This is a genomic window from Bacillus sp. FJAT-27445, assembly GCF_001510665.1.
Lineage (GTDB): Bacteria > Bacillota > Bacilli > Bacillales > Cytobacillaceae > Bacillus_D.
The window spans coordinates 589501-704843 of the sequence record NZ_LMTI01000002.1; the positions used below are offsets into that span (position 1 = coordinate 589501).

Annotated in this window: 114 protein-coding genes, 1 riboswitch and 2 other annotated features; of the genes, 34 read left to right on the top strand and 80 right to left on the bottom strand. The window is 45.9% G+C overall.

What is annotated here, in order from left to right; genetic code table 11:
* The first annotated feature begins 554 nt into the window (after positions 1-554).
* Positions 555-1658: a Xaa-Pro peptidase family protein gene (locus AR337_RS07570; protein WP_059171394.1), complete on the top strand. Its 1104-nt coding sequence runs from the start codon at positions 555-557 to the stop codon at positions 1656-1658.
* A gap of 83 nt (positions 1659-1741) precedes the next feature.
* Here the strand turns inward: AR337_RS07570 and ald are convergent, their stop codons facing one another.
* The 3 genes from ald to AR337_RS23475 all read right to left on the bottom strand — a co-directional run bounded on the left by ald (position 1742) and on the right by AR337_RS23475 (position 3634).
* A complete protein-coding gene (gene ald / locus AR337_RS07575; RefSeq protein ID WP_059171395.1) occupies positions 1742-2863 on the bottom strand; it encodes an alanine dehydrogenase in 1122 nt (373 codons plus the stop codon).
* Positions 2864-3010: 147 nt separating this feature from the next.
* Positions 3011-3277, bottom strand: coding sequence for a hypothetical protein (locus AR337_RS07580; RefSeq protein ID WP_082686907.1), 267 nt, complete (start codon positions 3275-3277; stop codon positions 3011-3013).
* Between the two features lie 189 nt (positions 3278-3466).
* On the bottom strand, positions 3467-3634 hold the full coding sequence (locus AR337_RS23475; protein ID WP_172797520.1) for a hypothetical protein: 168 nt from the start codon (positions 3632-3634) through the stop codon (positions 3467-3469).
* Between the two features lie 169 nt (positions 3635-3803).
* On the opposite strand from AR337_RS23475, the gene AR337_RS07585 reads away from it, so the two are divergent.
* Together AR337_RS07585 and AR337_RS07590 are read left to right on the top strand one after the other, a co-directional pair.
* Positions 3804-4256 (top strand): universal stress protein, encoded by a 453-nt coding sequence (locus tag AR337_RS07585; RefSeq protein ID WP_059171396.1) that lies wholly within the window; start codon positions 3804-3806, stop codon positions 4254-4256.
* A gap of 22 nt (positions 4257-4278) precedes the next feature.
* On the top strand, positions 4279-4596 hold the full coding sequence (locus tag AR337_RS07590; RefSeq protein ID WP_059171397.1) for a hypothetical protein: 318 nt from the start codon (positions 4279-4281) through the stop codon (positions 4594-4596).
* Positions 4597-4627: 31 nt separating this feature from the next.
* On the opposite strand, the gene AR337_RS07595 is transcribed toward AR337_RS07590, so the two are convergent.
* The 5 genes from AR337_RS07595 to tpx all read right to left on the bottom strand — a co-directional run bounded on the left by AR337_RS07595 (position 4628) and on the right by tpx (position 9219).
* Positions 4628-5146 carry a molybdenum cofactor biosynthesis protein B gene (locus AR337_RS07595; protein WP_059171398.1) on the bottom strand — a complete coding sequence of 173 codons (519 nt, stop codon included), beginning with the start codon at positions 5144-5146 and terminating at the stop codon, positions 4628-4630.
* Positions 5143-5982, bottom strand: coding sequence for an EcsC family protein (locus tag AR337_RS07600; RefSeq protein ID WP_059171399.1), 840 nt, complete (start codon positions 5980-5982; stop codon positions 5143-5145). The genes AR337_RS07595 and AR337_RS07600 overlap by 4 nt, the downstream gene beginning before the upstream one ends.
* A 133-nt stretch (positions 5983-6115) precedes the next feature.
* A complete protein-coding gene (locus tag AR337_RS07605) occupies positions 6116-7309 on the bottom strand; it encodes an acetate kinase (RefSeq protein WP_059171400.1) in 1194 nt (397 codons plus the stop codon).
* A gap of 266 nt (positions 7310-7575) precedes the next feature.
* Positions 7576-8559 (bottom strand): class I SAM-dependent methyltransferase, encoded by a 984-nt coding sequence (locus AR337_RS07610; RefSeq protein ID WP_059171594.1) that lies wholly within the window; start codon positions 8557-8559, stop codon positions 7576-7578.
* A gap of 159 nt (positions 8560-8718) precedes the next feature.
* Positions 8719-9219, bottom strand: a complete 501-nt coding sequence (gene tpx / locus AR337_RS07615) for a thiol peroxidase (protein WP_059171401.1) — start codon at positions 9217-9219, stop codon at positions 8719-8721.
* Positions 9220-9398: 179 nt separating this feature from the next.
* On the opposite strand from tpx, the gene AR337_RS07620 reads away from it, so the two are divergent.
* The gene (locus tag AR337_RS07620) at positions 9399-10169 is read left to right on the top strand and encodes a VOC family protein (RefSeq protein WP_059171402.1); all 771 of its coding nucleotides are present in this window, start codon (positions 9399-9401) and stop codon (positions 10167-10169) included.
* A 50-nt stretch (positions 10170-10219) separates the two neighbouring features.
* Here AR337_RS07620 and ytfJ read toward each other — a convergent pair whose 3' ends face one another.
* From ytfJ to sppA, 4 genes are all read right to left on the bottom strand, one after another.
* A complete protein-coding gene (ytfJ, locus tag AR337_RS07625; RefSeq protein ID WP_082686893.1) occupies positions 10220-10747 on the bottom strand; it encodes a GerW family sporulation protein in 528 nt (175 codons plus the stop codon).
* Between the two features lie 36 nt (positions 10748-10783).
* Positions 10784-11446: a DUF2953 domain-containing protein gene (locus AR337_RS07630; RefSeq protein ID WP_059171403.1), complete on the bottom strand. Its 663-nt coding sequence runs from the start codon at positions 11444-11446 to the stop codon at positions 10784-10786.
* 166 nt (positions 11447-11612) lie between these two features.
* Complete coding sequence (locus tag AR337_RS24035) at positions 11613-12260, bottom strand: RDD family protein (protein ID WP_082686894.1); 648 nt, start codon at positions 12258-12260, stop codon at positions 11613-11615.
* A 12-nt stretch (positions 12261-12272) separates the two neighbouring features.
* Positions 12273-13283 carry a signal peptide peptidase SppA gene (gene sppA, locus AR337_RS07640; RefSeq protein WP_059171404.1) on the bottom strand — a complete coding sequence of 337 codons (1011 nt, stop codon included), beginning with the start codon at positions 13281-13283 and terminating at the stop codon, positions 12273-12275.
* 151 nt (positions 13284-13434) lie between these two features.
* On the opposite strand from sppA, the gene AR337_RS07645 reads away from it, so the two are divergent.
* Complete coding sequence (locus AR337_RS07645) at positions 13435-14244, top strand: NAD kinase (protein WP_059171405.1); 810 nt, start codon at positions 13435-13437, stop codon at positions 14242-14244.
* Positions 14245-14304: 60 nt separating this feature from the next.
* Here AR337_RS07645 and rarD read toward each other — a convergent pair whose 3' ends face one another.
* The 8 genes from rarD to refZ form a co-directional block, all read right to left on the bottom strand.
* On the bottom strand, positions 14305-15225 hold the full coding sequence (gene rarD, locus AR337_RS07650) for an EamA family transporter RarD (protein WP_059171406.1): 921 nt from the start codon (positions 15223-15225) through the stop codon (positions 14305-14307).
* A gap of 80 nt (positions 15226-15305) precedes the next feature.
* Entirely contained in the window at positions 15306-16892 is a 1587-nt protein-coding gene (locus tag AR337_RS07655; protein WP_059171407.1) for an amidohydrolase, read from the bottom strand.
* Between the two features lie 64 nt (positions 16893-16956).
* Positions 16957-18540, bottom strand: a complete 1584-nt coding sequence (locus AR337_RS07660; protein ID WP_059171408.1) for an acyl-CoA synthetase — start codon at positions 18538-18540, stop codon at positions 16957-16959.
* A gap of 205 nt (positions 18541-18745) precedes the next feature.
* Complete coding sequence (locus AR337_RS07665; RefSeq protein WP_059171409.1) at positions 18746-18949, bottom strand: alpha/beta-type small acid-soluble spore protein; 204 nt, start codon at positions 18947-18949, stop codon at positions 18746-18748.
* Between the two features lie 102 nt (positions 18950-19051).
* Positions 19052-20260, bottom strand: coding sequence for a tRNA uracil 4-sulfurtransferase ThiI (gene thiI, locus AR337_RS07670; RefSeq protein ID WP_059171410.1), 1209 nt, complete (start codon positions 20258-20260; stop codon positions 19052-19054).
* Entirely contained in the window at positions 20261-21403 is a 1143-nt protein-coding gene (locus tag AR337_RS07675; RefSeq protein ID WP_059171411.1) for a cysteine desulfurase family protein, read from the bottom strand.
* Between the two features lie 344 nt (positions 21404-21747).
* Complete coding sequence (gene ezrA, locus AR337_RS07680) at positions 21748-23436, bottom strand: septation ring formation regulator EzrA (protein WP_059171412.1); 1689 nt, start codon at positions 23434-23436, stop codon at positions 21748-21750.
* A gap of 362 nt (positions 23437-23798) precedes the next feature.
* Positions 23799-24425, bottom strand: coding sequence for a forespore capture DNA-binding protein RefZ (gene refZ, locus AR337_RS07685; RefSeq protein ID WP_059171413.1), 627 nt, complete (start codon positions 24423-24425; stop codon positions 23799-23801).
* Between the two features lie 170 nt (positions 24426-24595).
* Here refZ and AR337_RS07690 point away from each other — a divergent pair, with 170 nt between their 5' ends.
* Positions 24596-25078 carry a GAF domain-containing protein gene (locus tag AR337_RS07690; protein ID WP_059171414.1) on the top strand — a complete coding sequence of 161 codons (483 nt, stop codon included), beginning with the start codon at positions 24596-24598 and terminating at the stop codon, positions 25076-25078.
* A gap of 132 nt (positions 25079-25210) precedes the next feature.
* On the opposite strand, the gene megL is transcribed toward AR337_RS07690, so the two are convergent.
* On the bottom strand, positions 25211-26395 hold the full coding sequence (gene megL / locus AR337_RS07695; protein ID WP_059171415.1) for a methionine gamma-lyase: 1185 nt from the start codon (positions 26393-26395) through the stop codon (positions 25211-25213).
* A 532-nt stretch (positions 26396-26927) separates the two neighbouring features.
* On the opposite strand from megL, the gene rpsD reads away from it, so the two are divergent.
* Positions 26928-27530 carry a 30S ribosomal protein S4 gene (rpsD, locus tag AR337_RS07700; RefSeq protein WP_059171416.1) on the top strand — a complete coding sequence of 201 codons (603 nt, stop codon included), beginning with the start codon at positions 26928-26930 and terminating at the stop codon, positions 27528-27530.
* A 373-nt stretch (positions 27531-27903) separates the two neighbouring features.
* On the opposite strand, the gene tyrS is transcribed toward rpsD, so the two are convergent.
* A complete protein-coding gene (gene tyrS / locus AR337_RS07710) occupies positions 27904-29154 on the bottom strand; it encodes a tyrosine--tRNA ligase (protein WP_059171418.1) in 1251 nt (416 codons plus the stop codon).
* Positions 29155-29203: 49 nt separating this feature from the next.
* Positions 29204-29420: a binding site (T-box leader), on the bottom strand.
* Positions 29421-29567: 147 nt separating this feature from the next.
* On the opposite strand from tyrS, the gene AR337_RS07720 reads away from it, so the two are divergent.
* Positions 29568-32294 (top strand): transglycosylase domain-containing protein, encoded by a 2727-nt coding sequence (locus AR337_RS07720; RefSeq protein WP_059171420.1) that lies wholly within the window; start codon positions 29568-29570, stop codon positions 32292-32294.
* A 141-nt stretch (positions 32295-32435) separates the two neighbouring features.
* Here the strand turns inward: AR337_RS07720 and acsA are convergent, their stop codons facing one another.
* Positions 32436-34151, bottom strand: coding sequence for an acetate--CoA ligase (acsA, locus tag AR337_RS07725; RefSeq protein WP_059171421.1), 1716 nt, complete (start codon positions 34149-34151; stop codon positions 32436-32438).
* Between the two features lie 217 nt (positions 34152-34368).
* Between acsA and AR337_RS07730 the strand changes: the two genes are divergently transcribed.
* Genes AR337_RS07730 through AR337_RS07740 form a run of 3 tightly spaced genes read left to right on the top strand, consistent with a single transcriptional unit; the run spans position 34369 to position 36827 of the window.
* Positions 34369-35001, top strand: coding sequence for a hypothetical protein (locus tag AR337_RS07730; protein ID WP_059171422.1), 633 nt, complete (start codon positions 34369-34371; stop codon positions 34999-35001).
* 12 nt (positions 35002-35013) lie between these two features.
* Positions 35014-35661, top strand: coding sequence for an acetoin utilization AcuB family protein (locus AR337_RS07735; RefSeq protein WP_059171423.1), 648 nt, complete (start codon positions 35014-35016; stop codon positions 35659-35661).
* The gene (locus AR337_RS07740) at positions 35658-36827 is read left to right on the top strand and encodes an acetoin utilization protein AcuC (protein WP_059171596.1); all 1170 of its coding nucleotides are present in this window, start codon (positions 35658-35660) and stop codon (positions 36825-36827) included. Before AR337_RS07735 ends, AR337_RS07740 begins: the two co-directional genes overlap by 4 nt.
* A gap of 103 nt (positions 36828-36930) precedes the next feature.
* Here the strand turns inward: AR337_RS07740 and ccpA are convergent, their stop codons facing one another.
* The 5 genes from ccpA to AR337_RS07765 form a co-directional block, all read right to left on the bottom strand.
* Positions 36931-37929 (bottom strand): catabolite control protein A, encoded by a 999-nt coding sequence (gene ccpA / locus AR337_RS07745; protein ID WP_059171424.1) that lies wholly within the window; start codon positions 37927-37929, stop codon positions 36931-36933.
* 343 nt (positions 37930-38272) lie between these two features.
* On the bottom strand, positions 38273-39349 hold the full coding sequence (locus AR337_RS07750; RefSeq protein ID WP_156424338.1) for a bifunctional 3-deoxy-7-phosphoheptulonate synthase/chorismate mutase: 1077 nt from the start codon (positions 39347-39349) through the stop codon (positions 38273-38275).
* A gap of 256 nt (positions 39350-39605) precedes the next feature.
* Entirely contained in the window at positions 39606-39929 is a 324-nt protein-coding gene (gene ytxJ, locus AR337_RS07755; protein ID WP_059171426.1) for a bacillithiol system redox-active protein YtxJ, read from the bottom strand.
* Positions 39930-40036: 107 nt separating this feature from the next.
* Entirely contained in the window at positions 40037-40525 is a 489-nt protein-coding gene (locus tag AR337_RS07760) for a YtxH domain-containing protein (protein WP_059171427.1), read from the bottom strand.
* Positions 40526-40541: 16 nt separating this feature from the next.
* A complete protein-coding gene (locus AR337_RS07765; protein WP_059171428.1) occupies positions 40542-41015 on the bottom strand; it encodes a DUF948 domain-containing protein in 474 nt (157 codons plus the stop codon).
* A 205-nt stretch (positions 41016-41220) separates the two neighbouring features.
* Between AR337_RS07765 and AR337_RS07770 the strand changes: the two genes are divergently transcribed.
* Complete coding sequence (locus AR337_RS07770; RefSeq protein WP_059171429.1) at positions 41221-42336, top strand: aminopeptidase; 1116 nt, start codon at positions 41221-41223, stop codon at positions 42334-42336.
* A 76-nt stretch (positions 42337-42412) separates the two neighbouring features.
* On the opposite strand, the gene murC is transcribed toward AR337_RS07770, so the two are convergent.
* The 7 genes from murC to AR337_RS07805 form a co-directional block, all read right to left on the bottom strand.
* Complete coding sequence (murC, locus tag AR337_RS07775; RefSeq protein WP_059171430.1) at positions 42413-43714, bottom strand: UDP-N-acetylmuramate--L-alanine ligase; 1302 nt, start codon at positions 43712-43714, stop codon at positions 42413-42415.
* A 184-nt stretch (positions 43715-43898) separates the two neighbouring features.
* Complete coding sequence (locus AR337_RS07780; RefSeq protein ID WP_082686908.1) at positions 43899-46334, bottom strand: DNA translocase FtsK; 2436 nt, start codon at positions 46332-46334, stop codon at positions 43899-43901.
* Positions 46335-46518: 184 nt separating this feature from the next.
* Positions 46519-47334 carry a DUF1444 domain-containing protein gene (locus AR337_RS07785; RefSeq protein ID WP_059171432.1) on the bottom strand — a complete coding sequence of 272 codons (816 nt, stop codon included), beginning with the start codon at positions 47332-47334 and terminating at the stop codon, positions 46519-46521.
* A gap of 366 nt (positions 47335-47700) precedes the next feature.
* Positions 47701-48015 (bottom strand): thioredoxin family protein, encoded by a 315-nt coding sequence (locus AR337_RS07790; RefSeq protein ID WP_059171433.1) that lies wholly within the window; start codon positions 48013-48015, stop codon positions 47701-47703.
* 173 nt (positions 48016-48188) lie between these two features.
* Entirely contained in the window at positions 48189-48704 is a 516-nt protein-coding gene (locus AR337_RS07795; RefSeq protein WP_059171434.1) for a hypothetical protein, read from the bottom strand.
* A 181-nt stretch (positions 48705-48885) separates the two neighbouring features.
* A complete protein-coding gene (locus tag AR337_RS07800) occupies positions 48886-49404 on the bottom strand; it encodes a DUF84 family protein (protein ID WP_059171435.1) in 519 nt (172 codons plus the stop codon).
* Positions 49405-49543: 139 nt separating this feature from the next.
* Positions 49544-50617, bottom strand: a complete 1074-nt coding sequence (locus tag AR337_RS07805; RefSeq protein ID WP_059171436.1) for a M42 family metallopeptidase — start codon at positions 50615-50617, stop codon at positions 49544-49546.
* Positions 50618-50801: 184 nt separating this feature from the next.
* On the opposite strand from AR337_RS07805, the gene AR337_RS07810 reads away from it, so the two are divergent.
* Entirely contained in the window at positions 50802-51122 is a 321-nt protein-coding gene (locus tag AR337_RS07810) for a PepSY domain-containing protein (protein ID WP_059171437.1), read from the top strand.
* A 44-nt stretch (positions 51123-51166) separates the two neighbouring features.
* Here AR337_RS07810 and AR337_RS07815 read toward each other — a convergent pair whose 3' ends face one another.
* From AR337_RS07815 to AR337_RS07825, 3 genes are all read right to left on the bottom strand, one after another.
* Positions 51167-52009, bottom strand: coding sequence for an MBL fold metallo-hydrolase (locus AR337_RS07815; protein WP_059171438.1), 843 nt, complete (start codon positions 52007-52009; stop codon positions 51167-51169).
* 118 nt (positions 52010-52127) lie between these two features.
* The gene (gene trmB, locus AR337_RS07820) at positions 52128-52769 is read right to left on the bottom strand and encodes a tRNA (guanosine(46)-N7)-methyltransferase TrmB (RefSeq protein ID WP_059171439.1); all 642 of its coding nucleotides are present in this window, start codon (positions 52767-52769) and stop codon (positions 52128-52130) included.
* Entirely contained in the window at positions 52766-52972 is a 207-nt protein-coding gene (locus AR337_RS07825) for a hypothetical protein (RefSeq protein WP_059171440.1), read from the bottom strand. The genes trmB and AR337_RS07825 overlap by 4 nt, the downstream gene beginning before the upstream one ends.
* A 68-nt stretch (positions 52973-53040) precedes the next feature.
* On the opposite strand from AR337_RS07825, the gene AR337_RS07830 reads away from it, so the two are divergent.
* Positions 53041-53328 (top strand): YtzH-like family protein, encoded by a 288-nt coding sequence (locus AR337_RS07830; RefSeq protein WP_059171441.1) that lies wholly within the window; start codon positions 53041-53043, stop codon positions 53326-53328.
* Here AR337_RS07830 and AR337_RS07835 read toward each other — a convergent pair.
* The 6 genes from AR337_RS07835 to pepV all read right to left on the bottom strand — a co-directional run bounded on the left by AR337_RS07835 (position 53323) and on the right by pepV (position 60525).
* Positions 53323-54096 carry a phosphotransferase family protein gene (locus AR337_RS07835; protein ID WP_059171442.1) on the bottom strand — a complete coding sequence of 258 codons (774 nt, stop codon included), beginning with the start codon at positions 54094-54096 and terminating at the stop codon, positions 53323-53325. The genes AR337_RS07830 and AR337_RS07835 overlap by 6 nt on opposite strands.
* Positions 54097-54369: 273 nt before the next feature.
* A complete protein-coding gene (pulA, locus tag AR337_RS07840; RefSeq protein WP_059171443.1) occupies positions 54370-56511 on the bottom strand; it encodes a type I pullulanase in 2142 nt (713 codons plus the stop codon).
* Entirely contained in the window at positions 56498-57481 is a 984-nt protein-coding gene (locus tag AR337_RS07845; RefSeq protein ID WP_059171444.1) for a diacylglycerol kinase family protein, read from the bottom strand. The genes pulA and AR337_RS07845 overlap by 14 nt, the downstream gene beginning before the upstream one ends.
* Before the next feature lie 52 nt (positions 57482-57533).
* Complete coding sequence (gene thpR, locus AR337_RS07850; protein WP_253701550.1) at positions 57534-58082, bottom strand: RNA 2',3'-cyclic phosphodiesterase; 549 nt, start codon at positions 58080-58082, stop codon at positions 57534-57536.
* A gap of 137 nt (positions 58083-58219) precedes the next feature.
* Positions 58220-59086 carry a D-amino-acid transaminase gene (gene dat / locus AR337_RS07855; protein WP_059171446.1) on the bottom strand — a complete coding sequence of 289 codons (867 nt, stop codon included), beginning with the start codon at positions 59084-59086 and terminating at the stop codon, positions 58220-58222.
* A gap of 14 nt (positions 59087-59100) precedes the next feature.
* Positions 59101-60525 (bottom strand): dipeptidase PepV, encoded by a 1425-nt coding sequence (gene pepV, locus AR337_RS07860; protein ID WP_059171447.1) that lies wholly within the window; start codon positions 60523-60525, stop codon positions 59101-59103.
* Positions 60526-60935: 410 nt separating this feature from the next.
* On the opposite strand from pepV, the gene AR337_RS22670 reads away from it, so the two are divergent.
* Positions 60936-61157, top strand: coding sequence for a DeoR family transcriptional regulator (locus AR337_RS22670; RefSeq protein WP_053367433.1), 222 nt, complete (start codon positions 60936-60938; stop codon positions 61155-61157).
* A 283-nt stretch (positions 61158-61440) separates the two neighbouring features.
* Here AR337_RS22670 and AR337_RS07870 read toward each other — a convergent pair whose 3' ends face one another.
* A complete protein-coding gene (locus AR337_RS07870) occupies positions 61441-62157 on the bottom strand; it encodes a pseudouridine synthase (protein WP_059171449.1) in 717 nt (238 codons plus the stop codon).
* Positions 62158-62225: 68 nt separating this feature from the next.
* The gene (locus AR337_RS07875) at positions 62226-63833 is read right to left on the bottom strand and encodes a polysaccharide biosynthesis protein (RefSeq protein ID WP_059171450.1); all 1608 of its coding nucleotides are present in this window, start codon (positions 63831-63833) and stop codon (positions 62226-62228) included.
* Between the two features lie 254 nt (positions 63834-64087).
* On the opposite strand from AR337_RS07875, the gene AR337_RS07880 reads away from it, so the two are divergent.
* Positions 64088-65359: an NAD(P)/FAD-dependent oxidoreductase gene (locus AR337_RS07880; RefSeq protein WP_059171451.1), complete on the top strand. Its 1272-nt coding sequence runs from the start codon at positions 64088-64090 to the stop codon at positions 65357-65359.
* A gap of 73 nt (positions 65360-65432) precedes the next feature.
* On the opposite strand, the gene AR337_RS07885 is transcribed toward AR337_RS07880, so the two are convergent.
* Both AR337_RS07885 and AR337_RS07890 read right to left on the bottom strand, forming a co-directional pair.
* On the bottom strand, positions 65433-65708 hold the full coding sequence (locus AR337_RS07885; protein WP_059171452.1) for a hypothetical protein: 276 nt from the start codon (positions 65706-65708) through the stop codon (positions 65433-65435).
* Between the two features lie 95 nt (positions 65709-65803).
* Positions 65804-65986: a sporulation protein Cse60 gene (locus AR337_RS07890; RefSeq protein WP_059171453.1), complete on the bottom strand. Its 183-nt coding sequence runs from the start codon at positions 65984-65986 to the stop codon at positions 65804-65806.
* 117 nt (positions 65987-66103) lie between these two features.
* Between AR337_RS07890 and AR337_RS07895 the strand changes: the two genes are divergently transcribed.
* Entirely contained in the window at positions 66104-66355 is a 252-nt protein-coding gene (locus tag AR337_RS07895) for an alpha/beta-type small acid-soluble spore protein (RefSeq protein ID WP_059171454.1), read from the top strand.
* Positions 66356-66722: 367 nt separating this feature from the next.
* Here AR337_RS07895 and AR337_RS07900 read toward each other — a convergent pair whose 3' ends face one another.
* The 11 genes from AR337_RS07900 to AR337_RS07950 all read right to left on the bottom strand — a co-directional run bounded on the left by AR337_RS07900 (position 66723) and on the right by AR337_RS07950 (position 77950).
* Complete coding sequence (locus AR337_RS07900) at positions 66723-67037, bottom strand: rhodanese-like domain-containing protein (RefSeq protein WP_059171455.1); 315 nt, start codon at positions 67035-67037, stop codon at positions 66723-66725.
* 118 nt (positions 67038-67155) lie between these two features.
* Positions 67156-69567: a leucine--tRNA ligase gene (gene leuS / locus AR337_RS07905; protein ID WP_059171456.1), complete on the bottom strand. Its 2412-nt coding sequence runs from the start codon at positions 69565-69567 to the stop codon at positions 67156-67158.
* A gap of 52 nt (positions 69568-69619) precedes the next feature.
* Positions 69620-69839, bottom strand: a binding site (T-box leader).
* 124 nt (positions 69840-69963) lie between these two features.
* A complete protein-coding gene (locus tag AR337_RS07910; RefSeq protein ID WP_059171457.1) occupies positions 69964-71145 on the bottom strand; it encodes an MFS transporter in 1182 nt (393 codons plus the stop codon).
* Positions 71146-71350: 205 nt separating this feature from the next.
* On the bottom strand, positions 71351-72793 hold the full coding sequence (locus AR337_RS07915; RefSeq protein ID WP_059171458.1) for an ammonia-forming cytochrome c nitrite reductase subunit c552: 1443 nt from the start codon (positions 72791-72793) through the stop codon (positions 71351-71353).
* A 2-nt stretch (positions 72794-72795) separates the two neighbouring features.
* Positions 72796-73308, bottom strand: coding sequence for a NapC/NirT family cytochrome c (locus AR337_RS07920; protein ID WP_059171459.1), 513 nt, complete (start codon positions 73306-73308; stop codon positions 72796-72798).
* A gap of 59 nt (positions 73309-73367) precedes the next feature.
* Positions 73368-73709, bottom strand: a complete 342-nt coding sequence (locus AR337_RS07925; protein WP_059171460.1) for a hypothetical protein — start codon at positions 73707-73709, stop codon at positions 73368-73370.
* A 14-nt stretch (positions 73710-73723) separates the two neighbouring features.
* A complete protein-coding gene (locus AR337_RS07930) occupies positions 73724-74200 on the bottom strand; it encodes a cytochrome c-type biogenesis protein CcmH (protein ID WP_059171461.1) in 477 nt (158 codons plus the stop codon).
* On the bottom strand, positions 74197-76173 hold the full coding sequence (locus AR337_RS07935; protein ID WP_059171462.1) for a heme lyase CcmF/NrfE family subunit: 1977 nt from the start codon (positions 76171-76173) through the stop codon (positions 74197-74199). Before AR337_RS07935 ends, AR337_RS07930 begins: the two co-directional genes overlap by 4 nt.
* A 14-nt stretch (positions 76174-76187) precedes the next feature.
* Positions 76188-77147: a hypothetical protein gene (locus AR337_RS07940; RefSeq protein WP_059171463.1), complete on the bottom strand. Its 960-nt coding sequence runs from the start codon at positions 77145-77147 to the stop codon at positions 76188-76190.
* A 351-nt stretch (positions 77148-77498) separates the two neighbouring features.
* On the bottom strand, positions 77499-77675 hold the full coding sequence (locus tag AR337_RS07945; RefSeq protein WP_059171464.1) for a hypothetical protein: 177 nt from the start codon (positions 77673-77675) through the stop codon (positions 77499-77501).
* An 11-nt stretch (positions 77676-77686) separates the two neighbouring features.
* Positions 77687-77950: a YtzC family protein gene (locus AR337_RS07950; protein ID WP_059171465.1), complete on the bottom strand. Its 264-nt coding sequence runs from the start codon at positions 77948-77950 to the stop codon at positions 77687-77689.
* 223 nt (positions 77951-78173) lie between these two features.
* Here AR337_RS07950 and AR337_RS07955 point away from each other — a divergent pair, with 223 nt between their 5' ends.
* Both AR337_RS07955 and AR337_RS07960 read left to right on the top strand, forming a co-directional pair.
* The gene (locus AR337_RS07955) at positions 78174-79148 is read left to right on the top strand and encodes a TIGR01212 family radical SAM protein (RefSeq protein ID WP_059171466.1); all 975 of its coding nucleotides are present in this window, start codon (positions 78174-78176) and stop codon (positions 79146-79148) included.
* A gap of 21 nt (positions 79149-79169) precedes the next feature.
* A complete protein-coding gene (locus AR337_RS07960) occupies positions 79170-79742 on the top strand; it encodes a class I SAM-dependent methyltransferase (protein ID WP_059171467.1) in 573 nt (190 codons plus the stop codon).
* Positions 79743-79781: 39 nt separating this feature from the next.
* On the opposite strand, the gene AR337_RS07965 is transcribed toward AR337_RS07960, so the two are convergent.
* A complete protein-coding gene (locus AR337_RS07965; protein WP_059171468.1) occupies positions 79782-80852 on the bottom strand; it encodes a tetraprenyl-beta-curcumene synthase family protein in 1071 nt (356 codons plus the stop codon).
* A 111-nt stretch (positions 80853-80963) separates the two neighbouring features.
* Positions 80964-81770 (bottom strand): alpha/beta hydrolase, encoded by an 807-nt coding sequence (locus AR337_RS07970; RefSeq protein WP_059171469.1) that lies wholly within the window; start codon positions 81768-81770, stop codon positions 80964-80966.
* A 145-nt stretch (positions 81771-81915) separates the two neighbouring features.
* On the opposite strand from AR337_RS07970, the gene AR337_RS07975 reads away from it, so the two are divergent.
* Positions 81916-82440 (top strand): gamma carbonic anhydrase family protein, encoded by a 525-nt coding sequence (locus tag AR337_RS07975; protein WP_059171470.1) that lies wholly within the window; start codon positions 81916-81918, stop codon positions 82438-82440.
* A gap of 139 nt (positions 82441-82579) precedes the next feature.
* Here AR337_RS07975 and asnB read toward each other — a convergent pair whose 3' ends face one another.
* From asnB to AR337_RS07990, 3 genes are all read right to left on the bottom strand, one after another.
* A complete protein-coding gene (gene asnB, locus AR337_RS07980) occupies positions 82580-84469 on the bottom strand; it encodes an asparagine synthase (glutamine-hydrolyzing) (RefSeq protein WP_059171471.1) in 1890 nt (629 codons plus the stop codon).
* A 306-nt stretch (positions 84470-84775) separates the two neighbouring features.
* Positions 84776-85975, bottom strand: a complete 1200-nt coding sequence (metK, locus tag AR337_RS07985; RefSeq protein ID WP_059171597.1) for a methionine adenosyltransferase — start codon at positions 85973-85975, stop codon at positions 84776-84778.
* Between the two features lie 224 nt (positions 85976-86199).
* Positions 86200-86318, bottom strand: a riboswitch (SAM riboswitch).
* Positions 86319-86433: 115 nt separating this feature from the next.
* Positions 86434-86808: a thiol-disulfide oxidoreductase DCC family protein gene (locus AR337_RS07990; RefSeq protein ID WP_059171472.1), complete on the bottom strand. Its 375-nt coding sequence runs from the start codon at positions 86806-86808 to the stop codon at positions 86434-86436.
* 128 nt (positions 86809-86936) lie between these two features.
* On the opposite strand from AR337_RS07990, the gene pckA reads away from it, so the two are divergent.
* Positions 86937-88526, top strand: a complete 1590-nt coding sequence (gene pckA / locus AR337_RS07995; protein ID WP_059171473.1) for a phosphoenolpyruvate carboxykinase (ATP) — start codon at positions 86937-86939, stop codon at positions 88524-88526.
* A 152-nt stretch (positions 88527-88678) separates the two neighbouring features.
* On the opposite strand, the gene AR337_RS08000 is transcribed toward pckA, so the two are convergent.
* Entirely contained in the window at positions 88679-88921 is a 243-nt protein-coding gene (locus AR337_RS08000; protein ID WP_059171474.1) for a DUF2584 domain-containing protein, read from the bottom strand.
* 38 nt (positions 88922-88959) lie between these two features.
* Positions 88960-89751, bottom strand: coding sequence for a S9 family peptidase (locus AR337_RS08005; RefSeq protein WP_059171475.1), 792 nt, complete (start codon positions 89749-89751; stop codon positions 88960-88962).
* Between the two features lie 114 nt (positions 89752-89865).
* Between AR337_RS08005 and AR337_RS08010 the strand changes: the two genes are divergently transcribed.
* Genes AR337_RS08010 through AR337_RS08020 form a run of 3 tightly spaced genes read left to right on the top strand, consistent with a single transcriptional unit; the run spans position 89866 to position 92447 of the window.
* Positions 89866-90864, top strand: a complete 999-nt coding sequence (locus AR337_RS08010) for an ABC transporter substrate-binding protein (RefSeq protein WP_059171476.1) — start codon at positions 89866-89868, stop codon at positions 90862-90864.
* A gap of 22 nt (positions 90865-90886) precedes the next feature.
* Positions 90887-91654: an ABC transporter ATP-binding protein gene (locus AR337_RS08015; RefSeq protein WP_059171477.1), complete on the top strand. Its 768-nt coding sequence runs from the start codon at positions 90887-90889 to the stop codon at positions 91652-91654.
* Positions 91644-92447, top strand: a complete 804-nt coding sequence (locus tag AR337_RS08020) for an ABC transporter permease (protein WP_059171478.1) — start codon at positions 91644-91646, stop codon at positions 92445-92447. Before AR337_RS08015 ends, AR337_RS08020 begins: the two co-directional genes overlap by 11 nt.
* A gap of 31 nt (positions 92448-92478) precedes the next feature.
* Here AR337_RS08020 and ytkD read toward each other — a convergent pair whose 3' ends face one another.
* Complete coding sequence (ytkD, locus tag AR337_RS08025; protein ID WP_059171479.1) at positions 92479-92958, bottom strand: RNA deprotection pyrophosphohydrolase; 480 nt, start codon at positions 92956-92958, stop codon at positions 92479-92481.
* Positions 92959-93123: 165 nt separating this feature from the next.
* Here ytkD and AR337_RS08030 point away from each other — a divergent pair, with 165 nt between their 5' ends.
* The gene (locus AR337_RS08030) at positions 93124-93948 is read left to right on the top strand and encodes a DUF6612 family protein (protein WP_059171480.1); all 825 of its coding nucleotides are present in this window, start codon (positions 93124-93126) and stop codon (positions 93946-93948) included.
* 15 nt (positions 93949-93963) lie between these two features.
* On the opposite strand, the gene AR337_RS08035 is transcribed toward AR337_RS08030, so the two are convergent.
* Positions 93964-94296 (bottom strand): hypothetical protein, encoded by a 333-nt coding sequence (locus AR337_RS08035; RefSeq protein WP_059171481.1) that lies wholly within the window; start codon positions 94294-94296, stop codon positions 93964-93966.
* Positions 94297-94447: 151 nt separating this feature from the next.
* Here AR337_RS08035 and AR337_RS08040 point away from each other — a divergent pair, with 151 nt between their 5' ends.
* Together AR337_RS08040 and ytzI are read left to right on the top strand one after the other, a co-directional pair.
* Positions 94448-94702, top strand: a complete 255-nt coding sequence (locus tag AR337_RS08040; protein WP_059171482.1) for a DUF6154 family protein — start codon at positions 94448-94450, stop codon at positions 94700-94702.
* A gap of 176 nt (positions 94703-94878) precedes the next feature.
* On the top strand, positions 94879-95037 hold the full coding sequence (gene ytzI / locus AR337_RS23090) for a YtzI protein (RefSeq protein ID WP_253701577.1): 159 nt from the start codon (positions 94879-94881) through the stop codon (positions 95035-95037).
* A gap of 88 nt (positions 95038-95125) precedes the next feature.
* On the opposite strand, the gene AR337_RS08045 is transcribed toward ytzI, so the two are convergent.
* Positions 95126-95599 carry an S-ribosylhomocysteine lyase gene (locus tag AR337_RS08045; protein ID WP_059171483.1) on the bottom strand — a complete coding sequence of 158 codons (474 nt, stop codon included), beginning with the start codon at positions 95597-95599 and terminating at the stop codon, positions 95126-95128.
* A 143-nt stretch (positions 95600-95742) separates the two neighbouring features.
* Between AR337_RS08045 and yidD the strand changes: the two genes are divergently transcribed.
* Positions 95743-96015: a membrane protein insertion efficiency factor YidD gene (yidD, locus tag AR337_RS08050; RefSeq protein ID WP_059171484.1), complete on the top strand. Its 273-nt coding sequence runs from the start codon at positions 95743-95745 to the stop codon at positions 96013-96015.
* On the opposite strand, the gene AR337_RS08055 is transcribed toward yidD, so the two are convergent.
* The gene (locus tag AR337_RS08055; protein ID WP_059171485.1) at positions 96012-96569 is read right to left on the bottom strand and encodes a carbonic anhydrase; all 558 of its coding nucleotides are present in this window, start codon (positions 96567-96569) and stop codon (positions 96012-96014) included. The genes yidD and AR337_RS08055 overlap by 4 nt on opposite strands.
* 220 nt (positions 96570-96789) lie before the next feature.
* On the opposite strand from AR337_RS08055, the gene AR337_RS08060 reads away from it, so the two are divergent.
* From AR337_RS08060 to AR337_RS22675, 4 genes are all read left to right on the top strand, one after another.
* Positions 96790-97770 (top strand): zinc ABC transporter substrate-binding protein, encoded by a 981-nt coding sequence (locus AR337_RS08060; protein WP_059171486.1) that lies wholly within the window; start codon positions 96790-96792, stop codon positions 97768-97770.
* A 146-nt stretch (positions 97771-97916) separates the two neighbouring features.
* A complete protein-coding gene (locus AR337_RS08065; RefSeq protein ID WP_059171487.1) occupies positions 97917-99278 on the top strand; it encodes a cytochrome ubiquinol oxidase subunit I in 1362 nt (453 codons plus the stop codon).
* 12 nt (positions 99279-99290) lie between these two features.
* Positions 99291-100337: a cytochrome d ubiquinol oxidase subunit II gene (locus AR337_RS08070; RefSeq protein ID WP_059171488.1), complete on the top strand. Its 1047-nt coding sequence runs from the start codon at positions 99291-99293 to the stop codon at positions 100335-100337.
* An 88-nt stretch (positions 100338-100425) separates the two neighbouring features.
* Positions 100426-100584 (top strand): DUF1540 domain-containing protein, encoded by a 159-nt coding sequence (locus tag AR337_RS22675; RefSeq protein WP_082686897.1) that lies wholly within the window; start codon positions 100426-100428, stop codon positions 100582-100584.
* 288 nt (positions 100585-100872) lie between these two features.
* Here the strand turns inward: AR337_RS22675 and abc-f are convergent, their stop codons facing one another.
* The 8 genes from abc-f to AR337_RS08105 form a co-directional block, all read right to left on the bottom strand.
* On the bottom strand, positions 100873-102768 hold the full coding sequence (gene abc-f / locus AR337_RS08075; protein WP_059171598.1) for a ribosomal protection-like ABC-F family protein: 1896 nt from the start codon (positions 102766-102768) through the stop codon (positions 100873-100875).
* Between the two features lie 269 nt (positions 102769-103037).
* A complete protein-coding gene (locus tag AR337_RS23920) occupies positions 103038-103151 on the bottom strand; it encodes an RAxF-45 family protein (protein WP_301335712.1) in 114 nt (37 codons plus the stop codon).
* Positions 103152-103248: 97 nt separating this feature from the next.
* The gene (gene menC, locus AR337_RS08080; protein ID WP_059171489.1) at positions 103249-104355 is read right to left on the bottom strand and encodes an o-succinylbenzoate synthase; all 1107 of its coding nucleotides are present in this window, start codon (positions 104353-104355) and stop codon (positions 103249-103251) included.
* Positions 104352-105842 (bottom strand): o-succinylbenzoate--CoA ligase, encoded by a 1491-nt coding sequence (locus tag AR337_RS08085; RefSeq protein WP_059171490.1) that lies wholly within the window; start codon positions 105840-105842, stop codon positions 104352-104354. Before AR337_RS08085 ends, menC begins: the two co-directional genes overlap by 4 nt.
* 99 nt (positions 105843-105941) lie before the next feature.
* Entirely contained in the window at positions 105942-106760 is an 819-nt protein-coding gene (menB, locus tag AR337_RS08090) for a 1,4-dihydroxy-2-naphthoyl-CoA synthase (RefSeq protein ID WP_059171491.1), read from the bottom strand.
* A 15-nt stretch (positions 106761-106775) separates the two neighbouring features.
* Positions 106776-107585, bottom strand: coding sequence for a 2-succinyl-6-hydroxy-2,4-cyclohexadiene-1-carboxylate synthase (menH, locus tag AR337_RS08095; protein ID WP_172797521.1), 810 nt, complete (start codon positions 107583-107585; stop codon positions 106776-106778).
* Positions 107582-109333, bottom strand: a complete 1752-nt coding sequence (gene menD / locus AR337_RS08100; RefSeq protein WP_059171492.1) for a 2-succinyl-5-enolpyruvyl-6-hydroxy-3-cyclohexene-1-carboxylic-acid synthase — start codon at positions 109331-109333, stop codon at positions 107582-107584. The genes menH and menD overlap by 4 nt, the downstream gene beginning before the upstream one ends.
* Positions 109330-110736 carry an isochorismate synthase MenF gene (locus AR337_RS08105; protein WP_059171493.1) on the bottom strand — a complete coding sequence of 469 codons (1407 nt, stop codon included), beginning with the start codon at positions 110734-110736 and terminating at the stop codon, positions 109330-109332. Before AR337_RS08105 ends, menD begins: the two co-directional genes overlap by 4 nt.
* Before the next feature lie 358 nt (positions 110737-111094).
* Here AR337_RS08105 and AR337_RS08110 point away from each other — a divergent pair, with 358 nt between their 5' ends.
* Both AR337_RS08110 and AR337_RS08115 read left to right on the top strand, forming a co-directional pair.
* Positions 111095-112030 carry a 1,4-dihydroxy-2-naphthoate polyprenyltransferase gene (locus tag AR337_RS08110; RefSeq protein WP_059171494.1) on the top strand — a complete coding sequence of 312 codons (936 nt, stop codon included), beginning with the start codon at positions 111095-111097 and terminating at the stop codon, positions 112028-112030.
* 139 nt (positions 112031-112169) lie between these two features.
* Entirely contained in the window at positions 112170-112931 is a 762-nt protein-coding gene (locus AR337_RS08115; RefSeq protein ID WP_059171495.1) for a TraR/DksA C4-type zinc finger protein, read from the top strand.
* 44 nt (positions 112932-112975) lie between these two features.
* Here AR337_RS08115 and AR337_RS08120 read toward each other — a convergent pair whose 3' ends face one another.
* Complete coding sequence (locus AR337_RS08120) at positions 112976-114028, bottom strand: sugar phosphate nucleotidyltransferase (protein WP_059171496.1); 1053 nt, start codon at positions 114026-114028, stop codon at positions 112976-112978.
* 22 nt (positions 114029-114050) lie between these two features.
* Entirely contained in the window at positions 114051-115196 is a 1146-nt protein-coding gene (locus tag AR337_RS08125; RefSeq protein WP_059171497.1) for a glucose-1-phosphate adenylyltransferase, read from the bottom strand.
* Between the last annotated feature and the right edge of the window lie 147 nt (positions 115197-115343).

Here is a 115343-nt window from a genome sequence, read left to right on the forward strand (position 1 = left end):
ATAGCAATTTCCAAATTTTAAGGAAATTTTATTCTCGTTGTGGTGTTTTATGGAGCAAGGGATATTTTGTGAGTACATTTGGCAGGGTAAGTGAAGCAATGTTGAAACGGTACAGGAGCAAAAGACCAAAACTTTATAGAAAGGAGTATGTTTATATTCATCATTTTTACTCTATTGTTCAGACGATGAAGGACAAAAGCCCGACCCAGAACGGTGTCAAATTGAATTTGAAAACTTTCAACTATTACATGACCGATGTATTCAACAAATAATAAACAACCGTACAATTGTATTAAATAGCGGCATTATGATATCTTAAAACAAAGCTGGGGGTATGACTTAGCCTCCATTTTCGAAAGAAAAGAAAACAAACGCCAATGTGGTCAACGGACTGCTTGTTTGTTGGTTCTCACCCCTATAGCTAGTGCGTAACGCCGATGGGAGCTTGACTCCATGTACGCTTGCGAGAAACTATATGTGAGAACCCACGGGACTCGCCCCGTGGAGTAAGTCAGAATAAGACTGTTTCCATACAATTAGACAGGGGGATTACTATGAACGAGAGACTGCAAAAACTATCAGCCTGGATGAAGGATCAAGAAATAGACGTTTGTTTTTTAACATCTCCAGATAACGTCTTCTATTTAAGCGGATATTTTACAGACCCGCATGAGCGCTTGTTGGGGCTTGCCGTTTTTCAGAACGAGGAGCCATTTCTTGTCTTGCCGGCAATGGAAAAAAATGATGCTGTGAATGCAGGTTGGAGTAATGAAATCATCGGATTCACAGATACCGAAAATCCTTGGGAAATGGTACATAAATCGGTTTCAAAACGGCTTCCTAATGCAGCGTCAAAAGTCGCAATCGAAAAAGAACATTTAAATGTAGAACGCTATGAAGAACTTATGAAGCTTTTCCCTGGGTCGAATCAGTTTGTAGCCGCTGAGGAAAAAATGCGGGCATTAAGGCTTGTAAAAGACGCCCGTGAACTCAAGGCCCTGCGCGAAGCTGCATCACTCGCGGACTATGCGATTGAGGTCGGAGCAAGCGAGATCAGGGAAGGGAAAACCGAGCTTGAAGTTCTCGCGGCGATTGAATTCGAGCTGAAGAAAAAAGGCGTCAGCCAAATGTCCTTTAGCACGATGGTTCTAGCTGGGAAAAACGCGGCTTCCCCCCATGGAAATCCGGGGCAGACCAAGATTAAAAAGGGCGATTTTGTCCTGTTTGACCTTGGGGTAGTCGTTGACAGGTATTGCTCCGATATCACCCGCACGCTTGCTTATGGAGATATTAGCGACAAGCAAAAAGAAATTTATGATACTGTCCTTAAAGCACAGCTGGCCGCTATTGAAGCTGGGAAGCCGGGAACGCCTTGTTCCGCTGTAGACAAAGCTGCACGAAATGTGATTTCTTCTGCAGGTTACGGTGAATACTTCCCGCACCGCCTCGGCCACGGTTTGGGAATTAACATCCACGAATATCCATCTGTGACCGAAACGAACCCGTTACAGCTTGAAGAAGGAATGGTTTTCACAATCGAACCCGGTATTTATGTTCCCGAAGTTGCAGGAGTAAGGATTGAAGACGATGTCCATGTTACGGCATCCGGCCTTGAAATCCTCACGAAATACCCGAAAGATCTGCAAATCATTAAATAAAATCACTTTTAAAAATGCTTAACCGAATGAAAAGCACGAAAAAAGCAGGGTACCGCCCGACGGTACGCCTGCTTTTCTTTTTATTATTCCCGCTCAAGCAATTGCTTTGAGCTGATGAATTCTAGTCCCTGCGCTTCGGCAACAGCTTTGTAGGTTACATGTCCATCAAGAGTATTGATTCCCTTTAGGAGGGCTTCATTTTCCAGGCATGCCTGTTTGTAGCCTTTGTTGGCAATCTGGACTGCGTATGGCACCGTTCCATTCGTAAGGGCGATAGTGGAAGTCCTAGGCACCGCACCAGGCATATTGGCAACAGCATAGTGGACAACTCCATGCCTGATATAGGTAGGATAGTCATGAGTCGTAATTCGGTCCGTCGTTTCAAAAATTCCACCCTGGTCTATCGCAATATCAACAACCACGCTGCCTGGTTTCATGGATTGGATCATTTCCTCTGTTACAAGCTTGGGCGCTTTCGCACCAGGAATCAAAACAGCACCGATAACAAGATCGGACTCACGTACTGCTTCCGCGATATTGTATGGGTTTGACATTAGGGTTGTAATGTCTGATCCAAAAATATCATCAAGTTGGCGAAGCCTGTCCGGATTCAAATCGATTACCGTTACTTTCGCGCCTAGTCCAATAGCCATCTTTGCTGCATTGGTACCGGCTACCCCGCCGCCGACAATTGTAACTGTACCTCTTTGGACTCCAGGAACCCCCGATAGAAGAATTCCTTTACCACCATGCACCTTTTCCAGGAACTGTGCTCCAATTTGCGCAGCCATCCTCCCGGCAACCTCGCTCATCGGTGTCAGGAGCGGAAGTGCTCCATTCGGGAGCTGTACAGTTTCATAAGCGATTCCGATCACTTTTTTCTCAATAAGTGCCTTTGTCAGTTCAGGTTCCGGAGCAAGGTGAAGATAGGTAAACAGGATTAAGCCTTCGTAGAAGTATTTAAACTCCTCTGGAAGCGGCTCTTTTACTTTCATGACCATATCCTTGTCCCATGCTTCGCCTGCCGTATCTACAATGCTCGCTCCAGCTGATTTGTAATCTTCATCTGTGAAGCCAGAGCCCAGTCCAGCCCCCGCCTGGATATAAACCTCGTGGCCGAAATTGACAAGGTTTACCACGCCGGCAGGTGTCATAGCCACACGGTTTTCATTATTTTTTATTTCCGCTGGTACCCCAATCCTCATCCTAATGCCTCCTACAATATATGTACTTTGAAAACGTAAACAATTCCATTTTACCAAAAGAAACTTTAGACGGAAACTTTTTATGGATTCGGAAAGAAAATGGAGCACTGGGAATAGCCCGGCACTCCGACTGCTTCAATGTATTTACTACCAGAAACCTGGGTATCCGAAACCACCATAGCCATAATAAGGATAACCGTATCCAAACCCTCCGTAGAGAAACGGACTGAATAACGCTCCGGCAGCAAGCCCTCCAAGAAGGCCGCCTACGAAAGGACCGCCAAATCCCCAGCCTCCCCAGCCCCAAGGCCTGCCAAATCCGAATCCGAATGGCCTGCCAAAACCAAAGCCAAACCTCTCGTCATTTGGGTCAATGAAATCCTGTTGGGGAAAGCCAACAGCCTGCCCACCCATTAATTGAAACTCGTTGTTCAAGCTAACTCCTCCTCCTATATTTTTAATTACAATAAAGGATATGCGTCCAGTTGAGGAGGGTCTTGGGTTTTTGTCCCGCGATTCTTTAAATTTCATGGGTAAATAGACCAGACATGCACAGGAAATTGTGAATACGAAAAGGCTGCCGGTTTTATGGCAGCCTTCCTTTTACTCTATTTCCCCTTCCGCCACAGGATATGTTTCCCTTCTAGCCATAGCTTCTTCCTCACCAATGACACCACTGTTATAGGCATTCATAATTTGCGCGCTGACTTCTTCGGTGCCCTTTTCATTGTAGGTGTAAACGGACCGCCGTTCCTGTTTTTCTTCTCGCATGCCTCACCATTCCCATCCAAGTATAATCTTAATCTTCACGCCCAAAACATCATAATTACTATTCCCAACAACCCTAATTTTCTATGTATTCGATTTTTCATGTATAATCTAGAGAAGAGAAGATTGGGCAGAAAAGTTGATTAATTCCTTTTAAGAGGAGGGTAAGGCAATGGGAACCAAGTATCAAAAGATTATGGTGGCAATTGACGGCTCCAAGGAAGCGGAGTTAGCCTTTAAAAAGTCAATTGGCATTGCCGCAACGAACCAAGCTTCACTCCTGCTCGTCCATGTGATTGATACAAGGGCATTTGCGATAGTTGAAGCGTATGACCAGGCTGTCGCGGACCGGGCTGACGAATATGCCTTTGATTTGCTCGAAAAATACAAACGGCAGGCTATAAATTCCGGTCTGAAAGATGTGGCCTACCTCGTAGAATTCGGATCGCCCAAACTGCTCATCCCTAAGGAAATCGCGAAAAAACACAGCATTGATTTGATAATTTGCGGGGCTACGGGCCTAAACACAGTTGAAAGATTTTTAATCGGAAGTGTTTCCGGGCACATTGCCCGGCACGCGCCTTGCGATGTCCTTGTGGTTAGATCTGAAAAAGAATTCACTTGATTAAGCAAATGGAGGAAACAGCATGGAACAATTATTCACATATGATAGCCGCTTGGGTATTCCGGTTCCGGATTTAAGGAAAAACCTTAATGAATATAGCCCGGAAATTCAGGAGAAAATCCTTTTTTCATGGGAGCAAATACGGGGTGCCATACCCGACAGGATTAAGGAATTGGAACACTCAATTAATGAAAAACAGGCCGCTCTGTCAAATGAGAGCGACTTTGCGAAATCCTGTGAGTTAAACAGCGAAATTGCTGGGTTAGCATCAATCATTAACGATTTGTTGCTATGGTACAGGGCATCAGATGCAATTTCAGAGGAAAAGATGCATAATTAAGCAAGCTCCCAAATTGGGAGCTTGCTTCCTTTTATTCGGATAAGTCCTTTTTTAGCTCTCTGACGACATGGCCTAATTCAGGAAGGATCAGCTTGTTCATCGCAAGCTTTACAGCTCCTGAAGAACCTGGGATAGAGAAGACTGCGCGGTTATTGACCACCCCGGCAGCAGCGCGGGAGAGGATAGCCGCGGAGCCGATATCCTCCTGATAGCTTAGCATTCGGAAAAGTTCACCAAATCCGGTTATGTCTTTGTCAAACAGCTTCATGACCGTTTCAATTGTCACATCACGAACCGCAATGCCTGTACCGCCATTTGTCAGGACCACATCGACGCCCGAATCAGCGCAGCCACTAAGCACCTCAGCTTTAATCAACTCTCCTTCATCCTGTACTATTGAATAGCCAGCCACTCTGTGGCCGCTGGATTCAAGAAGGCTGATTATCAGCTGGCCGCTTTTGTCAGTTTCCTTGTCCCGTGTATCGCTGACGGTAATCACTTTGCAGGAAACAGACGACGGCGCTTCCTTTTTATGTTCCTGGATACTCATGAACGTTCCTCCTTGTCCGTCAAATAGCGCAGCCTGTAATAATGATGGGAAAACTCAGTAACCCTTCTTGTAAGCTGGTAATTTGTAAGCGAGCCTACTGCCATGCTAACAAGCGGGATGCCCTGGACCATTTTTTTTCTGAAAAGGGCAATAACCGCTCCTTTCAGAAGCTGCCTCATCGGCATTTCTAGCCATGAGGAATCGGTCAATTGATCATCTCCCTCATAAAAGTACCTGTCCCTTTCCCCTTTCAATTCATCCAGCAGTTCTTCCCAGCTTTCTCCCTGAAGCCTTGGAGGGAGCGTAGAAGTATGAAATACCTTCAATGACGTCATCATCTCAAACGGGGTGTTCACTTCGTATCCATAGGTCATGGCAAGCAGCTGGACCGCACGGAGATTGATCACCGCCATTGCAGGAATGTCTACTCCAAGGAGAAGAGCACCGCCAGTACCAGACATCCCTCCCTGGGCAAAAGAATAGAGCCGATGCCTTGCAATTTGTTGCTGGGCAATATAATTCAATTGGTCTATATCAAGGTCCTTGAGATCTTCAATTCTCTCTACCCCGCTATTGAACACTCTGGCCGTGGCAATGATTCTTTCTTTGGCATCAAGCTGGAATTGCGCTCCCTGGATAATCGCGTTCAGATGGAAAAGCCAATTATCAACAAGAGAAAAAAACTGGCTGCGTACATTTTCCGGGAGCATGGAAAAACCTGTTTCAAAATATTTTTCGTACGTTAGCTGAAGGTCATTGGGTTCGTATTCAAGGATCTTTTTTTCCCAGTCCTTAATCTCGGCCAGGACAGTCATTTCCCTATCGGTCAGCGGCATGGGTGGCCCTCCTATCGAAAAACTTTCCTTCAGTATAGCATAGATATTCCTCAGATTAGAAAACCCGCAGCCACATAGCCGGCCATAGAAAAAAGCTGCACCTCTCTTATGAGGTACAGCTCGCCAACTGGTTTTAGTGAATATTGCCCAGGCGCATGACATCACGGGCAATCATTACTTCTTCATTCGTTGGAATAACCATTACTTTTACAGGAGAATGAGGATAGTTAATAAACGCCTCTTCCCCTCTAACTTTATTGAACGCGGGATTCCAATAAACTCCCATAAATTCAAGCCCTTTAAGGACCCTTGCCCTAATTGACTCACTGTTTTCGCCAATGCCGGCGGTAAAAATAATCGCATCGACTCCAGACATGCGTGCCGCATAGGAACCAATGTACTTATGGATCCTGTTGGCGAATACCTCGAGAGCTAGCTCCGCCCGCGGATTTCCCTCGGCCGCCTCGATTTCAATATCGCGAAGATCGCTTGAAAAGCCAGATACGCCTAACATACCGCTCTTTTTATTTAGGACGTCAAGGACTTCGTCGGCAGTCATCCCGGTTTTTTCCATAATAAATGGCATCAAAGCTGGATCGATGTTTCCTGATCGGGTTCCCATTGTCACACCAGCCAAAGGTGTAAAGCCCATAGAAGTATCCAGTGATTTGCCCCCGTCAATAGCCGCGATGCTCGCCCCATTCCCCAGATGGCAGGACAAGAGCCTTAACTGTTCAACCGGCCGGCCAAGGAGCTCAGCCGCCCTCTGGGACACATATTTATGGGATGTACCGTGGAAACCATATTTTCTAATACCGAATCTTTTGTAATAGTCATATGGAAGGCTGTACAGAAATGAACTTTCCGGCATGGTTTGGTGGAAGGCAGTATCAAAAACGGCTATGGCAGGTACATCCGGCAAGACTCGCTGAAACGCAAGGATACCTGTAATGTTGGCTGGATTATGCAATGGAGCAAGCTCGGACAAATCCTCGATTTTCTTCAACACGTCTTGGTCAATGAAGGCTGAATCATTAAATTCCTCCCCGCCGTGCACGACTCGGTGGCCAACCCCTGAAATTTCATTTAAAGAAGCGATGGCTCCCGTTGAAGTGAGCTTGTCCAGCAACAGTTTAACAGCCACTTCATGGTCTGGGATGCTAGTGGTTTCCTTTATCTTTTCCCCTGCGGTTTCAATCGTGAAAAGTGAATTATCAAGGCCAATCCGTTCAATAATGCCTTTTGTTACGACTTTTTCTTCCGGCATATCGAGCAGCTGAAACTTCAACGATGAACTTCCCGCGTTGATTGCTAAAATTTTTGGCATACTTCCAACTCTCCTTTGATGTCAGTCATTGCCCTGCAGAAATCCCGGACTCTAATTCCAGGGCCGGGATGAATCGTTCAGCATCAACCCGGGTTTAATGCCTGAACAAGGCAACTAGTAAATGTCTCGCTTTTAGTTTACCTACTTCTGAATGAACTTTTCAAGGATTTACACCAAATCGTCATTTTTAGGACAAATGTTGCTAAATTCAGTTATCTCCAACTTAAAAAAGCAGAAGCCTCCTTGATCTGCTTCTGCTCCTAAAGTTAGTTGTTTTCACTGATCCATTGATTGATCTGGGCTAGGACTTTCTCTGTACCCGCCTTGTTTGACAAAGAGGGAAGTTCAGCCAGTAAAGCTTGTTTCGGCGGATTAATTCCTTCGCCAACCTTTTGCAGGATCAAGATGCTTTTCCCCGCCTGCTTGGATTTAAACATCGATAGCGGCAATTGGAGAATCCCCTGGATATAGGCATTCTTTTTTAAAAATTCCCGAAGCTTGGAAGCTTCCGTACTTTCGAATAACCCATTGGGGATAACAAAAAAGAGGTAACCCCCAGGTTTGGTGTTGTTTATGCTTTGTTCAATGAACAGATGATGTGAGTAGGAATGTCCTTCCGAAGCTGCCAGTTCAAAATTAGCCGCCCTTATATCATCAGGATAGTAGCCAACAGGCAGATCTGAAACAACCGCATCAACCGGATCAATAAAAACTTGCTGGAGGCTGTCCTGGTTGAAAAGCTGGATGGATTGTTCCTGCAAGTTGGCATTGACATAGGCAAGCTTAATTAAGACATCATCAATTTCCAGGCCAACAGCCTCAACCTGCTTTTGGATTTGCTGGTTGATGACAGTCGCGAGCAAGTTGCCTGTTCCAACGGCAGGGTCAAGCAGCCGGAAGGATGGCTTACGGACGAATTTCAAGACTAAATAGCCGATAAGCATCCCGACTGAATCGGGAGTCATTTGATGATGCGGCTGGACGTTTTCTTTCATCCCTTTTAAAATGGCTAGCTGGAATGATTTCCTTATGTCTTCCCTTGAAAAGGATTGAAGGTTGATGGACTCATAGCTTTTTTTTAGCCGTTTTGTAGTCAGTTCACTGATTTCATCCTGTAAAACGGTCCCGTGGAAAAGGTTTTCCCCTGTTTCCGCCAAGGCTTCTAAATAGGTACAGGCTAATTCATCCTGCAGCATGGAAGAGGTTTCATTAAAAACGGTAAACAATTGTTCTACCGGAGATGGTTTCATATATCTTCTTGCCTCCGTCGGTTCATTCTCTTTTCCCATTCTAGCGTCTTTCCTATTCCACTACAAGTTTAATGGAGCGGGAGCGGAATCATCTTTTCTGCTCCCGTAAAAAAATCAAAGCCCCGGACATCCGGGGCTCCTTAATTATGGAAGTTTCACCTATTCCGCTTTTTTGGCAGCTTCGATTGCAGCTTCATAATCCGGGTGGTTTGTTGCTTCACTTACATACTCGGCGTAAGTTACTGTATCATTTGAATCAACGACAAAAACAGCGCGGGCAAGAAGCCTTAATTCATTGATCGCCACTCCGAACGCTTCCCCGAAGGATAAATCGCGATGGTCGGAAAGTGTCTGGACATTCTCGATGCCATTCGCCCCACACCAACGCTTCTGCGCAAACGGAAGGTCGACGCTGATGGTCAAGACTGTTACGTTGCCGAGTCCAGCTGCTTCTTCATTGAAACGGCGGGTCTGTGCATCGCATACCCCTGTATCAAGCGAAGGCACAACAGAAATCAGCCTTACCTTTCCTTTTGAATCTTCAAGTGTAACTGCAGATAAATCATTTGCAAGGACCGTAAACGAAGGCGCCTTTTCCCCCACTTTTACCTCGTTGCCCAGCAAGGTTACCGGGTTGCCTTTAAATGTAATGGATGCCATTTCCAATTTCCTCCTTTGTCCAACTATGTACAGTGTAAATATAACTTTTCACATACCCTTTTGCAAAACATATACATTGCAAGGATTTCACTATAGGCAAAGCCAAATACAAATCCCTCCCCTTTCATGTTAAATACATGTATGATTTTGATAAAGACTATTTAATTTTGGAGGAGAAAATGGCGCAGCTTAAATGGGACCATGTCGTCCATTATGTTAACGATTTAGATAAGGGCATCCAGGTATTTGAGGAACTGGGGCTGTCAGCTTTCAGGGGCGGCTCTCATGCAAAATGGGGAACCTTTAACGCCCTAAGCTATTTTGGCCTTTTTTACGTCGAGTTTTTGGGTATTGAAAGGCCTGAATATGCGAGAAGCCCCGAAGATCCAAACCTTCTTGTCGAAGATGCTATAAAATTCCTGCCTGCCCGTGAAATTTTCGGCCGAATTGCTTTACGTACCGATGATATAGAGGCGGTAGCTGCTTCCCTCACTGAAAAAGGCGCATCAATTTCACCCATTGTTGATGGGAAACGCCTTAATGCCCAGGGACAGCTGATAGAATGGCGAATGTTGATGATTAACGGGAATTTTAATGGCCTTGTTTATCCATTTGTCATCCAATGGAATGGGAGCGATGCAGATCGCCTGAAGGCAATGACCGAAGTTGGCGTAATTCAGCCGCATCGCGCAGGAGGCATACAAGTAGAAAGTGCGGTTTTTGAGGTACAGGACCCTATTGAAGCGGCGGCTCAATGGCAGCAATTATTTGGTTTCCCACCTGTGGAACAACAGGGAGATGGATCAGTAATTTTGTTAACTGATGGGCAATCTTTTATATTTGAAAAGGGTGATAAAAATAATCTAACTCGTATTATTTTCCGGACGAGCAGCCCGAATTTAATAGGAACCACTCTTAAAATTGGCGATGGGCAGTATGTATTTAAATAATGCAGAAGGACAAGCAGGGAAGCGCTTGTCCTTTTTCCATTAACTAATAATCAAATATCAAAATCGGTGTCATCCGATTTACCTTTCTCTTTGCCGCCATCTGTCCTTTTTTTATCCTTGCCATTCTCATCGTTATTCTCATTATCCTTGTTACTGCCCTTTTTCTTTTTATCATCCTGGCCTCCTCCTGATGGGGCCAGTTTGGAGATTATTTGCTGTACTTTATCAACAGCTTGGGGTGCTGTTTCAAGGATCCTTTCAAGCAAGTGGGTGCTTTCATCTAGATGAAGCATTTTTACTCCCTGGGAATTAACAATTAAAAAAGCAATCGGAGTAATTGAAACCCCTCCCCCGCTTCCCCCTCCAAAGGGATGCTTGCTTCCCGAATCCTGCCCGCTCCCGCTGCTTCCGAATTCAGTCCCTCCGGCGGCAAAGCCAAATCCTACTTTCGAAACCGTAAGGATGACACTTCCATCTGGTGTTTCTACCGGATCGCCGATTATCGTGTTTACATCAATCATTTCTTTGAGGCTCTCCATCGCCGTTGTCATCAGGCCCTGGATTGGGTGGTCAGACATATGTACCTTCCTCCTTATCAATAAAACTAAAATTCCTCATTCCAAAGGTGCCGGCAAACCAACATTCATCAATTTATGCCTGGACTTTTTCAAATATATATATAGACTTATTCCTGCTGAGATAGCTTTCCCTGCCCGGAAAGTAAACATACATTGGAGCATTGTTGCGGTAACTCTATATTGAAAAAAGGGAGTTACATTAATAGTCGGATTTGCTTTTAATTTGACTATTTCCGATAAAAATCCAATGATAATGCCTTTTGTCGCCCATATTCCCCCCGCGAGAATCCCTGTAAGAGCTGCATCCCCAGCGCCAACGGCAGTCGACCATTCAAATTGCCGGACCGTAATCGCCTCCAGAAATTTCTTTAAAACCTTTTGGGTTTGAAGAATGTCTTCCAACATTCCTTTGCATTCTTTCAGTACCTTAAGCAGCCCCTCTGGGGTATGCATTGCCCGCGGTTTTTCATCTCCCGCCCCCTTCTTCCGTTTAAAGACAACGGCTGGAGGGTCTTCGGCCAGTTCTACATCCGTAAATACAGTTTTGTATGTAAGGAGTCCAAAAAGGGCCTTGCATTCAATTTTCAGTTCATTGCTTCTGCCATGGGCCCTTAAGCTGGCGGTAACAGTGATTCTCATAAAAAAAAGAAGGATGCCAATTAAAGCTATACTGAATATAAACACAAGAATCCAAGCCAACTCATCCACTTCCTTTCATCTGTATTTATCCGGGGGAAGGCAGATTTTTCGTTTGCTGAAATAGCACCGAACATGACAGTTATCTTCAATAGGGTTCAAATCTATCGTTTCCTAAAACACAAAAAAACCTGCGCAAAAATTTGCGCAGGCTTCATATTGTGAATAGTTATCTTCTTGTGTGGATAACGGCCGTATCAGCGAACAAATCATGAAGGGCCTGTTTTTTGGGATGGAACGCGGGAATCAGATACAGGATTACGATAGTGGAAGAAATGAACCTGCCAATCCATTCCCTGAAAAGAATATCCATCCAGTTGAGCTTCCCGCCTTTTACGCCAATAACAGCAAGCCCAAACACCATTTTCCCTAAAGTCTGCCGGAAATATTTGGTCATTAGGACAAAATACAAATAAAAAATGGCAGCGGAAGTAATCGTTTCTACTGAAAATATGCTCCCCGATGGAGCAATATCAAAAAAGCGGATTATTGGCTTGGCAAGAAGCCGGAACAGGCTCCCAATTACGATCAGATCGAGTAAATAGGCCCAAAACCTCATCCAAAATCCTGCTAACCGGAGTGGTGGATTATCTACTCCTTCCCTACCGGCCTCACTAGCCGGCCTTTGGGCTTGGTAGCCGACATTTCCGCTCGCATGGTTTAAAAGCGCTTTTGACTCGGCATCGGCTGCATTACTTCCACTTCCAGAGAGTTCATTGGTTTTTCCAACATTATCCCCGCTAGATCCCTGACCGGCGGCCTTATGTTCATCACTTAATTCGGGGTCAAAATTCTGCCGAGTTTCATCGCGATCCATTTCATTTCCCCCTTATTCAGAATATAAGTACATCAGGCGCGGTGAATTGGTTTTTGAGAGGAACTGGAGGAGGCCCTGCAGTTCCGCATCGCCACTCAAAAAGCTTTTAGCCCTCATGCTGAACAGCGAACCAAATCCAACCCCATCCGCGAGCCTGACAACCTTGGCGCCTTTTAGGTTTTTATCTTTTTTCAATTCATCTATGACATCATCCAGGTATCCGAAGCCGTCGATTAAACCAAGCTCTTTTGCCTGCCGGCCATCATATATCCGGCCGTCGGCAATTTTCTTTACCTGGTCAACAGGCATTTTTCTTCCGTCGGAGATGACTTTTACAAATCCCTCATAGGAATTATTGATCATGCTCTGGAGAATCTTTTTTTCTTCCTCTGTCATTTCCCTTGCAGGACTCATAATATCTTTATACGGCCCGCTTTTAATTGTCATGAATTCGACACCATATTTCTTCGCAAGGCCTTCATAATTCATCCCTTGCATAATGACTCCAAGGGAACCGGTCAATGTTTCCTTGCTGGCAAATATCCTATCCGCGGGAGCGGAAATATAGTAACCGCCTGAGGCGGCCATCGATCCCATTGATATGTATACAGGCTTCTTTGTATCCTTCTTGATTGAAACGATTTTATCATGGATTTCCGCACTCTCTACAACGCCGCCCCCAGGGGAATTGACCCTGATGATGATTCCTTTAACATTCGGGTCTTCTCCCGCTTCCTCAAGCTTTTCCATAAATGTTTTATGGTTGTATGCCTCGCTTCCAAAAAGCGAAACGGTGTCGCCCGTATCCTGGATTGTTCCGTTCACATCGAGAATGGCTATTTTCTTGAACTCGTTTCCTTCCTCTACGACTTCTTCCACATAGCTTTTTTGCGTGGCTGCGAAGAATTCGCCAAAGTCACTTTCGACTCCCTTTATGGCAAAGGCTGATAAAAAGTTCACCACAACCGATATGATAAACAGGCCGGCCGCAATCCCAAGTGCCGCCCAACGTTTCCCGCTCATGAAAATTCCCCCTTTTGCGTCGCTTCCTGCCGATGATTTATTTCAAATTGTGTCAAGAAATGCTAAACTTGATTAGAAACAATACTAGTTTACCAAATGATTGGCATAATGGATACAAATTAACTTTTAGCTGTAAAGAGGAGGACACAGGATGACTAACCGGAAAAATTTATTTTTCTATCACAAGCGAGATGCCGAATTATTAAAAAAGGCTGCCCCGCTTTATGATTTGGCTGAAGAATATGGATTTACTCTCGTCAAAGACCACCGGGATGCAAACATCATTACAAGCATTGGAGGAGAAGGCACCTTTCTTCAGGCGGTCAGGAAGACAGGCTTCCGAGATGATTGCCTGTATGCAGGCATTACAACTTCAGACAGTTTAAGCATGTATTGCGATTTCCACATTGATGACATTGGCAAAATGATTGAGGCAGTTTCAAACGAGCAAAACGAGCAAATTGAAGTTCGGCGCTACCCGACCATTGACGTGACCGTGGACGGAGAAACCACCTTCCAGTGCCTGAATGAATTCAGCATAAGGTCGGCAATCATTAAAACATTTGTCCTGGATGTATTTGTCGATGACCTTCATTTCGAAACCTTCATGGGAGATGGAATGATTGTCTCAACTCCGACAGGAAGCACCGCCTATAACAAGTCGAGTAACGGCGCAATTGTCGACCCTCTCCTGCCGTGCATGCAGATAAGCGAACTGGCGTCGGTCAATAACAATAGGTTTAGGACTCTTGGCTCCCCATTCATTCTGAGCGGCGACCGCACCTTAACACTTAAGGTCGTCCAAAACGGGAATGACTATCCAACAATGGGTATGGACAATGAGGCATTAAGCATTCAGCATGTTGAAAAAGTTGAAATCAAGCTAAGCAACAAAATCATCAAAACGGTCAAGCTAAAGGACAATTCCTTCTGGGAAAAAGTCAAACGAACCTTTTTATAAGGTTTCCATCCTAAAATGCAGAAAGGCATCCGCCATACTTTCTTGGCGGATGCCTTTTTTCTAGGATTGTTTGCGCATTTTCATTCCAAATGAGGATACAAGCTTTGTCCTTGATAGGGAGTAAAGCGTCAATGCCGACCAGATGAAAATAAATGCAAGCAGCTGAAGCCCGCTGAAATGCTCGCCATAAACGAAGATACCAAGCATGAGCGACAAAGTAGGTGCAATGTATTGAAGGAAACCAAGCATGGATAACGGTATTTTCTGGGCGCCGCCTGTAAAGAGCAGCAGCGGCAGTGCTGTCGCTGCTCCTGCTAAGGCTAGAAGTAGATGCGTTTCCGTTCCATGATGGAGGAACGCGGATGTGCCATTTGCAAGGAGATAAATCATGTACCCTGCCGCAATGGGGGTTACCGCCATTGTTTCAAGTGTCAGCCCAATAGCGGAATCTACTTTTATCAGCTTTTTGGCCAAACCATAAAATCCGAAAGAAAATGCAAGAGTAAGTGCAACCCATGGAATTCGTCCATATGAAACGGACATAATCAGCACACCAATGAGCGCAAGCCCAAATGAAGCATACTGCGCGACCGTCAGCTTCTCTTTCAGTACAATCACCCCGAGCAACACAACCACAAGGGGATTGATATAATAACCCAGGCTTGCTTCAATCATTTGCCCGTTGTTAACCGCCCAGATATAAACAAACCAATTAATACTGATTAAGACCGAAGCGATGGAAAGCGCATACAACTGTTTTCTTTGTGTCTTGAATTTTTTAAGTATGTCTAAAAATGAAGGCAGCTTCTTAGTAAATGCCAAAACGGCCAGCATAAAACCCAAAGACCAGAAAATCCGGTTAGCAAGGATTTCAGTCGAATCAACATTTCCAAGAAGCTTCCAATAAATCGGCAGCAGGCCCCAAATCAAGTACGCAGACCCTGCCTGTAGTGCACCCTTTTTAATTTCTTTATTCCCCATATCTTTCGTGCCTCTATTCTTTCCAGTTTGCGAAGTATCTATTATACATGTTTGGGGAATTTTATTCAAAGATGCCGGTTTTAGCCCCGTTGAAATACGATTTCTTCTCCAATCACCGTCATGGCGGCATTTGTTTCATGGAGGCCATCCTTGGAAATCGTGAAAATATCCCGATCCAAAATGGTGAAATCAGCGAGCATTCCCTCCTGGATCACCCCTCTATCTTTTTCATGGCACGCTGCATATGCGCTCCCTTTCGTATAAAGGCAAACCGCCTCGTAAACAGAAAGTCCTTCTTCGTTTCCGTATTGATTTCCATCGACAGTCCGGTTTACAGCTGCGGCAATGCCAAGGAATGGATTTGGGTACTCAATTGGCGCATCCGAGCCTCCAGAACATGGTATTCCTTTATCAATGAGGGTTTTCCAGGCATAGGCATACTTGGCCCTCTCATTGCCAATCCTGTCGATTACCCATGGAAAATCAGAAAGCATAAATACAGGCTGTAAGTCTAAAACAAGAGGAAGCTTAAAAGCACGCTCGATCAGGTCTTCCCGGAGGATTTGCGCATGTATGAGCCTATCCCTGCCCGGGCCACTCAATGGATTTGATTCAAGCGCATCAAGGCAGTACTCAAACGCCAGGTCGCCAATCGCATGAATTGCGACCGGCATATGATGCTTCCTCGCTTCAGCGACAAGTGCGCTAAGTTCCTCTCGGCTAAAAATGGCAACGCCAGAAGTATCAGGAGAATCCGAGTATGGTTGACTTAACAGTGCGGTACGGCCGCCCAGGGCGCCATCGGAAAAAATTTTCATCGCTCCGAACTCAATCCATTCATTTCCGTCCAAATAAAAATGGCCTCCCGCAATGAAGTCTTTCAGCACTCCATGGTGGACAAGCAGGTGGGACCTGAACTTCAATCCCTCCTCCTCAATAGCACGTTTGAATACACCGTATGTCTTGCCGAAGCCGCCATAGTAATTGAGGTCTTCGGTGTGGACACCGGTAATCCCCATGCTATAGAGACTTCGAATGGATGCCTTTATGGATCTAAGTAGGTAGGATTCCGAAGCCTCAGGCATAATCGAATAAATTAGCTCCTGGGCACTATCCTTTAAAACCCCGGTTAGCCTGCCTTCATTATCCTTTTCAATCAGCCCGCCTGATGGGGATACCGTTGATTCATCTATCCCAGCGGCATTCAACGCGACTGTGTTTCCCACACAGGCATGGCGGCAAATTCGTTTTAGGAGGACCGGCCTGTCTCGTACAATTTCATCCAATTCTCTTCTATTCAATGGTTCACGGGTTTCCCAAAGATTTTCATTCCAGCCTTCCCCGATGACCCATTCCCCTTCCTTGAGTCCCAATGCGTATTCCTGAACGGCTTTTAGCGCTTCTTCCCTAGTTTTGTATCCGGAAAGGTCCAGCCTGACAAGCCGTTCGCCATGGCCAATCAGATGGATATGGCTATCCACAAGCCCCGGTATCATCGTGCAGCCTTTTAAATCGATTCGTTTATCGATCCGGTCCTTTATGCTGCCTTCAAGCTCAGAAAGTTCGCCTGTTGCAATAATCCTGCCATTTTCAGTAAGGACAGATTCTACTTTTTCCCCTTCACTTGCCAATGTATAGATTGGCCCTCCATGCCAAAGTGTCGCCATATATCCAGCTCCATTTCTTTCAATCGTAAAGCAGGCGGTTTGGTCCGCCTGCTCTCAAGCATACCTATTTCTTTCCAGCCGAAGCCAATTCCTTTTGCCGGAGTTCAATCCGGCGGATTTTACCGGATGTTGTTTTCGGAAGTTCCTCAAGAAACTCAATTTTGCGCGGATATTTATATGGAGCAGTAAGTAACTTTACATGCTCTTGCAATTCTTTTACCAGTTCATCCTCATCTAATGCCGCTTCTTCCCTTAGGACGACGAAAGCTTTTACGATATTGCCGCGAATTTCATCAGGGCTAGCCACCACCGCACACTCTTTGACAAGCGGATGTTTAACAAGGGCGTCTTCGACTTCAAATGGCCCGATGGTGTAGCCCGAGCTAATAATGATATCATCGCCGCGCCCTTCAAACCAAAAGTACCCTTCTTCGTCCTTTTTCGCCTTGTCCCCCGTAATGTAATACTCGCCACGGAATTGCATTGCCGTTCTCTCGGGGTCTTTGTAGTAACTTTTGAATAGAGCGGGTGATTCAACATGGACGGCAATATCCCCTATTTCACCAGGTTTGCATATTTTTCCGTCTTCGTTAATAATTTCAACCGTATTTCCCGGAGTGGGCTTGCCCATCGAGCCTGGCCTTAGCTCCATATCCTTTGTAATCCCGACAAGGAGGGTATTTTCCGTCTGGCCGTATCCATCCCGGACATCGACATTAAAATATTTTTTGAAAGTGTCGATAACTTCCCTGTTTAGGGGTTCTCCCGCTGAGACTGCGCTATGCAGCTCAGAAAGGCTATAGTCGGAAAGATTGTCGGCTTTCGCCATTAGGCGGTATTCCGTCGGGGTGCAGCAGAGTACATTTACTTTGTGTTTTTCAAGCAGCTGAAGGTATTTCCTTGGCTCGAATTTCCCATTATACACAAGACCGGTTGCTCCGGACCCAAGAACGGAAAGAAATGGGCTCCAAATCCATTTCTGCCACCCTGGGCCAGCCGTAGCCCATACAGTATCCGTTTCCCTTATGCAAAGCCAATGCTGGGCCGCGGTTCTTAAATGGGCAAAGGCCCAGCCATGCGTATGGACAACACCCTTTGGATTTCCGGTTGTTCCTGATGTATAAGATAAAAAGGCCATATCATCACGGGTAGTTTTTGCGGCATCCATTTCAGGCGATGCTTTTTCCATTTCACTGTCCATGAAAAGCCAACCATCGACCGGTTTGCCTACCGAGAATTTTTTCAAGCCTGCATTCTGGATGCTCCCAAATTCACCCGTAAATGGATGATAACTCACTACAGCTTTGACATCACCATGGGATAGCCGGTATTGCAGGTCTTTTTCCCTTAGCATTTCCGAACTGGGAATAACCGCAAGCCCTGCTTTAAGTGCTGCAAGGTATACTATATACGCCTCAATCAAGCGGGGAATGACGACGAGGATTGTATCTCCTTTGGACAGTCCGGATTCTAAGAACGCATTTCCCGCCCTGTTCACCTTTTCAATTAATTCCCTGTATGTAACACTCTGTGTTTCCCCTGCTTCACTTTCCCAAATAAGGGCTGCTTTATTGCCGGATCCTGCAAAACGCTCAACCTCGGAAACCAGATTGTACTGCTGTGGAGCAATCAGTTCTTCGCGGTTCATCGGAAATCCCCTCCCAAAATTCTCTCCCTTTCATTATATTAAATTTTTGAATAATTATAAATTTTTAGTTGTCCATGCCTTGTAAAAAGATGAGGAAATGATTGAATTGGCTATGAGGAAAATGGTTTCTTCATTTCAAGCAACGAAAAGCCATAAAAAAAGGAGCGGTTTTACCCGCTCCCTGTAGCCATAATATTTAATTGGTTTACCTAGCGTAACCGCCGCCGATTTGTTGCTGAGCCATTGAAACGAGACGCTTAGTGATTTCACCACCGACAGATCCGTTAGCGCGAGATGTAGTTTCTGCACCAAGGTGAACGCCAAATTCTTGTGCAATTTCTACCTTCATTTGTTGAAGAGCTTGTTCAGCTCCTGGTACTAGAAGGTTGTTGCTGTTGTTGTTAGCCATGTGATTTCACCTCCTTGTGAGTATATAATGTGTAATCTCACATGGCTTCATTCAATGCACTTACTGGTAATTGTTCACAAAATGTTAGAAATTTGGGTAATCCTAAAATAGATTATCCAAGCCTTCGCTCTTGCCTGCAAAGCCAGGGTACACTTTTATCGACTCGGTTCCTTCAATGGCACGGGCAACAATCGGTTCAAATTCCACAAAGCTCTCGTAATGTACAACCTTGTCCTTTTTCGGCTTCGTTTTCGGAGAGGATGGGACAAATATTGTGCAGCAATCTTCGTATGGAAGGATGGAAATATCATACGTGCCTAAATCTTCGGCAATTTTAATAATTTCAGATTTATCCATTGCAATTAATGGCCTCAATACAGGTGTGTTCGTAACCTCATTGATAGCAAACATGCTTTCAAGGGTCTGGCTTGCCACCTGTCCTAGGCTTTCTCCAGTAATAATCGCAAGGCCGCCATTCTTTTCCCTAATGGCATCGGCAATCTTGAGCATAAATCTCCGTGTAGCAGTCATCGAGTAATTTTCAGGAATTTGATTCTTGATCGTTTGCTGAAGCTCGGTAAAAGGAACGAGATGGAGGATTATATGTCCGCTTACCCCAGATAGTTTTTCAACAAGGTCGATTACTTTTTGCTTTGCACGTTCGCTTGTGAAAGGAGGGCTATGGAAATGAATCGCTTCAATTTCCACTCCCCGCTTCATCATCATGTAACCTGCAACCGGGCTGTCAATGCCGCCCGATATCATCAGCATGCCTTTTCCACCTGTACCATGCGGAAGCCCGCCTGCGCCCTGTACAGTTACACAGGAGAGGTAAGCCGCTTCCTTCCTTACTTCTATCAGAAGGTTGATATCCGGCTTTTTCACGTTTACTTTTAGGTCGGGGAAATTTTTTAGCATTAAGGCACCAAACATTTGATTGATTCCGTCCGTATCCAACTCAAATGTTTTATCCGCGCGTTTGGCTGTAATTTTAAAGGTTTTCCCTTCTTCATAGACCGATTCCATCAGTGATAAAGCCGCAGCCTTCATCGATTCCAATTCCCGCTCCGACTTGATAGCAGGGCTGATGGACTGGATTCCAAACACATTCTTCAATTTGCCGATAATCTGCTCGCTGTCTTCACCATTCAGCAGGAGATTCATTCTATCCCTGCCTGCGTCTATTTTCACAGACCGGTGATCTGAAAGGGCATGCTTTACTCCCCTTTTTAACTTTTCGACAAATTTCCCTCTGTTTCTTCCTTTTGTGGATATCTCTCCATATCGAATTAAAATCATGTCATAGTTCATTTAATTCAAAACCCTTCCTAATCTGGCTACTGTTTTTTCAATTGCTTTAAGGACTGTTTCTGCTTCTTGGCGTGTATTTTCAAATGATAAACTTATTCGGATTGCGCTTTCTGCCACTTCATTTGGCACTCCCATCGCCAGCAGTGTTTGGCTTGCCGATTTCTTTTTTGAGGAGCAAGCGCTTGTGGTAGATACATAAATATCCTGTTCTTCCAAAGCGTGGACAAAGGTTTCCGATTTAATGCCGGGCACCGAGAAATTGATAATATGCGATGCCGCCCCTTCAAGTGGAGTATTGATTGCAATTCCTTCAATTTCCCCAAGGCCATTCACAAGGAATTCCCGAATTTCCCCAAGCGCGGCATACCTTTGCGCGCGCTTATCCAATGACATCCTTAATGCTTTGGCCATCGCCACTGCGCCGGCGGGATTTTCTGTTCCCCCGCGGTGCCCCTGTTCTTGGCTGCCTCCCGACAAAATCGGCTCCAGCTTTATCCCGCTTCTAACAAAAAGCCCTCCGCTGCCTTTAAGGCCATGGAATTTATGAGCGGAAAAGGAATATAAATCCACTCCTGCTTTTCTTAAATTGAGGGGAATTTTCCCAGCACCCTGTACCCCATCTATATGAAATAATGCTTTCGGGAAGCTGCGCAGGATTTCACCAATTTCGATAATCGGCTGAATGGTGCCAACCTCATTGTTTACATGCATGATCGACACTAGGATTGTTTCGTCAGTCAGCGCCTTCCTGATCTCTTCGGGATCTACTCTCCCCTCATTGTCCAACCCGATAACGGTAACTGAAAAGCCGTTCCTTTCAAGCTGCAGCATTGATTCCCTGACAGAGGCATGCTCGGCGGCCGATGTTATTAAGTGGCCGCCCCTATTTCGGTAACCGTATGCAGCACCCTTAATCGCCAGGTTATTGCTCTCAGTGCCCCCGGAAGTAAATATAATCTCATCCGCATCCGCGCCCAGCAATCCGGCGATTTGGGCCCTGGCTTGGGAAAGGAGGCGTTCCGTTTTCGCGCCGATTCCATGAAGAGAAGAAGGGTTTCCAAAAAAATCCTCCGAAACCTTTATATACGATTCGAGTACTTCCTTATATGGTTTTGTTGTTGCACTATTATCAAAATAAATCATAACTTGCCCCCGTTTCCTGTTACCGGAAATTCGTTTTGTACCTCTTAATGTAATCCCACGAAAAGGGAATAATCCAGCCAAACCTTTCTTAGCATATCCTACATAGCCTGAACTTCCAACCCCGGTTTTATAAATGGATTTTTATAGTTTTACCGAGAACAAAATGAACTGCCTTGCTTTAAATGCCCATAAGCATACCCCTCCATGAGCCGCATAAGAAAAAAACAACCGAATCGATGTTGACTCAACGTAACGAGGGGACTGAAATCGTCTTAGTACTTGCCGATGAATCTGGACAAAAAAGGACCGGCCGGCAGGCATGCCGCACAACGGTCCTAAATCACTCAATCATTTGAGATAAGCATTTCAATTTTTTTGATGGCACCCGGGTCAATCTCCTCAATGGACGTTGCCGCCTGTTCAAGCGCGGCTTGATACTCATAGTTCCTGAAGAGCTTTTCCGCTTCCGACAACCCTCTGGCCACGGACGGATATTTGCTTCGGTATCTGTTGCCATATTGGATGACCCTCTCTGCGAGGATCACATTTTCAATAATTTCTTTTGTCGTTTCCGAAAGTTTTTCTATCGTTAGTTCCGCTATTTCTAGATGCTGCTTAACAGCATCCATATCCAGAGGTTTTTCCTCAAGCTTCATCTGGATGTTTTTAATGCTTTCATTTCCATCCTCAAATAAATACATATAGGTTTCAGGCATTCCAGGGATATTGCTCCTTGCAACCATCCTTGAAGTTTCGCCAATCTTGTGTGATAACTCCCTGACTGTCTCCCTTGCCTCCATTTCGTCTTTGCGAAGGTCGGACAGTTTGCGGGAAAAAATCTTTTGATCTTCATGAAGGGCATCCAGCTCTTTCCGGATTTCCTCCAAATCGGTGCTTAAGGACGTTTGGGCAGTTTCGTTCAGTTTAATTTTTTCATTTAAAATTTCAAACCTTTTTGCAAGGTCGGACAATTTCTTCTCAAGTTTCCTGTGGGCTGCCAGATCTTTATCGGTTAAATGGTAAGTTTCCTGGATATGTGTGGCTTCAGATTTCAGTTTATTGTTCGTCTCGAAAACATTTTCCAAAACATCTAAAGAGGTTTCCTGGTTTTGCACAATGAATTGCTTCGCATTGACTTCCATTTCCAGCAAGTCCATGAGTACGTCAATCCGGGCCCGGATCCCCTTGATTCCTTGCTCGACTTTCTCGATTTGGACGTCCTCAATCATGGTAAGATAGATGTGAAGCTCTCGTTCCAGCTTTTCCGCTTCCCCTTCAAATTCTAGATGATCAAGGTAATAGCCCTTTGCGGACATTTCCCTGTAGCCTCCGATTAATTCCGCTATTTGAGACGGCAAAAGTGATTGGCTTTCAATCAAAAGCTCTGGAATCCGTTCCATCTGTCCATGTACGTCCTCAAGCTGCTGGCGAAGCAATAGAACCGTCTCCCTCGCCTTGAGGTAGTTCCCATGCTCGGTCCGCTCCTCGAATTCTTTAAACCTGGAAGCCGCTTCATCAAGAATTTCTTCAAGCCTTTTTTCCGCTCTTCCGAAACTATGCCTATGGGCAAGCAATGTTTTCTTTGATTCCCTGTACATTTCCCGAAGTTCTTCAATCTCGACCCTGTTTTTTTCCTCGCTGCCAACCAATTCATTCAGCTCAGACAAAATTCGGCGTATAAACTCTTCAGTTTCCTCAAGCTTCGCATGAATACCGCGCTGGACTTCTCTTGCTTTGCGGAAACGGTACTTGTCTATGTATTCTTCACCATCGAACAGCATCTCCTCCACTTGAGGGAGCATGACCGTGACAACTTCATCCCATTCGCTGCGCCATCGTTCAAACAGTTCCTCCGTCTGCCCGGTCATATTCAACTGTTTGACCCGCGACATTTCAACCAGAACCGGCCTGTCCATAATATCAAGCTTCCATGCCTCAAGCCTGTCTATTTCTTTAAAATGCTTTCTTTTTATAAAATAACCGGCAATAAACAGCACAATTGCCAGGAAAATAATCCCGATAATAAATTCCATAGTATCCCCCTGCTTCATATATGGACGACTAAATGTCGATTATGATAGAAAATGCCCTGTTTTATTCATATAATTGCCTCTATGATACCATGTAAACGACAATTTTTGACTATTAATTTGATTTTTTCTAAAAAAAACCCTTTTCGCCTGAAAACAGTGGTGGTTTGCTAAATTCCAAAAAGATATGTTCATTCAACTACATTGAATCGCGAATTGCAAATGATTCCGCTGATTTGGATAAAAAAAAAAACCCTTGAGCAAAGGGATTTTTTTCCTTTTCACTTCAAAGCATCTCTTTCATCGGGAAGATTCTTTATACAGGATGCTTAATCATGGGTAGAGAATCAGCCGACAAGCTTAGTTTAAACTCCTGTTGCAGCCCTAATTCTATTGTCCAAAATGGCTCCCTCAATCCAGGAATTCAAGTGTTCCAGATACTTTTCGGCAAAATAGCGTTCATGAGGAAAAACATGCAGAACTTCCGTAATATAGTGGGGGTTTAAGAAAGGCATACAAAGAAGTCCTTTCAATTGGATGATGGCATATGCCGTTGAAAGTTTCCGGAACTCGCCTTTCTCCATTCCGCATTCAAGGATTTCCTGGAAATAATATTTTTCCTTCTGATAGTATGTTGACATGATTTCCCTTACTGTCTGGGAATCAAGCGACATTTCCCTCACGATAAACCTGGACATTTGGAGATTAGAACATTGGAAATAGAGGATATTTTTCATCACTTTTTTTAAACAGCCTGATGGGCTTTCCTCCAACATCGTAAGTGCCTCTTCAATCTGCTCCATGTACAGTTCAAAATACGTAGTAAGGCAATGCTCCAAAAGGCCAAGCTTGTTGTCAAAATAATAGCCGATATTCGATGGATTCGTATTCGCTTTGGCAGCAATGTCCCGGATTGATGTTCCGGAAAACCCCTTTGTATTGAACAGTGAAACAGCCGCTGAAACGATGGTTTCCTTAGAATTTTTCCGCATATGCCGACCTCCCGGATAAAGTACTCCCCTGAATAAGGGAATACACTCCCTATAGTTCATTTCTCGGCAAGCCGTTGCTATTCCTTTAAGAAGTTATCGACATTTTCTCCCCTTTAGGCGCGTTTTTTGTTAAAATAAGTGGAAAACTTCCTGAAGGCAAGGTGAGGACAATGTTCAACGTTCAAATGTATAACGGTACACGCGCAGAAAATTATGATCTTGTCATCAAACAGCTTCATGCATTACTTGAGGGCGAAAAAAATGTTATTGCCAATCTAAGTAATGCCTCCGCATTGCTGAACCAGTTTCTGGACAGGGTCAACTGGGTCGGCTTTTACATGGCTGATGAAGAGAGCGAGCTTGTGCTCGGCCCGTTCCAAGGACTTCCGGCTTGTGTTCGGATTCCGTTTGGAAAAGGCGTTTGCGGAACTTCTGCTTTGAAAAAGGAGACAATCCGGGTCGAGGATGTCCATCAATTCCCCGGCCACATTGCCTGTGACGCTGCCTCACAGTCGGAAATTGTCATCCCGCTCCTTAAGGATGGGCGCCTCCTTGGGGTATTGGACATTGATTCTCCTGAAAAAAACCGCTTTGATGAGCTCGACCAGGAGAAGCTCGAGGCATTCGCTACTGCCCTTGCCGCCCATCTTTAGGCAAGGCTTCCCTTTCATCCGAAAGTGGATTAGCATTTAATGATAAAGAAGGCAAATGGCTCCTTTACCCAACAATTAAAGGCAGGGAATCCAGAAAATCTGGCCCCTGCCTTTTTTAATGCTCTCATTCGCTTAAATTTTTGAAAGACCTTGATCGAGGTCATTTCGAATATCCTCCCATGCTTCAAGACCAATAGATAGCCTGATGAGTGTATCGGATATCCCCATCTTCTCCCTGTCAACCGGATCTACTCCGGAATGGGTCATTGTTGCCGGATGCTGGACGAGTGTTTCGGCATCACCAAGGCTGACGGCAATCTTGATTAATTGGAGCTCATTCATGAATTTTTGTGCCGTTTCCTTTGTGCCTTCGACTGTAAAGGAAATCAGTCCGCCCGGCTGCTTCATTTGTTTTTGGTATATGTTGAAATCAGGATGCGAGGGATCGCCAGGATAATAGATCGATGATACCTTAGGGTGTTCCTTTAAATAGGAAAAAATCTGCTTGGCATTTTCGCAATGGCGGTCCATCCTGACAGCCAATGTTTTAATCCCCCTTAGGAGAAGCCAGGCGTCGAATGGGGAAATCACCCCTCCAATATCTTTCTGCGCTGACATCGCAACCTTTTTCATGAACTCCGCCTTACCTGCTGCCACTCCGGCAATGACATCCCCATGTCCGCAAATATATTTTGTGGCACTATGGAGTGAAACATCGCAGCCAAGAGCGAGCGGATTTTGGAGATACGGGGACGAAAAAGTGTTGTCGACCACGACTGGAATCCCTTTTTCCCTGGCAATATCCGCAACCATTTTCAAATCAACCAGCTTCATCGTCGGATTGATCGGCGTCTCAATAAAAATGCAGACCGTATTTTTCTGAATGCTCTCCTTTACCTGTTCAGGGGTTTCCATGGCAGAAAAACTGTGGGATATCCCGAAGTTTTCTTCCATTAGCTTTAGAAGGCCGTACGTACAGCCATATAGCCCCTGTGAGCAAAGGATATGGCCGCCCGTTTTAGCTAGGGTGAACAAGATTGCCGAAACCGCAGCCATACCAGAAGAGAAAGCAAGCGCGGCCTCTCCTCCTTCAATCTCCGCAATACGGTCTTCAAGTGCCTTGACAGTCGGGTTTCCCAGGCGAGTGTAAATATAGCCATCCTCTTCTCCGGCAAATCTCCGCCCGCCCTGCTCAGCGTTGTCAAATACAAATGTCGAGGTTTGAAAAAGGGGCGGAACAAGGCTTCCTTTGTGCTCTTGGGGAGAATAGCCTGAATGAATCATACGTGTTTCCAATTGAAGGTCTTTTTCGGACATAAACGACTCCTCCTTATGTAAACGCTTACAACTTCCTATCTAAAGGATAAGTTAAATGATTAAAAGATGGAAGCAAAATATTTGCCTCTAAGCCTGTCCTGAAAATAAGCCTTGACCAAACACGGAGAAAAGTTATATAATACTCTTTGTGTAAAATATCGCAGCCTATGTGAACCCTTTATGGTTCTCATTTTGTTCCTCACAACTAGAAAAGCGCAAGCGGCCGTTTAGCGGCGTAAGGACTGGAGGGCTCCGAACGAGATAAAGGAAACACGATGAACGCAGTGAATCGATGTTGACTTATCGTAAGGAGGAGACCGAAGTACTCTAGACGCTGGCCGTTGGAGCTAGACAACAAGAAAGCGGATGCGGCCGATCAGCCGCTGGAGCTAACAACACGAAAACTAATGTGATGGTGCATCTTGTAACCCTATGCTGCTGGGGCGAGGGTGCATGAAAACAAAATGGCCCATACTGATGATTCATACGGTTTTTATTTTACAAAATAAAAACACACAAGGAGGAGTCTCTCATGGCTCGTTACACCGGCCCAAGCTGGAAACTGTCTCGCCGTCTTGGAGTTTCCCTAAGCGGTACAGGCAAAGAATTAGAAAAGCGTCCATACGCACCAGGACAACATGGTCCTAACCAACGCAAGAAGCTTTCCGAATACGGATTGCAGTTACAGGAAAAGCAAAAGCTTCGCCATATGTACGGAGTGAATGAGCGCCAGTTCCGCACTCTATTTAACAGAGCCGGCAAAATGGCAGGCGTTCACGGCGAAAACTTCATGATTCTTCTTGAATCACGCCTTGACAACGTTGTTTACCGTTTAGGCCTTGCCCGCACACGCCGCGCGGCACGCCAGCTGGTAAACCACGGCCACATCCTTGTTGATGGATCCCGCGTTGACATTCCGTCATACCGCGTATCTCCAGGCCAGACTATCAGCCTGCGTGAAAAATCCCGCAACCTTGATGTAGTAAAAGAATCATTGGCAGTCAACAGCTTTGTTCCTGACTACCTTACTTTCGATGCTGATAAGCTTGAAGGCACATTCACTCGTGTTCCTGAACGTTCCGAGCTGCCAGCTGAAATCACCGAAACTCTTATCGTCGAATTCTACAGCCGTTAATCGGTTCAATGCGAAAAACCCCGGATCCATTCAGGACCGGGGGTTTTTTTTGTTCAAAACAATTTTCCTATAGAGGTAGCTTAAATAAATATAGACAGCGAGGACGATGATCCCAGGCAATACCCTTTCAAGCCAACCCCCATCAGCCAATAGTAAAGGCCCTACGCCAAAAAAGGTTACCAGAGCAAAAAGTGTAAGAAAAATAAGATTCAAGGTCCACTTCATTCGCCAACTCCCCCCTTCCTCCATTATAGGCCGGGTGGCAGGGAAAGGTTCCAATACAGGGGCCTTTTAGCAACATGCCAGCTAAAAAAACTGCTGCAGACATGGATATCTGCAGCAGCTTTAGTTGGAAGAACGGAAAACCTTCCTTTTAATAATGAATCAGGTAGTATTTCTTCTTCCCTCTCCGAATGATGGTGAACCGCCCTTCAATCCTATCCGCTTCAGAAAGCAGATGGCCGGAATCGGTGACCTTTTCGCCGTTTACCGAGACTGCGCCAGTTGTGATGTCCTCGCGTGCCTGCCGCTTTGATGGCGAGATTTTTGCCGCCACCAGGAGGTCTACTAAATTTTCTTCTCCGGCAAATTTATAGGATGGTACATCCTTGAACCCTTGCTGAATCTCGGTTGCTGAAAGGTTCCTCACATCGCCGCTAAACAAAGCAGCCGAAATCCGGATAGCCTGCTCAAGCGATTCCTCTCCATGGATCAGTCGGGTCATCTCCTCAGCAAGCGTTTTTTGTGCTTTTCTGAGATGTGGTTCCTCCTGAACGGCTTTATCGAGCACTTCGATTTCCGCGTGGGAAAGGAATGTAAAGTATTTTAGGTATTTGACAACATCCGCATCGGATGTGTTAATCCAGAACTGGTAAAACTCATACGGAGATGTTTTCTCAGGATCTAGCCAGATGGCTCCGCCTTCTGTTTTACCAAACTTGGTTCCGTCCGCCTTGGTAACCAATGGGATTGTCATCCCAAACGCTTTCGAACCTTCCGAAACCATTTTACGGATAAGCTCCAATCCTGTTGTTATATTTCCCCATTGATCGCTGCCGCCGATTTGAAGCCGGCACTTATGGTTTTCGTAAAGATGTTTAAAATCCATCCCCTGCAGAATTGTGTAAGTAAATTCAGTAAAGGAGATACCCGTTTCGAGCCGGCTCGCAATCGTGTCTTTAGAGAGCAAGTAATTAATGCCAATATGCTTACCGTAATCCCTGAGAAACGCGATTACATCAAGCGACTTGGTCCAGTCATAGTTATTGACCATCATCGCGCCATTTTCGCCTTCAAAGTCAAAGATGGTTTTAAGCTGCTCCGTCAAGCACTCTACATTATGCTGGACCGTTTCAATGGTTTGAAGCGTCCTTTCCGTGTTTGGCTTCGGATCGCCAATCAGGCCGGTCGCCCCGCCCACAAGAACAATCGGCCGATGTCCTGCCTGCTGGAATCTCCTAAGGGTCAGGAACGGCAGCAAATGTCCAATGTGCATACTGTCGCCAGTCGGGTCCATCCCGCAATACAAGGAGATCTTCTCGGTGCCAAGGGTTTCCTTTAGGCCCTCCTCATCAGTCTGCTGGTAAATGACGCCCCTCCACTGCAAATCGTCCAATAAATTCATCCTGCTATACCTCCTGATTTTTTGCAAAATAAAAACGCCCCTGCATATATGCAGGGACGCGAAACATCGCGCGGTACCACCCGGCTTGGGGAATAATTCCCCCACTCTCCTGGGATAACGGCCCATATCCGTTGCCGAATGCCCAGTAGGCAGCCAGCAAAAGCTCCGGGGTGTAATTCATTTTTCCATGTGGGCTGCCTTTCACCTGCCGGCAGCTCTCTAAATCCAGGGATGGAAAAACTACTTGATCCTTTCACAGCCTTTACAATCATGAATGAAAGCTATAGTACTGGTTTTACCATAGTTTCCCCATTGTTGTCAATTGCCTCTTCCAATTTTTCGAATTTGTCGGGCTGTCCATATTTGCTCCCTGTTTATGCTATAATATATGTGATTTTGGAGGGATTATTTGAATGGATAATAAGCGGCGATCATTTAGAAAAGCTAAGTTGATGTTTACCAATAAACAAACTGCGAAGCGGGCAAGGATTGCCTACGGCGTTGTCTGGAATCTTATTTTACTGCTCCTGACAATCGGCATTGCCGGTGGGGTTTTCGCTGCCGGGGCAGGTGCCGGGTATTTCGCCTCTCTTGTCAAAGATGAGCCCCTAAGAACCTATGAGAGCATGAAAAAGGATATTTACAACTATACAGAAACGTCGGATGTGTATTTTGCCGACAGTGTCTATTTAGGCAAGCTTCGAAGTGATCTCGACCGGGATGAAGTAAAGCTTACCGAAGTTTCTAAACACCTTGTCAATGCAATTATCGCTACCGAGGATGCATACTTTTACGAGCATAACGGCATCGTTCCCAAGGCAATTATGAGGGCGGTGCTTCAGGAAGTAACAAACTCCCCAACCCAGACAGGGGGAAGCACGCTAACACAGCAGCTTATTAAGAATCAGATTTTAACGAACGAGGTTTCTTTTGAACGGAAGGCGAAAGAAATCCTCCTTGCACTCCGGCTGGAACGTTTTTTTGAAAAAGAGGAAATATTGGAAGCTTACCTGAACATGGCAACGTTTGGCCGAAATTCCTCCGGGCGGAATATTGCCGGCGTCCAATCAGCAGCCAAAGGGGTTTTTGGCGTTGATGCGAAGGACTTAAACCTTCCCCAATCCGCCTTCATTGCCGGGCTGCCGCAAAGCCCTTTCGGGTATACACCTTTTACAAGGGATAAACAAATGAAGAAAAATCTTCAGCCAGGCTTAAACAGGATGAAGGTTGTCCTAAAGAGGATGTACAATGGCGGATTCATTAGCGAAAAGGAATACAATGGTGCCCTCGCCTATGATATAACAAAAGATTTTGCAAAGCCGTCCGCCGACCCGCTTGAAAAATATCCGTGGGTAATGGTTGAAGCCGAAAAGCGGGCTATTGACATCTTGGCAAAATTACTTGCTGAAAAAGCAGGCATTGCCGAAAAAGAATTAGCGGAAAAGGATGAACTCTACAATAAATATTATATGCTTGCGGAACGGGAGTTAAAACAAAATGGGTACAGCATCCATACGACCATTAACAAAGATATGTATGATGCGATGGAAGAAACCAAGAATAAATACCCTAACTTTGGCCCTGACAAACCACAGCTGAAGGAAGATCCGGAAACCAAGGAAGAAATTACTGTAATGGAACCAGTTGAAGTCGGAGCCATCCTGATTGAAAACAAGACTGGGAAAATTCTTAGCTTTGTCGGGGGGAGGGACTTCAAGAAACAGGAATTGAATCACGCAACCCGGGCAATCCGGCAAAATGGATCGACCATGAAGCCGCTGCTCGTTTATGCACCGGCATTTGAGCTTGGCAAAGCCTCACCCGGAACAATCCTCCCGGATGTCCCTTTGCGGCTTGATCCAAGCGAACCAAATAAGGTGTGGCCGAAAAACTACGGGGGCGGTTACAGCGGCCTTGCAACTGCCAGGTTCGCACTTGCTAAATCCTATAACGTGCCTGCAGTAAAGCTGTACACGGGAATCCTGAAAAACCGCCCTGCAGAGTACCTTGAAAAGATGGGATTCACCACCCTGCTCAAAGATGATTATGTAAATCCGTCGACTTCCCTCGGTTCCATGGCGAACGGAGTTACAGTCGAAGAAAACACAAATGCTTTTACGACATTTGCCAATGGCGGAAAATTTATAGATGCTTATATGATTGAGAAAATTACCGACAAGGAAGGCAATGTTATTTACCAGCATACAATCAAGCCTGCAGCCGTATTCAGTCCGCAGACTGCCTACCTTACTGTTGATGTTATGCGAGATGTCTTTAAATACGGGACTGCTGCCAGTGTCCCTGGAAAACTGAAATTCAAAACGGACTGGGCGGGGAAAACAGGTACAGGCGTTGAATATCATGACTCTTGGATCGTAGGTACCAACCCGAACGTTACATTTGGGATTTGGACAGGCTATGATACGCCTAAATCGTTGCAGGCAAAAGGCAGCCTGAGCTACAGCCAGCGCACAAACTTCCTTTGGGCATCACTACTCAATGCTGCCTATGACGTACAGCCGTCACTCATTGCCCCGAAGACACAGTTCAAAATGCCAGGGGGGATTGTGAAGAAATCATTTTGTGCGATTTCAGGTATGCTGCCATCTGAAACATGCACAAGGGCTGGGCTCGTCGAAACCGATTTATTCAACGCGAAATATGCCCCGACAAAAGTCGACAACAGCTTTGGATCTGGCAGGTATGTCCGGATAGGCGAACGTAATTACATCGCTCACGATTCTACTCCTGGCGATTTTGCAAAAGCGGGGCTTATCCTGAATCCTGAATATGCCACAACCCTTGCAGGGACGAACTTTAAGGATGCTGCAGCGCTCATCCCTAAATTGAAAAGATGGTCAAATGTCATTGTTCCGGATGCCAAGCTTGCTGAAAATGGAAAGATTCCCGCATCCGTACCCCTTACAGCTTCAGGCAATACACTCACCTGGCCGGCTGTAAATGAAAGTGACATTATTGGCTATCGAGTATATTGGACAGGAGGAATAAGAGCCGCAAGCATAAGGGCTGGCACCGGGTTATCCTATCCGGCAATGCCAGGTACCTACTATGTGACGGCAGTCGATATTTCCGGGAACGAATCGCCTCCATCCAACTTCGTTACCGTCGGCTGGGAATAAAACAAAAGAGATTTTTAAAATCCATTTCTAGTAATCCACAAAGTCCGATTGGAATAAATAATTTCACGCATGAATAAAACCGCACCGGATTTGCTCCGGTGCGGTTTGTTTTGTAACGGCTTTTCGGTTTTTGCCTTTATTTTAATCCTCCATTGTGGATAGGTCGCCGGTAGGGAGGTTCAGCTCCCAGGCTTTCAATACACGGCGCATAATTTTCCCGCTCCGTGTTTTCGGCAGCTTGTCGCGGAAATCAATTTCCCTAGGCGCAGCATGGGCGGCAAGCCCTCTTTTAACGAACTGCCTAATTTCTTCCTTCAGCTCATCTGTAGGCTCATAACCATCCCTCAAAGCAACGAACGCCTTAATGATTTCCCCGCGGACCGGATCCGGCTTCCCGATGACCCCCGCCTCAGCAACGGCGGGATGCTCAACAAGCTTGCTCTCAACCTCAAACGGGCCAACCCTTTCGCCTGAAGTCATGATGACATCATCAATTCTTCCTTGGAACCAGAAATAGCCATCCTCGTCCATATAGGCCGAATCCCCTGTAATATACCAGTCTCCAGGCATAAAATAGGATTCATATTTCTCGCGATTGTTCCAAATTGCGTGCATCATTGACGGCCAGCCTTTTTTGATGGCGAGGTTGCCCATCCTGTATGGAGGCAGGACTTCGCCTCTGTCATCAACTATAGCCGCATCAATGCCTGGAATCGGCTTGCCCATTGATCCAGGTTTCACAGGCATGCAAGGGAAGTTGCAAATAAGCTGCGCGCCAGTTTCAGTCATCCACCAAGTGTCGTGGATACGTTTATTGAATACCTTCAACCCCCACTTGACGACTTCAGGATTCAACGGTTCTCCCACGCTTAGGACATGGCGCAAACTGCTGAGGTCATATTTTTTTACAATTTCATCGCCGGCTCCCATTAGCATCCGGAAGGCGGTTGGTGCGCTGTACCAAACCGTTACCCCAAATTCCTCAATCATGCTGTACCAGGTTTCAGGCGAGAACCTGCCACCGACGATGACGTTTGATACCCCTGAAAGCCATGGTCCAAAAATCCCGTATGAGGTGCCTGTAACCCATCCAGGGTCGGCCGTGCACCAAAAAACATCCTCTTCCTTCAAGTCAAGGACCCACTTGGCGGTCGCATAATGCTGGACCATCGCATTGTGGACATGGAGAACACCCTTCGGCTTGCCGGTTGATCCGGATGTATAATGAAGAATCAGCCCGTCCTGTCTGTCCACCCATTCAATTTTTAGCTTTTTATCAGCCGATTCAAATCTCTTTTTAAAATCGATTACTTTATCCGTTTCCTCGACATCATCACCGACAAGGAATATGTATTTCAAATCAGGCAGGTCGGCGGGAACCCTTTCAAGTAACTCTGGGGTTGTAACAATTACCTTTGCGCCGCTATCTTGAAGACGATCCCTAACAGCCCCTTCCATGAATGCCTCGAAAAGCGGACCGACAATCGCACCAAGCTTAATAGCTCCCAGTACGGCAAAATATAGTTCAGGCGAGCGCGGCATAAAGATAAAAACCCTGTCACCTTTTTCGACATCCCCGTAGCTTTTAAGCACGTTGGCAGCTTTGTTAGACAAGTCTTTCATTTCCTTGAATGTGTATTTCTCATTCCGTTTTTGATCCCTGTAATACAGCGCCACCTTGTTCTTACGGTGGGTTTCGGCATGGCGGTCTATCGCTTCATACGCCATATTGACCAGACCGGTAGTATGCCAGGAAAATTCTTTTTCGAATTCTTTCCAGTCAAAGCTGCTGTATGTCTCAGAATAGTTTTTCAGATTAAAATCCCCTTCAATGACTGGCAACATTTCCATTTTCACGCGTAGTCTCCCCCTTGCTTAAAGTTTATATTATTATAGTATAAATAGTTGCTATTCACAATTTTTAAAATATTCACCTAGAAAATGGTTCAAATCGAGGGTTAACATTTCTTACTATCATAGCTAATTTTCCAGAAAATTTAGTGAAAGCGCTTCAACACGGACGTTTTTATGTATAATAGAAGTATTATCCAAAGCATTAACAGGTGGTGACCCAGTGGAACATAAAAAAACGTACAACGCGAAGGAACTAAAAACTCCAAATGGAAATGTCATTATTGAAGGGCCCATTTCGCCTGAAAAACTGGCAGCCTATGAATTCCATGAAGATTTGACAGCATTTCGCCAACCTAAGCAGCAGCACAAAGCCCTCGTCGAAATTGCTTCATTGCCTGAAGGCCGCATTATTATCGCGAGGAATTTGCACATGATCGTCGGATATGCAACCTATTTATATCCCGATCCCCTTGAGCGCTGGTCGGAAGGCAATATGGAGGAGCTGATTGAGCTTGGTGCCATTGAAGTCATCCCGGAATTCAGGGGGTTTTCCGTAGGGAAAAACCTATTAAGAGTTTCGATGATGGATGACGCCATGGAAGATTATATTACAATAACAACTGAATATTATTGGCACTGGGACTTAAAAGGAACAGGCCTGAATGTTTGGGAATATCGGAAAGTGATGGAAAAGATGATGAACGCCGGGGGCCTTGAATGGTATGCAACCGATGATCCAGAAATTTGTTCGCACCCGGCGAATTGCCTGATGGCCCGCATCGGCAAACGGATTAACAGCGAATCGATCCAAAAATTTGACCGGCTCCGGTTTATGAACAGATTCATGTATTGAGGGGGATTAATCATGATTATAGAAGAAATCATGAAAACAACTGTCACAACACTCAAGCCGTCGGATACGATTTGGGAAGCCATCCGCCTAATGGAATCGAAAAGGATACGGCACATTCCAATTGTCAACGATGACAGCAAGGTGATCGGGGTTGTTACAGATAGGGATATAAAGGAGGCGGCCCCTTCAATTTTCCGGAGGGAAGAACATTCGGAGGACCTTCAAAAACCAGTGGAAACGATTATGAAAAGAAATGTCATAACCGGCCATCCTCTGGACTTCGTTGAAGAAACGGCAGCGTTGTTCTATGAACAGAAGATTAGCTGCCTTCCAGTCGTCCAGGATGGGAGGCTTGTCGGGATTGTCACGGAAACTGATCTCCTCTATACACTTGTAGAATTGACCGGTGCCCACCAGCCAGGCTCACAAATTGAAATCAAAGTTCCGAATAAGACGGGGATGCTATTTGAAATCGCAAATGTTATCCGCAACCGCAAGGCGAATATCCAAAGCGTCCTCGTTTATCCCGATAAAAAGGATGATTCATTCAAAATCATTGTCCTCAGGGTACAGACTATGAATCCGGTTGGCCTAATCCACGATTTAAAAGCGGAGGGGCACCACGTTTTATGGCCAAACATTCCTGGTATGCCCATATGAATGATTCCTGCACTTTTATTTACTCTGATGAGCTGCTTTCCTATCATTTCGGCAGCCATCATCCGTTTAACCAGTTTAGGATAAAACTTACGATCGATCTTTTAAAAGAAGCGGGGGCCCTGGACCCGTCTCAAGTTGTCCCACCCAGGGCTGCGACGGATGACGAATTATGCCTCATACATGACCCGTCCTATGTACAGGCAGTTAAACTGGCCGGAAAAGGGCAGCTTAACGGTGACGTGGCTGATAATTATGGGCTTGGAACAGAAGATACGCCGATTTTCCCAGGAATGCATGATGCAGGCGCGATGTTGGTAGGCGGTACGCTAACAGCAGTTGACCAGGTGATGTCGGGAAAATCATTGCATGCCCTCAATCTCGGTGGTGGATTGCATCATGGTTTTAGGGGGAAGGCTTCCGGATTCTGTATTTACAATGACAGTTCAGTCGCCATAAAGTATTTGCAGGAGAAATATCATGCAAGGGTGCTTTACGTGGATACGGATGCCCACCATGGGGACGGTGTCCAATGGTCCTTTTATGATGATCCAAGTGTTTGTACATTGTCCATCCACGAAACGGGAAGGTATCTTTTCCCTGGTACAGGCAATGTAAATGAACGGGGTCAGGGAAAGGGGTACGGCTATTCCTTTAATATCCCTCTTGATGCCTTTACAGAAGACGAATCCTGGCTGGATGCCTATTCAGCCTCAATCAGTGAAGTGGCTGAATTTTTCAAACCGGATGTCATCCTAACCCAAAATGGCGCGGATGCCCATTATTATGATCCGCTCACCCATTTATATGGGACTATGAAAATTTACCGTGAAATACCGAGAATTGCTCACGAAATCGCACACCGACATTGCGAAGGCCGTTGGATTGCTGTCGGCGGAGGGGGATATGATATCTGGAGGGTCGTGCCAAGGGCGTGGGCACTTTTGTGGATGGAAATGTCCGGAAAAGGGAACGGCACCGGAAAACTCCCGGGAGGCTGGCTGCAACGCTGGCAAAAAGAAGCCCAAGTTGAACTTCCTGATTCATGGGAAGATGGAGACGGACTATATAAGCCCATTCCCCGTAAAGCCGAAATCATCGAAAAAAATCGGCTTACTCTTGAAAAAGCCCTATATCCAATCCGCTCCAATTCAGGGTTTGCTCCCTAATGCAGGGAAATTCGCAAGCGGCTTCCCGTCAGGTAAACAATAAACCCAATAATGAAGGAAAGGCCCGGACAGCGATGCCCAGGCCTTTCCTTCATTTTTAAAATCAATTTGTAGATTTCCTGTAATCAATTCTATGCGGCAGAATGACAGTATGTTCCTCCACCTTTTCCTTGTTCATCAATTTCGTCAGCAGTCTCATTGCTACTGCGCCTATATCATATAAAGGCTGGACGATAGTCGTCAATTGTGGGCGTACCATCATGGAGAGCCTTGTATTGTCAGACGTAATTACCTCATAATCCTCAGGGACCCTGTAACCCATGTCCAGTCCACCATGGACTACGCCAAGTGCCATTTCATCTGCCCCAACAACGATTGCAGTAGGGCGTTTGCCTAACCCCATCAGCTTTTGAATCGCTTCAATTCCAGAGTCGTATGTATAATCCCCCTCAACAACGTACTCCTCATTGACCTGTAAGCCCGATTCTTCTAATGCACGCTTGTACCCCTTCAGCTTCTTCTCGCTGTTCTTAGGCTCATGGAGCGGGCCAATTACAAAGGCAATTTCCTTGTGGCCACGGTCCACGAATTCCTTGACACTGTCGAACACGGCTTGTTCATAATCGATATTGACCGATGGAATTTCCTTTGATTGCTCGATGGAGCCTGCTAGTACAATCGGAACAGGTGATTTTTGAAACTCTTGTACATGTTCAGTGGTGATATTTCCACCCATAAAGACGAGCCCATCCACTTGCTTGCCGAGCATTGTATTCAACAGATGGAGTTCCTTATCCATGTTCTGGTCGGAATTGCTCAAAATGATATTATACTTATACATTGTGGCGATATCTTCAATTCCCCGCGCGAGTTCCGCATAGAATATGTTGGAGATATCGGGAATGATTACACCGACCGTTGTCGTTTTCTTGCTTGCAAGGCCCCTAGCCACTGCATTTGGCCGGTAACCAAGCCTGTCTATTACTTCCATTACCTTTTTCCTAGTAGCCGGCTTAACGTTTGGGTTGCCATTTACTACCCTTGATACCGTTGCCATTGAAACATTTGCTTCCCTGGCAACATCATAAATCGTGATATTCATTTTTCATTTACACTCCTTAAAGCAAGCCATTTTAATTATTTTACTTCAAATTGGAAGTTGTTAGTCATGCCGCTTGTGAGCAATTAAACATATTAATTGATTTCAATCATACGACAAGCAAGTGAAAGCTGCAATCGACAAGGGTATTAGTATGAAATTTTAATGCAATTTTGTATCGTTCAGCAAAAAAAAGATGATTCCTGCTCCCAGCATCTCTTGCCAATTAGCCTGTGCCCTCCACTCCGATCAACTTGCTTTCCAAACTAATTGTTTATTTCTACATATAGTTCCCCTTTTTTCACAAACAAAGCCTTCTGTCGTTGGACAGAAGGCAAATGGTTCATTATGAACGGACAAGATTTGAAGACATTAGTTCGTACAGGAATTTGTCGAACTGATCGAGATTCATTTGCTGGGCCGAATCGGACAAGGCAACTGCAGGGTCTGGATGCACTTCTGCCATGACGCCGTCCGCTCCGATTGCGAGCGCAGCCTTTGCTGCAGGGAGCAAGAGGTCCCTTCTGCCTGTGGAGTGTGTGACATCCACCATAACAGGAAGATGTGTTTCCTGCTTAAGAATTGGCACAGCTGTGATATCAAGCGTATTCCTCGTTGCTCTTTCATATGTTCGGATTCCGCGCTCACAAAGAATGATATTTCCATTGCCCTGCGACATGATGTACTCGGCTGCATTAATGAATTCTTCGATGGTTGCCGCAATTCCACGCTTAAGAAGGATTGGCTTGCTTGAAGCGCCGGCAGCTTTTAGTAATTCAAAGTTCTGCATATTCCTTGCCCCGATTTGGATAACATCGAGATATTCCTCTGCAATTTCAATATCGGAAGGATTGACGATTTCGCTTATTACAGCCATATCGTACTCTCTGGCAACTCGTTTTAGAATTTTGAGACCTTCAACTCCCAGCCCTTGGAAGTCATATGGAGATGTCCGCGGTTTGAAAGCACCTCCGCGGAGAAGCTTCAAACCCTTTTTCTGCATATGGGCTGCAACCTCGGCCACTTGTTCATAGGATTCTACTGCGCAAGGCCCAAATACAAAATGGGGTTTGCCATCTCCAAGCTTTTCGCCGTTTATTTCTACGATGGTATTTTCCGGGTGCTTTTTCCTTGAGACTAGTAACGCCTTGCTATGATCATCCTTTTGCAGCTCCAGGCTTGCCTTGAAAACTTCTTTGAAAATATGCTCTATCGTGGAATTTTCAAAAGGGCCATCATTCTTTTGTTTAATGATATCAAGCATTTTCCGTTCACGGACCGGGTCAAAGCGATAAACTCCCTGGTTTTCTTTCACACGCCCGATTTCCTGTGCAAGCCTTCCCCGCTCATTGATGATTTCAAGAAGCTCCATATTCAGTTCATCAATCCGGGATCTCAATTTGTCTAATTCGTTCATGCCAATTCCATCCTTTCCGAGCCAGCCATTTTAACCTGGCATCTGCCAATCTCAGGTTGTTATTATTGTATTGATAGGCCGGCTTAAAGCCCTGCCTTGGTACAAACTTTTGTAATAGGGATAATTATACTTCATTGTTTTGCCTTTGTCACCCTTATTTCTTTATTAATTAAACGCTTTTAAGCACTAAAGCTTTTTGATTATTCATAATCCCTTGCCAATAAAGGGTGGATAGAAAAAAAAGGCATCCAGGATGCCTTTTTTACGCTTTTACTGCCTCAGCGAGGGAACGCTTTGTAATTTTCCAATGGGATGCATTCCAAACCGGTTTACCATCCTGGAAAAGAATGGCTTGCGGGGATTCATGCTTGATCCCAAATTCCTCCGCAATATAGTTTGAGAGAGGGCGGGATTCCTGTACAATCAGCATCCAAGCCTGGACATCCTCCTGTCCTGCAAAATCTCCATACTCCTCAAACGCCGCATGGGAAATTGGGCAAGTGCTGCTGTGTTTTAAAATCATTACTTTCGGTTGCTTTTGCAAAATCTCCTCAAGCTGTTCAATTGATTCGAGTGTGTTAATCATTAGCCTGCTTCCCTCACTTTATTTAGTTCTTGTCGAAAAACGATAGAAAACGGTGAAGTAATCGTATCACTTCACCGCCTTTTAGGGCAAATAGTTTGTTCCGCTAGTTAGCTGTACTTGCTTTCTTCATCATCCAAAGCTTCTTTAACTTCTTCAAGCTTTTCCCTAACTTCAGCATCATCTGAAAGGGTCAAATCATCAAAAGGCTTATTGGAAATTTCCAATGGAATGTATTCCGTTTCATCCTCTTGCTGGCCAGCATCTAACGGCTGCCCGCCGCCATTGCCCTTTACCTTCTCCATCAAGTTTGAAGACTGTTCAGCGACGGCCTGGGTCAAAGAAGATGTTTTTTCTTTTGTCAGATTGGTCAGTTCACTCGTTTTTTCCATTACAGTGCCCCTCATTTGGGCCGTCTTTTCTTTAAGAGCCGCCGCCTGTCCTGTTACCGTATCGCGAAGTTCACGTCCCGATTTAGGCGCCATGAACAATGCTGCCGCTGCACCGATCAGTCCGCCAATCACCGCGCCTGCCACAAAATCCTTCGATGTAACATTCCTGTTCTCAGAATCCCGATAATCATTGTCTCTTCCTGTCATTGAATTAGCCTCCTTATTATAAATTCGCCCTGGATCTCGGCTTAGCCAACTCGCTATTCTCCGCTGACGCAGCCGCTGCTTGCTTTCTTGCATTCCATTTGTCTTTCAGTTCAAGCAAAACATTGCTCCATTGGACAATTTGAGAAATCTTTTCCTTATTCTGGTCAATCTGCCTGTCAACAGAGCCTACAATCGTCTGAACCGACTGATTGAATTTGTTGACGGAAGTACCGACCCCTTTTACTGCATCGACAACAGTGTTTAGGCTCTCGGATTTCCTGTGTATATCATCCGCAAGAGCATTCGTTTTATGCAAAAGCACTGCTGTTTCCTTTGTAACACCGTCGAGCTGGCTTTCAAGGCCTACGAGTGTCTTTGAAACGCTCTCCAACGTTCCTTGTAAGGATTTCAAGGTCTTAGCCAAGTATATTACAAGGATCAAAAATGCAATGGCGATCAGCGCCACACTTAAGTAAAGGATTATTACCATAAACATTGCACCTCCATTAATCTTCACTTACTTTTACCCATAGCCCATCCCAATAAACAGGGCGCATTAATATTATTTCCATAAAACTTTATTTTTTCCTTCCTCGTATAAAAATGTTTTTTTAAAACAACTAAATAGTCAACTATGCCCGCTTCGGTTAAACTAATAGTTGAAATTAATTTTGGTGAATATTGGAGGCTGAAAAATGAAAGACCCTCGCATTGAGACACTGGCAAGAAATCTTATCAATTATTCTGTCCAGCTCCAAAAGGGAGAAAAAGTGCTGATTGAAAATTTCGGGCTTCAGCGTGAGCTTGTTACCGCGCTGGTAAAGGAAGCGTACGCAGCTGGAGGCTATCCCTTTGTCCTGTTGAAGGACCATCAGGTTGACCGGTCCCTCCTCATGGGGGCTCAGGAAGAAAACTTTTCAATGATGGCTGATTTTGAAGCTTCAGTCATGAAGGAAATGGATGGATACATAGGTCTCCGTTCAGGCGACAACATTAATGAACTTGCTGATGTCCCGGATGAAAAAATGAAAATCCATGGCAGTACCATAGGGAAAAAGGTACACAGGGATATCAGGGTCCCTAAAACGAAATGGGTTGTCCTTCGTTACCCAACATCTTCAATGGCCCAGCTCGCAAAAATGAGCACGGAAGCATTCGAAGATTTTTATTTCAACGTCTGCAATCTTGATTACAGCAAAATGGATGCCGCCATGGACAGCCTTGTCGAGTTGATGGACAAAACTGATATGGTTCGAATCACAGGTCCAGGAACCGACCTGACTTTTTCAATCAAAAACATAGCCGCAATTAAATGCGCAGGCCAAATGAATATTCCGGACGGTGAAGTTTATACGGCTCCTGTCCGTGACTCTGTAAATGGCACGATCACCTATAATACCCCTTCCCCTTACCAGGGATTTATCTTTGAGAACGTCAAGCTGACATTTAGAGACGGCAAAATTGTTGAAGCTGAGTCAAATGATTCAGAGAGAATCAACAAGATATTTGATACGGATGAAGGTGCCAGGTACATTGGAGAGTTCGCAATTGGTGTGAACCCGTATATCCAGACCCCTATGCAGGATATCCTGTTCGATGAAAAAATTGATGGAAGCTTCCACTTCACTCCTGGTCAATGCTACGATGAAGCTTCCAATGGCAACCATTCCAATATCCATTGGGATATGGTCAATATCCAGCGCCCTGAATACGGAGGCGGCGAAATCTATTTTGATGATGTTCTGGTCAGGAAGGATGGCCGCTTCGTCATTCCTGAACTTGAAAAGCTGAATCCCGAGAACTTGAAATAAATCGAAGAAGGATGCAGGCGGGCCTGCATCCTTTTTTTCGTATCCAATAAAAATCTGTCCAGCAGGCTATATTGCTCTAAGCGCTATAGGCTTTTTCATAGGCTTCCTGGAATTTCTGAATGTCCCCGGCGCCCATGAAAATTATGACGCTGCCTTCATGTCCGCGGAGAATCGTTGTGCCTTCCTCCGCCATGATTTCAGCTCCGCTAATCTTTTCCTCAAGGTCCTTAATTGTGAGCTTTCCCTGATTTTCCCTGGCTGAACCAAAAATATCACATAAGTACACTTTATCAGCCTTGCTTAGGCTCTCGGCAAACTCCTGAAGAAACGCCTGTGTCCTCGTGAAGGTGTGGGGCTGGAACACAGCAACAATTTCCCTGTCAGGGTACTTCTGCCTTGCAGCATCAAGAGTGGCCTTTATTTCCGTAGGGTGATGCGCATAGTCATCAATTACAGTTTGGCTGCCAAGCTGCTTTTCAGAGAACCTCCTCTTAACACCTTCGAAGGTTTTTAATTGCCCTTTTACCAGATTCACATCTACCCCTTCATAATGACAGAGCGTGATGACTGACAATGAATTCAGGATATTATGATCCCCATACGCCGGGATGGAGAATGTATCAAAGAAAGTATTGCGGACAAAAACATCAAAGGTTGTCCCTTCAGGGCTTTTGATAACATTTCGGGCCTGGAAATCATTGTCCTCGCCAAAGCCGTAAAATACTACAGGTACCTTAGCCTGAATTTTTTGCAGTTGTTCATCGTCCCCACACGCGATAATCCCTTTTTTCACCTGGAGGGCCATCTGCTGGAATGCCGAAAAAACATCATCCAGATTCATAAAATAATCAGGATGGTCAAAGTCAATATTGGTCATAATTGCATAGTCCGGAAAATACGAGAGGAAATGCCTTCTGTATTCACAAGCTTCAAACACAAAATAATGGGCATCATGTTCGCCTTTGCCCGTTCCATCGCCAATCAAATAAGAAGTGGGCTTAGCCCCTTTTATCACATGGGCAAGCAGCCCAGTCGTCGATGTCTTGCCATGCGCACCGGTAACCCCGACACTAACAAATTTTTGCATAAACTCACCGAGGAAACGATGGTAACGGATGACCTCCAGACCAAGCCGTAAAGCCTCCTGTATTTCCTCGTGGGTGTCTGGAAATGCATTTCCCGCAATAACAACCATTCCGGGCTGAACGTTTTCTTTTTGAAACGGAAGGATCTTTATTCCAGATTGCTCAAGAGCCTGTTGGGTAAAAAACCGCTTTTCCACATCAGAGCCCTGCACCTCATAATTCATATCATGGAGAACTTGTGCCAGTGCACTCATTCCGGACCCCTTGATACCTACTAAATGGTAAATAGTCATATAAAGAACCTCCAACAAACGTCTTTCTGTAAAACAGTATATGACATGTAATGGCATTTGGTAATTGGAAACATGCTCCATGTCTGTGACTCAGTTTTGATATTATTGAATTATAGCATGTTTGGAGCCCGAACACTAAATCCTGATACTTTCAGTATTCTCCCATATCCCTGCTGCATACATCTTAAAAATGGACAGGCCCTGCTTCCTGCAATGATTCCAGCTCTGATTCGGTGATGAGCACATCCCGAGGTTTGCTTCCCCTGGAGCCCGAAATGAATCCCGCTTCCTCCATCATGTCAATCAGCCTCGCGGCACGGTTATATCCGACCTTAAAACGCCTTTGAAGGCTTGATGTAGAGGCCCCGCCCTGTTCGACAACAAACTCGCAAGCTTCAAAGAAAAGTTCATCCTCATCCTCGGTTACTTGTGCCTTCTTAAGAAGTTCCTCCTGCTCAAACAAATATGCAGGGCTTCTTTGTTCCCTAGCAAAGGAAACAACCTTATCGATTTCGGCATCCGATACGAATGTCCCTTGGAGCCTGACCGGCTTCGACGATCCATTTTCCAAAAACAGCATATCTCCCCGTCCAAGCAGCTTCTCTGCACCGCCGATATCAATGATGGTACGAGAGTCTATCTGTGAGGAGACCGAGAAAGCAATCCGGGTTGGAACATTTGCTTTAATCAAACCGGTAATGACATCAACTGAAGGTCTTTGAGTTGCGATAATGAGATGGATCCCGCAAGCCCTTGCCTTCTGGGCAATACGGCAGATGGCTTCCTCAACGTCGGCGGGAGACATCATCATTAAATCGGCAAGCTCATCAATGATGATGACAATGAACGGCAGCTTTTCTGAATATCGTTTTGCTTCTAGCGCGACCTCATTGTAACGGTTGATATCACGAACCCCGGCATGGGCAAACAGCTCATAGCGCCTTTCCATCTCCTCCACCGCCCACTTCAGGGATGCGGTGGCTGCTTTGACATCCGTAATGACCGGACTTACCAAATGCGGGATTCGGTTATACGGTGCTAGCTCAACCATTTTCGGATCGATTAGCAGAAGCTTCAAATCATCCGGGCTCGCCTTATAAAGAAGGCTAACAAGGATGGAGTTGATGCAAACACTCTTGCCGGAACCAGTCGCGCCCGCGATTAGTCCATGCGGCATTTTCTTCAAATCAGTCACAATTGGATTACCAGAGATATCTAGGCCCAAAACCGCAGTTAATGGGGAAGCATTCTCCCTGAATATCGGGCTGCCAATAATTTCACTGATGAGGACTGGGCGGGATTTAGGATTCGGCACCTCAATTCCGATGGTATGCTTACCAGGAATAGGGGCTTCAATCCGAATATCACGCGCAGCCAGGCTAAGTTTTATATCATCGGACAAATTAGTAACCTTGTTAACCTTTACCCCTGGTTCGGGATGAAGCTCGAATCGAGTGACGGAAGGGCCTTGCGTCACATTGACAACCTTCGCGCCAACATTGAAATTAAACAACGTTTGTTCAAGCATGTTCCTTCTTTCGGAAAGCCATCCGGGATCCCCTTCAGCCTTTACAGGCGGATTTAAAAGGCCGATACCCGGAAAATGATAGGATTGGTCCCACTCACGATCATCCGCGATTTTCAGTTCAGGTTCAGCAATCTTTATCTCCGTCGGCTGATTTTCTTGATTGAGCTGTTTTTTCCAAGATTTGTTTTCCTCATATTTCTTTTTATCCTGTTTTAGCATAAGGACATTAAATGGCAAATGGGAACGCGAAGCTGCAGGTTTTTTTTCCGGTTCAGACTTCGGGTTTACAGCCTTGAAACTGTGAATCTGCGAGGTTTCCTCTTCTTTTTCGAGGGAGATTATATTTTCGCCGGCTTCCTTGGCATCGTTGTCCTCATTCTCATCTCCCTTTACCTGGAGATTCAAATCTCCTTCACTTTTCAAGGTGACTTGGCCGTCTTCAAGGAATGCAACTGGTTCAACTTCCTGAACGAACACTTCCCCATCTTCTAGCAGTGCCGCAAGTTCATCTTTTACCTGAAAAGTATCAGGTTCTACTTGCACTTTCTCCATATCATGTATGTATTGAAGATGATTTTCTTTATGCTGAAAAATTTCTTCAACTGTAATTGGAACGTCAGTACCGGCCTGCTGTTCGGGAAAGTCCGATGCTTTTTCAGTCATCCCGACTTCCTCGCCTAAGATTTTCCCCAAAAATACATCCTCGGAAGAAATGAACCCCTGTAGTTCATATTCAACCTCTACCTTCTCCTTCTTAGCTGGCTTGTTAAAACCATATATAGGTGAGGGGATCTCAGAAGGGGTGAACGGGCGAACTTTCTTTTGAGCCATATCATGTTTTACAGGTTCCTTCTTCGGCAGTGTACGGGCAATGGCTTTTTCCTCTTTTGGTAATGGCGCCTGTTGTTTCTGATGCTTTCTTTCATCGGGTATAAGCGGGAAACGGAATTTCCCCTTTGGATATTCATAAGCAATTTTCACATCAAGTTCTTTATTCAATCTATTCCTAGCAGGAGGCTTTATTGGAGCTACAGTCTCTTCATCGGAAGGTTCTTCCTGATTATTCAGCAGCCTGTTAAATAAACTTTTCATAAAACTCAAATCCATCACTCTTTCCGAAAAACTTCTTCACTCTATTTTATCAGGATTTCGCAAAACTTCGACAAGATTCAGCGATTTTTAGCGAAAATAAGGATGATTGGTCAAATAGAATCAGTCTACGGAAATCATTACAAATTACAAAGTAAGATTTATAGGTGAAAAGACCTATAAAAATTTATTTTCTAGTCCTTTTTTGAGGTTTGTTTGTTCTCAGGATGAATATTGGCTCCAGTTCCCCATTCTCATAAAGGAAGGATAAGGCAGTTACTGGCACCTTTCCGGCTGCGAAAAAACCCATCGCCATTTCGGATAGAACATCATACCCCGTCTCATTCCTTATATCCGCGATAATCAGGACATCTTGGTGCGGGATTGCAATGGCCATTGTACCGGCAATCCTCGTGCTCATTTCCACAAGAAATCCTTTGTTCAATATCCTGCTAGCATCGTATCCATCGTTGGTATTTAAAAAATAAAAGATGTTTCCAGCCACAGTGTCCTCTTTTACCGGGACAGGGAGGGATCTTACATTAAACATCGCCATTTCCCTTATCTGACCGGGATTCCATCCTTCCTTTTTCAATAGGTGAGAGTCAATTAGCCTGTAGGAATTCCCCATATCGTAAGCATAATAAATTCTAGTTTCCGCGGTGTGATCATCATATAGAAATGGGTTTCCCTCTTCCGCCTCGGCAGGAAAGGAAGCAGACCGAATCACGGGGAAGATTTTTTTCTCTCCCCCGGCAATCGTTGCCTCACTATCCATTGCTTGCAGTCCTTCTTCTATGTAATAAACCATTTCATCAATTATTTTGTCTTTCCTATCATGCCATTTGGCAACAATCCCTGCAATTGAAACCGTTATTCCTTTTCCACTATCCTCATTTTCTACCCGGAGTTCGTCTTTGTCCCTGTTATAAGAAAACTTCCGGCCAGGCTTTGCAAGCCTTCCCTCCAGCGTTTCCCTCATTTTCCGGCTATCCATTTTCATAAAGGCAGTCCTCCATCAACTTAATAACGACACAGAAGCATGGCCAATTCGCCTTGCTGTTTTAGAGTGCAAAAAAATAATGCCAGAACAACATGCGCAAGCGCCTTGCTCAGCCCCGACCAGCATAAGACGGGGCCCGCAGGACATTGATTGGCATCCCTGAATCCGCCCACGCACGAAGGAAATGCGAGCATTTCCGAGGACGGGCCAGCCCTCCGGAGGGAATCGGCTTATGACCTCGAGGGGCTAGGCGCTGTAGCTGGATTAATATAACTTATTTCGAGTTATCCACAATGTTCGATTTTAGAATTTTGTAGACGGCCAAAAAACCTCCATCCCTAGAAGCGGGATGGAGGATTCAGCAAATTAGCGCAGGCCTGTCATAAATCCTGCGATTTCCTCTGGGGTTTTCCTGTCCTTGCTGACAAAACGGCCGAGTTCCTCTCCGCCTTCAAAGCCAATGAAACTTGGTATCCCGTAAACATCAAGCTGCTGGCACAGGTCTATGAATTTGTCCCTGTCTACGTAAACAAATGTGAAATCCTTGAATTTCTCCTCTATGTCCGGGATAACCGGCTCGATTACCCTGCAATCCGGGCACCAATCCGCAGAAAACATGAATACATGTTTTCCGGCATTTTTATATTCTTCAAACTGTTCCATCGACTCCAACTGTTTCATTTGAATTCCTCCTGTTTCACCAATTGGCAAAAACCTTTTTCTAATCATATCAAGCAGTTTCCTTCTGGTCTAATCATTCGACCTGCAATTCAATATGCATTTTATTTTTCCCCATTCTCCCTTAAAACAAACAAAAAGCGGAGGCCACACCCTGGCCTTCCGCTCGCTAATCTTTATTTTTTTATTTCTGCCGAATTGGCAATCTGCATCATTATTAACGCCTCGTCATCGAGGCTGGAAGTTTTTGTTTCTGTCGTGATCTTTACGCCCCCGACACCAGTTGTCAGGATGTTCATATCATCTTCAAGGCGTTCCACCAGCAGGTATCCCAACTTGCCTTCACCCTTGAAATTTTCATCAATTTCAAGCTTTTCATATTGGGCAACCGATGCTTCATAAACGACTTTGCTCTCTTTATCCTCATTAGGGTTATAAAAAAGAATATAAGTTTTTGCGCCGTTTTTCAAAATTATATTATTTGGAGATTCTTTTTTAATTTCAAACCCAAAAGGCAAATAAAAATCAATATTTGCGGTTTTTTTATTTGGAGTTTTTTTCTTTTCATCAAAGGCGGTTTTTGCCGCTTCTTCGGCTTTGGCACTCTCGGTATTGTAGGATGCCTTACCGCAAGCCCCAAGTAAAAGGACGGAAAGTATAAGGAGTATTGCAGTCCGTATAAATCTATTCAAATCTTTTCCTCCCGGCATGCCAGTCCATTCAAGCAGAGGTCCGCATACTCATGCAGACTGAGAGGACTGTCGGATTATGGAATACTTCGACAAATTTCTACTTCTACTTCTATCATACTCCCATGTGGAAAAGGTGGCAACCCTTATCCAATAACTTGCCAGGTATGGAAATTACAGGCGGCTAAAAATTGCTTTTTCGATATTGATACTGCCCAACCAAAAGCTTTGTCACATGAGTAAACATATCCGCACGGTTAATTTGGCCATTCGTAAAAATGCCGATAGCCCCTTCAGCTTTACGGATATTTTTTTTCTTTGTATATTCATCCATAACAGGCCCGAGTTCCCGCCCGGCCAGAAGCTTTGCCGCAATTTCATCTGGAAGCGGAATCCGGGCTCCGCCTGCTATTAACGGGGGATAACCAGGTTCGGCCAGTACGCCCCAGTTGCAAAGGAACATGCCGTATTTTGTCAGGTGTATGCCGCCTTCGAGGCCAATCCCAATTGTCCCGCCCCCTTGCTCCAATGCGGCTTGGGCGCGATTCATGGCCCCTTCGATTGTTTCTTCATCTGAAAACGGTTGTGCAGAAACGCCGGATTGAACATCAAGCGTGATAAACTCCGCTGAATCATTTAAGATAAATGCATTTTTGACCGCTGCGGCCTTTGCTGGGTTCTCTGAACCAATGATAATTTTCATTTCAATTCCTCCAAGGTGCATTATTTCCCCATTATCAATTCTTTAATTTTCGGCAAAAAAACGCCTTCGCCATTATACACAGCGAAGGCCCCATTACCTATTCTTCTCTAATTAACGAAATAGCTTTCGGCCAAATTTATTAGCTCTGAGATTTAATTGTTTCCACTGTCGTTTTATCGAATGCCTTTACAAGCCTTACGAGCAATTCCTTTGCAGCGGCGTAGTCATCGACATGCATAATGGACGCATGTGTATGGATATACCGGGCGCAAATGCCAATTACAGCGCTTGGAATTCCTTCAAGAGAGGTATGGACTCGCCCAGCATCCGTCCCGCCAGCGGAAACAAAGTACTGATATGGAATATTGTGTGACTCGGCTGTATCAAGAATGAACTCCCTCATTCCGCGGTGCGTAACCATAGAGCGGTCCAGAATCCTTAAGAGCGTTCCCTTGCCCAGCTGGCCAAACTCATCCTTATTCCCCGCGGCATCGTTCGCCGGGCTGGCATCAAGGGCGAGGAACAGGTCTGGTTTAATCATGTTTGCGGCAGTCTGTGCGCCGCGAAGCCCAACTTCCTCTTGGACGGTCGCACCTGAATAAAGCGTATTCGGAAGCTCCAATCCATCCACTTCCTCAAGCAGTTCAATAGCCAATCCGCACCCATAACGGTTGTCCCATGCCTTGGCGAGGATCTTTTTTGGATTGGCCATTGGCGTGAATGGGCAAATCGGTAAAATTTGCTGGCCAGGCATGATACCAGCGCGCTGCGCATCTTCCTTATCATCCGCGCCAATATCGATGAGCATATTTTTTATTTCCATTGGCTTATTCCGTTTCGCTTCATCCAGCAAGTGCGGCGGAATTGAACCGATTACCCCGATAACCGGCCCATTACTTGTCATGATTTGTACCCTTTGCGCGAGAAGGACCTGGCTCCACCAGCCACCCAGAGGCTGAAAGCGAATCATTCCATTCGAAGTAATGGCCGTAACCATGAAGCCAACCTCATCCATATGGCCCGCAACCATTATCTTTGGAGTGCCACTCTTGCCTTTTTTCACACCAAAAATACTGCCAAGATTGTCCTGGATAATTTCATCGGAAAAAGGGGCCAGGCGTTCCTTCATATATGCCCTGACAGCATGCTCGTTCCCTGGCGCTCCAGGTAATTCGGTCAATGTCTTGAATAATTCCAAAGTTTTCTCGTTCATGTCGCTCTCGCACTCCCTAATTGTTTTATCGCAACCAGTAGGCTGCACTTATATGTACATGAATAATTTTACAGAACTTTCACTCTAGTTTCCATACCCACAAATAATTCTATATGAACTGCTATTAAATCTAGGATATACTAAAACTGATGCAATGGTATTCAAAACCGAAGGGGTGGTTTTTATGAATTGGAAAGCATTTTTGCTTGGGGCAGTTGCCGGGGCTGCTGGAGCATACGCCGTCAATGCCGCAATTTCGCAAAACATCGATTTATCGGCCCAAAAGGTTCTCAGCCATGCCAGGGGCCAATTTAAGCTTTCCGGACCTGTCAGCGGCTCATGGATTCATATGGAAGCCGTACCTTTTGAAAAGAATGGAATTCAGTACCGGGTTTACAGAGGAGGAATTACGCGAATTTCTCCAGGGCTTGCCGATACAGGCGAACAATTTGAATTTGTTGCCGATGCTACGACAGGAACGATCCTTGATGTATATAAGTTATAGGAAGAGAATAGGAGACCGCCGGTATGGGGTCTCCTATTTTTTTGTTATCTCTGCCTTTTTACGCTTGCGATTATTTGCCCCTGCTCATCCCATTTCACTGCCCGGTAGAAGGCATCATGATAAAAGGTGAACCAAGCCCCTTTTTCCTGGCTGTCTCCGATCCATTTCCGCTTTGCGAAAATTGAATCCATTGGGTAATCATCATAGGCAAGGACCCATAGCGGATTCGAGTGGGCATGGGTCGGCATTAAATCAGCCATGTGGACCGCCATCTCTCCGCCATCCTCAATAAGGATGATTGAGTGGCCGTCACTATGGCCCCCTGTATGCACCATTGTAAAAGGACCATGCTTCCATTCGTTTTCAAAAGGTTCGATTTGGCCTTCAATCGCTTCCCAATTTTCTTTCCAGTATGTATTCATCGACCGAATATTGGGGTTCCTCATCTCGTCCCATTCAATCTTAGATGCGATGATTTTTGCATTTGGGAACACGGATGAATAGGATCCATCTGCGTTCAGCTTCGTCAGGCCGCACGCATGGTCAAAATGAAGGTGGGTCATCAGGACATAATCGATATCTTCCGGTTTCAGCCCGATTTTTTCAAGCTCAGCCTCCAGTTCCGATTCTTCCGTTGCCCCGTAATTCCTCTTTTGCTTTTCCGTAAGCTTGCCGTTTCCCATTCCGGATTCAATTAAATAGTTGCTTCCATTGTGCTGAATCAGGATTGGGTCGGAACGCAGCTCGATTTGATTTTTTTCATTGCATGGGTATTTCTTTTCCCAAAGCGGCTTCGGTACCACTCCAAACATGGCTCCGCCGTCCATATGGGTTACCCCACCCCTAAGCCAGACAAGCTCAAGCCCGCCGATCATTAAGCTCTCCATAGAAGATCCCCTCTCCTCGTACTTTTTTCATTTTAACATTACTGGACTATCTTTTCTTTAATGACACTTTCGGTTTAATGAAAAAGGGTGTCCACCCAAATGGATGGACACCCTCTTACTATGACCGATACATCGCTTCGCAACGATAAATGCGGTTGCCTTTTCCGGAGAATTTCTCTTCATATTCAGTCATGATATTTCCTTCGAACTCACTATTATGCAAATCCAGGCTGACATCCTTCAACCGCATTCCATATTCTGAAAAGCTTACAAGGGAATATTCGAACAATCCCTGGTTATCGGTTTTAAAGTGGATTTCCCCGCCATCTATCAAAATTTGTTCATATAGTGACAAAAAGCTTTTATATGTCAAACGCCTTTTTACGTGTCTTGTTTTTGGCCATGGATCCGAGAAATTCAAGTAAACACGGCTTACGTCGTTTTTTGCAAAATAAGAAAGCAGGTCGGCCGCATTAATGTTCAGTAACTTTACATTTGGCAGTTCCGCTTCAATAAGCCGATCGAGCGCTGCTGCAAGGACGCCTTGGTGCAGTTCGATGCCAAGATAATTGATTTCTGGATTTGCTTCAGCCATACCGGTTACGAACCTTCCTTTACCAGTTCCAACTTCAATATGGAGAGGGTTTTCATTGCCAAACACTTCATGCCATTTGCCTTTGTGTTCTTCTGGGGCTGCTATGCAATAGTGCGGGTATTGCCGGATTTTTTCCGCGGCCCATGGTTTATTACGAAATCTCATACGTACACTCCCATTTTCTCACCCAGCTGGACGCCATATGGCCTTTTAAGGACATTGGCTGAACAGGCCAGGTATTTCTCAATGCCAAATTTCACATGCTTTCTTATTTTTATCATGAACCCTTTTGGCTTGCAAGCTGTTCTGGCAAAATCCGCCTGCCTTTCACCTGTATAAACGATAAGAGGAATCCATAACCTAGTCATGGATTCCTCTTATTAGCACCCTTAAAAAGAGGGGGTAAATGATGGATACAGCGGAAAGGATGATTTAAATGCCATTAAACAATCAGGACAAGGCTACTGTCCTAAGGGATATTTTGAGCAGCCATCAGACTGACTGCTGCGGGTCGGTAGCGGAATGCGAACAGGTCGAGCGGCTTGTTAAATCGCTGATGGCTCAAACTGGCATTAACCAAAATGTAAAAGGAGTTCTTCAGGAAATTTATGAATATGGCCAGCATGGCGCCCAAAGTGCCGACCTTGACTCCCATATTCAAACAAACCAAGGCCGCCTTTCAAATTGGCTTGACGATATCGACCAATTTTCCGGACAATTATAAAAGGCCTGTGAGGAAATCCGTCCATTTGTTCATTTCCTCGAAACGGCCTCTTCTTTTATGCCACTGGATAGACTCGATTGCCTGGGCGGCCACATACCATTTCATTCGCCGCTTTAACTGCTCTGTCAGTTTAGTACCATAGCGGTTCAGCCATTCCTCCCAGTCCTCCTCGGGAATGTACCAGTAGAGTAACATTCCCAGGTCAATCGCCGGGTCTCCTACCATCGCGCCATCCCAGTCGATTAAATACAGGCGGCTGTCTTCTCCGAGCAGCCAATTGTTATGGTTTACATCGCAATGGCAGACCACATATTCATGGAAGTGAATATTTCCGACTTCCTTTTTTAAAAACATGTTCGCCTGCTGGACTTCAGGCATTTCAGCAACCCCTGGATCAAGGCCCTTCTCCAGCTTCGCAAGCATCTTCTCTGGAAGAACAGGCGCCTTACCTAGCCTGCGGAGCATCAATAACATCGCCTCGGAGCGGTGAATTTTCTTTAAAAGCTTCGCGACCCGCTCTTGTGCCATTTCATGAGGTTCCAGTTCTCGGCCGCTTTTCCATTGCTGGGCTGTAATCACATCGCCATTTTCAAGCCTCTTTGTCCAGACAAGCTTGGGTACGATACCTTCCGCGGAAAGGACCGCAAGGAATGGTGATGAATTCCGCTTCAAAAAAAGCCTTTGCTCATGGTGCGTAGCAAAAAAAGCTTTCCCCGTGGCTCCCCCGGCGGGGGTAATTTCCCAGTCTTCCCCTAATAGATAGTCCAAAATTAGTCACCTACAGTTTGTCCGGCAGCCATCGGTTTTTGTTCCCGGATCTATTTTGCCAAAGTCTAAAGTTAGAATGAAATCGTTAAATTCTCAGTAGAAAGAAAAAGACAGCTATTGCCAATTCAATAGCTATCTTATAAATTTTATCCCTTTTCGCCATTTTTCGTCAAGGGGATGAATGAAAAAATCCTTTGTCTTAAAAATTATTGTCTGTTTTTGGCCGGTTGCCGGACACTTTCTTCCAGTGGATCCACCCTCGCTTCATAGCCTTCACAGTTTCAAAAGGACCATGATGCTGACTGGTTCCAATATGGCATTATCGCCTTGCTCTATGGTCCGTAGCGGTTTGGATCCGGCATGGAGATCATCGGCCAGGACGTGCCAATCACCAGCGGGCAGCTGGATATGGTGGATAAATGCGGTAGGGTTAACCAGAAGAACGGCCTCCCCCTCCTGCCATTCATCTTTGAACAGAAAACCAATCAGGGGGTGTGGCAGGCCTAAATCGGCTAGTACCGTTCCAATTTGTTCCGTACTTCTCATCCTAAAACAGGATAGCATCCTCCTGATCTCGATGACTCCTTTTATATAACGGACATTTTCTGAATTGTTAGCCCCTCGTTCCCAATCAAGCCAATTTATGCTGTCAGGAGACTTATAGCTGTTACCCTCCCCGGCTTTTGTCCGAAAAAATTCCTGGCCGCTGTGCAGGAAAGGAATTCCCTGGGATAGGATGACAAGGCTGGTCGCCAGGCGGTGGCATTTCCTTTTCAAAAGCTCGCCAGATTCGCCAAGGCAAGCCTCCAGCTTATCCCAAAGGGTATGATTGTCATGCGACTCAACATAATTGACGGATTTTCCCGGTTCGCTAAAAAGTGCTTGCCCTGAAAATAAACCGACACTGCCCGCGATTACTTCCTTAGCCTGGTCCGCGTACATTCCGTTTCCGAGGGCATAGCCCCGTTCATAAAGGTTGAAGGTGCTCCCTTTGATTGTATCCCGGAAGCGGTCGTTGAACTGGCCGATTGATGGCAGCAGGAGCTGGTTACGAATTGTCGCTTTCTCACCGGGAGGGAGAGGGGTATTGAGTTCCCAGCCTTCCCCGATGATCAGCATTCCCGGTTTAATGCTGTCGCAAATTTTGCGGATTTCATTTACCGTTTGAACATCCAGGATTCCCATTAAATCGAAACGGAACCCGTCAATATTATAATCCTCCACCCAATAACGGATCGACTCGAGAATAAATTTCCTTGCCATCATGCGCTCGGATGCAAAGTCATTGCCGACTCCTGTTCCATCCGAAGGGAGCCCATTTTCGTTGTAGCGGAAATAATAGGCTGGAACGATGTTTTCAAACGAGGATTGCTCCCTAATGTATACATGGTTATAGACTACATCCATGATGACCCTAAGGCCTACCCTGTGGATGGACTCGATCATCTCTTTTAAATCTCGTATTCTCGCATACGGATCCTCTGGATTACTTGAATAGCTTCCTTCCGGCACATTGAAATGCAAAGGATTGTAGCCCCAATTGTAGTCATCGCGCCACCCTGTTTCATCGACGCCGGCAAAATCGTTGAAAGGGAGAAACTCAATGTGGGTTGCCCCAAGATCCTTTACATACTGTATTCCGGTTGCACTGCCATCAGGACCTGAAGCATCGGTTTCCGCAGCTCCTGAAAAAAGCCCTTTATTTTTTATGCCGCTGGCGGGATGGATAGTAAAATCACGAATATGCGTCTCATAAATAACTGCATCGGCCGGATGGCTGAATGTCGGTATCTCAACTTTGGGAACAGCTGTATTTTCCAGCCTTGCGACGACTCCATGCTTACCATTGGCAGTTACAGATTTGGCATACGGGTCAACAGCTTCCCTCCACTCCTGATTAATGGACAACATGTAGGTATACCGTGCAAGCTCAAGGTCCCGGTCGAATTCCACAGACCAGACGCCCTTTTCTCCGCGCATCATTTTCACCAGTTCAAAGTACTTCTCACCCCGCGGGAAAAGCTTCAATTTGACATTTGTGGCCGTCGGTGCCCAAACCTTGAAGGAAGTACGACCTTCACCGCATACAACGCCAAGATCATTGCCATTGTAAAAAAATTCACGATCGAATTCGTTTGTTCGAATGACCGCGCCAATCTGAACGTCCGTCCTGCAGCCTGCACCACAAACAATCCAATTGTCAGAGCCGAATGGATAAACACCTGAAAATGTACAGGTAAACTTTATATGCCCTTCGATTTCCTGTCGGTCATTAATAGAGAGTTTTTCCTCTCCCAGGCTGTTCTCAAGAATAAAATAGGAGGGCTCGGTTCCCCGAATGGGCAATGGCAGCAAAACCGTGATGCAATTCATCCCGTCCAAGTATGCAAAAAATGTCCGTTTAATGGATTCCATTTGCCTCACCCCTTACTTCCATGTCCTCTGCCAATCCTTGCCGAGCCAAAATCCTGACGGCATGAGGAATCACCTTTATTTTTTCCGTTGTAGCCATGCCGAGGTATTCTCCATCCGCATGGAAATGTATTGGAAAGGAGGTTTGAACCGATACTACCCTTCCTCTAAACGTATGTACCTCTTTAAAATGTATATGTTTCCCCCAAAAAACACTAATAAACACCAACAATAGCTTCTTTTTTGAAAGGTGGTGGACAACCGTGACATCAAGCTCACCATCATCAGGCTTAGCCTTGGGTGAGATGATCATCCCTCCTCCATAAAACGGCTGGTTTGAAACCGTAACAAACCATGCCTGGTCAAAGATATGGTCGCGTCCGTCTATAGTCAAGCGAATCGTGGTGCGTTTATACGTTATCAATTCCTTCAGTAAAATATAAACATAAACGAGCTTACCGAGTGATATTCGGTTGAAAATGCTTTTTATCCGGGATTCATTCGCCTTTTTCGAAACGAGCGCATCAAAACCCGCTCCTGCATTGTTGATAAAAAGGGTCGTCCTGCAGTTCAGGGAAAGGGATCCACAGTCGGTTAAAGTTTCCGTTACCCCTTGATTTCGGAGGAGATCTTCCATGGCTTCTATGGGATCGGATGCAATCTTGTATCCGCGTGAAAAGTCATTTCCCGACCCCGCTGGGATAAAACCAAAGGCAACCGATCCGGAATGCCCGATCCCATTCAACACTTCGTGGGCAGTCCCGTCCCCGCCTACCGCGGCGACAACCGCATTCCTTCCGGCTGTCAGCTTCACTGCTTCCCTGGATAATTCAATGGCGTGCCCACGGTATTCAGTAAAAAAAGCCCGGTATGGAATGTGAAGGCTTTTGAGCCTTTTCTCAACCTTTTTCCAAATTGCAAGGCATCTGCCGTTTCCCGCTTTGGGGTTCACGATAAAATAAAACGTTTCCATCTGCCGACTCCCGTCCCCGTAAAAGTTCTTTTCTCTCTATGTATGATTTTATTTAGCCGTTCAGCCTGAACTGTTTTACAGATTCATATTTAGGGGTTTTCTCCATATTTGTTCTGTAAACGACTACTTCTTCCAGCAAAAAGCCAAGGTCCAGGGGCTGATCCGCCAAAAATTTTTGATTGAAAGGACCGTTGCCCTCCCAATTCCTCGCAAGTGTTACATGGGGAGCGAACGGCCTCTTCTCCAATTGGAAACCAGCTTCTTCACAGTTTGTAAAAACACGGTTTCTTAGCTCCCCCAACTCAACGCTGTTTAAAAGCCCAGCCCAAAACACCCTTGGGCTATCTTTTTGTCCGAAAGTCCCAAGACCTGTCAGCTCCAAGGAGAACGCCTTCATTCCCTGAATGGCACTCTCCACCAATTGGCTTGCCTTTTCCAATTTAGCTTCAGGTGCATTCCCGAGGAAAGCAAGTGTTATATGCAAATCCTCGTGATGGACCCAGCGCCGGAATGGATGCAGTCTTTTCAGCTCTTCAATCCTGTTTTTCATTGCAAGCTTCGTCTCTTCTGGAATCCTTGCCGCAAAAAAATAATGGCTCATTTTATCCATCCTTTTAATCTATTTTAGCAAAACATCCCCATTTAAGGGGAAACATTCCTTATCATCGGAAAAATCAGGGCCGCCCATACATCATGGGCAGCCCTTTCTAACAAGCTCTGTTTCTTAAAGAGCCTTGCTTATATATTTTCACCAAGCTTTCCGCATTGCCTTTCTATTTCCTGCTCGAAGAGGGATTGAAGCGCTTTGGTTACAGGCCCAGGCTTGCCGTTTCCAACTGGCTGGCCGCCTGCCTCCACGACAGGAGTAATTTCCGAGGTTGTACTGCCAACCGCAATCTCATCGGCCGATTTCAATTCCGCAATAGAAAACTCTTTTTCTACAAATGGGATGCCATTTTCAAGGCACAATTTTTCGAGCGTCTGCCTTGTAATACCATTAAGGATCAAGTTGTTGGCCGGGTGGGTATAAACCGTTCCGTCCTTGATGATGAATATATTAGAGGAGCTTCCTTCCGTAACTTTATCTCCCCTGTGAAGGATGGCTTCGTAGCAGCCAGCTTCGGCTGCTTTTTGTTTTGCCAGAATGTTGCCGAGCAAATTCAGGCTTTTGATGTCGCAGCGCAGCCAACGGATGTCCTCAGCCAGTATTGTTTTAACTCCGGAAGCAAGATTTTTCGATGGGCGCGGCATGTCCCTTGTATATGCGACAAGCGTCTGGGCGACCCCAGCCGGCGGAAACGCATGGTTCCTCGGCGATGTTCCCCTTGTTACTTGCATGTAGACAATCCCTGTCCCAATGCCATTCTTCTCGATTAACGCGGTAAAAAGGTTTTCCAGCTCTGCAATCGTCCATCCAAGCTTCATGCCGATTTTTTCCGCGCTCGAGACAAGGCGCTCCAAGTGCTCGCTGGCAGTGAACATTTTCCCGTTATAGACGCGAATTACCTCGTAAACTCCATCTCCGAATTGATAGCCACGGTCTTCAACGTCAATTTTCGCCTCTTGCCTAGTGATGAATTCTCCATTTAAAACTACATATTCCATATATTTTCCTCCGTTTACTCTTCCCGGGCCAACTCATAAATTGCCTGGGCATAGATTGCTGCGGACCTAAGTAGATCTTCGATAAACATGTATTCATCCTTTTGATGGGCAATATCCGGCCTCCCTGGGAAGAGAGGGCCGAAAGCGACGCCGGATTTAAGCGACCTTGCATACGTACCGCCGCCAATCGCAATCAATTCCGCAGGATCGCCAGTCTGCTCCTCGTAAACCTTTTTAAGCACCTGGATAAGGAAATCATTTTCATCCACATGATGAGGGTTTGAATTGGTGAACTTGCCAATATGAAAGCCGTTTCCCTGTAAAACAGGCTGCATTTTCACTTTTATGTCGTCCATCTTTGCCGTAACCGGATAGCGAAGGTTCAGGCCAAGCCTTCCGCCTTCTTCCTTTTTATAGGCAAGCTTGCCCACATTAATTGTCAGTTCCCCGGAAATATCGTCACGGTAAGCGACCCCCAGCCTGCTGCCCCTGGAATCCTTGAAGAAGTAGTTCGAAACAAACCCGAAATAATGCTTTGCCCTTGAATCTGTATCAAGAGATGAAATGAATTCGGCCAAATATAAGCCCGCATTCTTGCCGTTCTCCGGCTCCATCCCATGCGCTGATACTCCCTTTACCTCAAGGATTGTTTCGCCGGCATCCACATAATAATTTTTCTCTAGCCCGTGCTGGTCCATGAATTCAAGGAACTTCTGCATAATTTCTGTTTCGCAGTTATGTACAAGAAGTCCAGCTTTCGCAAAATCCGGCACCATATTGTATCTGCGGCCGGATTCAAACCGGAGTACTTCAACTTGTCCGTTTTCCCCTTCTTCCGCAGTTGATGTTTCCTGTACAAGGTCAAAGTCGGAAATTCCCTTCTCCGCGTTAATAATCGGGAAATCCGCGTCAGGCGCAAAACCAAGGCCAGGCATTTCTTCTGTTTTAAAATAACGGTCCACACAGCGCCAATCGCTCTCTTCATCTGTACCTATAATCATCCGCACTCGCTTCTTTAACGGCAAGCCCAGCTCTTTTACAATTTTCATGCCGTAATAGGCAGCCATTGTCGGTCCCTTATCATCAAGGGCTCCGCGCGCATATATTTTCCCATCCCGGATTTCGGCTGAGTAGGCATCGCTTGTCCAACCATCACCTTCAGGAACAACATCAACATGGCAAAGAATGCCCACTAGTTCCTTGCCTTTGCCCATTTCAATATGCCCGGCAAGATTGTCTGTATTTTTTACTGTAAAGCCATCTTTTTCGCCAAGGTTCAGCATAAAGTCAAGGGCTTCCTTGATTCCTTGGCCAAGCGGAGCCTCGAGTGAATCGGCTTCCTCGTCCAGGACGCTTTTAATCTGCAAAAGCTTCCGTGTATCCTCCAGGAGATTGTCCTTTCTTTTCTCAACTTCTTCCAACCAATTGACATTACCCATTAGAAAACCTCCCAATACAGTATATGGGAATCGCCCATAAATTAAGACTTTCCTTATGGCACTAATCTTACCAGTAAATTTTTTAAAAACGAAGTAATTGGTGGTTGAAAAAATAAAAAAGTATCTTTACCTAAATATTCAATTTTTCCCCCTTTTCTCAAGTTAATATCAAAAAATGAATAAAAAAATGAATTTTTTATATGATTTCCGAATATTCCATATGAATTTTTCATAAATATTTTGTAAATTTTCTGTTTTAGGTAGAAATCCTGTGGAAAGAGGGATACAATATAGGCAATTACATGTTTTGGAAGGGAGTGGCTGCTTGGAAAGGATTTCATAATGGATCTTAACCGGCCGCCGTCTGAAGGATATGCCAATGGGTTGAAAAATGGATAGGGAGTGGTTTTTTGAAACCTTCGACTAACCGTATGTTAAACCGCATCAAGTGTATCTACATGTTCATCTCAAAGAACGGTACTGTGACCACACAGGACCTAGTAGAGGAATTCGGCATCACTCCACGTACCATTCAACGAGATTTAAACGTCCTGGCCTATAATGACCTTGTCCAAAGCACAAGCAGAGGTAAATGGACCACCACACAAAAAAGAGTAAAAATGTCCTCATAGAAACATGGGAAACCGCCTGGATATGGCGGTTTCTTTTTTATTGAAGCAGTGAAGCAGTGAAGCAGGGGACGTATTGCTTCGTTTTTTTCGTTGGAGGACTTTGGCACAAAAAAACCGGCGGCAGGATTACTATGGGCACGTATTTTTTTGACGACTAACCGCGTTTTGGAGAGATTTTGTTACTCATTGGGGCTTTGCGTAGCAACTAAACCGATTTTGCACTTTTGTTGTCACGCACCCAAAAAAAACGGCCGGCGGAAGTCATCCTTCCCCGGCCGCTCTTTTATGGCTGATACTCCATCAGGTTTTCAATTTCTTCATCTGTCAGTTCCCTATACTCACCGAGCTCAAGTGTTTCATCAAGCTTCAAAGGGCCCATCGTAAGCCGCTTCAGGTAAACGACCCGCTTTTCAACCGCCTGGAACATTCTCTTCACCTGATGGAATTTCCCTTCCGTAATTGTCAGTTCGATATCCGACATCAGCCCCGACTTCAGGATTTTCAAATCGCCAGGCTTTGTATGATACCCATCATCAAGAGTGACGCCCTTCCGAAACGCTTCGGCATCCTCCTCCGTTACCTCGCCTTCAATGACGGCGAAATACGTTTTGGGCACATGCTTCTTCGGCGACAGCAGGCGATGGGCGAGCTGCCCGTCGTTCGTAATCAAAAGCAGGCCTTCTGTATCCTTATCGAGCCTGCCGACCGGAAACGGCTCAAATACCTGATCTTCCAGTTCAAGCAGGTCAATGACTGTTTCATCCCTAGTATCCTCCGTCGCCGACAGAACGCCAGACGGCTTGTTCATCATCAAATAAATGAACTCTTTATATTCAATGACAGACCCGTTGAGCGTGACAATATCCTTCTTCGGATCCACATGATGCTTCGGATCCTTAACGGCCTTTTCATTCACCGCAACAGCTCCATCCTTCAGAAGCTTTTTGACTTCCTTCCTGCTGCCATAGCCTAAATTGGCAAGCACCTTATCAATTCTCAAGCCGTTCCCCTCCTTGCAGGGCATTCTTTTTTTAAAAAAACCGCCCACCAAACCGGCAGGCGCATCAATTACCTGGCTTTCAATTTCAGTTTGCCCAACAGCCTGTCCACCTTGTCCCCAAACAGGAAGTAAATAAGCTTTGTCTTGAAGGAAAAGTAGAAGTACACAATCCCGCCGGCAAGGGCGCTTAGCAGGATAATCAAAAGTGATTCCATTTCCGATGCAGGCGACAGGAATGTAGTTAAAAGCCTGTACACTCCCGCTGCCACGGCAAGCATCAGCGCACCAAAAATGACAATCAAAAGGCTCCGTCGCAAAACAAGCCTGAATTTGTATTTGGAGAAAATTTTAATGACAACTAAATTAATGGCAATGGCTGCCCCATAGCCGAGCGTAGTAGCCAAAATCGCCCCATCCGTCTCATAGAGCTTGATGAGCGGAATGTTGAGCGCAAATTTGACAAGGAGCCCTGTTAACAGGCTTAGGATGGTCCATTTCTGTTCATTGATACCCTGCAGAATTGCCGCGGTTACAGAATAAAGGGCAAACAGGATTGCAACAGGCGCATACATTCTCAGTACTTCGGTACCCAAATCCAAATGTCCGTAAAAAACCGTATAGAAAGGCTCAGCAAGCAGCGAAAGCCCCGCCGCGGCCGGCAGTGTCAGGAATAGAAGGACCTGGAAAGTCTGATTCAGCTGCCTGTTCAGGCTCTTTCGATCTTCTTCCACAAACGCTTTAGTAATGCTTGGAACCAGTGTTAATGAAAACGCTGTTGCAAGCGCTACAGGAATGATGACCAGCTTGTGCGACTGGAAGTTCAGGATAGAAAACGCATCACCCGCGGCACCCTTGCTAAAACCAATTGATTTCATCGCACTTTCAAACGTCATTTGATCGATGAATTGGAAAAGAGGATTGGCAATCCCGACCAGGACAAATGGCGCGGCATAAATTAATATTTCCTTGTACATCTCTTTTAAAGAAATATCAACAGTCCCTTTGTCCTTCTCAAGAAGCTTATCCAGTCCAGGCTTTCTCCTAACCCAGTACCAGCCAAGGACAGCAAGCCCGCCTATCGCACCGATAAACGCGGCAAATGTGGCCGCCTTTACAGCATCAACCGTGTTCCCATCGAGTAATTTTAGGATGATATAGGCTCCTGCAATAACGAAGACAATCCTAACAATCTGCTCAACAACCTGAGAGACAGCTGAAGGTCCCATGGACTGATGCCCCTGAAAGAACCCACGGATCATACTCATGAACGGAACAATGATTAACGCGAAGGATACAGCCCTAATGACCGATGTAATGTCCTCAGCTGGTAATTCTCTCCCCGTAGAGAGCAGTGGCGCTGAAATATAAAGGACCAAGAAGGAAACAATCCCCGTACACATCATGACAACGAGGCCTGATTTGAAAAGCTTCCGGCCAACCGCATATTCATCCATTGCATTATATTTGGCAATAAATTTTGAAACAGCGAGCGGGATCCCCGCTGTCGCAATACTGATAAAAATTGTATAAGGAATATAGGAATAAGCATAGAGCTGCGTTCCTTCAAGCCCGACGATACGGGAAAAAGGTATGACATAGAAAAGTCCAAGCATCTTGGAAATGATCGTTCCAAGCGTCAAAATAAATGTTCCTCTGATTAATTTGGATGACGACATAAAATCCCTTCTCACATAAAAAATACAGTAATCTTTCGACTTGCAGGTTCGCATTTAAATAAACTTGTTACTTCTGCAATCCTGCGCCAATTTTACCGGCACACTAATTAGTAGTGTACCTTTCTTTTCCCCAACGCGCCACTTCCACTCATTATATTTCCACGCATGGGCCTGCCTTTTCTTTGTAGCCTTCCATGTATATAATAAGAAAATAAGTTTACCACATATCATGACTAAAAAAGTTGGTGTTTTATATGAAATATGACGTAATCGTGATCGGCGGCGGGCCTTCCGGATTGATGGCTGCAGCCGCTGCGGGAGATAAAGGTGCGCGTGTTCTGTTGATTGATAAGGGGGACAAGCTTGGCAGAAAGCTTGCCATTTCAGGCGGAGGCCGCTGCAACGTAACAAATAGGCTCCCTGTTGAGGAAATTATTAAACATATTCCCGGCAACGGCCGGTTTTTGTACAGCGGATTTTCCATTTTTAGCAATGAAGATATTATCGCCTTTTTCGAGAGCCTTGGAATCAATTTGAAAGAAGAGGATCACGGGAGGATGTTTCCGGTAACGGACAAAGCACAATCCGTTGTTGACGCCCTCCTTGAAAAATTAGAAAAGTTACACGTAAAGACTTATACAAACTCACCTGTTAGGGATGTAATTTTCAAGGACGGCCAAGTAAAAGGAGTGCTGCTTGGCAATGGTTCCGAGGTAGAAGCAGATGCAGTCGTTGTCGCGGTAGGCGGTAAATCGGTTCCGCATACAGGTTCGACTGGTGATGGCTATGCCTGGGCGGAAAAAGCGGGCCATACAATTACCGAACTCTTTCCGACCGAAGTGCCGGTCACATCCGGGGAAGCTTTTATTAAAAATAAGAGCCTACAGGGGCTGTCGCTTAGGGACGTTGCGGTCAGTGTGCTGAATCCGAAAGGAAAACCGCTCATCACGCACAGGATGGACATGCTATTTACCCATTTCGGGGTAAGCGGCCCCGCGGTACTCCGCTGCAGCCAGTTCGTAGTCAAAGCAATGAAAAAGTGGAATCTGAGAGAGGTACCAATACAAATCGATGTGCTGCCGGATAAAAACGGTGAAATGCTATTTCAGGAACTTGCGGGGCTGGTTAAGGCGGAACCGAAAAAGAGCATGAAAAATTTGGTGAAAGGACTCGTGCCTGAACGATATTTGCTGTTTTTGCTTGAGAAAAGCGGGATTGACGCCGGAGCTCCCGGGTCAGAGATTTCACATGAGAAAATTCGTACATTTTGCGGCATGTGCAAGCAGTTTACATTCAATGTCAACGGAACCCTTCCTCTTGAAAAAGCATTCGTTACAGGAGGCGGCGTTTCAGTTAAGGAAATTGAACCACAGACGATGGCGTCGAAAAAAATGGACGGGCTCTATTTTTGCGGAGAAATTCTCGACATCCACGGGTATACCGGCGGCTATAATATTACCGCCGCCTTCGTGACTGGCAGGCTTGCCGGGGGCAGCGCGGCCAAATTCGCAGCCGAAGTCCGTTAAAAAAAGGAGCTTTCCACCATGCTTGTTTTGTGGGAAGCTCCTTTAAATTTTGTTTTATTTTGTTTGATTGTTTTTATCTTCCAATCCCAAACAGGAATAACTCTATAAAAAACGGGCCCAGAATTATGGCAAGAATGAGCATCACGCCCAGATCGGCATTAATATTTCGATTAAGCCATTCCACCTTTTTTTTAATCCATATCAAAAAAATAAGCGACAGGGCTAGGTAAATACCGGGTATTACATATTTCAATAATGATGTTACAGCCAATATCGGCTCAATAAAGTAATAAAATATCAACAAATTGGCCATTAGGAATCCAGCCTCAATAACGGTAAATAATTTCACTGATCCATCCCCTCGCGAAGCTATTTACCATTGTTTTACCAACAACTCCAACAATGTAAATTAAAATTTGTTTTGTCACCCGTTTTGTTTTGCATTCACGCCCTATAGATTACCATGGCCGAGAAGCAGTAAATCTGGTCTTCCTCGTCTTCCTGGAGAGCTGCGACATTGTATTTTATATCGAGCAGTTTTTTTTCATCGAGCCCTTTCAGGAAATTATTCATGTCCGTTTCCAGGTCTGCTTCATGCTCTTTATCGAAAAGTTTCACCTGTATCATTTTGCCCTTCCTCCCTCTTTTTTCTTCCAGTTTTGCCAAAATTCCAACTTTTTAACAGAGAACATTGGATAATTATTGATTCTAGCGGAAAAATACACTTAAAAGGAGGCTGGTAACATGGCTAGACGCAACAAAATTCTTGTTCCCGAAGCGAGACAGGGGCTCGATGAATTGAAAGCAAAAGTGGTCGGCGCGAAACGGCCTGAGGATGCCAAATTTGAAGCGGCGAAAGAGGTTGGCGTACCTCTTCAACATGGCTATAACGGACGGCTTGCCGCGGAAGATGCCGGAAAAGTTGGCGGAAGGCTTGGCGGCAGCATGGTGAAGGAGCTTGTCCGAATGGCGCAGGAGAATTTGAAAAAGAAGTAGAGGTTTGGACACGCTTTGTTCAGATGGTGTATATCAATTTCGTGGAATGTAAGAATCCTGTACGAAGCCGGGGAGTCGTCGGACTCATACACATCGGATTTCCGAAAAGCTGTCAGAACCTCGGGCATCTTCTGACTCATACACGACGGATTTCCGAAAAGCTGTCAGAACCCCGGGCATCTTCGGACTCATACCCGTCTGGATTCCGAAAAGCTGTCCGAACCTGGGGAGTCTTCGGACTCATACCCGTCTGAATTCCGAAAAGCTGTCAGAACCTAAAGAATGCTCTTCTCATCAACTGAGAAAAGCATTCTTTAATAGAAAGCTGTTATAAATTCAACGTCTGTTCACCGTGAAAATCAGGCCATTACCCCTTTACTTCAACGTCGCCTTCCCACTCGAGCATGCCGCCATCCATATTGGTGACCTTGTAGCCCTGCTGCTGCAAGTAGTGGCAGACGTTCATGCTTCGGCCGCCTGAACGGCAAATAAAGATATATTCCTTGTTCTTGTCCAGTTCATCGAGGCGGGCAGGGATTTCCCCCATTTTTAGATGCTGCGCACCGGGAATCATTCCGAACACGACTTCTTCATCTTCTCTCACATCGATTAAGTGGAGCTTCTCCCCATTCTCGAGTTTTTTCTCCAGTTCTTCCGTAGAAATAGATTTTACGTGTTCCATTTTAGCACCCCTCTGTTAAAAGCATCCCCCGTATTCCGGGGGATGCCATGATTATTTTCAAAAATAGTTTCCCATTAATCCGGTTTTTCAAGCAAATTTATTATCCGAACTAATGCTGTTAATTTGCCACAACGTTAACCAGCTTGCCGGGAACCGCAATTACCTTGCGGACGGTTTTGCCCTCGAGCTCGGCGCTAATTTCCTTCATGGCCAGTTCTTCCATCGCTTCCTTGGATGCGTCGGCAGGAACCAGGAGCTTCTTCTTCATTTTGCCGTTGATTTGGACAACGATTTCCACTTCGTCTTCCACCAGCTTGGATTCGTCGAATATTGGCCATGGTTCATATGCGATTGTATCCGTGTGGCCAAGCTTCTGCCAAAGTTCCTCACAAACGTGCGGTGCAATTGGCGAAAGAAGTTTGACGAAGCCTTCCATGTACTCTTTCGGCAAAACATCAGATTTATAGGCCTCGTTAATAAAGACCATCAGCTGGGAGATACCCGTGTTAAAGCGCAGTCCTTCGTAGTCCTCAGTTACTTTTTTAACCGTTTGGTGGTACACGCGCTCAAGGTTATCCGCTTTCGCACCTTTCTGAATTTTAGCGGAAACCGAGCCATTTGCCTCAATGAACAGGCGCCATACACGGTCAAGGAATCTGCGCGCGCCGTCTAGGCCATTCGTCGACCAGGAGACTGAGGCGTCAAGCGGCCCCATGAACATTTCATAAAGCCTTAACGTGTCCGCACCGTGGCTTTCAACAATATGGTCTGGGTTGACAACATTGCCTTTCGATTTACTCATCTTTTCATTATTTTCCCCAAGGATCATCCCCTGGTTGTAAAGCTTCTGGAAAGGTTCTTTCGTCGGGACCACACCAATATCGTATAGGAACTTGTGCCAGAATCGGGCGTAGAGCAGGTGCAATACCGCATGCTCGGCACCTCCGATATAAATATCGACAGGAAGCCATTCTTTAAGTTTTTCAGGATCGGCCAAATGCTTATCATTCCTTGGGTCGATATAGCGCAGGTAGTACCAGCAGCTTCCGCCCCATTGCGGCATTGTGTTCGTTTCGCGGCGGCCTTTTTTGCCGGTTTCAGGGTCAACGATATTTACCCAGTCTTTAATATTCGCAAGCGGGGATTCGCCTGTTCCCGATGGCTTGATATCTTTTGTTTTTGGTAAAATAAGCGGCAGCTGGTCTTCCGGTACGGCAGAGCTTGTGCCGTCCTCCCAGTGGATGATTGGAATTGGCTCGCCCCAGTAGCGCTGGCGGCTGAAAAGCCAGTCGCGAAGGCGGTAGGTAATTTTTTTCGTACCAATTCCCTTTTCCTCAAGCCATGCAATCATATCCCGGATAGCGTCCTCCTTGTTCAAGCCATTTAGGAATCCGGAATTTACATGCTTGCCATCGCCTGTGTAAGCTTCTGTCTCAATATCTCCGCCGGCAACGACCTCAACGATCCTTAAGCCGAATTGCTTGGCGAATTCGTAGTCACGCTCATCATGCCCAGGTACCGCCATGATTGCGCCGGTTCCGTAGCTAGCAAGTACGTAATCCGCAATCCAGATCGGCATTTCTTCGCCATTCGCCGGATTGATTGCATACGCTCCGGTGAAGACACCGGTCTTCTCTTTTGCAAGGTCTGTCCGTTCAAGGTCGCTCTTGCTCTTAATTTTTTCAAGATACGCTTCAACCGCTTCCTTCTGCTCAGCCGTTGTTATTTTTTCAACCAGAGCATGCTCCGGAGCCAAAACCGCATAGGTTGCGCCAAAAAGCGTATCAGGACGTGTCGTAAAGACCGTAAATGTACCGTCATGGCCTTTTATGTTAAAAGTGACTTCAGCACCTTCAGAGCGGCCAATCCAGTTGCGCTGCATATCCTTCAGGCTTTCCGGCCAATCCAGCTCCTCAAGGTCTTCCAATAAGCGATCGGCATAGGCAGTGATTTTCAACACCCACTGCCTCATCGGGCGGCGCTCGACTGGATGTCCGCCACGCTCGCTCTTGCCGTCGATGACTTCTTCATTCGCAAGAACCGTTCCAAGAGCCGGGCACCAGTTGACGGATACTTCATCAATGTAGGCAAGGCCTTTTTCATACAGCTTCAGGAAAATCCATTGCGTCCACTTATAATAGTCAGGGTCCGTTGTGTTGATTTCTCTGTCCCAATCATAGGAGAAACCGAGCGCCTTAATTTGGCGGCGGAACGTGTTGATATTCTTCTCGGTGAATTCCGCAGGGTCATTCCCGGTATCAAGAGCGTACTGCTCAGCAGGAAGTCCGAATGCGTCCCAGCCCATTGGATGGAGAACGTTGTAGCCCTGCATCCGCTTCATGCGGGATAGGATATCCGTCGCTGTATAGCCCTCGGGATGCCCAACGTGAAGGCCAGCCCCAGATGGATAAGGGAACATATCAAGCGCGTAGAATTTCGGCTTGCCCTTTTCCTCGTTCGTTTTAAACGTTTTTTCACTTTCCCACTTCGTCTGCCACTTCTTTTCAATTTTATTGTGGTTGAAGTTCATCATGATTCCTCCCTCAATCTTTTTCTGAAAACAAAAAAACTCCCATCCCATAAACAGGGACGAGAGGATATGTATCTTCCCGCGGTACCACCCACATTAGTGTGAAAACACTCGCTTCATTCATCCTTAACGCGGAAAACGGCAGGCATTACTAATACTTCACGCCTGCGACTCAAAGGCGAGTTCATGATGGTCCCGGCCGGCTTGCACCAACCGCCAGCTCTCTATATTGGCGGGACGAAATCATTACTAATCCTTTTCACAGTCATTCAATCTATTTGCATAATGCTATTTTATTAAAATTTGCAGCCAGATGCAAGCCGCTCGTTCAAAATGTGCTCTTGCGCAGGTTTAAACTAAAATAATCCCGCACCAACAGAGGCGCGGGATTATATATTAAGCACTCACAGAATGTTTTCCTTCTTTGATGCCTCGGTCATAGACGACAGTCGTTCCAATTGAAACGATAAACAAGCCAATCAGGATAATGAACAGTGTGGACATGCCGTACAGGTCAACGAGTATCCCGCCAAGCAACGGACCGACCATCCTGCCGCCAGTTGCTGTGCTGTTAACAATTCCTTGGTAAAATCCTTCCCTGCCCCGAGGCGCAAGTTCGCTCGCAATTGTCGGAACAGCCGGCCAAATGAGCATTTCACCTGCTGTTAAAATAACCATCCCGGCCATGAATCCGGAAAAGCTGCCCGAATTTGCGGCTACGATGAATGCCACGATAAAAATCAGCATTCCTAGAACCATTTGTGTCTTTATTGAACGGCCGAAGCGCTTCAGGAAGCCATTCAGTACCGGCTGACCAAGGACAATTAGCGCCCCGTTTACAGACCAAAGCAAGCTGTATTGGGTGAGCGTGATATTGATTTCCTGGGTATAAGAAGCAATGGTCGTTTGCCATTGGACATAGCCAACCCAGCAAAGGAGATAGCCAATACAGAGGATGAGAAGCGCTTTTAGCTTCTTATTCATACCGGCCGAGGGATTCTCCTGCAAAATAGAAGTCTGGGCGCCTTTCCGGTCGGTTATGTTTTTATAGCCAAAAATGGCAATTGCCATAAAGACAATGTACATAAACAAGTTTGCAACGAAAATAAGCTGGAAGGAAAAAGCTGCAACGATTCCTCCAAGCGCCGCGCCGACTGCTACCCCAAGATTTTGGGCGACATAGATGGCGTTGAACGCCTTTCTTCCGCCTTCCTTCCAGACAGCCCCCGACATAGCGTACATTGCTGGGAATATGATCCCCGCGCCAAACCCGGCAATCGTAAGGAAAACGACATAGGGGGTAAAGTCGTTCCAAAAAGTCAATCCAAGCAATGCAAGCAACGCAATGCCGATTCCAAGCAAAATCGATTTATAGCCGCCTAGCTTGTCAAAGAGGGTACCTCCTACCAGGTTTCCCGCAACACTTGCCGCTGAGTTCAGCATCAGGACAAAACCCGCGGTTGTCAGGGATTTGCCGAGGTGTTCATCTATATATATTGCATTTAGAGGCCAGAGAAAGGATGAACCTGTAACGTTGACGACCATGCCGATAATTAATAGCCATAAAGCACGTGGCATCTTGATTCTCCTTTTTCGCAAAAAATAAGGTCTTCCTTTTCAAACACAAATGATATTCTATTCCTTTTCCTAAAACTGTGCAATGGTTTTATTCCAAATGTGAAGAAAGCACTGTATCCCAAATGGATACAGTGCTTTCTATAGGACTATTGATTTCCCTAAATCAGGGGAAGTCACTACTATGCTAAAAGCTTTCCAGCTACAATTACTTCTTCGGTGCTGGAGGAACAACCGGCTGCTGGCCTGGGAATTCAGGATTGATGGCATGAGTTTTCTTCTGGAAGTTATCCTTCTCGCCAGTTACAGCTTTTTTCGCCTTTTCAATTTCCTCTTTCAGCTTATCGATATTGACTCCCTTTTTAACCAGTTCTTCGGTTGCAATGTGGATGGCCTGGTTCGATTCCTCGATTGCAACAGCAAGAGAATCCATTGCGCCCTGCGGGTTATGGAAGCCTGCTGAGCTCTCGGCTGCAACGATATCCCAGAACCATTGGGCTTTCCTTACATGCTCTTGTGCAGCTTTTACCTTTTCCGACTTAACTCCAGTCGTGATCATTTTGTTCACATAGTAATGGGCGTTTATTGAAACTTCCTCCGCCTTATGCAATTGCTTCATGTGAGTATCCTGGATTTCGATAACCCTTGTTTCCAGTTTATCTAAATCCCTGTCGCCATGGCATGTTCCGCAGGATGATTTCATCGTCTTAAGAGGGGAAGTCCACCAGTGAGATGAAATTTTGCGTTTTCCATCAACGCGCTCATATGGCATATGGCAGTCCGCGCAGGCTACTCCTGCTTTTCCGTGAGTTCCTTCCGTAAATGTTTCATAGTCCGGGTGCTGAGCCTTCAGCATTGGGGTTCCGGAAACATTGTGGATCCAATCCTTCTCAAACCCTTTTTCCTTAGCAATTGTAGAGTAGTATTCATACATATCTTCAGGCTTGAAGCCCTTGTCCCACGGGAAGGTTACCTCGCTGTTTGTGGCGTCGAAGTAATATTCAACGTGGCACTGGCCGCAAACATAGCTGCGCATATCATTTTTCGTTGCTTTTGATACATCGATTCCCTTCCGCTCCATCGCCTTGGTAAAGCTAGGGCGCGTTACGCGAAGGTCCATTGTCTGCGGGTCATGGCAGTCGGAACAGCCGATTGGCGAATGGCCCATCGCTTCCCCTTTAGGGAAGATTTCCGTCTTGAAGTTGCCGCCCCAGTAATCATCGCCCATTTCTTCAATCATTTTCGGAACGGCAGTCGATTTACATGTGTAACAGGAACCCACCGATTTATCGGTAATCCTCGCGACAGTCTTTATATCCTCAAGCGCGTAGACGTGGCCGCGGTCTTCGTTATACTCGGTTGCAAAACCATAGCCGTTAAATAGGATTGGCAGGTAAGGCTCTTTGTCCGCATCATACTTGGATCGTTTGACGGAACCGCTGTATTTTGTATCTGACATTTTTTCATTCTTCTTATAACTGTTGTATTGAAGCGGGAACATGTCCTTGAATGCTTCATTTGAGATTTCATCTTTTGAGAGTCCTGTTGTTTTTGGTTTGGCGGCCGCCTGTTCACTGGAGGAACTGCAGCCTGTTATGATCAGAATGAATGCCAAAAGCATCAGGTATGCTCCGAATCGGAACTTGGACATCTTTAAAATCCTCCTTTATGTTCAAGCAGCTCGCCGGACTTTGGCGGCTTATTGAATTCTTTTGTTTTAAAATTCTTTCCGTGCGGCACAGTGCGGTGGCACGTCGTGCAGCTTTCCTTCGCATCGTGTTCGATGTTTGTCAGCGTGCTTTCATGGCATGTGATACAGTTTTGCTCGACAACCCTCTCTGTCTTTTCGGTTGCATGCAGCACGTTCGGGATTTTATCGGTCCCGAGCGTATTAAAGTACATGTGCCCCATTCCGGCTTTGCCCTTGAATACCAGCTTCTTCGCCACATTATCATGCGGCAAGTGGCAATCATTGCAGGATAAAGTCGAATGTGTTGAATCTGTAAAAGATCCGTACGCAGAGTCCATGATGTGGCAGCTCTGGCAGAAATTCGGCGAGTCCGTATAGGCCAATGTTTTCACAGTCACAACGGACAGGACAATCCCCGCGAAAAGCGCGGTAAAAATCAGTATCTTTTTATCAATCGCCAAAAGTTTCTTAAACATTCTTTCACCTCCCCAGGTAAATGTTTATCTATTAAAACACCAATGTGTTCTAATCAAGTTCACGATTCTTCCGGTGGTACCCGGTATATATCTTCCTTCGCCTCGGCTCGGATTAATTCAAGCGCTTCCTGAATATCCCTGTCTACTGAGGAATTTCCCCGAATGGAATCGGATGCAAGACGGTAGTAGGATTCCTTCAAGTTTTGAAAATCTTCGGAAGATATTTTTTTCATCAGGACATCCATTTCAAGCTCATTGACGGCTTCATACACCGTTTCCATAGTTAGGCCTTGGTCTATTGCGGCTTCTTGAAAATCTTTTGCCCCTGCAAAAAGCGGGTGCAGTACAAGATAGAGGCAGACGGCAATCAGGAGCACACAAACGATTATGATGTATAGCATGTTTGCTCCTCCCTTTAAAAGTACTTTTTTCGCTCGTTATCAAGCATTTCCTCAAGGCTTGCATACTCTCCGCCCGTTAAAGGCATCTTGTTCACTTTCGGGGAATCCTTTTGATTTTTCCTTGCAGTTACCCGTTTAATCGCCATCCCGGCTATTGCGCCTCCTGCGGTGACCCCCACTATAGGGATTATCCAGGCGATAAGCCCGCTTCCGCTTTTTTCCGGAACCTTTAACGCGGCCGGCCCAAGTTCATCGGTGTAGTATTTAATGATTTCCTTTGGTTCTTGGCCCTTGTTCAGCATTTCAAGTACTTCGCTGTTGTAGGCCTTCCTTACCTTACAGGTTGATAATTCATGGTCGGAATGGCCATCCATATCAAGCTGGCTCGTTACCTCCCTGAATTCCGGAGAATTCTCCGTATACGCGGCCCATACGGCCCCAGGAAGCGCGGCCAGGAAAATCGCAAGAAGGACGATTGCTTTCCTGCTCATCGTATCGCCTCCTCTTCTGTGACATAGTGCACAATCGTTTTGCCAGCTGTGCGCTTTCCGCCAGTTAATGCAACCAGGATACCGGCCAGCATGATATATCCTCCTGCCCACATCCAGCTAACGAACGGGTTCACCCTAGCGAGGACAGTGATTTTATTTTTCGTTTCCCAGGAACTGAGCACGACATACAGGTCCTCATTCCAGCGCGACTTTACATCCACCTCGGTGGATGGTTCCGCCCAGTTATCGTAATAAATCTTTTCAGGATGTACCGGCGTTAGCTTCTGGCCTTTATACAGAACGCCCATTTCCGCAAAAATGATGTCCCGGTCGCTTTTTTTCAATTTATTGAAGCTATTGAATGTAAGCTCATAACCTCCGATGCTGAAACTCTCTCCCCTGTTCACCGTCTTGATCACCTCAAGCGGGTAGGCCTGGGAGCTAATGATACCTACGGCGAGAACGCCGATTCCAATATGGACAATATAGCCGCCATATCTGCGCCGATTTTTGGCAAAGAGCTTCATTGTTGCAGTAGCAAAGTTTTCTGCTGTTGCCTTTTGCCGAGCCCGTACTCCTCTCCCAATTTCAGCCATATGAGTGGCCAGCATGAACATGCACGCTGATATACCGAAGATTGCAAAGGCTCCCTTGACTCCTGATAGGAGCAGAAAACACGCGAATAAGGCAGATAGTAAAAGCGGCCAGCGAATTTGTTTAAATACTCTTGCAGGGTTTGCTTTTTGCCAGGGAATGACCGGGCAGACAGCCATAAGTAAGAGAAGTGCCAGTAGAATCGGCGCCATCACTTTGTTGAAGTAGGGTGCGCCGGTATTGATTTTTGTTCCTATGAACGTTTCCGATATGAGTGGAAAAATAGTTCCCCAGAATACGGCGAAAGCCGCCGTGAGCAATATATAATTATTAAGCAGGTAGCTGCTTTCTTTTGAAAAGTAGGCCGAAACCGGCACGCTTTTACTTCGGATCAACCCGTTCCTTGAAATAACGAGATAGGCAGCGAATAAGGACATGAATGCCAGGAAGATGAAAAAGTATGTTCCCATGCTGCTATCCGCAAATGCATGGACGCTTGTCAGAATTCCGCTCCGTACAAGAAAAGTCCCGAACAAAGTCAGGCAGTACGATAGGATAACAAGAAATAGATTCCACTTCCTGAGCATATTTTTCCGCTCCTGGATCATCACGGAGTGGAGAAGCGCCGATACAGTCAGCCACGGCATGAAGGAAGCATTTTCGACCGGATCCCAGGCCCAATAGCCTCCCCAGCCGAGCTCGACATAAGCCCACCAGGCACCGATTAAATTTCCTGCGGTTAAAAACATCCATGATGTAAGCGTCCATTTCCTAGTCAGCCTAAGCCAGGCAGGATCCATGCTTTTCAGCATCAATGAAGCCATCGCAAACGCAAATGGGACCGCAAGCCCGACATACCCAAGGTAAAGTGTCACCGGATGAATCACCATTCCAGGATTCTGAAGCATGGGGTTCAAGCCGTTCCCATCCGCGGGAATTGTCTCCGAGAGTTCAAACGGATTCGCCAGCAATAGCAACACAGTGAAGAAGAAAAGCTGGTTCATGGCAAGCACTGCAACTGCATAGGGAGTGTATTTATTTTTACCAAAGGCAATGATTGCGGTATAAACAGCCAGTAATAACGTCCAGAAAAGGAGCGAGCCAGCATTCCCAGCCCAAAAGGCCGAGAGCTTATAAATAAGAGGCAGTGCATCGTTCGTATAAGAAGCAACGTATGTGTACTGGTACTGGCCCGTTCCAAGGAAATAAAGAAGCAGGACTGACGCGGACAATGAAACGAGCAGAATTGCGTATACTCCGCCTCTCGCGCTGCCGAGCCAATTCCGGCTCCTTTTTCGGATTCCTATAATGGTTGCAGTTAAGGTGTAGGCAGCAAGTACGATGCCAAGTATCAAAGATAAATTTCCGAAGATATACATGCTGCCTGCCTCCTTTATTCTTTTAGATTAAGTTTCCTTTGGAGCTCATTGTATTCTGCTTCTGTAATCGAACCATCCATAAGCATTTTCCGTAACTGAGCTTTTTTCGCTCTAGCCGCACTTGGTTCAATTGCAACCGTAGCAGCTGGGAGCCTCTTTCTCTTAAGGAAGAGTATTAGCAATCCAGCAATAAGCAAACTTGCCGCACTAATTCCGGCGATTGTCAGGCCGAGTGGAATTTTTTCTGTTTTGACTGCTTTTTCCGGCACTGAATTTTCACCTGCAGCCTTGAGCAGTTCATTTGTTGTCTTTGTTTCATTCCTGTCATACGAAAGTGTGAAGCTCTGTTCCTGGCCAGCTTTCATTCCCTTTATTTGATACGTATGCATCTGAAGCCCGTAAGGATTTTCATGCGGCGCCTCACTAGCGGGTGGATTCAGCTTTACAGTTGAAGCATTCATCGGTTCAAGAACAGTCAGGTTAACTAACGTAATATCGGCGAAGCTTTTGAAGGAATAGTCCAACATTTTTTTAGAGCCTTTAGTTTTTATTGCATCTGTGTAAAATTCAATTACAAATTTATATTGGTCGTTTGGCTCAATTTCCCGGCTGGTCTCCCAGGATAGTGTCCCTTTTTCCAAATCCAGCTCGTAGTTAATTTCGAACATCTGTGACAAGTCGCTGGAATAATCTGCAGCGAATCCAACCCTAAAGTTTTTCTCGTCCACCGGGAGCGGAATTTCAATTTTCCCTTTTTGTGCCTTGGCGGAATCATTAATAAGGCTGCCCTGGTAACCAATCAGAAGAGGTGGCTGTTTTAATTCCTTATCGTTTGGATGGTTCGCGAATTCCGGCATAACCTGGATGGAGAGCTCCTCAAGTTTCAAGACTCCGTTTTCTTTTTCCTCCCCAAGTGCCGAAGCGGGCATCATCAGAAAAATTATTAGGAAGAAAGCAGTTATTTTTTTTCCCATCGTTCCATCTTCCTTTCAAAGGAAATCGTTTTCCAAATCCCCTCCAAAGTTCTTTAAGAGGATTCGTTTCCGTGAATTTCTATCTTATTTAAACCATGGAACACCTCCTCATTCTGTGACCTAAATCACAAAATAAATTCGACTCGTTTCCAAATTGTGAACGGCTTTTTTCTTGAAAAATAGCCAACGGAAAAGCGAGGAATGGAAAAGGATTTTCGTAAGTGGGAGGTGGGAGGAACTTATGAAGATTCAGTGAACATATACAAAAAGTGAAGGAGGAGCTGAAAATTCACAGTAAAAAGACAGCACCCATTTGGGCACTGCCTTGGGAGGATGTTCAGTTGGGTTTGGCTAATACTTATGGTTTTCCACATGCATTTTCGATTTGACCGGCTGTCCGCCAGTTTTTTCATACGCCTTTTTGGCACGGTCGATTAGGTCGAGATCTGTACCGACTTCAACATCTTGGCTATTGTACCCATTTCGTGTTTTTTGTTCGGGATTGTTTTGCTTGGATCTTTTTTTCATGTTCAGTCCCCCTAGTGCCTTTGCAGTATTAAATCATTTTGGATTCCCTGAAGCTGAAGCCTCATCCTGTTCAGGCGCTCACGCTGCTGGGAATTCGCGCTTAATGCCAATAAGGCCATTTCGTTGTAGGCATCTTCCAGCGCTTTCAAGGCTTCTGTGTAACCCTCAGCATTGTGATGTTCCTGCCGGGCTGTATGGTTGTATTGATCCTGGGCAAATTCGATCGTCTGCTGACATTTGTCGATAAAGTTTTCAATTGATTGCCGTGTTGCCAATGAAATCCCCCCTCACAATGGTAATGCAGCCCACTAAATCGAAGGCCGGAATCTGCAGAAATGCAGTTTCATTCTTAGTGTGTTCACCCTCGCGCCGTCTATCACGGTCTTAGTGTGATAATTAGTGGGAAGAAATGAAATAGCCTGGACAAGCTCTTCATGTTAAAATTCAAATTGTGTCTTCCAAGATTTAAAAACCCACTAAACTAAAGAGGTGTGCGATATGGCGCAAACCAATCCTTTTCCTTTTGCAATGGACCAAAAAAGGTACCATACATGGAATTATCATCTCCGCAGCCATTTCGGCCATAAGGTTTTCAAGGTTGCTCTTGATGGCGGTTTTGATTGCCCGAATCGGGACGGAACTGTCGCCCACGGCGGCTGTACGTTCTGCAGCGCCGCAGGCTCAGGCGATTTTGCCGGAAAGCGTGCGGACGAGCTTGAAGCCCAGTTTCATGAAATAAAGAATAAAATGCATACAAAATGGAAGGATGGCAAATATATGGCCTACTTCCAGGCATTCACCAACACCCATGCTCCTGTTGCGGAACTCCGTGAAAAGTTCGAGGCAGTTTTAAAACAGGAAGGCGTAGTTGGGCTTTCGATTGCAACAAGGCCCGACTGTCTTCCTGACGATGTTATCAATTACCTTGCTGAACTTAATAAGCGGACTTATCTCTGGGTTGAGCTCGGACTGCAGACTGTTCATGAGCGAACAGCCGAGCTAGTGAACCGGGCCCACGATTTCAATTGTTATAAAGAAGGGGTTAATAAACTTCGTAAACATAACATTCGGATTTGCACTCACATTATTAATGGCCTGCCGCTTGAGACAACGGACATGATGCTCGAAACAGCGCGGGAGGTGGCGAGGCTTGATGTCCAGGGAATTAAAATTCATCTTCTCCATCTCCTGAAAGGAACGCCCATGGTCAAGCAATATGAGAAAGGGCTGCTCGAATTCCTTACGTTCGATGATTATGTCAGTCTCGTTTGCGACCAGCTTGAACTTTTGCCGCCTGATATGATTGTCCACCGGATTACCGGTGACGGTCCAATCAATTTGATGATCGGGCCGATGTGGAGCGTCAATAAGTGGGAAGTGCTTAACGCAATCGATGCGGAAATGAAGAAAAGGGATAGCTGGCAGGGTAAATTTTTTAAAGATGCCAATACACACGCAGGATTTCGTAGTTAGTATGAAAGAGGAGGGATAGTAATGAAGCTGGATGGTGTCCTCCCTTTTGCGAGAACCCTTCTTGATAAGGCGATCACGGAAGGTGGCTTCGCTGTTGATGCGACTATGGGAAACGGCCATGATACACTTTACCTTGCCAAACTTGTCGGAGAAAATGGTGCTGTATTCGCATTCGACGTTCAAACTGAAGCACTAGCAGCAACACAAAAAAGACTAGCCGAACAAGGCTTCGAAAACCAGGCTACACTTTTTCATGCCGGCCATGAACAGGCTTCAGCATTAATTCCAGAAGCTTTTCATGGAAAGCTTCAAGGAGCCATTTTCAATCTTGGGTATCTGCCGGGAAGCGATAAAAGTGTAGTCACACAGCCTGGCACAACGATTTCGGCGGTTGAACAGCTTTTAAGAATGATGGCGCCAGGAGGAATCATTGTCCTAGTTGTTTATCACGGACATGAGGGTGGTGCCGTGGAACGGGACAGCCTGCTTGAATATGTCCGCGGACTCGACCAAAAAGAGGCCCATGTCCTGCACTATCAGTTCATAAACCAGAAAAACAATCCGCCATTCATCATTGCAATTGAAAAACGATAAAAATAAGAGGCAGCCGCACAAACCAGCGGTTGCCTCTTTTTAATTTGGCAAAACTCTTTGAATAAAACGATAGGCGATGCCGTTCACATAGAAAAACTGGCTGACCGGCCCCCCTGATTTGATAATTTTCCTTGCAAGCTTACGTACTCCCTCCTGCCGGCGTACTTTTTCGTCAGACAGGTATATCCCTAGGAGCCCTCGGTTAATCAGCCTGTGGAAACGCTGGTTCGGAAGCCCTTCCGTATGCCGGTCGGCTTCTTTCATAAAGTGCATCAGCCGGTTGAAAAGGACCTCCTGGTTTTTGTAATAAAAGCAGAAGTTCAAATCCCCCCCGGCACGGTCCTCCTCCTGGTCAATCAAATAGTCGAGCAGGATATGGAGTCCCTGTATATACGGGAAATACCCATTCATGACCTTTTCCGCTTCCCCTTTGCCAAAATCAGTTCCAAGCGCATACGAGATAAGGCAGAAAATGCCCAGCGTCGAGCCGGAACAGGCGGAGAATTCGTACCATTCCATGTCGGGCATCCTCGTTTTATGCCTCGCAAACCATTCCTGCAAGCGGATTTCCCGCTCCTCAAGCTTAACATGCTTGTGAACCTGGAGCTCGCAATAATAGCCGCATAATTCGAGAAGATGATCCCTAATGACAGGGTATCTTGTCATCGAAGACAGAACTAAATTGCATACGGCGACAAGCTCTGCAAGATAGCCGCCATCATCACGGTCCTCCCGCTTTTTATAGTAATCGCCGAATGACTGGCCCGGGATGAGCGCATCGAACATCGCATCATGAAGGCTGGCGAAATCATCCGGGTCAAGGGAGGTGCTCCGGTCGCAAAGATTATCCAAATAGTCGCTGATCGTTTGGTAGGCAACAATAAATTTTATCGCCTTTTTATACTCTTCTTTTGCGATTAGGCCTAGGATGGCTCCGCCTTCACAATGGAACGCTTTTGTTTCAATGCTGGCAAGTGCCTGCCTCCGCAGTTCCTCATTCGGAATGGCTTCCGCTCTTTTTTGCCAGTAGGAAAGCTCCTCTTTTACCGCAGGAAAAATTTTTCTGTACGTCTTGGCCATCAAGCTGGCCGGTTTCATTGGAATCCCCATTCACATCACCTACAATCAGAAAAAACCAGAAACAAGGCTGTTCACAGCCTAATGAGGTGGGCTGCCGCCACATGGCCATCCCCTTGTTTCCGGGCTGCATTTCTTTATTTATTATTCGATTACATAGCCGATTCCACGCAGCTGGCTATTCACAAATTCAAGCGCATATTCAAATACCTTTTCGCGCTCCGGTTCATTAAAAATTTCATGATAGAACTCCGGCCACTCCTTAAACCGTTTTTCAGACAGCGGCGCTTGGTTAAACCAGCTCCTGACAGCTTTTTTGTTGACAATCAGATCATCGCCGGCCTGCATGACAAGCGCGGGAACATCCTGTATTTGCCCGAGTTGATGAAAGGCAGCCTTCATGGCAGCCTGAAGCTCACGGTACCACCGGACTGAAACCTTCGTCACATAAAGAGTGTCATTCAAATCAAATTCCTGTACTTCCTTGTTTCTTGTCGCCATTTTAACCGAAATTCCTGAATTCATCCTGAGCGATGGAAATACAGCATTCATCCCGTAAGACAGTAGGTTTAGGAATCTGGAGGGCTCATGGACAAGGCCAAGGCACGGCGAAGACAAAATCGCCCCGGCAATCGTCAGTTTTTCTTCCTGCAGAAGCCTGATTGCAATCAATCCGCCCATGCTGTGGCCTAGCAGGAAAACCGGCAGGCCGTATGTATAGGCTGCCTCAATCCAGTCCTTCACCTCTGTCAAATATTCGTCAAACGAATCAATATGGCCTCGGTATGCGCGCGTAGTCATCCCCTGGCCAGGAAGGTCGCCCATGATCACATGGAACCCGGACGAGCGCCACATTTCAATCAGCCATCCGTAGCGCCTATGATGCTCCATGGCTCCGTGCACCATCACGATAACGGCTTTTGCTTCGCCGTCTGCTTCCCATTTCCACATAAAACCTTCCTCCCAGCAACCGAAAACTAAACGTTAAAAGTACTATAACATAGAAATGCAACTGGCATATCCAATAAGCTTTGCAAGTTTGGGACAAATTCCGGTACACTTTCAATGAATGATAAACATAAAGGGGAGTAATTAAATGATTTATCCGTATAAGGGCAAGTATCCGCAAATTGATGATACGGCATTCATCGCCGATTTTGTAACGATATCCGGGGACGTGGAAATCGGCCCGGATTCAAGCGTCTGGTATAACACGGTCATCAGGGGTGATATCTCGCCAACAATCATCGGAAAAAAAGTCAATATCCAGGATAACTCCGTCCTTCACCAAAGCCCCGGCAATCCGCTTATCCTTGAGGATGAAGTAACGATCGGCCATCAATGCACCCTTCACAGCTGCATCGTCAGGAAAAAAGCGCTCATCGGGATGGGTTCTATTGTCCTCGACCGGGCCGAAATAGGCGAGGGTGCCTTCATTGGCGCGGGAAGCCTCGTTCCTCCCGGTAAAAAAATCCCTGCTGGCACCCTGGCATTGGGAAGGCCAGCCAAAGTCGTCCGAGAACTGACCCCCGAAGACGTAAAGGAAATGGAGCGGATTACAAAGGAATACGCTGAAAAAGCGCAATATTACAAAGGCCTTTCTCCCATTATTCAAAAGTAATGTGCTTGTAGTTTAGCGGCCAGCCTCCAGACTGTCAGCTTGTACTGGAACAAAAAGAAGCTCCCTGTCCTGCGGGAGCTTCTCTGTTTTACTCTTGTAAGAAAACGAAATCAACCACACTAAAATTCCTTGCCAAAAATCAATTCATCGGCTGAAATTCCTTTTCATTTCCAAAGGAATACTTATCCTCCACATAGACCTGGTGCCATACCATGAACATCAGAACGGTCCAGATTTTCCGGCTATTGTCAGCTTTGCCGAGGCAATGCTCATCGAGAAGCCTCAACACATACTGTTTGTTGAACAGATGGTCTGTGTTGCTTTCACGGATAATATCCTTTGCCCACGAATTCATCTCTTCCTTCAGCCAGTGGCGGATTGGTACCGGGAAGCCAAGCTTTTTGCGGTTGAGCACATGCGCAGGCACAAAGCTTTCCGCCGCTTTCCTCAAAATATATTTCGTTGTCCCATTGGCAGTTTTCAAATCGGCGGGAATCCTTGACGCTACTGCAAACACCTCTTTATCAAGGAACGGAACCCTGAGCTCGAGCGAATGTGCCATTGTCATTTTATCGGCCTTCAACAGAATGTCGCCGCGCATCCACGTATGAATGTCGATATACTGCATCCGGTCGACTGGATTGTAGCCTTCACTTTCAGAGTAAAGTTTTTTCGTAATATCGGTGAAATCCAGGCCTTCCCGGTACACGTTCAACAGCTCGCGCTTCTCTTCCTCGGTGAACATTTTCGCATTCCCGATATAGCGTTCCTCCATCGGAGTGATACCGCGTTCAATAAAGCTTTTTCCCCTTGTCCCTTCAGGCATAATACCCGCGATTCCTTTTAAAAGGACTTTCCCTACCCGGGGAATCTTATTGAACACCTGCAGGTCTCCAGGCTCGCGGTAAATATTGTAGCCGCCGAACAACTCATCCGCGCCTTCGCCAGACAGGACAACCGTAACATGTTTCCTCGCCTCGCGCGCAACAAAGTATAGCGGCACACAGGCTGGGTCTGCAAGCGGGTCGTCCATATGCCACATGATTTTCGGCACCTCAGCCATATACTCCTCAGGTGTGATCACATAGCTGATGTTCTCGACGCCGAGCTTTTCCGCCGTTTCTTTAGCCACATCGATTTCACTGAAACCGTCCCGCTCAAAACCGACAGAAAACGTCTTGATCGCAGGGTGGAACTCCTTTGCAATCGAGGCAATAATTGATGAATCGATGCCTCCAGAAAGGAATGAGCCTACGGGTACGTCACTCCGCATATGCATGTTAACTGAATCGAAGAGGACGTCCCTAATTTCCTTGGTGAACTCATCCTCGGATTTCAATACAGGCGCGAAATGCGCCTTCCAGAACCTTTTGATTTCCATTTTTCCGCCGGCTTCTCTTGTAAAGTAATGGCCGGGCTCTAATTTATGGATTCCTTCTGTCATCGTTTCCGGCTCCGGAACGAATTGGTAGGTCAAGTAATGCTGGAGTGAATCATAGTTCATCTCTTCATTTTCTAAGGCAAGGAGGATGCTTTTCTTTTCTGAAGCAAATAAAGTCTTGCCTTCATTTTCGTAATAAAAGAAAGGCTTGATCCCGAAATGGTCGCGGGCACCAAACAATTTCTTCTCCTGTTTGTCCCAAATGACAAAAGCGAACATTCCGCGAAGCTTTTGGACTGCCTTTTCCCCCAGGTGGCTATAGAGGGCAATAATAACTTCCGTATCAGAGCTTGTCGCAAAGGTAAGACCTTTCTGTAAAAGCTCATCGCGAAGTTCTACATAGTTATACACCTCGCCATTGAAGATAATCCAATAGCGCTCATTTTCATAAGTAAGCGGCTGTGCGCCGCATTCTATATCGATGATGCTCAGGCGTCTGAATCCAAACTGAATATGCTCGTCAAAATAATATCCGTCATCATCAGGCCCGCGGTGGGTGATGATATTATTCATGCTTTTAAAAAGCTTCTTATCCTCGTCCATAAAATTCTGTGCCTGGTCATGAACACATCCGATAAAACCGCACATTATGTATTTCACCTACTCCAATCATTGCATTTTCAAATTGAATTCTGCAAATTTATTTGCCGTCCGTACCACTATACCTCACTCTTAAGGGACAGGAAGCCCTAACCATCCGCGGAAAACCACCGCTGATGGAAGGTTCACTTTATACTAACATTTTTCATTAAAAAATTGCACTTGCAGGTTAAGGAAAAATACGGCAACACTTGGATTTTACACCAAAAAACGTGTTGCTAAACACCTTTTCCTTTATTGACGGAAATTAAAAACGGGAGTTGCATGATATTATGCAACTCCCGTTAAGCCCATTTATTTGGATGCCTGTTCCTTCAATGCGGCAACCTTGTCAGTACGCTCCCAAGGGAGGTCGACATCATTGCGGCCAAAGTGGCCGTAAGCGGCTGTCTGCTTGTAAATTGGTTTGCGAAGGTCAAGCATGTTGATAATGCCTGCTGGGCGAAGATCGAAGTTGTTTTCAATCAATTCAACTAGGACCTCTTCGCTCACAGTACCAGTTCCAAACGTATCAACGGCAATGGAAACCGGCCTTGCAACTCCAATCGCGTAGGCAAGCTGTACTTCAACCTTATCAGCAAGCCCAGCCGCGACTAGGTTCTTTGCAACATAGCGCGCAGCGTATGCTGCGGAACGGTCAACCTTTGTAGGATCCTTGCCCGAGAAAGCGCCGCCGCCGTGGCGAGCATAGCCGCCATACGTATCAACGATGATTTTACGGCCAGTCAAACCTGCATCGCCTTGAGGGCCGCCGATAACAAAACGTCCAGTCGGGTTGATGAAGTATTTTGTTTTGTCATCAATGAGTTCCTGTGGTACGACAGGGTTAATGACATGCTTTTTAAGGTCGCTCTGGATTTGTTCAAGTGATGCCTCAGGTCCGTGTTGGGTTGAGATAACGATTGTATCAATCCGTACTGGATTGTTGTTTTCATCGTATTCAACTGTAACCTGTGTTTTCCCATCAGGGCGAAGATATAGAAGCGTTTCATCCTTACGAACTTCCGTCAGCCTGCGGGAAAGCTTGTGTGCAAGCGAAATAGGAAGCGGCATAAGTTCTTCTGTTTCATTGCAGGCAAAACCGAACATAAGGCCCTGGTCCCCTGCGCCAATTGATTCAATTTCTTCTTCGGACATACTGCCTTCACGGGCTTCAAGCGCCTGGTCAACACCCAATGCGATGTCGGCGGATTGCTCGTCAATAGAGGTTAGTACTGCGCAAGTATCGGCATCGAAGCCGTATTTTGCGCGAGTATACCCGATTTCCCTTATAGTCTCGCGGACGATTTTAGGAATATCGACATATGTTGAAGTTGTGATTTCACCCGCTACAAGAACAAGCCCTGTTGTAACGGAAGTTTCTGCAGCGACGCGGGCGTTCGCGTCTTTTGCCAGGATTGCATCTAAAATCGAATCAGAAATCTGGTCGCAGATCTTATCTGGATGGCCTTCAGTTACTGATTCAGATGTGAACAAACGGCGTTTTGATGGCATCTGGATTCCTCCTATATTTGCTTTATAAATGAGGTCAGCTGCATGGAACATTTCCGGCCTGCCTTGCAACCTCGGTTTCACGGTACTCATTTCCCTAAGTAGTATGAAGTAAACATGGGGGTTTTATGAATACCCCGCTACTAAAGACGCTGATTAATAAGGCTGCAAATAAAAAACCTTCCCTATTTGAGGAAAGGTTGACATCGCGTGATTTGCGCCTTTCACTCTTATCGTTCAAGGCATGCGCCTTGCGTCAGGTTGGCACCTTTGCTGAGCAAAAATTCCTCTGTAGCAGGTTGCCGGGCTTCATAGGGCCTGTCCCTCCACCGGCTCAGGATAAGAGAGTATCCGTTCAAGGTAAAATCATACCACACTGTCGAAGCATGTCAATGATTTTTATAAGAAAAAATCAGCAGTTAAACCATCTATTTTAAACGTGAATTTTTACTATGAACCAATTAAATGGAACAGCTGCCATCCTCGCACTTTTCCCCCATCCATTTGATTCTGTTCCGGGCAATCCAATTATAAATGGGAATGCCAGCTTTCGAAGCAAATGGGAGATAAAGGAGAAGTGCCGGAATGAAGGTAAGCGGGAATTGGAGGAGCAGTTTCCTAATCGCAAAAAAACCCTTGTAAACCGTGCCATCCTCTTGAATAAGATGCAGTTCCCTGCGAAGGTCCAATGCCCTGAATGCCGGATTCAGTCCTTCCTTTTTATATTCCTGGAGCGACATCCACTTGATGCGTCCTAGCCAATCAAGTTTTTGTGACTTGGCCTTGGACTTGGTGCATAAAACGCAATTCCCGTCATAAAGCGCCAATAGCTTCATTCCAGCCCACCTCCAAAAAATTAATTAAGAAAAAAACAGTTATTAGTATAGACCAATTAATCAAATGTGCTATACTAATCGTGAGATTAAATAACTTTGACAAACAAAAGCAAAGGGGAAATCAATACATGTTTGGTGTGCATAATCCAGAAACTCCGTTCAAACTTTTAAACGAAGCGAACCTTCAAGTCCAGCTCTCCGTTCCGGAATTGGTGGAAAAAGTATTGAGCCGTGGCGAAGGGCTGCTGACATCAACCGGTGCAATCAGCGTTTCGACTGGTAAATACACAGGCCGCTCTCCTGGAGATAAGTTCATTGCAGATGAAAAGTTGAGCAATAGCAAAATTGACTGGGGTGCCATAAATCAGCCTATTTCCGAAAAGGCATTCTCTACCCTCTATAATAAAGTACTGGATTATTTAAAACAAAAAAATGAACTATTTGTGTTTAACGGATTTGCTGGAGCCGATAAAAAATACCGTCTTCCAATCCAGGTTATTAATGAATATGCGTGGCACAATCTTTTTGCACACCAGCTCTTCATTCGCCCGGAGGAATCCGAATTGCTTGGCCACTCCCCGGAGTTCACCATCATTTCGGCCCCTGGCTTTAAAGCAGACCCTAAAGTGGATGGAACTAAATCAGAAACATTCATCATTATATCTTTTGAAAAAAGGATTGTCCTAATCGGCGGTACTGAATACGCCGGTGAAATGAAGAAATCAATTTTTTCCGTCATGAATTATTTATTGCCGGAAGCAGGAATCATGCCAATGCACTGTTCAGCCAACGTAGGGATTGAAGGCGATGTCGCCCTGTTTTTCGGGCTGTCAGGTACAGGAAAAACGACTCTTTCCGCTGACCCGAACCGCCGCTTGATTGGCGACGACGAGCATGGCTGGTCGGCCAACGGCGTCTTTAACATCGAGGGAGGCTGCTATGCGAAAACAATCAGCCTGAGCCGTGAAAAAGAACCGCAAATCTTTGATGCGATCTGCTTTGGCACCGTCCTAGAGAACGTCGCGGTTGACCCAAACAGCAGGCTGGCGGATTACGATGACGGTTCCTTGACTGAAAATACACGTGCTGCCTATCCTCTTGAAGCGATTAAGAACATTGTTTCGCCAAGCGTTGCCGGACATCCAAATACAATTGTATTCCTTACCGCGGATGCTTTCGGAGTCTTGCCTCCGATTTCAAAACTGACGAAGGAACAGGCAATGTACCACTTCCTAAGTGGTTACACATCTAAACTGGCCGGAACTGAGCGGGGAATTACCTCGCCGCAGGCAACATTCTCAACTTGCTTTGGGGCGCCTTTCCTGCCGCTGCCGGCAAATCGCTACGCTGAAATGCTCGGCGAGAAGATACTTGAGCATAATGCACAGGTATTCCTTGTTAACACAGGCTGGACTGGCGGAGCCTATGGAACCGGCAGCCGAATGAAGCTTTCCTATACCCGGTCTATGGTCCAGGCTGCCCTTGAAGGCGAGCTGAACAACATCGAAACGGTCCAAGATGACATCTTTGGCCTGCATGTGCCGCTCCATGTCCCAGGTGTTCCCGATGAAGTCCTTCAGCCTGAGAAAACATGGGCCGATCAAGAGGCCTATCGCGAAAAGGCAACAGAACTTGCTGAAAAATTCCGTAACAACTTCAAAAAGTTCGCTGGCGTCAACGCGGATATCGTGGAAAAAGGCGGCCCTATCGCCAAATAATAGAGTTAGCCCTCCCAGTGAACGGGAGGGCTTTTTTATTATGCTGAACTACATGACAGCACCTTAAGAAACGCCTGTCAAAAAATAAAAACTCCCGGCTTTTACCGGGAGCCCTCCTTAACCAAGGTATGTACCATCAATGTGTTTAATCGTCAATTCGGTGAACTTAGCGAAATGAGTTCGTAGGTAATCCGCGTTTTTCCGCCTTCAAGCTCTACTTTTCTGATTTTTGCCGTTCCGTTTGAATCCGCATCAATCGTCCTTCTAATGTCAACCGGAATATCAATTGGATAAAGGCGATAGCCCTCTTTTTCAAGCTGAAACAAATTTTCCTCAAGCCTTTGCTCCCGGCCTTTGGTTACAATCATCGTATTCACTTCAAGAGGCATTCCCATTCCCTGTTCCTCCTTCACTTTTTCTTTCTTTAATCATATCACTTACGGCTGTGGCTTTTCATCCACTTCGCTACATCCTCGACAACTTTCCTGTTGACCGCCGGCGGGAAGAAATGGGTAAATTCTCCAAAGTACCAGCTTTCGGCTGGCTTTTCCAGCTCCTTCAGCCTTTTTTCAAGCCGGTAAGAGTGCTCTGCGGAAACATTTCCGTCTTTCGCTCCATGAATAATCAGGACGGGCACCTTAAGATTCTCCAATTCGTAAAGGGGCGTCCTGAATTGGTACCTTTCCGGGTATTTTACGGGGGTTCCCCCGATGACCCGTTTCATCATCCTTCTTAGGTCTTTTCTTTCTACATAAGTAAGAGCCATATCGCTAACCCCGCCCCAAGTCACCATCGAAGCCGCATCTGGGAATTCCAGCGCCGTTAAGAGCGCCATTACTCCACCTCGGGAAAAGCCAAATATATGGACCTCCTGGACAGCCGGGAGCGATTTCAATAGCAGGAACGCGGAAAAAGCGTCCTGACGGTCCTCACCGGCAAAATCCTCATCACCTTCCCCGCCCTGGTTTCCACGGTAAAAAGGAGCGAACACCGTGAACCCCTCCGATGCAAATTGCGCAATCCTTGCCGGGCGTACCTTCCCAACGTTTTTAATACCCCCGCGCAAATACAAAAATCCATCTGTTGGTTCATAGCCAACCGGTTTTGCAAGCAATCCTTTTACCCTCAGGCCGCCGGAAAAATAGGTAACCAAAGTCAGGGCCACATCCGGATTTGGCGAAGGGAATCGTTGCTCCGCTATGATTTGTCCATCTGCTGCCACCATCTGTATCCCTCCAACATTATATTTTTAAAAATATGGGCATTCACACAATCACATCAAGGCCCATACGATATCTCAAGAACAAATAGCCCATTATTTTTGCCAGGAGGTATTGATATGAAAAAACGTTACAGGGCGGCAATGATGATGCTTGTAGCCGCTATGCTGGTCCTCTCCGCATGCCAGGATAAAACGGAGGAAAAAAAGCTTGAGAAAATTCGCGTGGCTGAGGTAACCAGGTCGATTTTCTATGCCCCAGAATATGTTGCCCTTGCAAAAGGCTTCTTTAAGGAGGAAGGCCTTGATGTAGAGCTGACGACCACATGGGGCGGTGACAAAACAATGACCGCACTGCTTTCGGGCGGTGCCGATATAGCCCTTGTTGGGTCGGAAACCTCCATTTATGTGCATGCACAAGGTTCGAGCGATCCTGTTATCAATTTTGCCCAGCTGACCCAGACGGACGGCACTTTCCTTGTCTCTCGAACGAAAATTGATAACTTTTCCTGGGATATGCTGAAGGGCAAAACCTTCCTTGGCCAGCGCAAAGGCGGGATGCCGCAGATGGCAGGCGAGTTTGTCCTGAAAAAACACGGCATTGACCCCCACAAGGATTTAAAGCTTATCCAAAACATTGACTTCGCGAATATTGCCAATGCATTTGCCGGCGGGACTGGGGAATTTGTCCAGCTTTTCGAGCCCACTGCAAGCATTTTTGAAAAAGAGGGCAAGGGCCATATTGTCGCTTCCTTCGGAACGGAGTCCGGACATCTCCCTTATACCACATTCATGGCTAAAGAAAGCTATATGAAAAATAATCCGGCGACAATCGAAAAATTTACAAGAGCCGTTTACAAAGCCCAGCAATGGGTCGAAAAAACGGATTCAAAAGAGATAGCTAACGCAATTGAATCGTATTTTGAAGATACAGACCCCGGGATTATTGAAACTGTCGTGGAACGCTATAAGAGCCAGGGATCGTTCGCCACCGATCCAGTCCTTGATGAGGAAGAATGGAATAACCTTCAGGACATCATGGATGAAGCAGGCGAACTTCCCAAGCGGATTGAACATAGTATCCTCGTGAATACCATGATTGCCGAAAAGATTAAATGATTGCCCAAAAGGAGGCCGCCTTATGAGTTTCCTGACCATTGAAGGAATCCATCACACTTATTTCACAAAAAATATGGCAGTTACGGCCCTCTCCGATATTGGGCTTTCGGCGGAGGAAGGAGAATTTATCTCCTTCCTTGGCCCAAGCGGCTGCGGAAAAACGACATTGCTTTCCATCATTGCAGGATTGATTGCTCCAACTAGGGGAAGCGTGCTGGTAGGCGGCAAGCCAACATCTTTTGCCAAAAACGAAATCGGCTATATGCTTCAGCAAGATTATCTTTTTCCATGGAAAACGATTGAAGAAAACGTCCTGATTGGCTTAAAGCTCGCTAAAACGCTAACCCCCGAACGACGGGAAACGGCAATCAAACTGCTGGAGGAAATCGGCCTGCCAGGAGTCGAAAAAAAACTTCCGAAACAGCTTTCAGGCGGGATGAGGCAGCGGGCGGCCCTTGCCAGGACCCTTGCAGCCGAACCAAAGGTGCTTCTTCTTGATGAACCTTTTTCCGCCCTTGATTACCAATCAAAGCTTAAACTCGAAGATCTTGTTTCATCAACGTTGAAAGGACTTGGAAAAACGGCCGTCCTCGTCACACACGATATCGGCGAAGCAATCGCGATGAGTGACAGGGTGTATCTCTTCTCCTCAAGTCCGGGCCGGATCCATAGAACTTTTGTGATTCCGGATGAAATAAGGAAGCTCACGCCTTTTGAATCGAGGAACCATGAGTGCTACAGCAAAATTTTCAAAGAAATATGGAAGGAGCTGGAGTCTCTTGAACAATGAAACAGCCATCAGCTCCCAACATGCACTATACCTGCTTTCCCTAAAGAAAGAAAAGCGGAAGGTCCGATTTTTTCAGTTGCTGATTTTCATAGTATTTTTCTCCGGCTGGGAGCTATGCAGCCATAAGCAATGGGTAGACCCGCTCATTTTCAGCTCCCCTTCGAAAATTTGGAGATTGCTGGTTGAAAAGGTGCTGGATGGCAGCCTTTTTTCAAACCTTGCCATTACTTTATCCGAAACGGTTGCCGGGTTTATTCTTGGAACACTGCTGGGAACGTTGATTGCCGCAATCCTATGGTGGTCTCCCATCCTGTCAAAAATTCTCGACCCCTATTTAGTCATCCTGAATGCAATGCCGAAAGTTGCCCTTGGCCCTATTCTCATTGTTGCTTTAGGACCCGGCTACACGTCAATCATCTCGATGGGTGCCATCATCTCGATCATCATCACAACAATCGTAGTCTATACGTCTTTCCGTGAAGTCGACCCGAACTACTTGAAGGTTTTGCAGACATTTGGGGCTACCAGGTACCAATGCTTTAAGGAAGCCGTCCTGCCGGCATCCTTCCCGACAATTATTTCAACGCTGAAAGTGAATGTCGGTCTTTCGTGGGTTGGAGTTATCGTTGGTGAATTCCTTGTATCTTCAAAAGGACTCGGCTATATGATTATTTATGGCTTCCAGGTATTTAATTTTACCCTTGTGCTATTGTCCCTGCTCGTCATTGCCATTTTCGCGACATTAATGTACCAGATTGTTGCGATGATAGAGAGAAGGCTCGTAAAGGATTGAAAAAGTTCCGGCTGGACATCTGTGCCAGCCGCTATTTTTCCAGAAGTTTTTGTTCCCTAATCCGCTCCAGGCATTCGCCTATGACACGATCCTTCATGATAAAGCTATAGTCTTCTCCAAATCGCAGTTCACCCAAACTTCCATCAACAAAATGGGGGCCAACCGTTTCAAAATAGGAATCCTGAGCCTGCACATCCTCTACTTTCCCGAAAAAAACTGCTTTTACAAAGGCATGCTCGGTGCTGGTTACACGATAATCAGCTAACCAATACAGCTGCCCGAGCACTCCTCCAGTTTCCTCAAGGACCTCACGGCGGGCGGCCTCTTCCAGTGTTTCGCCCGGTTCCACCTTTCCACCCGGAAATTCCAATCCGCGCTTCCCATGCTTCGTCAACAGCCACTTTCCTTTATAAACGCAAATGGCCAGAACATGGCCTGTTTTTTCACAAAATGCGTTTCTTTTAAAAGATAGTTCAACCTTATACCCGTTTATATCCTGAAATTCTTTCATCCCTTATACCTTACCCCACGAATTATTTTTTCACTTGCTACACTTTCATAGTAGCCTTGATTTCCCTTCCTTTCAATTTACTTGTGAATTTTTCGCAGAAAGCGTTTCACTCTGGCCATTCTGGCTAAAGGAGAATAATGAGAACAAATTGGAAGGAGGGTCTATTTGAAAAAATATCGTATAGGGATGATTGGATTGGCCCTCCTTTTGCTGACGGCGTCCTGCAGTATTAATAGGGAGGACAGCCGTGAGAAGGCAACTGCCCCCGATTACACCCCAAAACAGGTGATTTCCAAAGCAGAAATGGCTTTCGAAAAATTAAGGGGCCTGTCCGTTAATCTGGAAATATCCCAGCACATGCAGGGATACGAAGCGGGGAGCAATGTGAATCTCGATTCAAAAATTCAAACTGATATCCTAACTGAACCGGTAGCCTTTCATCAAACATCCGAGATAAAAAATGCCCTCACCGGGGAGGTTCAACTCTCGGAGGCCTACTATACGAATGAAGGAATGTTTCTGTATGACGGAAGCCGAAGGGAGTGGAAGCGTTATTCCCCGGAAATAGCTTCAGCTACAATCCTGCCTTTCGCGCAAATGAACCCGGCAGCCGAGCTTCACACGGCGGAAGGATTATCAGAGACCTTATCAATGACAAAAACTAGCGAGGAATACATTGTTACGTTAACAGCGAATGGAGGTAAACATGAGGAAGAACTTAAAAAAATAATTATGGGCAGAATGCCTGCAATACTGCAGCGCAACAAGGAATTTCTTGAACGCATGAAAATAACAGCGTTCAATTATGAACTTGCTGTTAACAAGAAGAGTTTTCTTCCCTCCCGGTTTAATGCCAGGGCTGAAATAGTGCTTTTCAATGCTGGAAATTCTGTTACAATGAAACAGGAGATGGAAGGTTTTTATAAAAATTTTAATAAAATCCGGGAAATTTCTGTGCCTGAATCCATTCAGCAGCTGGCGGGAGAATGAACCGTACGGTTGTAATCATGCCAACGGATCCTCGAACAGTATACCCATTTCCTGTATATGTTTCTTTGCCTGTTCATCCCCAAGTTCAAAGATAGCCTGGTAAATTTTTTGCAGCCTTTCGTCGTATGCGTTATTTTCCTTATCATGGTGATATTCAACAAAAGGAATGTGGGCCCTGATGAACGTGCGCCATTCATTCCAATAATTCTCATCAAAGGCGGAGCGCAGTTCGGTAATTTCGTCATCGGTTGCCTCAATCTTGAAATTCCAGGTAGAGTTCGTTCCGTCCCTGGAAATCTCACCGTTTGCTATTGAGACATAATACGTTTTCTTTTCATTGTCCAACACAGCTTGGCTCCTTTCAACTCTATTATGAATTGTTTCCCTCAAAGAGGAATCATTTATTCATGGGGCCCTTGCTTGGATAGGAATACTTTTTTTAACAAAGGGTATTAAAATAATAAGCTAAAAATTTCTTCTTGTCTGGAGGTGAAGTGTTGTGAAATTAGTTGATGAGCTGTATGAATTATACCGCAACAAGCTTACCGGGGATGAAGAAGATATTGATATGCTTGCATTTGCCTTTCTAGAGGAAATGACGCATGAAGATTTGCTTGCACTGATTCAGGATATGGACAAGCAGGAGCTGTATGACCTTATGGGGATTTATCTCATTGAAAGCCTTAAAGGGAAATTTGCCAAGGATGATTATGGGCAGCGCGCCGTAACCTTCTATCCTAGAAATATACATTAAAAATACATAGGGGTTGGGAAAAAGAGGACCTTCCGTAAAGTTAGGGTTCTTTTTTTTGCATAAGAAAGGGATGGCGGCTCTTTGGCCTTTCCCCTACCCTTATGCTACAATGAAGGCAAAAGGAACAGCCGAGAGGAAGGCTGGATGGACAACGGGGGATGAAAATGGTTTTTGTAATGATATTCAGCATCATTATTTGTATCGCAGTCATTTGGCTCACAGTCATTGTTACCAATAAAGCCTACGCTTTCAGACATTCGGTTGATACACTGGATTCAGGTCGCAATGAAACTAAAGACTCAAAAAATAGCATAGAGAACGCAGCTAATAAGTAAAAGGCTTCCCGGATAGAAAATCCCGGGAAGCCTTTTGCTTTTGTAGAACCTATTACTCTTCAAACCTGGAAATCTGCCAGATGTACTGTTAAGCAAAAACCTGCTTCAATTCTTCCTTGCTATGGCCGAGCCAAAAGCGCATCAGCTTCTTCGCGCCTTCAAGGTCATGAAGCTTTGCCTGGCCGCACTGCTTCTCATTCGCAGCCGGTATTTCAGTTATTTCAACGGCATCCTTCATTGTGTCATCAAGCAGATCAATGATTTCTTCCACCGTCGGTTCACCGCTTACGACTAGATAGTAGCCAGTCTGGCAGCCCATCGGCGAAATGTCGATAATATCAAAATGCTCGTATTTATCCGCATGCTTACGGATATTAAACGCAAGCAGATGTTCAAGTGTATGGATCGAATCCGGCTTCATTGCCTGTTTGTTCGGCTGGCAAAAACGGATATCATATTTATTAACAACTCCGTCGCTGCCGACTTTATGGACGCCGCAGTGGCGGACATATGGAGCTTTAACGGCATTATGGTCAAGATCAAAGCTTTCAACTGAAGGCATGCATTTCACTCCTTTAAGCATTCTAGCCTAATAATACCATAAATTCCGACTAATTTCATCTACATTTAGGAAATTCATGTTTTAGACGCCTTACCTCTTTTGTGATAAAGTGATTAGAAAAGCGCAAAAATGGAGAAAGCAATATGCTGAAAAAAATTTTTATCGGAATCATCCGTTTTTACCAAATCGCCATTTCCCCTTTAAAACCGCCAACCTGCAGATTCTATCCAACCTGTTCCACATACGGGCTTGAATCCGTCCGCAGGTTTGGCGCGCTTAAGGGTGGCTGGCTCGCAGTTAAAAGGATCGCCAAATGCCACCCGCTTCATCCCGGCGGCATTGACCCTGTTCCGGAAGAATGGCCTGGCAGGAAAAAAGCGTCCGAATCAAAACGTATTCAGGGCCCTCCTGATTAATAACCGTTCACCACGAGGTCAAGCTTGCCTGTTTCCGGGTTGATAACAAGGCCGTGTACGGGAAGATCAGCCGGCATTAGCGGATGTTTTTTTATCATCTCGACACTGTGCTTTACGCTATCGGTCACGTTATCAAAGCCGTGCAGCCACTGGTTGATGTCTATTCCCGAATAATTGAGGGTATCGAGCGTCTCTTCTGCAACGCCCCTCTCTTTCATGGATTCAATCACCGCCTCCGCTTTCATCCCGCTCATACCGCAATCATGATGGCCAATCACCATAACTTCCTCTGCTTGAAGCTGATAAACTGCTACTAGGATGCTGCGCATGATACTCCCAAACGGGTGGGCAATCAATGCACCGGCATTCTTAATTAATTTCACGTCTCCATTGCTGAGGTTCATCGATTTTGGCAAAAGCTCCAAAAGCCTTGTATCCATGCAAGTCAAAATAACCATTTTTTTATTCGGAAATTTTGTTGTCTGGTACTTTTCATATTCCTTATGTTCAACGAAGGTTTTATTGTATTCCAGAATTTCATTCAGCATTTCCATTTGTACCTCACCTTTTTAACTAGATTTACTGCGGCTAGTTTGCCACAAAAGTTTCTTTTTATAGAATAACGGAATTTAGAAAGGAAAAACAATTTTAAGCTTGCTTTCCAATAAATTTTTGTGTATGATAAACCAGTCAACAAATCGGAATCATTACGTATTATAATATTTTTTTGAGATACAAATCGGAATCAATACGATTTGAAGAGGGGGAACAATGATGAAGAAGAAAATGCTTGCACTCTTTGTCCTGTTGGCTGGTATGATTCTTACCGCGTGCGGCAGCGATGCTGGCCAGAAACCCGCAAAGAAGGATGACAAGGATGTGCTGACCGTTTATACGACGGTTTACCCACTTCAATATTTTACCGAAAGAATTGGCGGAAAGCACGTGGAGGTTCATTCCATCTACCCTCCAGGCGCAGATGAACATTCCTTCGAGCCCTCACAAAAGGATATGATTTCTCTCGCTGAATCCGACCTGTTTATTTATATTGGCCTTGGTCTAGAAGGCTTTGTTGAAAAAGCAAAGCAAAGCCTGAAAAATGAAGATGTTACAATGATTGCCTCAGCAAAGGATATTCAGTTGGAAGAAGGTATCCACGAGGACGAACACGAAGATGGAAGCAGCCATGACGATGAAGGTACCGGGGATGAACACGGTCATAACCATGGAGGGATTGATCCGCATATTTGGCTTGACCCTGTTTATGCGAAATCAATGGCAGCGGCTATTGAAAATGCCCTGGCCGCCGAACTGCCGGATCACAAGGCTGATTTTGAACAAAATTATAATGAACTTATTTCTGACCTTGAAGCGCTTAACCAGAAATTCAAGGACACCGCAGCAGGTGCAAAACACAAGGAAATCATTGTCTCCCACGCAGCTTTTGGCTACTGGGAATCGAGGTATGGCATAAAGCAAATGTCGATTGCGGGAATGTCGACTGCGAGCGAGCCCACCCAAAAAGATATGAAAAGAATTATCTCGACAGTGCGAAAGGCCGGCATAAAATACATTCTCGTCGAACAGAATGTATCTTCCAAGCTTGCGAAAACTGTTCAGGCTGAGACAGGCGCGAGCATCATCCCCGTCCATAACTTAGCGACATTGACCGAGAAAAACATCAAGGACAAGGAAACGTATTTTTCAATTATGGAAAAAAATATTAAAACGCTAAATACAGCTATGAATGAATAAATATCTCCCTAAAAGCATCCCTTGCCTCTCCGGCATGCGGATGCTTTTATTTTTTACAGGACCTGCCGTTTCTTTATAAAAGTGCAGTCTAAACCATTACGGTTTGGTCAACACTGTTGCTATGCATTTTTGAAAGGAAGAGTAAAATGAGTGATTTGTTAATTGCCAGGTCCTTGTTCGGAACAACAATGGGTTTTCATATCATACATGCCACAATTGGGGTCGGGCTGCCGCTGATGATTCTTGCCGCAGAGTTGTTGTATCAAAAAACGAAGGATATCGAATATGTGGTAATGGCAAAGAGATGGACAAAGGCGTTTGCAGTGCTTTTGGGAGTCGGCATTCCGACAGGTACCATTGCGGGAACGCAGTTATCGCTTTTGTGGCCGGGTTTTATGGAGGTCATTGGCCGAGTGATGGCCCTGCCATTCCAAATCGAGATTTATGCCTTTTTTGTGGAGGCCCTGTTCATGTCGATTTATGTATATGCGGCAGAACGGATTAAGCCATGGATGCGGATAGCCAGCCTAATCCTCGTCGCGCTTGGCGGATTGGCGTCAGCTGTTCTCATTACGAATGTACATGCTTTCCAAGGGACACCTGCGGGATTTGATATTGTTAACGGCAAAATTGTAAACGTCGACCCGTGGAAGGCATTTTTCAATCCGAGCTTTTTTGTCACAGCGACACACGTAGCTGTTTCCGCCTATGTGGTTGGCGCTTTCGTTGTAGCAATGGTTGCAGCCTTTAAAATGCTTAGGGCAGAGCATGGTTCGAAAATTTATAAGTTTCATCAAAAGGCGCTTACCTTATCACTTATCATTGGCGGTATATTTTCCCTCTTAACGGCTGTTAACGGACATGAATCCGCTCAGATGCTTCATCAATATCAGCCTGAAAAGCTGGCGGCCGCTGAAGGGCTATTTGAAACACAGTCATATGCCCCACTCGCAATAGGCGGGCTGACTGACCGGGAGAGCGAATCGGTTAAATACGGAATCGAAATCCCCTGGGCGCTCAGTTTTCTGGCGGGAAACCGTTTTGACACAGTTGTAAAGGGGCTAAACGAATGGCCGGAGAGTGAGTGGCCGCCACTGTTTACTCACACACTTTTTAACGGGATGGTTTTTATCGGCACCTTTCTAATCCTAGTCGCCGCATTCGGCCTGTTTTGGAAAAGATTCTTAAAAAAAGATAAATACCCAAAATGGCTGCTATGGTCCTATGTGGCGTCCGGGCCGCTTTCGATTCTGGCCATAGAATTCGGCTGGATATTTGCCTGTACCGGCCGGCAGCCGTGGAACATTTACCGGATGCTTTCAACCGCTGAATCGGTCACAACACAGACGAATCTTGGCCCGATCTTCGCCATGTTTGTTTTGGTCTATATTATCCTGGCAGCTGCGGCGATTTTAGTCCTGCTTCACTTTTTTAAAAAGAATCCTGTCCAGCGTGATCTTGACCGTGCCAGAAGTAACAATGGACAGCTGTTCAGCTCGAATACATAAGGAGGTGCGAAATTGGTTGATGCCTATATTGCGATAACCATACTTTGGGGATTTGTCTTCATTTATGCTGTAATGGCAACGATGGACTTTGGCGCTGGATTCTGGTCAATGATTTACATCAACAGGAAAAATACCGGGGCAACGAATATTGCCAACCGTTACCTGTCACCCACGTGGGAAGTGACGAATACGTTTATTGTCGCTCTCGTTGTTGCCATCTACAGCCTTTTTCCACGGGGGGCATATACCCTCGGGACCGTTCTGCTAATTCCCGGAAGCATCATCCTCGTCCTGCTGACGTTAAGGAGTGCATTTCTTGTATTTTCCAATATTGCGGAAGAATACCGAAAGCCGTTAACCTATGTGTCAGGAATTAGCGGATTTTTAATCCCCGGATTGTTAATGAGTGTCCTTCCGATTACCCATGGCCAGTATATCGATACAATCAACGGGAATCAGACCTTGAACCTGGCCAGGCTTTTTACAAGCCCGAATGAATATGCTTTCTTTGGCTTTGCTATTAGCTCGACATTGTTCCTTTCTTCCTTACTGCTGGCGGATTATTCAAAGGTATCGAATGACTTCCATGCATATGGAATTTACCGGCGGGATGCCCTAATCCTTGGCCCTGTTTCGATGGTGATGGCATTGGCAATCATGGTTACACTGAAAAGGGAAGTCTCCTGGATTTACAACGGGATGATGGAATATCTTCCCTTGCTTTTCCTTTCATCAGGATTATTCCTGCTTGGAGGTCTCGCCCTTTTCCTCCCATCAAAACGGGATGGACAAAGGGTCACGGGCATGCCAAGAATTGCGGTCATTGCCGTAACAGCCCAATACCTTGTTGCGAGCTATGTATATGGAAGGGCGCACCTGCCCTATCTCGTCTATCCGGATGTGACCATCCACTCGGCTTTTACCGACCCCAATTCGTTTAGGGCCGTTTTTGCGACCTATATCGTTGGCTTTGCCATCCTGTTTCCCGGTTTCATTTATTTTTGGAGCCTGTTCATGCATGACAAGAAATATCTTCGAAAAAACAAAGCCGCGGACTGATGCCAAAACCCGCATTTTTTGGCAGGGATGAATTCCTTACATGCTTCAGAAGCTAAATTCGTATCCCAAATTTTAAGGAGTGATACGAATGGCAAAAGACGTCCTGTGTGAAGTGAACAATTGTACGTTTTGGGAAAATGGCAATAGGTGCGGTGCAGAGCAAATTTATGTCGTAAGCCATACGGGAGAAACAGCGGATACGAGTAGGGAAACCGATTGCAAAACATTTGAGCCTCATGGCCATTGAGTTTTAATTAGCAAAAAGCCGGTTCCTTTTAGGGACCGGCTCAGACTGTAGACACACTCGTAGAACTCCGGGTTTGTCTACAGTCTTTTTTGATTAAGGCTATGTTAAATTTGGCTGTTGATTTCCACTACGGGTGGACGCTTTCCGCGGGCGGGGCCGAGCCGCTTCCCTCGCTACGCTCAGTCCAGGGTCTCGACTTTCCCGCTATTCCCGCAGGAGTCGCCACCCTCCATTCCAATCAACTGAAACCTCCTTATATAAAGAACGCTTTTATTAGGAGAGGAGTTTTCAACCATCAATCAATTCGGCTAGCAGTTCATACATGGAATCGCGGTCCTTTTCAAGTTTTTTCTTTGAGATGAACAGCGCCTGCAGCCTCTCAAGCTTTGTTTCAATTTCCAATTCAGATTCAAGGATGGAAAGCTCCAGTTCCGCCTTCTCCAATCCAGCTTCTATTTCTTCTATTTGTTTCGTGCTGCTTTTGACCATCGGCTTATTCTCTGCCCGCTTTACATGTTTCGGTGCGGCCACTTCCTTCGGGGGCTCCTCCCGCCCCTTAAGTTCTTCCAGCTTCATTTTCGCCCAAGTATAGCCTCCTTCAAATGCATAAAGCTTCGTGTTATGAATCCAATATGTCTTTTTGAAAAGCTTATTTAGAAAGTACCGGTCATGCGATACGGCAAGTATCGTGCCTTTAAAGTCTTCAAGGGCATCCTCCAGTACTTCCCTCGAGTCAATATCGAGGTGGTTTGTCGGCTCATCCAGCACAAGGAAATTGATATCCTGATACATCAATTGAGCCAAGCGGAGCCTCATTTTTTCGCCGCCGCTCAGCTGGCCGACTGAACGAAACACAGCCGGGCCATAAAATAGAAATTTCGCAAGTATGTGCCTTGCTTCCCCTTCAGGAACATGAACCTCATCACGGAAAGCATCAATCAGTCTCCGATTTGGCACCAAGGCTGAAAAATGCTGTGACAGGTAACCGATTTTCACATTGCTCCCGACCTTCAACTTACCCGCATCCGCCTCGACCTCGTTCAACAGCATCCGGATAATGGTCGACTTTCCGGCACCATTCGGCCCGACAATGGCAGTCCGGTCAAGGTATTGGACAAGCATGCTTGCCTCTTCGAACAACCTTTTGTCGCCAAATGTTTTTGAGACCGCCTCCATGCAAAACACGTCTTTCCCGCTCCTGTCCGTTTTCTCAAATTCAAGGTCCATTTGCTTCCGCTCAAGCACTGGGCGCTTCACTTTTTCCATTCTCTCAAGGGCACGTTCCATATTCCTGGCCCGTTTATGTAGCCCTTCGCTCGGAGGGTTTGCCTGGTTTGCCCATTCCCTTAGCCGTTTGATCGCTTCTTTCATTTTCTTTATTTTCTTTTGCTGTTCCTGATAGGCCTGGAATTCCTGCAATAGCCTTTCCTCTTTTTCTTTTACAAAACCGGAATAATTCGTGTGGTAAATTGTCAGCTCCCCGTCCTCAAGATCAAAAACCTTGGAAACAACGCTATCAAGGAAATAGCGGTCATGCGATATACAGACAATGGTGCCGCCATATTCCGCTAAATAGCCCTCAAGCCATTCAACCGCCAAAATATCAAGATGGTTTGTCGGTTCATCCAACAATAGCAAATCTGGCTTTTGGAGGAGTACAAGGCCAAGGCAAATCTTGGTCTGTTCGCCCCCGCTCAATTGCATAAAAGGCTCCTTTAGAAACCCTTCAATCCCAAGCCCTTTTGCCACCCTCGAAATATCGGCATCCATTTCATATCCACCGGAGAGGCTGAATTCATCCTGGAGGCGCCCATACTCAGCGAGGTCACTGGCAAGCGTCCTTTCATCCACCGCAGCAGCCATATTCGCTTCGAGATTTCTGAGCCGGGAAGCTATTTTTGTAAGACCGGAAAAAGCGGATTGAAGGACATCCAGGCCGGTTGTTCCTGAAGGGTAGCGTGGAATTTGTGCCAAATACCCAATCCTTGCCCCTTTTTTAAAATGAATCTGTCCCTTATCAATTGTTTCTTCGTTTGCAAGCAGCTTAAAAATGGTTGTCTTCCCGCTTCCGTTTCTCCCAACAAGGCCAATCCTGTCCTTTTCTTTTATCTCAAATGATAAATTTTCTACTATACTATTTCCACCAAATATTTTTGAAATTTGTTGGACGCTGCATAAAATCATTTCCCTCTTCCTTTCATACATAAGGTTCTGGCAAAAGGCAAAATAAAAAGCCATGAAGGGATCATCCTCCATGACTAATCGATACTTACACCCGTTTCCCGCAAGCATGGTTCCCGAACGATTGGATTCACACCAATCCTTTTGCCCGGGTCATTTGCATTGCAGGGTATATTTTGGCTTTCGGGACACCAAAAAAAGAGCATTGCGCTCTCTTTTGCCGCCGATAATATCGAACTGGAATTGAGACCTCTTACCGTTCTGTTTCATATTCAATTGCTAAATGAGGGCACACCTGTCCCGTCAAAAGCAATTTCATGAAAAATTGCACGGCAAATATAAATAAATTCCAAAAATCCACCATGCAATCCTACAGAACGTATCATCTCAATTCCACCTCCTTTATACCAATAAGTTCCTTTATTATATGACGATGTAAAAAATATCGCAACTTTTAATTTTCAGAACTTTTATTTCACGGACTCAAAAACGGAAGGCCTTTCTCTTTGTTGATATTTGCTCAAGGCGGCTTCGATTTACTTCAAATCCGATTCCGGGACTTTTAGGAACGGTGATCCAGCCGTTTTCCACTAAAACTCCCGGCGCAATGATATCCTCCTCCCAAAAACGGGAGGACGATGAAATATCGCCTGGAATTGTGAACCCTGGCAGCGATGCAAGTGCGATGTTATGCGCCCGCGACACCCCAAATTCAATCATGCCCCCGCACCACACCGGGATTCCTCTGTCCTTGCAAAAATTATGGATCCGGATTGCCTCTTGCAGGCCGCCTACTTTTCCTGCCTTAATCGAAACAATCCTGCAGCTTCCAAGCTCCACAGCCATAACCGCATCTGTAAAGGAGTTGATGCTTTCATCAAGGCAAATGGCGGTTGTAAGCTTCGTCTGCAGCTTTGCATGCTCTAGGAAGTCATTATGGGCAAGCGGCTGCTCAATCATCAGCAGGCCGAGTTCATCGAGCGCTTTCAGCTTGTCCGCGTCGTTCAGCGTATAGGCTGAATTGGCGTCGGCCATGATTGGCAAGTCTGGAAAAGCTTTGCGAATCCTTGAAAGGAGCCGATAATCATTTGCAGGGCTTATCTTTACCTTGATCCGCTGATAGCCTTCCTCCACATACATGGCTGTTTGTTCAAGTGCCTGGCCTTCATCCTTTGAAGCAACGACGACACCGGATGGAATCCGGTCTGCCTCACCGCCGATAAGCCTTGCTAGCGATACCTGTTTTTGTTTCGCGTACAAGTCCCAAAGTGCCAGTTCAATTGCGGATTTTGCCATATGGTTGCGGCGAATTCCTCCGAACAGCAAGGATGCATCCTTGGGATGGGAAACCGGATTTCTTTTTAAAAGAGGAATCAGAAATTCCGTCATTACATGCCAGCAAGTGCCTACTGTTTCCTCAGTATACCAGGGGGACGAGAATGCGACACCTTCCCCGAAGCCCCTGTTGCCATCCTCATCAACCGCTTCAACAATAATGCTTTCCCTTTCCTCTACCGTCCCAAGGTGGGTATGGAAAGGCTGCTTCAAAGGCATGGAGATGATACTTGCATGTATGGAAGAAAGATTCATTGATCCATTTCTCCAATCAATTCAGGCAGTTTCCTGCGCATTAATTTGTTTGAAGCATTTCTTGGCAGCTCGGATGTAAAGTAGAAATTCCTTGGCACCTTGTATTTCGCGAGCCGCTCAACACAAAAGAGGCGAAGCTCTTCAACGGATGGTGCATTTAGCCCCTTTGGAACAATAAAAGCGGCTGGTGCCTGTCCCCACTTGCTATCCGGCATTCCGGCAACGCCAACATCCCGGACCCCTGGATGGGAAAGAAGGACGCTTTCAATTTCAGCGGGATAGATGTTTTCTCCTCCGGAAATAATCAGGTCGGAGCGCCGGTCAAGGACATAAAGGAAACCGTCTTCGTCGAGGCGGCCGATGTCCCCTGTATGCAGCCAGCCATCAATGATTTTTTCAGCTGTTTCCTCGGGTCTATTCAAATACCCAGGCGTGACATTTGGCCCCTTCAGCAGAATTTCACCAGCTTCACCGATTGATGCATCGGTTCCATCAGGCATTTGGATCTTCATTGATACCGGGAATAAAGGCTTTCCGGCAGACCCCAATTTTGTGAGGCTGTATTCCGGGGAAAGAGTTACAGACTGTGACGCTGTTTCGGTCATGCCGTATGTCTGATAGACCGGAATCCCCTTCTCCCTGCACGCTTCCAACAAAGGCAGCGGGGCTGGCCCGCCTCCGAGTAGCATGCATCGGAACGTTTCAGGCAGGCGCTTTTCTCCAAGCATTTCGAGTACCCTTGATAGAGTTGTCCCGACGACAGACATGATTGTCACCTGCTTCGACTGAATCTCCTCAATAACCTTTTCCTCGTCAAAATGGCTGTGGATGATAATATGCATCCCATAAATGATGCACCTCATCAGGATGGAATAGCCGCTAATATGAAAAAGCGGAACGGTACATAACCATGTATCTTCCGTGGAAAGGCCAAGATTCAAGGCAGAACCCGAAGCGCTCCAGAAATGGTTCCCATACGTTTGGAGAACGCCTTTCGGGCTGCCCGTCGTGCCGGACGTATACATTACCGTACAGACACTTTCGAGCGGCACTTCGTCTGGAACAATTATTTCACCACGTTCAGTTGCCCGAAGTTCTTCCAATGAAACACATTTGGTACTAGGCAGGCCTGTTGCCGAACTTTCTGCCTTTTCTTTGAAGGCTTCATCGTAAACCAGGAATCCCGCTTGGGCATCTTTAAGCTGAAAGGAGAGTTCAGTGGTCGACAGCCGGTTGTTCAGCATGACGGCGGGTGCCCCGCATAGCTGGAGCGCGAATAACAAAACTGCAGTGTCAAGGCTGTTTCTTACAAGGATGCCTGTATAGCTCCCATTCCTGATTCCTATGACGGCCATTTGTTCAGCGACAGCCATACTTCGGCGATAAAGCTCCCCGAACGTCAGTGTTTCAGGCCCGTAGCTGATAGCAGCCCGGTCCGGGGTCAGGAAAGCGCGTTTTTTTAAAAAATGGGGTAATGTATTTGCCATTCTTTTCACCTTCTATAGCAAAACAGCCTGATGGGCGTGCCCATCAAGCTGCAGAATGTTAAATGATCGGCGAATCCGCCTAGAATATATTTTCCCGGTTTATGGGAAACGAGGGAACTGGCCAAAGTCTGGCTTGCGCTTCTCTTTAAATGAGTCACGGCCTTCCTTTGCTTCTTCTGTTGTATAGTAAAGAAGTGTTGCATCCCCAGCAAATTGTTGGAGGCCTGCAAGCCCGTCCGTATCCGCGTTCATTGCGGCTTTCAGGAAGCGAATTGCTGTTGGGCTCTTTTCAAGAATTTCTTCACACCATTTGATTGTTTCTTCTTCAACCTTGTCAAGCGGCACAACTGTGTTGACAAGACCCATGTCCAATGCCTCCTGGGCGTTGTACTGGCGGCACAGGTACCAGATTTCGCGTGCCTTTTTGTGCCCGACGATTCTTGCCAGGTAACCGGAACCGTATCCCGCGTCAAAGCTACCGACATTAGGGCCAGTTTGGCCAAAAATCGCATTATCGGCTGCAATCGTCAGGTCGCAAACGACTTGGAGCACATTTCCTCCGCCGATTGAATAGCCTTTTACCATGGCGATAACTGGTTTTGGAATAACCCGGATCAACCGTTGAAGGTCAAGGACGTTCAAGCGCGGAATTTGGTCTTCGCCAACATAGCCGCCATGGCCGCGTACCTTCTGGTCACCGCCTGAACAGAATGCCTTTTCTCCGGCACCTGTCAGGATGATAACCCCGATATTTGAATCATCTCTTGCATAGGCAAAAGCATCAATCATTTCCGTTACCGTTCTCGGAGTAAAGGCATTGTGCACTTCTGGACGGTTAATGGTGATTTTGGCTATGCCGTTATATGTTTCATATAAAATTTCATTGTATTTGCGTTCTGCAACCCATTCTACTGTCAAAAATAAAACCTCCCTTTATGTATTTGTCAAAAACCCACTTACTATTGTACCAAATTTCTCCGGATTCTCCACATGAACTGCATGCCCCGTATCTTCAACTATAACAACCGAAGCCGAATTGATAAGTGCGCCCATCTTTTCGGCAATCCCGCAGAACTTTTCGTCAAACTCTCCCGCCAAAAGAAGTACATCCGCCTCTAATTCGGGAAGCCTGTCCCAATAGGACGGCTGGGCTCCAGTCCCCATCCCGATCAAGGATTTGGCCAGCCCTTCCGGTGAGTTTTCCATTCGCTGAGTTCTAATGGCATCTGTTACTTTATCAGGCATCGCCTGAATTGATTTGAACAGCGGGATATTCTCCCAATAATCGACAAAAGCCTCAGTGCCTTCTTCTAAAATAAAGTTGGCAAGTTCACTGTCTTTCATGCGCCGTACCTGCCTCTCCTTCTCATTGGCAAGGCCAGGTGATGAACTTTCCAGAATCAATTTGCCCACCCGGCCGGGATAGGTTAGCGCAAATGCGAGTGCAAGCCGTCCGCCCATTGAATAGCCCAGGAGATTTACTTTTCCGATCTTGAGTTCATCAATTATACCCTTCAGGCCATGGACTGTGGATTCTATACTAAAGCGCTCATGCCCTCCATTGAAATCCGTTTTGCCATGGCCGGGCAGGTCCGGGCAAATCATCAATGAATGTTGGCCCAGTATCTCGCAAAAAGGCTTCCATGTGCCCGCGTTGCCTGTAAACCCGTGGAGAAGCAGGAGCGGTTCACCGTACCCGCAAATTTCCAGATTGTAGACATCCCCATTCACCTTCAGGTTCATTGAACTCCGTCCTCGAGCTTGCTTATTTCCCGGGAAACCGCTGACCAAATTCTTCTATGTTCAGCCGCATTTGCCTCCCGATTGGTCACAACCTCGATAACCTTCAGTCCAGGCTTGTCCTTTGCAGAAATAATCGCATCGTTGAAGTGTGTCCAATCATGGACCCGAGTAAATGTGCCGCCGTACATTTCCACCACATGAGAAAAATCAAGGTCAAGAGGTGTGCCGAAAAGGCGCTCGAAATTTCTCGATTGCCCTGATTGTGGAAGAAATGAAAATATACCGCCTCCATTATTGTTGATTAGAATTACTGTTAGATTCAAATCATACAATTTTGCAGGGAGCAGGCCATTCAAATCGTGGTAAAACGTCAGGTCGCCAAGAACTAGGTACATTGGGCTCGCATAAATCGACGCTCCAAGCGCCGTGGAGATAACGCCATCAATGCCATTCGCCCCTCGGTTTGCCATTACGTTTATCTGTTTACTATTCAGCCAGAAAAAGCTGTCGAGGTCACGGATTGGCATGCTATTTCCCACAAATAAGGAAGATCCGTCAGGGAGCAAATCTGGAAGTTCACGGTAAACAAGGCTTTCATTCAGCTTTTCCCTGTCCATTTCCGCATCCATAGCTTTCTTTGACTTGGAATTCAGCATCTGCCACTTATCCGCATAATTGGTATGTGGCACCTTATTGATATTCTCAAGGAGACCATCACAAAAAAGGGCTTCATCACAATAAATCATTTCAGTGGATAGGGCATGCGGATCAAGCCAGCCTCCGCTTCCATCAACAACAATTTGCCTGGCCTCCCGATTTTCCTTAAGGAAAATCGTCAGTGCCTTCGAAACAGGCATGGCGCCGAAGCGGATAATTACTTCAGGCTTTATCTGGCGTTTTGCCTCCTCAAAGCGAAGGAAAGAATCATATGCATCGACAACCCATTTACCTGAATTGCTGCCGCTTCTCAACTGGGATAGAGGATCGGCAAGGATAGGAAAGCCGATCGCCTCTGCCAGCGCTTCAACTTTTGCGGAAAAAGCATTATTATCGAGCTGGCCGCACACAATAATGCCTCTTTCAACTTTCCCGAGAAGCGAGGAAATCCGCTTAAATCCTTGCTCATCAAGAACCCTTTTGCCCTGTGTGACAGAAACATACCCCTCCGCCCTTTCAGCGAGTTCAAAAAGGCGGTCATTTTCCAGATTGGGAATAAGCGGCTCACGAAATGGGAAATTCAGGTGGACCGGACCAGCCGGGGCCTGAATCGCTATCGATGCCGCCCTTCCGCAAACCATCCGCGCGTAGCGGAGCATGTCCACAGCCTCTTCAGGCAATGCCATTTCCGCAAACCATTTTACATGCTTCCCGTACAAATCCATTTGGTCGATTGCTTGCGGCGCGCCGACATCCCTCAGTTCATGGGGACGGTCCGCCGTCAGCACAAGAAGAGGTACGCGTGAATAACGGGCCTCAACAATCGCCGGGAAATAATTCGCGGCGGCAGTACCTGAGGTACACAACATGACAGCGGGCCTTCCGCTCGCCTTTGCAATCCCAAGCGCAAAAAAAGCGGCTGACCGCTCATCAACATGGATATGCAAATTCAAGCCCGGATGCTCGGCCATAACCATCGCCATTGGCGTCGAGCGGGATCCCGGACTGACAACAACATCCTTTATGCCTGTATTAACAAGTTCAGCCACAAAGGCTGCTATATAAGCTGTCAAAGCACTTTGATGGTTCATTCATTTTTTCCTCCAAGAGCTGAAAGCATCGGCCTGAACTTCAGCCCGGTTTCAATATATTCACTCTCCGCATCAGAATGCGCGACAACACCGCAGCCGGCAAATAGTGAGGCTTCCTTCCCCTGGATAAGCCCGGAGCGAATCGCCACAGCAAACTCACCGTTTCCTGCATAATCCATCCATCCGATCGGTGCAGCGTAAAAGCCCCGGTCAAGAGCTTCAATTTCACGAATTTTTTCAATTGCCGCTTCCTTTGGAAGTCCTCCTAGCGCCGGGGTTGGATGAAGCCTTTCCACAATATCAAGAAGGCTGGATGTATCTTTAGATGTTCCTTCAACAGGAGTGTATAAATGTTGAATATCCCTTATTTTCATTAATTTTGGCTGATCGGGAATAGAAACATGGTTACAGGTTTCTTCCATGGCATCCCTGATCATATCGACCACATACTGATGCTCCGCAAGGTTTTTTTCATCTGATAATAACAGGCTGCCAAGAAGGCTGTCCTCTTCGGCAGTTTTTCCTCGTGGAATTGAACCTGCAAGGCACGCAGAACGGACCGATTTTCCGCGCTTTTTGATGAGCCGCTCCGGGGAAGCCCCGATAAAGCTGTCCCCGCCTGATTCAAAAGAAAAAATAAAACTGGTCTTTTGCTCCTGTTCCAGTTTTTCCAGAACTGCCGTGCTTTCAACTTCTTTATTGAAATAAAGGCGTAATTCCCTTGCAAGCACAACTTTTTTGAGCGGGCCATTCTGAAGCTGCCCGACCGCGTCTGTAACGGTATTCTTCCAGTCACCGGCCATGATTTCTTTAACTTCCTTAAGGATTACTTCCGGCTCAGTGCGCTCGACCTTGAGATTTTTAACAAGCGCCTCCCTTTCAACAGCAACCTTATTAAAAAGAGAGAGGCCGTCATGCTTCGAGCATACAACGTTCGTAGTCAAATATGCTTCCCCATCCACCACGGTCAACATAAACCTTGGTATGTGAAATAGGGCATCAGGATATTTTGACCAAAGAACAGTTTTGGGCTTTAAAGGATCGAAGGAAAAACCTCCGAACATTACAGGGCCCAATCCCGCTTTATTATAAGAATTAACAATAATTCCATCCTGGATAAGCTCATTCCAGTTCCTGTCAATATAGGTAAACCGGCCTTCCGCCAGGCCAGTGCTAAGTTGCGCTGCAATGCCCAGACCTGCAATATAAAACCCTTCATCCGGGTCCCTCCAGTAAAACCGCTCACCAAAAAAATCTGCACTTCCGCTATCGAAAAAGGAAAGAGGGTCAATTGCACCGGCCTTTTGGACCTCGCTAACCAGGATTGGCCTGCCCTGCTCCCGAGCTCTTCCTATTCCAAGAAGGATTGCTTCTTTCAGTTCCGTTTCATGAATGGTAACCACAAATTTCCCTCCAAAACAGCGTCAAATGCTGTTGTCCATTCAACTTAAACCTCATTAAGGATACTCTCCGTTGAATGGAGTGTCAATAACACTTGTCACTATCAACCAGTTTCATTCCTTATTATATCGCATTCCGCCGCAAACCTCGACAAACGATGCCTAAAAAACTACAGGAATTAACCTTTGTCTCCCAAAAAGGGAAGGGAACCTTTTTTATTGGAACTGTTTCCAGATTTCAGGAAAAAAGGATTGACAGGCGACAGGCGATTCCATACACTTGAATTTGGTATGGTTTTTTGCCAAGTTTTCATAGAATGCTAAATTTGAAGTAACAAATAAAAATTAGGGAGTGTACATCATGCAGCCACAAGTACAGACTGGCACATCCCATGTACCTGAATCGAACCGCGGCTTCCGCGCCTGGTGGCAGCTAACAAGGCCCCATACGCTGACAGCGGCATTCGTACCGGTTTTCCTCGGCACAGCCCTTGCGCTTGACGTAGGGAGAATCGACTTTGGGCTCTTTTTTGCAATGCTTGTCGCCTGCCTTTTGATTCAGGCGGCTACAAATATGTTCAATGAGTATTACGATTTCAAAAGAGGCCTCGATACCGAGCACTCAATAGGCATCGGCGGCGCAATTGTCCGGGACGGTATCAAACCAAGGACCGTGATGCAGCTTGCCCTTATCCTATACGGCATATCCATCCTGATTGGCATTTATATTTGTATGGAAAGCAGCTGGTGGATAGCAGTGATTGGCGGCGTCTCCATGCTTGCCGGCTACCTATATACAGGAGGCCCTTACCCAATCGCCTATACTCCGCTGGGGGAACTGTTTGCCGGATTTTTCATGGGCTGCCTTATCATCCTGATCTCATTCTTTATCCAGACCGGATTCGTATCGGCAACGAGCGTATTCGTCTCCATTCCGGTATCCATTCTCGTTGGCGCCATCCTTATGGCGAACAACATCCGTGACCATGACGGGGACAAGGAATTCGGCAGGAAAACACTTGCCATTTTACTTGGCAGAGAGAACGCCATCCTCTTCCTTGCCGGCATGTTCGTTGCCGCCTATATCCTGGTTGCAATAATGATTGGCCTCGGCATCGCATCAGCATGGACGGCTATCGTCATTTTGAGCGCTCCGAAAGCAGTCAAGGCAATCAAAGGTTTCAAGGCCGGCCGGGTTCCGATCCAGATGATGCCCGCCATGAAAGCAACTGCCCAGACAAACACAATATTTGGATTCCTGTTATCCATCGGCCTGTTTTTAGGCTACTTCATCTAGCTCCTGCCATAGCAGGAGCTTTTTTCATGGATTCTAATCGGGCAACCTCCCTCCCTTAGCCTATGTTTCATCACAGCTCGTACAGGGAAGGAATTTAGTACAGATAAAGCTAAAATGCTACGAAACGGATGTGGACTTGATGTTATCAAAAGACCAATTAAATTCCCTGAAATATTTACTGGAGGAAGAAAATAAAGCATTAACTAATCAACTGGAAATGAAAAACGGTTATGGTGACCGCGACAAGGAAGAAACCGAAACAGTCGGAGAGCTTTCCTCTATTGACAATCACCCGGCCGATCTCGGTACCGAACTTTTTGAGAGGGAAAAAAACTTCGCGCTCGAAGACCACGCCGGTGCACAGCTGGAAAAAGTCAATGAGGCCCTGGAAGCCATTGAAGATGGTTCTTATGGAGTATGCAAGGAGTGCGGCAAAGACATTCCATTTGAACGGCTTGAAGCCATCCCTTCCACTCTTTACTGCGTGGATCATACTCCGGACCAGACAGCTGCAAATGACAGGCCGGTTGAGGAGGATATTCTTACTCCTTCTATTCCGAATTCTTTCCGGGGAAAAGGGGACGGCGGTATCATTGATACAAATGACTCGTTTGAGGAAGTAGCCCGGTATGGCACTTCGGAAGGACCGCAGGATCTTGTCGGAGACTACGACAGCTACGATGATCTTTACAAGAACGGTATCAATGAGGAAGGGGCAACAGAGGATATTGAGGAGTTTGTTTCCAACGACATCGAAGGTGGAAACCGGAAATTCAATCCGAACCATGAAAAGCTGAAGGAATTGGAAGAACTGCTGGACAGGAAAGGGTTGGAGTCGCAAATGGGGGACGTCCATTACAACAAGAAAGACAGCTACATTGATAAAGACAATGATGAGTAAAACAAAAATGCCAGCTCCTACGGTTTAAAGGAGCTGGCATTTTATTATAGAATCATAAGGGTTCTTGCTGGAGTTTCTCCCGGTTCAATAAAGCTACCCTTGCTATAAACAATTGGTTTGGCTGGATTCCCAATCAAGATGGTTCCTGACTCAACCTTTACATCCTTATCAAGGATGACAGAGTCAAGAATACACTCTTCGCCAATCTGGCATTTTTGCATAATTACACTGTTTCTGATAACGGTTCCCTTTCCAACTGTCACTCCCCTAGAAATAATGCTGTTTTCAATTTTCCCCCTAAGCTGGCAGCCGTTGGCGACCAAACTCCTTTTTACAGAGGATTCCGGGTAATAGCGGGATGGCGGCTCATCTTTAACCTTTGTATAGACGGGTTGGCGCTTTTTGAACAGCGAATTCCAAATTCGGGTTTCCAACAGTTCCATACTCGTCTTAAAATAGCTCTGGATTGATTCTACCCTTTTGGCATAGCCTTCATATTCATACCTGCACACTGAATAAGGGCAGGATAAGTCTTCAAATACATCCTTGATGCACGTATACCCGGTTTCGGCCCTGCTTTTAATCAAATCGATTAGAAGCGAGGTCTTGAGCAGATAAATATCAAGGGACTCCCCATGTTTGTATACCTCGGTCAAATCGCATCCGCATTCGATATGCTGCTCCAAAAGATGGTTGAAATCTGTATTAATAACGGTATTCGAGTTCGAAATCAGAGTGTATTCCTGTGTACTCCTGTAAAAGAAATCAAGGTTATCTGCATAGTGTGAGAAGCAGCCAATGCCCGACTCCCTATCTGCATCCGATGGGGAAGCAGGAAAAAAGAAAAGCCCGTCCCGTTTTCTGTTTAAGTCCCAATTCTTCCCCGAACCAAGGTGGTCCATTAACGATCTGTATCCGGACTTTGGAAAAATCGCCACACTGCTGATTCCTGAGTTCACCATGCTGGAAAGGACAAAGTCAATCAGGCGGTATCTTCCTGCAAAAGGTAGGGCGGCCACCGGCCTATGCAGCAGCAGTTCTTGCAGGTCATCGTGGTATGTGGCGGCATCGATGACTCCTAAGAGTTGTTTCTTCATTTTTGTCCCTCCTTCTCTATCATTAAGTAGCGAGATATTTCTGTTGGATCATATCTTCATTGACAAGTACAATCTCCCCGTTTTCCGGGCGAATAACCATTCCATCCGGAACTTCAAGGTCACATGGAACGATCGCCTTTTCGATAAAGGTGTTTTTTCCAATTACAGCATCCGGCATAATGACTGAATCCTTGACCACGGCTCCTATTTCAATGGTTACTCCCTGAAAAAGCACAGAGTGTTCGACATCCCCTTCAATCGTGCACCCCTCATTAACCAAGGATTGAACAACCAATGCATCACTTGAAATGAACTGCGGCGGCTGGTTGGGATTAACTGAATAAATCCTCCAATTGTTATCAAATAAATCCAGGCCGCATGTATCATCCAGGAGATCCATATTTGCCTCCCAAAAGCTTTGGACCGTTCCGACATCCTTCCAATACCCCGAAAATGGGTAGGCGACAAGCTGCTTCCCTTCCGCTACGAGGCGGGGAATGACATCTTTGCCAAAATCATGGCTCGAATTCTCATTTGCATAATCCGTTTCAAGGCACTCTCTCAGTACATTCCAGTTAAATATATAAATTCCCATTGAGGCGAGATTGCTTTTGGGAACGTCCGGTTTTTCCTCGAATTCTGTGATTCTCATATCTGGGCCGGTATTCATAATGCCGAACCGGCCTGCATCAGCCCACGGGACCTCAATCACTGAAATACTGGCATCGGCGCCTTTTTCAATATGATACTGGAGCATATGTTCATAGTTCATCTTGTAAATATGGTCGCCTGATAAAATAAGAACGTACTCTGGATCATATTGCTTTAGATAATTCAGGTTCTGGTAAACAGCGCATGCTGTCCCCGTGTACCATTTTACTTCCGAAGATTCACTAAAAGGTGGAAGGACCGTCACTCCTCCATCCTTTCGGTCAAGGTCCCAAGCACTCCCGATCCCAATATAGGAATTTAACAGCATCGGCTGATACTGGGTTAGCACTCCGACAGTATCAATACCCGAGTTTGTGCAATTGCTTAAAGTGAAATCAATAATTCTGTATTTCCCGCCAAACGGAACTGCGGGTTTGGCGATATTCCTAGTCAACATCTTCAACCTGCTGCCCTGGCCGCCTGCCAGCAGCATCGCCACGCATTTTTTCTTTGCCATTCAGCCGCTCCTCTCTTCTCCCGGACAAAAACAAAAGCCCTAGCGAAGTATGAAAACCCTTCTGCATCGAGGACTTATCACGCAACTGCCCGGCATATTTTCTGGAAAGATTGGAACCCCTTTGTTCTCCCATAAATGCTTATATTA

What these genes read in the sequence shown, in the direction of transcription:
- AR337_RS07690 (WP_059171414.1), top strand. Translation starts at nt 24,596, where the DNA reads ATGTTCAACGTTCAAATGTATAACGGTACACGCGCAGAAAATTATGAT.
- AR337_RS07940 (WP_059171463.1), bottom strand. Translation starts at nt 77,147, where the DNA reads ATGGGAAAAAAAATAACTGCTTTCTTCCTAATAATTTTTCTGATGATG.
- menH (WP_172797521.1), bottom strand. Translation starts at nt 107,585, where the DNA reads ATGAACCTGAAGGTGAATGGGGATGTCTACAATCTGGAAATTTGCGGG.
- pulA (WP_059171443.1), bottom strand. Translation starts at nt 56,511, where the DNA reads ATGGAATCCATTAAACGGACATTTTTTGCATACTTGGACGGGATGAAT.
- ytxJ (WP_059171426.1), bottom strand. Translation starts at nt 39,929, where the DNA reads ATGATTAACACACTCGAATCAATTGAACAGCTTGAGGAGATTTTGCAA.
- AR337_RS07800 (WP_059171435.1), bottom strand. Translation starts at nt 49,404, where the DNA reads ATGAAAATTATCATTGGTTCAGAGAACCCAGCAAAGGCCGCAGCGGTC.
- AR337_RS07935 (WP_059171462.1), bottom strand. Translation starts at nt 76,173, where the DNA reads ATGTATATCTTCGGAAATTTATCTTTGATACTTGGCATCGTACTTGCT.
- AR337_RS07825 (WP_059171440.1), bottom strand. Translation starts at nt 52,972, where the DNA reads ATGACTAGGTTATGGATTCCTCTTATCGTTTATACAGGTGAAAGGCAG.
- AR337_RS08045 (WP_059171483.1), bottom strand. Translation starts at nt 95,599, where the DNA reads ATGCCTTCAGTTGAAAGCTTTGATCTTGACCATAATGCCGTTAAAGCT.
- AR337_RS08125 (WP_059171497.1), bottom strand. Translation starts at nt 115,196, where the DNA reads ATGGCAAAGAAAAAATGCGTGGCGATGCTGCTGGCAGGCGGCCAGGGC.
- AR337_RS08000 (WP_059171474.1), bottom strand. Translation starts at nt 88,921, where the DNA reads ATGGGAATGCCTCTTGAAGTGAATACGATGATTGTAACCAAAGGCCGG.
- rarD (WP_059171406.1), bottom strand. Translation starts at nt 15,225, where the DNA reads ATGGGGAATAAAGAAATTAAAAAGGGTGCACTACAGGCAGGGTCTGCG.
- AR337_RS08060 (WP_059171486.1), top strand. Translation starts at nt 96,790, where the DNA reads ATGAAGAAGAAAATGCTTGCACTCTTTGTCCTGTTGGCTGGTATGATT.
- AR337_RS07660 (WP_059171408.1), bottom strand. Translation starts at nt 18,540, where the DNA reads ATGAACCGCGAAGAACTGATTGCTCCACAGCAGTACAATCTGGTTTCC.
- asnB (WP_059171471.1), bottom strand. Translation starts at nt 84,469, where the DNA reads ATGTGCGGTTTTATCGGATGTGTTCATGACCAGGCACAGAATTTTATG.
- AR337_RS07735 (WP_059171423.1), top strand. Translation starts at nt 35,014, where the DNA reads ATGATTATAGAAGAAATCATGAAAACAACTGTCACAACACTCAAGCCG.
- AR337_RS07665 (WP_059171409.1), bottom strand. Translation starts at nt 18,949, where the DNA reads ATGGCTAACAACAACAGCAACAACCTTCTAGTACCAGGAGCTGAACAA.
- AR337_RS07925 (WP_059171460.1), bottom strand. Translation starts at nt 73,709, where the DNA reads ATGCTATACATCATAATCGTTTGTGTGCTCCTGATTGCCGTCTGCCTC.
- megL (WP_059171415.1), bottom strand. Translation starts at nt 26,395, where the DNA reads ATGTCCGAAAAAGACCTTCAATTGGAAACACGTATGATTCATTCAGGC.
- ytzI (WP_253701577.1), top strand. Translation starts at nt 94,879, where the DNA reads ATGATATTCAGCATCATTATTTGTATCGCAGTCATTTGGCTCACAGTC.
- AR337_RS07675 (WP_059171411.1), bottom strand. Translation starts at nt 21,403, where the DNA reads ATGATTTATTTTGATAATAGTGCAACAACAAAACCATATAAGGAAGTA.
- menD (WP_059171492.1), bottom strand. Translation starts at nt 109,333, where the DNA reads ATGAACCATCAAAGTGCTTTGACAGCTTATATAGCAGCCTTTGTGGCT.
- ezrA (WP_059171412.1), bottom strand. Translation starts at nt 23,436, where the DNA reads ATGGAATTTATTATCGGGATTATTTTCCTGGCAATTGTGCTGTTTATT.
- AR337_RS07805 (WP_059171436.1), bottom strand. Translation starts at nt 50,617, where the DNA reads ATGAACGAGAAAACTTTGGAATTATTCAAGACATTGACCGAATTACCT.
- AR337_RS07830 (WP_059171441.1), top strand. Translation starts at nt 53,041, where the DNA reads ATGCCATTAAACAATCAGGACAAGGCTACTGTCCTAAGGGATATTTTG.
- refZ (WP_059171413.1), bottom strand. Translation starts at nt 24,425, where the DNA reads ATGCGGAAAAATTCTAAGGAAACCATCGTTTCAGCGGCTGTTTCACTG.
- yidD (WP_059171484.1), top strand. Translation starts at nt 95,743, where the DNA reads ATGCTGAAAAAAATTTTTATCGGAATCATCCGTTTTTACCAAATCGCC.
- AR337_RS07880 (WP_059171451.1), top strand. Translation starts at nt 64,088, where the DNA reads ATGAAATATGACGTAATCGTGATCGGCGGCGGGCCTTCCGGATTGATG.
- AR337_RS08120 (WP_059171496.1), bottom strand. Translation starts at nt 114,028, where the DNA reads ATGAAGAAACAACTCTTAGGAGTCATCGATGCCGCCACATACCACGAT.
- thiI (WP_059171410.1), bottom strand. Translation starts at nt 20,260, where the DNA reads ATGAACTATGACATGATTTTAATTCGATATGGAGAGATATCCACAAAA.
- AR337_RS07765 (WP_059171428.1), bottom strand. Translation starts at nt 41,015, where the DNA reads ATGGTAATAATCCTTTACTTAAGTGTGGCGCTGATCGCCATTGCATTT.
- AR337_RS07595 (WP_059171398.1), bottom strand. Translation starts at nt 5,146, where the DNA reads ATGAGTATCCAGGAACATAAAAAGGAAGCGCCGTCGTCTGTTTCCTGC.
- AR337_RS07960 (WP_059171467.1), top strand. Translation starts at nt 79,170, where the DNA reads ATGAAGCTGGATGGTGTCCTCCCTTTTGCGAGAACCCTTCTTGATAAG.
- AR337_RS22675 (WP_082686897.1), top strand. Translation starts at nt 100,426, where the DNA reads ATGGCAAAAGACGTCCTGTGTGAAGTGAACAATTGTACGTTTTGGGAA.
- metK (WP_059171597.1), bottom strand. Translation starts at nt 85,975, where the DNA reads ATGCCATCAAAACGCCGTTTGTTCACATCTGAATCAGTAACTGAAGGC.
- trmB (WP_059171439.1), bottom strand. Translation starts at nt 52,769, where the DNA reads ATGAGATTTCGTAATAAACCATGGGCCGCGGAAAAAATCCGGCAATAC.
- AR337_RS07785 (WP_059171432.1), bottom strand. Translation starts at nt 47,334, where the DNA reads ATGAAAATGGATAGCCGGAAAATGAGGGAAACGCTGGAGGGAAGGCTT.
- AR337_RS24035 (WP_082686894.1), bottom strand. Translation starts at nt 12,260, where the DNA reads ATGGATCGCGATGAAACTCGGCAGAATTTTGACCCCGAATTAAGTGAT.
- AR337_RS07945 (WP_059171464.1), bottom strand. Translation starts at nt 77,675, where the DNA reads ATGAAAAAAAGATCCAAGCAAAACAATCCCGAACAAAAAACACGAAAT.
- AR337_RS07810 (WP_059171437.1), top strand. Translation starts at nt 50,802, where the DNA reads ATGAATTGGAAAGCATTTTTGCTTGGGGCAGTTGCCGGGGCTGCTGGA.
- AR337_RS07605 (WP_059171400.1), bottom strand. Translation starts at nt 7,309, where the DNA reads ATGCCAAAAATTTTAGCAATCAACGCGGGAAGTTCATCGTTGAAGTTT.
- AR337_RS07915 (WP_059171458.1), bottom strand. Translation starts at nt 72,793, where the DNA reads ATGTCCAAGTTCCGATTCGGAGCATACCTGATGCTTTTGGCATTCATT.
- AR337_RS07875 (WP_059171450.1), bottom strand. Translation starts at nt 63,833, where the DNA reads ATGTCGTCATCCAAATTAATCAGAGGAACATTTATTTTGACGCTTGGA.
- AR337_RS07740 (WP_059171596.1), top strand. Translation starts at nt 35,658, where the DNA reads ATGAATGATTCCTGCACTTTTATTTACTCTGATGAGCTGCTTTCCTAT.
- AR337_RS07760 (WP_059171427.1), bottom strand. Translation starts at nt 40,525, where the DNA reads ATGACAGGAAGAGACAATGATTATCGGGATTCTGAGAACAGGAATGTT.
- AR337_RS07590 (WP_059171397.1), top strand. Translation starts at nt 4,279, where the DNA reads ATGGAACAATTATTCACATATGATAGCCGCTTGGGTATTCCGGTTCCG.
- AR337_RS23475 (WP_172797520.1), bottom strand. Translation starts at nt 3,634, where the DNA reads ATGCGAGAAGAAAAACAGGAACGGCGGTCCGTTTACACCTACAATGAA.
- AR337_RS07585 (WP_059171396.1), top strand. Translation starts at nt 3,804, where the DNA reads ATGGGAACCAAGTATCAAAAGATTATGGTGGCAATTGACGGCTCCAAG.
- tpx (WP_059171401.1), bottom strand. Translation starts at nt 9,219, where the DNA reads ATGGCATCCATTACATTTAAAGGCAACCCGGTAACCTTGCTGGGCAAC.
- ald (WP_059171395.1), bottom strand. Translation starts at nt 2,863, where the DNA reads ATGAGGATTGGGGTACCAGCGGAAATAAAAAATAATGAAAACCGTGTG.
- murC (WP_059171430.1), bottom strand. Translation starts at nt 43,714, where the DNA reads ATGACTATTTACCATTTAGTAGGTATCAAGGGGTCCGGAATGAGTGCA.
- ytkD (WP_059171479.1), bottom strand. Translation starts at nt 92,958, where the DNA reads ATGAAAGAATTTCAGGATATAAACGGGTATAAGGTTGAACTATCTTTT.
- leuS (WP_059171456.1), bottom strand. Translation starts at nt 69,567, where the DNA reads ATGAACTTCAACCACAATAAAATTGAAAAGAAGTGGCAGACGAAGTGG.
- AR337_RS07845 (WP_059171444.1), bottom strand. Translation starts at nt 57,481, where the DNA reads ATGGAAACGTTTTATTTTATCGTGAACCCCAAAGCGGGAAACGGCAGA.
- menC (WP_059171489.1), bottom strand. Translation starts at nt 104,355, where the DNA reads ATGAATCTTTCTTCCATACATGCAAGTATCATCTCCATGCCTTTGAAG.
- AR337_RS07955 (WP_059171466.1), top strand. Translation starts at nt 78,174, where the DNA reads ATGGCGCAAACCAATCCTTTTCCTTTTGCAATGGACCAAAAAAGGTAC.
- sppA (WP_059171404.1), bottom strand. Translation starts at nt 13,283, where the DNA reads ATGAGCGGGAAACGTTGGGCGGCACTTGGGATTGCGGCCGGCCTGTTT.
- AR337_RS08110 (WP_059171494.1), top strand. Translation starts at nt 111,095, where the DNA reads ATGCAGCCACAAGTACAGACTGGCACATCCCATGTACCTGAATCGAAC.
- rpsD (WP_059171416.1), top strand. Translation starts at nt 26,928, where the DNA reads ATGGCTCGTTACACCGGCCCAAGCTGGAAACTGTCTCGCCGTCTTGGA.
- AR337_RS07895 (WP_059171454.1), top strand. Translation starts at nt 66,104, where the DNA reads ATGGCTAGACGCAACAAAATTCTTGTTCCCGAAGCGAGACAGGGGCTC.
- AR337_RS07930 (WP_059171461.1), bottom strand. Translation starts at nt 74,200, where the DNA reads ATGAGCAGGAAAGCAATCGTCCTTCTTGCGATTTTCCTGGCCGCGCTT.
- dat (WP_059171446.1), bottom strand. Translation starts at nt 59,086, where the DNA reads ATGGAATATGTAGTTTTAAATGGAGAATTCATCACTAGGCAAGAGGCG.
- AR337_RS08115 (WP_059171495.1), top strand. Translation starts at nt 112,170, where the DNA reads ATGTTATCAAAAGACCAATTAAATTCCCTGAAATATTTACTGGAGGAA.
- thpR (WP_253701550.1), bottom strand. Translation starts at nt 58,082, where the DNA reads ATGAGCCATTATTTTTTTGCGGCAAGGATTCCAGAAGAGACGAAGCTT.
- AR337_RS07655 (WP_059171407.1), bottom strand. Translation starts at nt 16,892, where the DNA reads ATGGCGACACTTTGGCATGGAGGGCCAATCTATACATTGGCAAGTGAA.
- AR337_RS07970 (WP_059171469.1), bottom strand. Translation starts at nt 81,770, where the DNA reads ATGTGGAAATGGGAAGCAGACGGCGAAGCAAAAGCCGTTATCGTGATG.
- AR337_RS08015 (WP_059171477.1), top strand. Translation starts at nt 90,887, where the DNA reads ATGAGTTTCCTGACCATTGAAGGAATCCATCACACTTATTTCACAAAA.
- AR337_RS07600 (WP_059171399.1), bottom strand. Translation starts at nt 5,982, where the DNA reads ATGCCGCTGACCGATAGGGAAATGACTGTCCTGGCCGAGATTAAGGAC.
- ccpA (WP_059171424.1), bottom strand. Translation starts at nt 37,929, where the DNA reads ATGAATATCACGATTTATGATGTTGCCAGGGAAGCAAATGTTTCAATG.
- AR337_RS07570 (WP_059171394.1), top strand. Translation starts at nt 555, where the DNA reads ATGAACGAGAGACTGCAAAAACTATCAGCCTGGATGAAGGATCAAGAA.
- AR337_RS07920 (WP_059171459.1), bottom strand. Translation starts at nt 73,308, where the DNA reads ATGTTTAAGAAACTTTTGGCGATTGATAAAAAGATACTGATTTTTACC.
- AR337_RS07620 (WP_059171402.1), top strand. Translation starts at nt 9,399, where the DNA reads ATGGCGCAGCTTAAATGGGACCATGTCGTCCATTATGTTAACGATTTA.
- AR337_RS07720 (WP_059171420.1), top strand. Translation starts at nt 29,568, where the DNA reads ATGGATAATAAGCGGCGATCATTTAGAAAAGCTAAGTTGATGTTTACC.
- AR337_RS07910 (WP_059171457.1), bottom strand. Translation starts at nt 71,145, where the DNA reads ATGCCACGTGCTTTATGGCTATTAATTATCGGCATGGTCGTCAACGTT.
- pckA (WP_059171473.1), top strand. Translation starts at nt 86,937, where the DNA reads ATGTTTGGTGTGCATAATCCAGAAACTCCGTTCAAACTTTTAAACGAA.
- AR337_RS07580 (WP_082686907.1), bottom strand. Translation starts at nt 3,277, where the DNA reads ATGGGTGGGCAGGCTGTTGGCTTTCCCCAACAGGATTTCATTGACCCA.
- AR337_RS07965 (WP_059171468.1), bottom strand. Translation starts at nt 80,852, where the DNA reads ATGGGGATTCCAATGAAACCGGCCAGCTTGATGGCCAAGACGTACAGA.
- AR337_RS07815 (WP_059171438.1), bottom strand. Translation starts at nt 52,009, where the DNA reads ATGGAGAGCTTAATGATCGGCGGGCTTGAGCTTGTCTGGCTTAGGGGT.
- AR337_RS07790 (WP_059171433.1), bottom strand. Translation starts at nt 48,015, where the DNA reads ATGAAACAGTTGGAGTCGATGGAACAGTTTGAAGAATATAAAAATGCC.
- AR337_RS07645 (WP_059171405.1), top strand. Translation starts at nt 13,435, where the DNA reads ATGACTAACCGGAAAAATTTATTTTTCTATCACAAGCGAGATGCCGAA.
- AR337_RS07900 (WP_059171455.1), bottom strand. Translation starts at nt 67,037, where the DNA reads ATGGAACACGTAAAATCTATTTCTACGGAAGAACTGGAGAAAAAACTC.
- AR337_RS07780 (WP_082686908.1), bottom strand. Translation starts at nt 46,334, where the DNA reads ATGAAAAGTTTATTTAACAGGCTGCTGAATAATCAGGAAGAACCTTCC.
- AR337_RS08010 (WP_059171476.1), top strand. Translation starts at nt 89,866, where the DNA reads ATGAAAAAACGTTACAGGGCGGCAATGATGATGCTTGTAGCCGCTATG.
- AR337_RS07890 (WP_059171453.1), bottom strand. Translation starts at nt 65,986, where the DNA reads ATGATACAGGTGAAACTTTTCGATAAAGAGCATGAAGCAGACCTGGAA.
- ytfJ (WP_082686893.1), bottom strand. Translation starts at nt 10,747, where the DNA reads ATGTCTGACCACCCAATCCAGGGCCTGATGACAACGGCGATGGAGAGC.
- AR337_RS08065 (WP_059171487.1), top strand. Translation starts at nt 97,917, where the DNA reads ATGAGTGATTTGTTAATTGCCAGGTCCTTGTTCGGAACAACAATGGGT.
- AR337_RS07990 (WP_059171472.1), bottom strand. Translation starts at nt 86,808, where the DNA reads ATGAAGCTATTGGCGCTTTATGACGGGAATTGCGTTTTATGCACCAAG.
- AR337_RS23920 (WP_301335712.1), bottom strand. Translation starts at nt 103,151, where the DNA reads ATGATACGTTCTGTAGGATTGCATGGTGGATTTTTGGAATTTATTTAT.
- AR337_RS08055 (WP_059171485.1), bottom strand. Translation starts at nt 96,569, where the DNA reads ATGGAAATGCTGAATGAAATTCTGGAATACAATAAAACCTTCGTTGAA.
- pepV (WP_059171447.1), bottom strand. Translation starts at nt 60,525, where the DNA reads ATGGGTAATGTCAATTGGTTGGAAGAAGTTGAGAAAAGAAAGGACAAT.
- AR337_RS08005 (WP_059171475.1), bottom strand. Translation starts at nt 89,751, where the DNA reads ATGGTGGCAGCAGATGGACAAATCATAGCGGAGCAACGATTCCCTTCG.
- AR337_RS07975 (WP_059171470.1), top strand. Translation starts at nt 81,916, where the DNA reads ATGATTTATCCGTATAAGGGCAAGTATCCGCAAATTGATGATACGGCA.
- AR337_RS07770 (WP_059171429.1), top strand. Translation starts at nt 41,221, where the DNA reads ATGAAAGACCCTCGCATTGAGACACTGGCAAGAAATCTTATCAATTAT.
- tyrS (WP_059171418.1), bottom strand. Translation starts at nt 29,154, where the DNA reads ATGAATTTATTGGACGATTTGCAGTGGAGGGGCGTCATTTACCAGCAG.
- AR337_RS07610 (WP_059171594.1), bottom strand. Translation starts at nt 8,559, where the DNA reads ATGAAACCATCTCCGGTAGAACAATTGTTTACCGTTTTTAATGAAACC.
- abc-f (WP_059171598.1), bottom strand. Translation starts at nt 102,768, where the DNA reads ATGATTTTATGCAGCGTCCAACAAATTTCAAAAATATTTGGTGGAAAT.
- AR337_RS08085 (WP_059171490.1), bottom strand. Translation starts at nt 105,842, where the DNA reads ATGGCAAATACATTACCCCATTTTTTAAAAAAACGCGCTTTCCTGACC.